At 64.3% G+C, this 115343-nt stretch carries 103 protein-coding genes (1 of these 103 running past the window's edge); 48 read left to right on the top strand and 55 right to left on the bottom strand.

What is annotated here, in order from left to right; translation table 11 throughout:
- From C5N93_RS23865 to C5N93_RS23780, 18 genes are all read right to left on the bottom strand, one after another.
- Positions 1–304, bottom strand: the 5' portion of a protein-coding gene (locus tag C5N93_RS23865; protein ID WP_242561179.1) for a hypothetical protein. 68 nt of this gene lie to the left of the window's left edge; the window shows 304 of its 372 coding nt (coding positions 1–304); the start codon lies at positions 302–304; the stop codon falls past the left edge of the window.
- 2 nt (positions 305–306) lie between these two features.
- Positions 307–1131 carry a hypothetical protein gene (locus C5N93_RS23860; protein ID WP_242561178.1) on the bottom strand — a complete coding sequence of 275 codons (825 nt, stop codon included), beginning with the start codon at positions 1129–1131 and terminating at the stop codon, positions 307–309.
- Positions 1103–5023, bottom strand: a complete 3921-nt coding sequence (locus C5N93_RS23855) for a hypothetical protein (protein ID WP_242561177.1) — start codon at positions 5021–5023, stop codon at positions 1103–1105. Before C5N93_RS23855 ends, C5N93_RS23860 begins: the two co-directional genes overlap by 29 nt.
- A gap of 9 nt (positions 5024–5032) precedes the next feature.
- Positions 5033–5482, bottom strand: a complete 450-nt coding sequence (locus C5N93_RS23850; protein WP_150720214.1) for a GPW/gp25 family protein — start codon at positions 5480–5482, stop codon at positions 5033–5035.
- A gap of 27 nt (positions 5483–5509) precedes the next feature.
- Positions 5510–5806, bottom strand: coding sequence for a PAAR domain-containing protein (locus C5N93_RS23845; RefSeq protein WP_240493581.1), 297 nt, complete (start codon positions 5804–5806; stop codon positions 5510–5512).
- Positions 5807–5868: 62 nt separating this feature from the next.
- Complete coding sequence (gene vgrG / locus C5N93_RS23840; RefSeq protein ID WP_242561176.1) at positions 5869–7659, bottom strand: type VI secretion system tip protein VgrG; 1791 nt, start codon at positions 7657–7659, stop codon at positions 5869–5871.
- 28 nt (positions 7660–7687) lie between these two features.
- Entirely contained in the window at positions 7688–8371 is a 684-nt protein-coding gene (locus C5N93_RS23835; protein WP_150720216.1) for a peptidoglycan-binding protein, read from the bottom strand.
- Between the two features lie 3 nt (positions 8372–8374).
- Entirely contained in the window at positions 8375–8569 is a 195-nt protein-coding gene (locus C5N93_RS23830; protein ID WP_242561175.1) for a DUF5908 family protein, read from the bottom strand.
- 61 nt (positions 8570–8630) lie between these two features.
- Positions 8631–9095 (bottom strand): phage tail protein, encoded by a 465-nt coding sequence (locus tag C5N93_RS23825; RefSeq protein WP_150720218.1) that lies wholly within the window; start codon positions 9093–9095, stop codon positions 8631–8633.
- 127 nt (positions 9096–9222) lie between these two features.
- Positions 9223–9681, bottom strand: coding sequence for a phage tail protein (locus C5N93_RS23820; RefSeq protein ID WP_039398341.1), 459 nt, complete (start codon positions 9679–9681; stop codon positions 9223–9225).
- Between the two features lie 124 nt (positions 9682–9805).
- A complete protein-coding gene (locus tag C5N93_RS23815) occupies positions 9806–11548 on the bottom strand; it encodes a phage tail sheath C-terminal domain-containing protein (protein ID WP_242561174.1) in 1743 nt (580 codons plus the stop codon).
- A 22-nt stretch (positions 11549–11570) separates the two neighbouring features.
- A complete protein-coding gene (locus C5N93_RS23810) occupies positions 11571–12494 on the bottom strand; it encodes a hypothetical protein (RefSeq protein ID WP_242561173.1) in 924 nt (307 codons plus the stop codon).
- Between the two features lie 15 nt (positions 12495–12509).
- On the bottom strand, positions 12510–13085 hold the full coding sequence (locus C5N93_RS23805) for a DUF4255 domain-containing protein (protein WP_069342902.1): 576 nt from the start codon (positions 13083–13085) through the stop codon (positions 12510–12512).
- Positions 13086–13329: 244 nt separating this feature from the next.
- The gene (locus C5N93_RS23800) at positions 13330–14607 is read right to left on the bottom strand and encodes an alkaline phosphatase family protein (protein ID WP_242561172.1); all 1278 of its coding nucleotides are present in this window, start codon (positions 14605–14607) and stop codon (positions 13330–13332) included.
- A gap of 5 nt (positions 14608–14612) precedes the next feature.
- Complete coding sequence (locus C5N93_RS23795; protein ID WP_242561171.1) at positions 14613–15908, bottom strand: ABC transporter substrate-binding protein; 1296 nt, start codon at positions 15906–15908, stop codon at positions 14613–14615.
- A 112-nt stretch (positions 15909–16020) separates the two neighbouring features.
- Positions 16021–16872: a carbohydrate ABC transporter permease gene (locus C5N93_RS23790; protein ID WP_242561170.1), complete on the bottom strand. Its 852-nt coding sequence runs from the start codon at positions 16870–16872 to the stop codon at positions 16021–16023.
- Positions 16869–17813, bottom strand: coding sequence for a sugar ABC transporter permease (locus tag C5N93_RS23785; RefSeq protein WP_242561169.1), 945 nt, complete (start codon positions 17811–17813; stop codon positions 16869–16871). The genes C5N93_RS23790 and C5N93_RS23785 overlap by 4 nt, the downstream gene beginning before the upstream one ends.
- Positions 17806–19002 (bottom strand): ABC transporter ATP-binding protein, encoded by a 1197-nt coding sequence (locus tag C5N93_RS23780; RefSeq protein WP_242561168.1) that lies wholly within the window; start codon positions 19000–19002, stop codon positions 17806–17808. Before C5N93_RS23780 ends, C5N93_RS23785 begins: the two co-directional genes overlap by 8 nt.
- A 185-nt stretch (positions 19003–19187) precedes the next feature.
- Between C5N93_RS23780 and C5N93_RS23775 the strand changes: the two genes are divergently transcribed.
- The 5 genes from C5N93_RS23775 (at position 19188) to C5N93_RS23755 (ending at position 24377) form a co-directional block, all read left to right on the top strand.
- Positions 19188–20162 carry a sugar-binding transcriptional regulator gene (locus tag C5N93_RS23775; RefSeq protein ID WP_242561167.1) on the top strand — a complete coding sequence of 325 codons (975 nt, stop codon included), beginning with the start codon at positions 19188–19190 and terminating at the stop codon, positions 20160–20162.
- 145 nt (positions 20163–20307) lie between these two features.
- Positions 20308–21486: an MFS transporter gene (locus C5N93_RS23770; protein ID WP_242561166.1), complete on the top strand. Its 1179-nt coding sequence runs from the start codon at positions 20308–20310 to the stop codon at positions 21484–21486.
- A 76-nt stretch (positions 21487–21562) separates the two neighbouring features.
- A complete protein-coding gene (locus C5N93_RS23765; protein ID WP_242561165.1) occupies positions 21563–22369 on the top strand; it encodes a helix-turn-helix transcriptional regulator in 807 nt (268 codons plus the stop codon).
- A 143-nt stretch (positions 22370–22512) separates the two neighbouring features.
- Positions 22513–23724 carry an MFS transporter gene (locus C5N93_RS23760; RefSeq protein ID WP_242561164.1) on the top strand — a complete coding sequence of 404 codons (1212 nt, stop codon included), beginning with the start codon at positions 22513–22515 and terminating at the stop codon, positions 23722–23724.
- Entirely contained in the window at positions 23715–24377 is a 663-nt protein-coding gene (locus C5N93_RS23755; RefSeq protein WP_242561163.1) for a cupin domain-containing protein, read from the top strand. The genes C5N93_RS23760 and C5N93_RS23755 overlap by 10 nt, the downstream gene beginning before the upstream one ends.
- A 6-nt stretch (positions 24378–24383) precedes the next feature.
- Here the strand turns inward: C5N93_RS23755 and C5N93_RS23750 are convergent, their stop codons facing one another.
- The 4 genes from C5N93_RS23750 to C5N93_RS23735 all read right to left on the bottom strand — a co-directional run bounded on the left by C5N93_RS23750 (position 24384) and on the right by C5N93_RS23735 (position 31473).
- Entirely contained in the window at positions 24384–26123 is a 1740-nt protein-coding gene (locus C5N93_RS23750) for an ABC transporter ATP-binding protein (protein WP_242561162.1), read from the bottom strand.
- 190 nt (positions 26124–26313) lie between these two features.
- On the bottom strand, positions 26314–29640 hold the full coding sequence (locus C5N93_RS23745; protein ID WP_242561161.1) for a hypothetical protein: 3327 nt from the start codon (positions 29638–29640) through the stop codon (positions 26314–26316).
- A 206-nt stretch (positions 29641–29846) separates the two neighbouring features.
- Positions 29847–30857, bottom strand: a complete 1011-nt coding sequence (locus tag C5N93_RS23740) for an alpha/beta hydrolase (RefSeq protein ID WP_242561160.1) — start codon at positions 30855–30857, stop codon at positions 29847–29849.
- 34 nt (positions 30858–30891) lie between these two features.
- A complete protein-coding gene (locus tag C5N93_RS23735; RefSeq protein ID WP_242561159.1) occupies positions 30892–31473 on the bottom strand; it encodes a TetR/AcrR family transcriptional regulator in 582 nt (193 codons plus the stop codon).
- Between the two features lie 300 nt (positions 31474–31773).
- On the opposite strand from C5N93_RS23735, the gene chrA reads away from it, so the two are divergent.
- Positions 31774–32943, top strand: coding sequence for a chromate efflux transporter (gene chrA, locus C5N93_RS23730; RefSeq protein ID WP_242561158.1), 1170 nt, complete (start codon positions 31774–31776; stop codon positions 32941–32943).
- Positions 32944–32965: 22 nt separating this feature from the next.
- Here the strand turns inward: chrA and C5N93_RS23725 are convergent, their stop codons facing one another.
- Complete coding sequence (locus C5N93_RS23725; protein ID WP_242561157.1) at positions 32966–35644, bottom strand: penicillin acylase family protein; 2679 nt, start codon at positions 35642–35644, stop codon at positions 32966–32968.
- Positions 35645–35853: 209 nt separating this feature from the next.
- On the opposite strand from C5N93_RS23725, the gene C5N93_RS23720 reads away from it, so the two are divergent.
- A complete protein-coding gene (locus tag C5N93_RS23720; protein WP_242561156.1) occupies positions 35854–36879 on the top strand; it encodes a MerR family transcriptional regulator in 1026 nt (341 codons plus the stop codon).
- A gap of 28 nt (positions 36880–36907) precedes the next feature.
- Here the strand turns inward: C5N93_RS23720 and epsC are convergent, their stop codons facing one another.
- Together epsC and C5N93_RS23710 are read right to left on the bottom strand one after the other, a co-directional pair.
- Positions 36908–37849: a serine O-acetyltransferase EpsC gene (gene epsC / locus C5N93_RS23715; protein WP_150720232.1), complete on the bottom strand. Its 942-nt coding sequence runs from the start codon at positions 37847–37849 to the stop codon at positions 36908–36910.
- A 196-nt stretch (positions 37850–38045) separates the two neighbouring features.
- A complete protein-coding gene (locus C5N93_RS23710; RefSeq protein ID WP_242561155.1) occupies positions 38046–39482 on the bottom strand; it encodes a PLP-dependent aminotransferase family protein in 1437 nt (478 codons plus the stop codon).
- A gap of 149 nt (positions 39483–39631) precedes the next feature.
- On the opposite strand from C5N93_RS23710, the gene C5N93_RS23705 reads away from it, so the two are divergent.
- The gene (locus C5N93_RS23705) at positions 39632–40063 is read left to right on the top strand and encodes a carboxymuconolactone decarboxylase family protein (RefSeq protein ID WP_069342915.1); all 432 of its coding nucleotides are present in this window, start codon (positions 39632–39634) and stop codon (positions 40061–40063) included.
- Between the two features lie 89 nt (positions 40064–40152).
- Here the strand turns inward: C5N93_RS23705 and C5N93_RS23700 are convergent, their stop codons facing one another.
- Positions 40153–41121 carry a LysR substrate-binding domain-containing protein gene (locus C5N93_RS23700; RefSeq protein WP_242561154.1) on the bottom strand — a complete coding sequence of 323 codons (969 nt, stop codon included), beginning with the start codon at positions 41119–41121 and terminating at the stop codon, positions 40153–40155.
- Between the two features lie 312 nt (positions 41122–41433).
- Between C5N93_RS23700 and C5N93_RS23695 the strand changes: the two genes are divergently transcribed.
- The 3 genes from C5N93_RS23695 to C5N93_RS23685 are packed head-to-tail and all read left to right on the top strand — an operon-like array spanning position 41434 to position 44835.
- Positions 41434–42756 carry a 2-hydroxycarboxylate transporter family protein gene (locus C5N93_RS23695; protein WP_242561153.1) on the top strand — a complete coding sequence of 441 codons (1323 nt, stop codon included), beginning with the start codon at positions 41434–41436 and terminating at the stop codon, positions 42754–42756.
- A gap of 51 nt (positions 42757–42807) precedes the next feature.
- On the top strand, positions 42808–43995 hold the full coding sequence (locus C5N93_RS23690; protein ID WP_242561152.1) for a CaiB/BaiF CoA-transferase family protein: 1188 nt from the start codon (positions 42808–42810) through the stop codon (positions 43993–43995).
- A gap of 3 nt (positions 43996–43998) precedes the next feature.
- A complete protein-coding gene (locus C5N93_RS23685; protein WP_242561151.1) occupies positions 43999–44835 on the top strand; it encodes a CoA ester lyase in 837 nt (278 codons plus the stop codon).
- Between the two features lie 21 nt (positions 44836–44856).
- Here C5N93_RS23685 and C5N93_RS23680 read toward each other — a convergent pair whose 3' ends face one another.
- Entirely contained in the window at positions 44857–45324 is a 468-nt protein-coding gene (locus C5N93_RS23680) for a MerR family transcriptional regulator (RefSeq protein ID WP_242561150.1), read from the bottom strand.
- An 83-nt stretch (positions 45325–45407) separates the two neighbouring features.
- Between C5N93_RS23680 and C5N93_RS23675 the strand changes: the two genes are divergently transcribed.
- Complete coding sequence (locus C5N93_RS23675; protein WP_242561149.1) at positions 45408–46649, top strand: NADH:flavin oxidoreductase/NADH oxidase family protein; 1242 nt, start codon at positions 45408–45410, stop codon at positions 46647–46649.
- A gap of 49 nt (positions 46650–46698) precedes the next feature.
- Here the strand turns inward: C5N93_RS23675 and C5N93_RS23670 are convergent, their stop codons facing one another.
- From C5N93_RS23670 to C5N93_RS23655, 4 genes are all read right to left on the bottom strand, one after another.
- Positions 46699–47091, bottom strand: coding sequence for a carboxymuconolactone decarboxylase family protein (locus C5N93_RS23670; protein ID WP_069342923.1), 393 nt, complete (start codon positions 47089–47091; stop codon positions 46699–46701).
- A gap of 212 nt (positions 47092–47303) precedes the next feature.
- Positions 47304–48917 (bottom strand): methyl-accepting chemotaxis protein, encoded by a 1614-nt coding sequence (locus C5N93_RS28390; RefSeq protein ID WP_277990425.1) that lies wholly within the window; start codon positions 48915–48917, stop codon positions 47304–47306.
- A gap of 259 nt (positions 48918–49176) precedes the next feature.
- Positions 49177–49305, bottom strand: coding sequence for a hypothetical protein (locus C5N93_RS28385; RefSeq protein WP_277990424.1), 129 nt, complete (start codon positions 49303–49305; stop codon positions 49177–49179).
- A gap of 204 nt (positions 49306–49509) precedes the next feature.
- Entirely contained in the window at positions 49510–50400 is an 891-nt protein-coding gene (locus tag C5N93_RS23655; RefSeq protein WP_242561148.1) for a LysR substrate-binding domain-containing protein, read from the bottom strand.
- A gap of 127 nt (positions 50401–50527) precedes the next feature.
- Here C5N93_RS23655 and C5N93_RS23650 point away from each other — a divergent pair, with 127 nt between their 5' ends.
- Entirely contained in the window at positions 50528–51829 is a 1302-nt protein-coding gene (locus C5N93_RS23650; RefSeq protein WP_242561147.1) for an aspartate aminotransferase family protein, read from the top strand.
- 78 nt (positions 51830–51907) lie between these two features.
- Here the strand turns inward: C5N93_RS23650 and C5N93_RS23645 are convergent, their stop codons facing one another.
- Positions 51908–52744, bottom strand: coding sequence for an ABC transporter permease (locus C5N93_RS23645; protein ID WP_242561146.1), 837 nt, complete (start codon positions 52742–52744; stop codon positions 51908–51910).
- 44 nt (positions 52745–52788) lie between these two features.
- Positions 52789–53742, bottom strand: coding sequence for an extracellular solute-binding protein (locus tag C5N93_RS23640; protein ID WP_242561145.1), 954 nt, complete (start codon positions 53740–53742; stop codon positions 52789–52791).
- A gap of 214 nt (positions 53743–53956) precedes the next feature.
- Between C5N93_RS23640 and C5N93_RS23635 the strand changes: the two genes are divergently transcribed.
- The 5 genes from C5N93_RS23635 to C5N93_RS23615 all read left to right on the top strand — a co-directional run bounded on the left by C5N93_RS23635 (position 53957) and on the right by C5N93_RS23615 (position 60277).
- Positions 53957–54358: a hypothetical protein gene (locus tag C5N93_RS23635; protein ID WP_242561144.1), complete on the top strand. Its 402-nt coding sequence runs from the start codon at positions 53957–53959 to the stop codon at positions 54356–54358.
- 205 nt (positions 54359–54563) lie between these two features.
- Complete coding sequence (locus C5N93_RS23630) at positions 54564–56090, top strand: glycosyltransferase family 39 protein (RefSeq protein ID WP_242561143.1); 1527 nt, start codon at positions 54564–54566, stop codon at positions 56088–56090.
- 119 nt (positions 56091–56209) lie between these two features.
- Positions 56210–57196 (top strand): aliphatic sulfonate ABC transporter substrate-binding protein, encoded by a 987-nt coding sequence (locus tag C5N93_RS23625; RefSeq protein WP_242561142.1) that lies wholly within the window; start codon positions 56210–56212, stop codon positions 57194–57196.
- A 386-nt stretch (positions 57197–57582) separates the two neighbouring features.
- Complete coding sequence (locus C5N93_RS23620) at positions 57583–57891, top strand: hypothetical protein (protein WP_242561141.1); 309 nt, start codon at positions 57583–57585, stop codon at positions 57889–57891.
- Positions 57892–58018: 127 nt separating this feature from the next.
- Positions 58019–60277, top strand: a complete 2259-nt coding sequence (locus C5N93_RS23615) for a TonB-dependent receptor (RefSeq protein ID WP_242561140.1) — start codon at positions 58019–58021, stop codon at positions 60275–60277.
- 68 nt (positions 60278–60345) lie between these two features.
- Here the strand turns inward: C5N93_RS23615 and C5N93_RS23610 are convergent, their stop codons facing one another.
- Together C5N93_RS23610 and C5N93_RS23605 are read right to left on the bottom strand one after the other, a co-directional pair.
- A complete protein-coding gene (locus tag C5N93_RS23610; RefSeq protein ID WP_242561139.1) occupies positions 60346–60561 on the bottom strand; it encodes a 4-oxalocrotonate tautomerase family protein in 216 nt (71 codons plus the stop codon).
- 80 nt (positions 60562–60641) lie between these two features.
- Positions 60642–61376 (bottom strand): SDR family NAD(P)-dependent oxidoreductase, encoded by a 735-nt coding sequence (locus C5N93_RS23605; RefSeq protein ID WP_242561138.1) that lies wholly within the window; start codon positions 61374–61376, stop codon positions 60642–60644.
- A 215-nt stretch (positions 61377–61591) separates the two neighbouring features.
- Here C5N93_RS23605 and C5N93_RS23600 point away from each other — a divergent pair, with 215 nt between their 5' ends.
- Positions 61592–62566: a LysR family transcriptional regulator gene (locus C5N93_RS23600; RefSeq protein ID WP_242561137.1), complete on the top strand. Its 975-nt coding sequence runs from the start codon at positions 61592–61594 to the stop codon at positions 62564–62566.
- 109 nt (positions 62567–62675) lie between these two features.
- Positions 62676–63941, top strand: a complete 1266-nt coding sequence (locus C5N93_RS23595) for an MFS transporter (RefSeq protein WP_242561136.1) — start codon at positions 62676–62678, stop codon at positions 63939–63941.
- A gap of 6 nt (positions 63942–63947) precedes the next feature.
- Here C5N93_RS23595 and C5N93_RS23590 read toward each other — a convergent pair whose 3' ends face one another.
- A complete protein-coding gene (locus C5N93_RS23590; protein WP_242561399.1) occupies positions 63948–64931 on the bottom strand; it encodes a LysR family transcriptional regulator in 984 nt (327 codons plus the stop codon).
- A 118-nt stretch (positions 64932–65049) separates the two neighbouring features.
- On the opposite strand from C5N93_RS23590, the gene C5N93_RS23585 reads away from it, so the two are divergent.
- From C5N93_RS23585 to C5N93_RS23570, 4 genes are all read left to right on the top strand, one after another.
- Complete coding sequence (locus C5N93_RS23585) at positions 65050–65724, top strand: HAD-IA family hydrolase (RefSeq protein WP_242561135.1); 675 nt, start codon at positions 65050–65052, stop codon at positions 65722–65724.
- 35 nt (positions 65725–65759) lie between these two features.
- Positions 65760–66935: a DSD1 family PLP-dependent enzyme gene (locus C5N93_RS23580; protein WP_242561134.1), complete on the top strand. Its 1176-nt coding sequence runs from the start codon at positions 65760–65762 to the stop codon at positions 66933–66935.
- Between the two features lie 196 nt (positions 66936–67131).
- Entirely contained in the window at positions 67132–68220 is a 1089-nt protein-coding gene (locus C5N93_RS23575; protein ID WP_242561133.1) for an LLM class flavin-dependent oxidoreductase, read from the top strand.
- 87 nt (positions 68221–68307) lie between these two features.
- Entirely contained in the window at positions 68308–69321 is a 1014-nt protein-coding gene (locus C5N93_RS23570) for an ABC transporter substrate-binding protein (RefSeq protein ID WP_242561132.1), read from the top strand.
- 85 nt (positions 69322–69406) lie between these two features.
- On the opposite strand, the gene C5N93_RS23565 is transcribed toward C5N93_RS23570, so the two are convergent.
- Positions 69407–71710 (bottom strand): aconitate hydratase, encoded by a 2304-nt coding sequence (locus tag C5N93_RS23565; protein WP_277990423.1) that lies wholly within the window; start codon positions 71708–71710, stop codon positions 69407–69409.
- A gap of 118 nt (positions 71711–71828) precedes the next feature.
- Here C5N93_RS23565 and C5N93_RS23560 point away from each other — a divergent pair, with 118 nt between their 5' ends.
- Entirely contained in the window at positions 71829–72719 is an 891-nt protein-coding gene (locus tag C5N93_RS23560; RefSeq protein WP_242561131.1) for a LysR family transcriptional regulator, read from the top strand.
- Between the two features lie 24 nt (positions 72720–72743).
- On the opposite strand, the gene C5N93_RS23555 is transcribed toward C5N93_RS23560, so the two are convergent.
- Both C5N93_RS23555 and C5N93_RS23550 read right to left on the bottom strand, forming a co-directional pair.
- Positions 72744–73808, bottom strand: a complete 1065-nt coding sequence (locus C5N93_RS23555; RefSeq protein WP_242561130.1) for a polysaccharide lyase — start codon at positions 73806–73808, stop codon at positions 72744–72746.
- Entirely contained in the window at positions 73809–74705 is an 897-nt protein-coding gene (locus tag C5N93_RS23550) for a LysR substrate-binding domain-containing protein (RefSeq protein ID WP_242561397.1), read from the bottom strand.
- Positions 74706–75097: 392 nt separating this feature from the next.
- On the opposite strand from C5N93_RS23550, the gene C5N93_RS23545 reads away from it, so the two are divergent.
- The 19 genes from C5N93_RS23545 (at position 75098) to C5N93_RS23455 (ending at position 96376) form a co-directional block, all read left to right on the top strand.
- Positions 75098–75886: an ABC transporter permease subunit gene (locus tag C5N93_RS23545; RefSeq protein ID WP_069342992.1), complete on the top strand. Its 789-nt coding sequence runs from the start codon at positions 75098–75100 to the stop codon at positions 75884–75886.
- Positions 75883–76920 carry an ABC transporter ATP-binding protein gene (locus tag C5N93_RS23540; RefSeq protein ID WP_242561129.1) on the top strand — a complete coding sequence of 346 codons (1038 nt, stop codon included), beginning with the start codon at positions 75883–75885 and terminating at the stop codon, positions 76918–76920. Before C5N93_RS23545 ends, C5N93_RS23540 begins: the two co-directional genes overlap by 4 nt.
- Before the next feature lie 94 nt (positions 76921–77014).
- The gene (locus C5N93_RS23535; protein ID WP_242561128.1) at positions 77015–78142 is read left to right on the top strand and encodes an extracellular solute-binding protein; all 1128 of its coding nucleotides are present in this window, start codon (positions 77015–77017) and stop codon (positions 78140–78142) included.
- An 11-nt stretch (positions 78143–78153) separates the two neighbouring features.
- The gene (locus tag C5N93_RS23530; RefSeq protein ID WP_242561127.1) at positions 78154–79074 is read left to right on the top strand and encodes an ABC transporter permease subunit; all 921 of its coding nucleotides are present in this window, start codon (positions 78154–78156) and stop codon (positions 79072–79074) included.
- On the top strand, positions 79052–79624 hold the full coding sequence (locus tag C5N93_RS23525) for an LOG family protein (RefSeq protein WP_069342942.1): 573 nt from the start codon (positions 79052–79054) through the stop codon (positions 79622–79624). The genes C5N93_RS23530 and C5N93_RS23525 overlap by 23 nt, the downstream gene beginning before the upstream one ends.
- A gap of 135 nt (positions 79625–79759) precedes the next feature.
- The gene (locus tag C5N93_RS23520) at positions 79760–80926 is read left to right on the top strand and encodes a porin (protein ID WP_242561396.1); all 1167 of its coding nucleotides are present in this window, start codon (positions 79760–79762) and stop codon (positions 80924–80926) included.
- Between the two features lie 321 nt (positions 80927–81247).
- Complete coding sequence (gene hutC / locus C5N93_RS23515) at positions 81248–82003, top strand: histidine utilization repressor (protein ID WP_069342995.1); 756 nt, start codon at positions 81248–81250, stop codon at positions 82001–82003.
- A gap of 173 nt (positions 82004–82176) precedes the next feature.
- Entirely contained in the window at positions 82177–83856 is a 1680-nt protein-coding gene (hutU, locus tag C5N93_RS23510; protein ID WP_242561126.1) for a urocanate hydratase, read from the top strand.
- Between the two features lie 82 nt (positions 83857–83938).
- Positions 83939–85471 (top strand): histidine ammonia-lyase, encoded by a 1533-nt coding sequence (hutH, locus tag C5N93_RS23505; RefSeq protein ID WP_150720262.1) that lies wholly within the window; start codon positions 83939–83941, stop codon positions 85469–85471.
- Between the two features lie 197 nt (positions 85472–85668).
- The gene (locus tag C5N93_RS23500) at positions 85669–87048 is read left to right on the top strand and encodes an amino acid permease (RefSeq protein WP_242561125.1); all 1380 of its coding nucleotides are present in this window, start codon (positions 85669–85671) and stop codon (positions 87046–87048) included.
- A 7-nt stretch (positions 87049–87055) separates the two neighbouring features.
- The gene (gene hutI, locus C5N93_RS23495) at positions 87056–88273 is read left to right on the top strand and encodes an imidazolonepropionase (protein WP_069342947.1); all 1218 of its coding nucleotides are present in this window, start codon (positions 87056–87058) and stop codon (positions 88271–88273) included.
- A gap of 23 nt (positions 88274–88296) precedes the next feature.
- Positions 88297–89268: a formimidoylglutamase gene (gene hutG, locus C5N93_RS23490; protein WP_242561124.1), complete on the top strand. Its 972-nt coding sequence runs from the start codon at positions 88297–88299 to the stop codon at positions 89266–89268.
- A 441-nt stretch (positions 89269–89709) separates the two neighbouring features.
- On the top strand, positions 89710–90672 hold the full coding sequence (locus C5N93_RS23485; RefSeq protein WP_083253977.1) for a LysR family transcriptional regulator: 963 nt from the start codon (positions 89710–89712) through the stop codon (positions 90670–90672).
- A 103-nt stretch (positions 90673–90775) separates the two neighbouring features.
- Positions 90776–91780, top strand: coding sequence for an ABC transporter substrate-binding protein (locus tag C5N93_RS23480; protein ID WP_242561123.1), 1005 nt, complete (start codon positions 90776–90778; stop codon positions 91778–91780).
- 58 nt (positions 91781–91838) lie between these two features.
- Positions 91839–92606 (top strand): ABC transporter permease, encoded by a 768-nt coding sequence (locus tag C5N93_RS23475; RefSeq protein ID WP_069342951.1) that lies wholly within the window; start codon positions 91839–91841, stop codon positions 92604–92606.
- 89 nt (positions 92607–92695) lie between these two features.
- Complete coding sequence (locus tag C5N93_RS23470; protein WP_242561395.1) at positions 92696–93463, top strand: ABC transporter ATP-binding protein; 768 nt, start codon at positions 92696–92698, stop codon at positions 93461–93463.
- An 82-nt stretch (positions 93464–93545) separates the two neighbouring features.
- Complete coding sequence (locus tag C5N93_RS23465) at positions 93546–94874, top strand: FAD-dependent oxidoreductase (RefSeq protein WP_242561122.1); 1329 nt, start codon at positions 93546–93548, stop codon at positions 94872–94874.
- Positions 94875–95020: 146 nt separating this feature from the next.
- Positions 95021–95308, top strand: coding sequence for a YciI family protein (locus C5N93_RS23460; RefSeq protein WP_150720268.1), 288 nt, complete (start codon positions 95021–95023; stop codon positions 95306–95308).
- 108 nt (positions 95309–95416) lie between these two features.
- Complete coding sequence (locus C5N93_RS23455) at positions 95417–96376, top strand: AraC family transcriptional regulator (protein WP_242561121.1); 960 nt, start codon at positions 95417–95419, stop codon at positions 96374–96376.
- Between the two features lie 228 nt (positions 96377–96604).
- Here the strand turns inward: C5N93_RS23455 and C5N93_RS23450 are convergent, their stop codons facing one another.
- The 5 genes from C5N93_RS23450 to C5N93_RS23430 all read right to left on the bottom strand — a co-directional run bounded on the left by C5N93_RS23450 (position 96605) and on the right by C5N93_RS23430 (position 99798).
- Complete coding sequence (locus C5N93_RS23450) at positions 96605–96838, bottom strand: hypothetical protein (protein WP_069342958.1); 234 nt, start codon at positions 96836–96838, stop codon at positions 96605–96607.
- Positions 96839–97143: 305 nt separating this feature from the next.
- Complete coding sequence (locus C5N93_RS23445; RefSeq protein ID WP_242561120.1) at positions 97144–98481, bottom strand: ATP-binding protein; 1338 nt, start codon at positions 98479–98481, stop codon at positions 97144–97146.
- Positions 98478–99218, bottom strand: coding sequence for a response regulator (locus C5N93_RS23440; protein WP_069342960.1), 741 nt, complete (start codon positions 99216–99218; stop codon positions 98478–98480). The genes C5N93_RS23445 and C5N93_RS23440 overlap by 4 nt, the downstream gene beginning before the upstream one ends.
- A gap of 14 nt (positions 99219–99232) precedes the next feature.
- On the bottom strand, positions 99233–99418 hold the full coding sequence (locus tag C5N93_RS23435) for a hypothetical protein (protein ID WP_242561119.1): 186 nt from the start codon (positions 99416–99418) through the stop codon (positions 99233–99235).
- Positions 99415–99798, bottom strand: a complete 384-nt coding sequence (locus tag C5N93_RS23430; protein WP_242561394.1) for a GFA family protein — start codon at positions 99796–99798, stop codon at positions 99415–99417. Before C5N93_RS23430 ends, C5N93_RS23435 begins: the two co-directional genes overlap by 4 nt.
- Before the next feature lie 286 nt (positions 99799–100084).
- Between C5N93_RS23430 and C5N93_RS23425 the strand changes: the two genes are divergently transcribed.
- Positions 100085–100615, top strand: a complete 531-nt coding sequence (locus C5N93_RS23425) for a thioredoxin family protein (protein WP_242561118.1) — start codon at positions 100085–100087, stop codon at positions 100613–100615.
- 116 nt (positions 100616–100731) lie between these two features.
- Complete coding sequence (locus C5N93_RS23420; protein ID WP_242561117.1) at positions 100732–101412, top strand: hypothetical protein; 681 nt, start codon at positions 100732–100734, stop codon at positions 101410–101412.
- 19 nt (positions 101413–101431) lie between these two features.
- Here C5N93_RS23420 and C5N93_RS23415 read toward each other — a convergent pair whose 3' ends face one another.
- Both C5N93_RS23415 and C5N93_RS23410 read right to left on the bottom strand, forming a co-directional pair.
- Positions 101432–101875 (bottom strand): Rrf2 family transcriptional regulator, encoded by a 444-nt coding sequence (locus C5N93_RS23415; protein ID WP_242561116.1) that lies wholly within the window; start codon positions 101873–101875, stop codon positions 101432–101434.
- A 25-nt stretch (positions 101876–101900) separates the two neighbouring features.
- Positions 101901–102602 (bottom strand): class I SAM-dependent methyltransferase, encoded by a 702-nt coding sequence (locus C5N93_RS23410; RefSeq protein ID WP_242561115.1) that lies wholly within the window; start codon positions 102600–102602, stop codon positions 101901–101903.
- A gap of 245 nt (positions 102603–102847) precedes the next feature.
- On the opposite strand from C5N93_RS23410, the gene C5N93_RS23405 reads away from it, so the two are divergent.
- Both C5N93_RS23405 and C5N93_RS23400 read left to right on the top strand, forming a co-directional pair.
- Complete coding sequence (locus C5N93_RS23405; RefSeq protein WP_242561114.1) at positions 102848–104464, top strand: hypothetical protein; 1617 nt, start codon at positions 102848–102850, stop codon at positions 104462–104464.
- 113 nt (positions 104465–104577) lie between these two features.
- Positions 104578–106068, top strand: a complete 1491-nt coding sequence (locus tag C5N93_RS23400) for an MFS transporter (RefSeq protein ID WP_242561113.1) — start codon at positions 104578–104580, stop codon at positions 106066–106068.
- A gap of 13 nt (positions 106069–106081) precedes the next feature.
- Here C5N93_RS23400 and C5N93_RS23395 read toward each other — a convergent pair whose 3' ends face one another.
- From C5N93_RS23395 to C5N93_RS23355, 9 genes are all read right to left on the bottom strand, one after another.
- Entirely contained in the window at positions 106082–107491 is a 1410-nt protein-coding gene (locus tag C5N93_RS23395; RefSeq protein WP_242561112.1) for an amino acid permease, read from the bottom strand.
- Positions 107492–107550: 59 nt separating this feature from the next.
- Positions 107551–108813 carry a porin gene (locus tag C5N93_RS23390; RefSeq protein ID WP_242561111.1) on the bottom strand — a complete coding sequence of 421 codons (1263 nt, stop codon included), beginning with the start codon at positions 108811–108813 and terminating at the stop codon, positions 107551–107553.
- Between the two features lie 99 nt (positions 108814–108912).
- Positions 108913–109818 carry a dihydrodipicolinate synthase family protein gene (locus C5N93_RS23385; RefSeq protein WP_242561110.1) on the bottom strand — a complete coding sequence of 302 codons (906 nt, stop codon included), beginning with the start codon at positions 109816–109818 and terminating at the stop codon, positions 108913–108915.
- A gap of 93 nt (positions 109819–109911) precedes the next feature.
- Complete coding sequence (locus tag C5N93_RS23380) at positions 109912–110874, bottom strand: alpha/beta hydrolase (RefSeq protein ID WP_242561109.1); 963 nt, start codon at positions 110872–110874, stop codon at positions 109912–109914.
- Positions 110874–111740 (bottom strand): ABC transporter ATP-binding protein, encoded by an 867-nt coding sequence (locus C5N93_RS23375; RefSeq protein WP_242561108.1) that lies wholly within the window; start codon positions 111738–111740, stop codon positions 110874–110876. Before C5N93_RS23375 ends, C5N93_RS23380 begins: the two co-directional genes overlap by 1 nt.
- Positions 111737–112480, bottom strand: coding sequence for an ABC transporter permease (locus C5N93_RS23370; protein WP_069342435.1), 744 nt, complete (start codon positions 112478–112480; stop codon positions 111737–111739). The genes C5N93_RS23375 and C5N93_RS23370 overlap by 4 nt, the downstream gene beginning before the upstream one ends.
- An 83-nt stretch (positions 112481–112563) precedes the next feature.
- Positions 112564–113121 carry a VOC family protein gene (locus C5N93_RS23365; protein ID WP_242561107.1) on the bottom strand — a complete coding sequence of 186 codons (558 nt, stop codon included), beginning with the start codon at positions 113119–113121 and terminating at the stop codon, positions 112564–112566.
- Positions 113122–113162: 41 nt separating this feature from the next.
- Positions 113163–114224: an ABC transporter substrate-binding protein gene (locus tag C5N93_RS23360; RefSeq protein WP_242561106.1), complete on the bottom strand. Its 1062-nt coding sequence runs from the start codon at positions 114222–114224 to the stop codon at positions 113163–113165.
- 37 nt (positions 114225–114261) lie between these two features.
- Positions 114262–115218 carry a fumarylacetoacetate hydrolase family protein gene (locus C5N93_RS23355; RefSeq protein ID WP_242561105.1) on the bottom strand — a complete coding sequence of 319 codons (957 nt, stop codon included), beginning with the start codon at positions 115216–115218 and terminating at the stop codon, positions 114262–114264.
- Positions 115219–115343: the final 125 nt, after the last annotated feature.

Raw genomic sequence — 115343 nt, 5'->3', positions numbered from 1 at the left:
GTTCGCCGGCAGCACGGGCGGCGTGCAGTTGTGCCTTCAGGTCGTCGATCAACACGTGCACTCGCTGATACGGCAGTTGCCCGAGGGCCTCCACGATCAGCGCGAATGCGCCCGGATCGAGCGCACACACCAGCGGCGCGCCCGGGGTGACGGCATTGGCCTGCCGGTTCAGCATGCCGATCAACTCGAAGACCCGCTTGAACGGAAGCTCGCTCAGCGCGCTCATGAGCAACTGCGCGTCGTCCGCGGTGAGGACGATGTCGACGCAGCCCGTTGTACCCGACGTGACAGTGGTGGCGGTCATGGTCATTGCGCCCCCTTGGGTTCGGGGTCCGTCGCGCTACCGGTCATCTCCGGATCGAACCAGAGCGTGGTCAGGTAGTACGTCACCCAGGTCTTGGGCGCACCGGCAGCGTCGCGCGCCGAGTCGTACGGACACCCCACGCGCATTTGCAGCACGTAGCTATGCCTGGCGCCATCCGGTGCGTCTGCCCACTGGAGCTGGAGACGGTTGCACTTGCTGCCGAAATGGGACTGACGATAATCGATGTCCCCCTTGCCGTTGTAGGCCATGACAGCGTAGGCGTGCATCACCGCGAATTTCCCGCTGCCCCGCTTGCCCACGCCAGCCGTGATCTCGAAGGCCTGACAACCGGTGAGCGGGTCCGTAATGTCGTGCCATTTCCCGTCCGCCTGCACCGCGCGTGCACCGGGACGTCCGCGTCGCCCGTCGGCAACGACACGGCCGGCCACGTCGAGTTCGAATCCGACGGATGGCGCGGCCTTGTCTGCGGCTACCGTGGCCGTGACGTCAGCTTTACCTAGCTGACGCAGTGTCAGTGCCGTGGGGTTGTCGCCGTTACCGAACGCCAGCCCCCCGGCTTCGCCGTCGAGCTGAATCGTCCAGATGGGGCTTTTCAGATCGATGTTCTGGTAGAAGCTCAGCAGCTTGCCCTGATTGAGCTGCGACACCTTGAGGCCATCGACAGGCGTCTTGTCGAAGCCTTCGTCCACGATGTTCAGCATGGAGTCGATCAGCTCGGAGAACGCCGTCGCCGACGGCATTTCGCCATTGCCGAACTTGCGTCGCAGGGTGTCCCGGTTACGCCGGGCGATCGGTTTTCCATTCATGGTCGTCATCCGAAATGATGAAGGTGGTGCCGATTTCGAGTTGGCTCAGCGTGGTCGGCACGCCCTCGTAATCCTTGTCGTCGTCCACCGCGTCGATGGCGTGATGCGCTACGGGAATGGCGATGCTCCACGGGTACAGCGGGACAATGTCGGTCTGCGGCCCCGTTGCGTCGCCGGTCCGGCGTGCGGTGTCGGACAGCGTGAACGTCTGCATGTCGGTCGCGGCCAACTCGGCAGCCTCGGCGCCGCTCGCCACCGTCGCGATCCGAAGCATCGAGAATCCGGAGACGTACTGCACATACGGCAACGACCCGATGTAGGCCTCGATGTCGTGCTGGCGAATACACCATCCGAAATGCGTGCGATAACCCACGTCGTCCTGCCACGGCGTGAGGTAGCGTGAAATCGCGGCATTGAGCTGTGCCAGATAAAAGCCGTTACCCGCCCGGTCGGTGAAGCGCACCTTGCATCGCACCTGAATACGCTCATAGACGGGGTTCTCGACCGAGACGTCCGCCCACGGCGACGACAAGGCGTTGGCGAACTCGGCGATCTGCCGGATCACGTTGCCGTCGAGCATCGGCATCTGCTCGACGTCCTTCACGGCGGGCCAGTATGGCAGGGGCACGATGAGCGCCTGACCGGGGCGCACGCAATCATGCGGCCCCTGCTTCGTGGACAGGTTGGCGAAGCACTTCACTTTGTAGACTTCAGGAAACGCTTCCAGAATCAGCGACTCGAAGTCTGCCGGTGTCACGGCCCGTTGCTTGTGACGAAGGCGCTCGCTCACGCGCGTACGCATCTGCTCGCGTGTCTCTTGCGGACGCCCGCCGCACGATGGCAGCGGCTGCACGAGCGAGACGATCCCGGGCAACGGCCGTCGGCTGCGCGTAATCGTCCCGGCGGGCAGTACCATCGGTACTTCCTGCGGCACGTCCGGCCCCCGGCGTACCTGTACCGCCTGCGCATGCACGGCGTACAGGCTGCAATACTTCTCCATGTCGCGATCGGCGCTCACGCGCAACCAGTAAAGCCCGTCCGGCATGACCGTGTTGCGCTTGCCGATGTCGGCAGGCACCCGCAGGGTGACGATGCCGGACGTCATCAACTGGTGTGTGCCGTCGGTCAGAATGTCCCGCCGTGACAACGGCTTCCACACATTGCCCGAGAGATAGCTCCAGTGCAGACCGGCCGGACGCCGAGGATCTGTGGCGTCAGTGGCCTCAGTCGCGTCAACCTCGTGCGCGTCCGGTGCGGCGACGGGCCGGGAGTCTGCGCGCAACTGGAACAGCAGCGTCAGCGTCTCACCGGGTTCGCCCAGTGCGCTGGCGTCGATACCGACATAGAGATTCCCGGCGTCCTCGAAGCGCGGCAGCAACTCCGGCGCGGGGTAACTCGTCATGTCCAGCGATTCCCAGCCCGCCGGGAACAGATGGAGGAAACGCCCGTCTTCATCGCGATTGGCGATGCGGTCCACGCTGATGGCGCCCGTCGCGGCGTAGTCGAACGAAATCGTGTTGACGATCGGGGTGTACGGCGCACGCGGCATCGGACGCGCCCTGCGCCACATGCGCTTGCGTGAATTCGCGAGCATGGTCGTGGACAACGTCTGCGGATACGCTTCGTGACCGAAGGCAAACGCCGGTGCCGCAAAGGTGAACTTGAAGAAACCGTTCTTCGCGCCCGGCCCCCAGGTCAGCGGGTGCGCGGGGCTCACACCGGCATCGGGTTCGAATAGCGACGCAAGGTGACCGGCATCCCAGACGATGGTGTTGTCGATCCGTTCGCCCTTGCCCGGTGTCACGCGCGTGTGAAAGAGCGGCACCACGGGACGTGCGGCCTCGCCCGCCGGCAGCCACCCGCCTTTCGCGAGCACTTCGACAGACGCCAGATAGTCTTCGTTAGTCAGCCGTACGTCATAACCGTCGTACCACGTACCGAACCCGCCCGTTACGCGTGGCAAGTCCGCCCACTCGATACGCAGACGAAAGCGCGTGATGCGCTTGACGGCCATCTCCGTACTCCCAGCCACCAGATAGCTGCCAAGACGCGGCAGCGGTCCGAACGGGGCGAACGGCGTCGCGGCACTCAATTGGCCGATGTTGTTGTACAGGACCAGATCGCGGCAGCCGCGGGCCTCGACGTCGATACGTGCCCCCGTCACGGGCAGATTGCGCAACAAGCCGTACGGGAACAGATACGCGCCGGGGTTGATGAGGCATCTGAGGAGCGGCGTTTCGACGTCGAACTGCTCGCCGTGCAACCCGGGCGAGTAACGCACGACCGATGGCGATTGCGGGGGAAGCACGAAGCTCAATCGCAATTCGCGGTCTTCGAGTCTCGGCACGTAGCCTGCGATGTCGATCCAGCCCGTCTCCCCCGTGAGCGCGACGGAGAACAGACTGCGAAGGATCTTGAGGTAAAGGTCCTGGCGTCGCAGATGCATCGCTTCGGATGCCTCGCCCGACCGCTCCCCGGTCTCATCAACCTCATCGATCTCATCGCTCTTGCCGAACACCGCATCAGCCACTTGTCCGAGTTGCGTGACGAGTTTGTCGTCGGCGAACGTGATCGTCAGCGTCACGATCCGCTCACCCTCCTTGAGCAGCAGGACCTTGCTGGCCAGTGCGAATCCGATGCGCGCCTGTCCATGGGGACGAATACCGGCGCCGGGCTTGGGCGCACCGAGAATCGGCCACGCCTGTGAGTGTTCGGTACCGGGCGGCGCGCAGGGCACTTCGTCGAACCACGCGGCCGTCGGCCATTTCCGTCCATTGGCACCCGCCCCCGGATCTTCCGGCAGCAGGTTCTCCGGCATGCTGTAGCCGTTGTGATCGAGGAAGAGGGTCTGCACCCGGCTCACGCGCGCGCCGCTCACGCGCAGCGCGTCTTCGGACAGATAAAGGATGTCGCGACCGTGGGCGTCGATCCCGGCCGGAAATGCCGTGCCGGCGGGCACCAGCACGTCACGCGCGTCCGGGTTGCGGCGCAGCACCAGCCACGTGTGATCGGGCACGACACCGCGCGGCGTGCTGCCGAGCATGCGCTCGTAATAGAAGTCGATGAACTTCTGGGTGTAGCCGTTGAGCTTGCTCTGAAGCTTCTCGAACTGCCTCACAAAAGCGATCAGCATGCCCACGGCCGGGTCGTGATTGCCGCTGTGTAACGACGCGGGCAATCGCGACAACGCCTCTTTGCGGACCATTTCGATGGCCTTCATGTAGGCGTGGAAATCGGCGCGCACGTCCGCCTTCGTCAATGTCGATGCGGCCGGCGTTGCCATCGACTCGGCCGATGACGTCGGCGCGTGTGCGTCACCCTCGACGGCGTACGCGACGACCGATGTCTGCGCTTCCGTCCATACCGGATCGAGCGGCGTTTGCAGGTGCGCCGAGCTCAGCGCGCCGAGCACGCCCGACTGACGTCGGCTCAGTTGCATGATGACCGCGCGCAGCACCGTGCGCAGCCCGAGGCCGTTATCGCTTTGCGCCTGCGAAAGCGCTTCGAACCAGTCGTTGAGCGTGACGATCAGTTCGGGAACGGGAGACGCCCGCAACATCGACCGCAAGCCGGTCCCCTCGCCGCTCGCGCCACCCACGCCGTCATACTCCGGCGTATCGCGCCACCATTGGGCGAAGCGCTCCGTCTCGCGCGTGAGGTCGAAGGCGAGAATGCGGCTCATGACCACCGTTTCGTCCGCCCGGAAGAACGGCGACCAATCCCCTTGCGGCTCGTCGTTGCCGTTATGGAAACGCACCAGCGATGCGAATTCGACGACGATGTCGAGCAGTTCGTGAAACGTCATCTCGTCGAGACGGAAATACCCGTCCTGCAATGGAGGCAGCGCCCGCATCGCCTGACTGGTTCCGTCCCGAATGATGAGGTTGTGCATCGGCGGCCGCTATCCCTGAGTCGGCGACTCGATCTGCGCCGCCGGCACGTTCGTGCCTTCGAGGAAGTAGAACGGATAGACCATGTTGGTGCGAGTGTTCGTACCGCGCACGGTGTAGTCGATCAGCACGTCCACACGCCCGTCGATTGCACTCGACGCATCGATCTCGATACGCTCGACCGTCACGCGCGGCTCGAAGAACAGGATCGCCCGGTCGATGGCGTCGCGCATCTCGGTCATCACGCTTTCGCTGATTTCCTCGAAGACATAGGCCTTGATGCCGCAGCCGAACGTCGGTTGCATGATCCGCTCGCCGGGCACGGTCGACAGAATGATGCCGAGGCTCTCCCGAATATCGGTCTCGGCTTCGACCATCTGCGTGCGGCCGTTCGCGGCGCTGTCGCCGAAGCGCGGCGGAAACGCCCAGCCGGTGCCGAGAAACGATTTGTCTGCGCTCATGTGCGCTCTCCCGGTTCAGTCACCGATTCACCCACCGATCATTACCGTCGGGCAACCCATGACGATGGCGCCGCCATGCGCGCACGTATCGCCGACGCGGGCGGCCGGTTTGCCGCCGATCATCACGGTCGTCGAGCCCATGACGATGCTGTCCGGCGGGCCGACGCAAATGCAGTTGTCCGTCACCACGGCCGCAGGCAGCTTGCCCACGAGTACGGTCGGCACACACGGGCCGATGATCGGGCCGCCGACGTGCGGAATCGGGGCCGGCACGGCGGGCGTCTGCATCGGACAGGTGTGCATGTCGGTGAGTCGGGCAGCCATCGGCATCTCGTGGTCTCCTGGGGCTGAATCGTCTTATTTACGTGTCTGACGCGCCGGCGTCTTCAGTTGATCATCACCAGCGCGCCCTTGACGGTCGTCTGTCCGCTGGCCGAGAGTTCGGCCGTGGCCGAGCCCTTGGCAGTGAAGCCGACCTTCGCGGTACTGCTGATGTTGAGTGCTTCGCTGGTGATGTCGGCCTGCGCCGAATGCTCGATATTCGCCACGGCGCTGATGCTCACCTTCCCCTGGGCGTTGATGACGATGTCCTTCGGGCTGTCGAGCGTGATACCGCTGGGTGTCATCTGGATCTTGTTGTCGTTCTGATCCGTCAGACAGATCGACTTGGCGTCGTCGCTCATCTGGATGGTGTTGTTCTGCGGCGTGATGAGCGTGATCACCTTCTTGTCGTCGTCGAAAATGACCTTGAGCAGCCCTTTCGTCCACAACGCCTTCGTATAGTTTTCGGCCGTCAGCTCATACGGCATCTTGCGCTGACTGCTGTAGACGCTGCCGAGGACCACCGGGTAAGACGGATCGCCGTTGAGATAGCCGAGGATCACTTCGTCGCCGATCTCCGGAATGAAGAATGCCCCGACGCCCGACGATCCGTAGAAGCTGGCCAGCCGCGCCCAGACACCGACGGTCTCCGCCTGAAGCACCTGCACGGCCACCTGAATCCGGTATTGACTCTCGGGGTCGGCGTCGAGCTTCATGACCTTCCCGATCTGCAAGCCGCCAACGCCCGGCAGCAAGCCCGACGCCATCACGTCGCCCGAGCCTCGCCGTTCGGCGAACGGTTCCGGCGACATGCCGAAATCCACTTCGGTGATCCAGTTGCCGTCGGCAATGCGATGCTGCACGCCGCTGACAAACACGCTGCCGCTGAAGCGCTTTCCCACGCCCACGAGTTCGATCATCGTGCCGGGTTTGGCCGCCGCGCTGCCCTGAAACGACATGCGTCCGCGAATTCGCGCAAGCGCGGCGCGCATTTGCGTGGCATCGCTCCATGACTTGAGGTCGTCCGAAGGCACGGGGACCGTCGATTGCAGGCGAAAGGTCGATGGGCTTGCCACGGCGGCCAGCGTTGATGCGCTCAGATTGCCCTGCGCATACAGCGAGGTCGACGGCGACGTCTGCTGCACCATCGCCTGGGTGCTCGGATCCCAGGCGGCCGCCACCACGCTCTGCAACTGGGTGCGCGCATCGATGTCCGCGGAGAACGACATCAGATCGATGCCGTAAGTCACCTTGAGCACGGCGGCGGCGGATGTCTGCGGCGCTTTGACGGTCACCTTGCCGTTGTCGTCTGCAATCACCAATGCCCCATTGGCTTCGGCGCGCAGCAGCACGAAGTCCCAATCGGTGCTGTAGAACTGCACGATCTCCTTGTGCTGGGTGGTCGTTGCGCTCACCTCTGCGTCAGCGCCGACCTTCTCGATCAACTGACTGATGATGTCGCTGTCCTTGCTGTCGATGTAGTTGGCGTTGTTGCAGCCAATCGTCATCTTCACCGCCTTGTGACGGCACTCGATCACCAGACGCGCCTCGTTGTTTCCCGTGATGCGGATGCTGTGACGGATCACCACGCCGTCGAATATCTGTGTGGCGTTCGCGCCGTATCCCGCACTGATGACAATGGCCGTCCCCGGTGCGAATGTCTCCAGATCGCTCACCGGGAAGTCGTTATCGGGCATGTCGCCGTCGAGGATTTCGATGCGCGCCTGACAAATGCGGCCGACCGCGCGCTCGATGTCGACCGAGATCACGCGAATCGTGTCGGCAATGGCGCTGCCCCCGCTCGTGATCGTGAGCTTCAGGACAGCGCTGGTATTCAGGGCGGGAGAATCGGCCATAGGGACAGGCAGGAAATCGGAAAAATAATCAGACGAGCGGCGGGAAGCGCAGCATCATGCCCGGCTCCAGCTTGCGAAAGCCGGTCAGGTTGTTGATGCGAGCGACCTCGCGGTAATACGACGGATCGTTGTAGATGCGATTGCACAGCAGCGGCAGCGTGTCGCCTGCCGTTACCTCCACGAGATGGCTCAGGTCCGGCGAACTGAGATTGGCCCGCAACGAGCTTTCCGTCGCACTGACCCAACCGACGATGCCCAGCGTGACCCGCGCGCGCAACGGCTCGCCGGTCGGCTTGAACATCGTGTAATCGAGTCCGATCGATTCGACCCGGCCGAAGAAGATGAACGTTCCCCACAACAAGCGCACATAGTTGGGTTCATGCTTCTTGCCGTCGTACTTGTAGATCACCGCCAGCATGGCGTCGATCATGTCTTTCACGCTGCGCGAGCCGGTACCGTCGACGACACCGGTGCCGTCGAGCACCAGGTTGTCGATGGTGATGGTCTCGGGCCGCACCGCGCTGAAACGCGGTATCGCGCTGGGCTGCCCCAGCGTCTGCTTCTTGTTGTATTCGATGCTCAGCTTGCGCTTGTAACCGATCGGATTGATCAGCGCTTCGAACGGCGTGCGGCTGCCGTCCACGGAGATCTGCCCGCTGGAAACGGTGCACGGGGCGATACTGAACTTGCGCCGCGTGAGACTGGTCGCCATGACTTAACGCTCCCGGGCGCGTTCGAGCATCTCGCGCACCAGCGCCCGGCATTCCGCCAGCAGTTCCGCACGCGCCTGATCGTCAAACGCGGGCGCGGCGACAGGCAGATCCTCGACCAGTGCCGGCTGTCCGGCGCTCTGTGCCGCGCGCTGCACCACCGTCGATTTGATGCTCAGATGACCGATTTCGATAGGCACCGGTGAATCCCCCGATTCTTTGTATGTCTCGAAAAGTCTCGTAACGGGTACTGACGTCGCGCTACATCATGCGCGACGAAAACGTGTAGCTCAGCACGATCTTCTCGATGGCGACTTCGTTTTTCGTCGAACCGAAGCTCTCGATTTCCCACTTCACCGGATAAGCGTTCGCGAAGGTCCAGATCCGGATCGGCAGGTGCAGCTCGTCGAGCAACTGCACCATCAGCGTTTGCGGCCGGATCGGCACGATGAACTCGCCTTCGAACACGGAACGGCACCACATCACCAACGGCGATGTCATGCCCGCAATCCCGCGCTTTAGCTCCAGATGCGGATGCTTCACACCCTTGGGAAGCGTGTGGACGAAGCGGTTCTCGCCGCCCTCGGGCACCGACTCGGTATCGATCTCCGTCGTGATACCGGAGACCTCCTGAAACGACGCGTCGACAGCGCCCGCCGTGGACGAAAACATCACACGAAAATGGAAAGCCGACGGCGGATAGGGATCGAAAGGCGATGACGGCATGTCGGGCAAACGGGGAGCGCGTGGGAAACTCGATAAGCTCGGTAAGCAGAAGCCACCAGCAAGGCGAACCGCAAGCCGACGCTGGCGGCCCGCGCAGCGGGCGCACCAGTGCGGCGAACGAGACGACTCAGCTGTTGGCGATCGTCAGACCTTCGTGCACGATCTCGATGGTCTCTATGGCGACTTCGTTGCCTTCGGACTTCAGGTCGGTACCGGTGATCTTCGTCGGCCAGGCGTTGGCGAGCGTCCAGACCATCGTCGGCTTGCCGGCCTCGTCGAGCAGGCTGATCGTGACCGGCACCCGCTTGATCGTGTTCATCTTGATCTGGTTGAACCAGTCCCAGAACTTGTTATCCGACTTGAACACGCCCTTCTTCATGGTGACGTTGCCGTACTTCTTCATGCCCGGCATCTTGATGACGGAGAACTCCGGGCTGTCGCCATGCCGGTACTTGATTTCCTCGGACTGGACGTCCAGCCCGCTCACTTCCTGAAACGACATGACCTGCGAGTCCCACTTCACCTGAAAGTAGAACTTGGGAAGGGGCCAAACCGTGGTGGATTGTTTCGAACCATCGTCTGCCATCACACACCTCGTCTATGGGTTGCATGCGGAAAATGCCGGTCGGTACTGGCGCCACTTGCGCTATTCGCAATTTACGTCGCGCACGCGTGACTCGACCGGTCAAACGGATCGTGACCTAGCGGTCTCAGGATTTCTGCATCTGTTGCTGGAACGTGAGTTCGATGAACTCGGCCGGACGGCTCACCGCCACCAGCACCGTCACCTTGAGCATGCCTTCGAGAATGTCGTCACCGGTCATCGTCTCACCGAGCCCAACGAAAACCTGGAAGGCATCGTCCGGGCTCGCGCCGGCCAGTCCGCCGCGCTTCCACACGCTGGTGAGGAAGTTGCGCACCATGCTCTTGATCGTCACCCACGTATTGGCCGTGTTCGGCTCGAACACATAGGCCTTGCACGCCAGACGCAGCGATTCTTCGATCATGATCATCGTGCGGCGCACGCTCAGGTAGCGCCAGTCGAGGCTGTTGCCGTCGAGCGTGCGCGCGCCCCACACCATCACGCCCTCGCCGATGAAACTGCGAATCGCATTGACGGACTTGCCCGTGGTCGGCACGTTCAGGTCTTCCTGATCCGCGTTGGAGATGTTCACGCTCGGCGAGACCACACCGTTCAGGCTGATGTTCGCCGGGGCCTTCCACACGCCGCGCGTGTTGTCGACCAGCGTGTAGAGCCCTGCCATACCAGCGGCCGGCGGCATCAGGTTGACCTTCTTCTGAAGCGCCTGAAGCACTTGCACGTAGACGTTGCTGATGACGCTCAACGTCTTGTGCAGCGTGGCAATGTCGTCTTTCGACATCGGCGCGGCGGGCTTGGCGTCGGCTGCGGGCGCGGCACCCGCATCGGCAGCCTTTGCGGCATCCGCGCCGCCGTCGGCGGCCGGAGCGGCAGGCGCTGCGGCAGCGCCGTCAGCCGTCGCGGCAGGTGCGCCGCCCGTCAGCTTGGCAATCACATCCTTGACCTGTTTCGCCTTCGCCTTGTCGGCGGGCGACGCGCTGTCAGGCGGATTGATCACGGCGCCGAGTTCCGTGGTGATCAACGTCTGGAGTTGCGCGGGGTTGGAAATCTTCGTGAAGTCGAGGTCCTTGTCCGTCACGATCGACGTGTTGACCCACGGGTAATACGCCGCGCCGAAGTCGAGGAACGACGACCCCACGTCGTCGCGGAAATTCGTGATGCAATCGCCGCCGGGCGCCTGGCGATCCCACATGCCGTCGAACAGGTCGAGAATCGCGAAGCGGTTGCGCATCGTATAGCCGCAGTGCTGAAGCGCGTGCGTCTGTACCTTTGCGCAATCCTGCCGGGCGAGCCGTACCGCGTCGGGCACGAGCACCATCGTCGGCTCCTGCTCTTTGACAAGGCTATCGATGCCGTCGATCAGCTTGCCCGAATCGATGTCGCCGTCCGCATAGGTGCCGACCGATACGATGTAGCACGGCCCGCCGCCATTCTGGAAGAAGAACAGCATGCTGTAGTACAGCAGGTATTCCTTCGTCTGCGGGGTGAACTTGAACGGCTTGCGCGCGCCCACGGCCCCGATGAAGAGATCGGTGACGACAGGACGCTTGGGCGGATCGCCCGCGCCGTCGGCCGCGGCATCGGCGGCGGGCTTGTCAGCCGCTTTGTCGGCCGATTTATCGGTCGTGATGGCGTCGAGCGAATACGTCGTCGGCGGCGGCCCGCCGAAGTACATGACGAACTCGGCCATCGAACTGATACGCCAGGGCGTGCCGCCCAGCGGCGTACCCTTGTTATCGGCGAACTGCGTGTAGCCGATGAACGCTGGCACTGCCGTGGCGACTTCGACCACGGAATTGGGAAACGCGTTTTGTTCGACTACGTATACACCTGGTGTTTTGTATTGCGCCATGAGTTCACCTCGGTCATCGATGTCAATTGATGTAGATCTCGGATACCAGTACTGCCCGGCTTTGCGCCGATTGTTCAGCTTCCTGCGGTTTCTGCACCTTCGGCGTCTTCTGCGTCAGGCTGCCGATGTCGGCATTGGGCAGTCTCCGGATCAACACGCGTTCACCCGACCGGCCCCGTTCCCGCAACTGAAAGCGCTGCGGGTATTGCTGCTGCATTGCAATCTCTTGCTCACTCTCGAAGATCACCGCACGACGCCCGCCCGAGCGGTCCTCGCTGCCGGTGGTGACGAAACTCACCGTCTCGTCGAGATCAACGACGCTTAGCGCACCGCTGTCCTGCGCGCACACGTAGTAGTAGCGCCAGCAACTCGTGCGCGCGGCGAAATTGACGACGTAATCGATGCCCCGCTGCCCGTCGCTGTCGTCGAGGGCGACGTGATCCGACAGATCGATCTGCGCGACCAGCAAAGGCGGATTCACACGATCGGCGCGTTCGAGATGCGCAGCGAGCGCCGGCGTGTCCACGGCAACGGCATCGGTCGCTTCGATGCACGCCTCGGCATGCAGGCGACGCGACGACGTCTGTCCGTCCACCGGAACGCTGGACCGACTCTGCACGACATAGACCGACGACCTGCCGGGCATGGCCGGCTGCGTGTAAAGGGAGAAATCGGTGTCTTGCGCGTACCACTTGAAGGTGGCGACGGCGTCGCCGGCGCGAAGCCCGTCGAGCAGCACCGCACGACGATCCGACGCGCAGAACACGGCCACGCCCTGCCGGTGCGGGCGCACCAGCAAATCACGCCGCCGCACCCAGTCGGCGGTCGCGGGCGTGGCCACGTGACGAAGCCACTGACCCGGCGAAGGCCAGTACGCGTGAGTGACGTCGACAGTGAATAGCCGCGTGTAGCCCGGCACTCCTGGCGCGCAAGCAGACGTAACCATGCCCCGTGGTTCCGCTCAGTGGTTAAGTACAGGCACCGGCGCGCGCACGGTCGGCACGGTACCGGTGATGTCGTCGGTGTCGGGCGCCATCAGCCGCACCTTGTACAACACGGACGGCAGGTATTTACCGCCGAGCATCGTCCAGAGGTTGCTGAGCTCCCGGATATTGAGGTTCTCGATTTCCAGCACGAGCCGGTCGATGCGCGGATCGAGCGACGGCGACGAGCGACGGTCGAACACTGGATTGCGCTGGAAGAAGGCGATGGCGCCGGAGATAAGCTTCAGGGCGTCTTCGTAATTGCCGCCGGTGAAATTCGCGGCGACCATCACGTAGAGATTCAGATAGAGCGGCGCCACGCCGACCGACAGATGCGAAGCGCCCGCGTCGCCGGGAATGCCCTTGCGCACCGGCCCGGTATCGCGCTCGATGTGTGTGAGGATGACAACCAGACGGTTGTTCGTATTCGCGACAGCCTGCCCGTTGAGGTCCACCAGACCGGACATCGTCACGATGTCGTCGGTCAGTGTGTAGGCCTGCTTCAGATGTTCGTTGAGCCGCCCCGCAAGGTGGCCCACAGCAGCGTTAATCATGGTTCCCCGATACCCTTTCGCAATGCGGTTGCAAAATCTGATTCGGTACGACACTTTCGACTACTGGAACTGGCTTGTCGCAAATTTTCCTACACCGTCTCGCATGACGAAACGCGACGATCTGGATTCCTGAGCGTTATGCTTCCGCCCGGTCAATCTGCTTTTGATTTTTTGCTGCGGAACTGTAGCACAAGCGCGTTGTGAATAGCGCGCTTGTGCAAAAACGTGAAAGACTTTTGGAAATCTACTGAAATTTCAGGACGGACTGCCCTTGCATGTCCGGCGCAGGCACGCCGAGGAAGTCCAGCACCGTAGGTGCGATGTCGATGAGGCTCGTCGGACGCGTGACGAGCGCAGCATCACCGCCGCACTCGACGATCAGGAACGGGCGAGTCTCGTCCGGCCCCCAGCCGCCATGCTCGCCGAAACCGGGTGTCTTGACCTTGCCGGGCTCCGCCGCCGCCCAGCGTTTGCCTCGCACGCCGAAATCGTTTCCGCCCGCCAGATATCCCATATCGATGGCCGCGATGACGCCCTCCTCCTTCGATACGCCTCGAAGCGCCAACAGGTCTCCAGTCTCGACCGTCCCCACCCATGGCTGTTCGCGCAACCGGTCGAGTATCCCCAGAAACGCCGGACGCCCCGTCTCTGTCGCATAGATCAGGGCTGAGGTGCCCTGCGCCGCGACCGCGATATCGCCACGCTCGACGAACGCCGCCAGCCCTTGCGCCCCCAGCCACGCTTCGATGTCGACGCTGTCGCCGATCGTCTCTTGCCCGTGATCCGAGCCGACGATCAGCAGCACGTCATCGCCCGCGTCCCGAAGCGCATCGACCGTCGTGACGACCTCGCTCACGCAGGCGTCCGCATGACGCAACGACGCGAGGTGCGCGGGCGAGCCCAGGGGGGCGCCGTGCAGCGTTGCGTCGGGATGCGCGAGCCACAGTACCGCGACCGAGGGTTTGCGCGCGCGCAGGACTTCCTCGCAGAAGCGCGCCGTCATCTGGCGGTCACCGTCGAAATCCTGCCCGATGCTCAGCGCGTCGGCCTCCGGCACCGGATCACCGCCGGGCAGAAACGATCCCGCGCGGTGATATACCGTGCCGAAGTGATCCGGATCGAGAAAGTACGCAGCGCCGGGCGAAACATTCGACATGGCGACGAAGCCACGCATGCCGGCCACGCGTTCGGCAAGCGTCGGCACCTTGAGCGTGCGGCCGGTGGCCCGGCGCATATGGTGCCGGAAGTCGGGATGCCCCACGTCGTACACCCGCACCTTGCCGTGCTCGAACAGTCCCATGCGGTTGCCGTGTAAACCATGTCGAGACGGCACACATCCCGTGGCAATCGACGCCGCCGAGACCCGCGTCACCGACGGGAACACCGCCTCATGCTGCGCGAACCACCGGCCCCGCGCCGCAAGGCGGCTCAGGACCGGGGTGCGCACCGGGTCGATCCAGTCCCGATTCAGCGCGTCGCAACAGACCAGCACGACCATCGGGTTTTGCTTCTGCGAGGACATCACACTCATTGCGGCAACAACGCCCCCACGTCAGCCGCCATTTCGGACAGCACCTTCTCCGGCTCGCCTGCACGCTTGCCGCTCGCGACCGATTCGAGTTTGTCCTTGATGACATCGATGGTCTTCAAGCCGTTCTTGCCCGGGAACGCATACCAGCCAGACGCATACGGTTGCTCGCTCACGGCGACCGCATAGTTGGGGTTCGCCTTGTAGAAATCGGTCAGCAAGTCGCCCGCTTTCCGGTTCGGCGGGAAGTAGCCCGTGCGCCGCGCCACATCGGCGGCTTGCTCCGGCTGCGCAGCAAAGCGGATGAAGCGCCATGCGGCCTGTTGTTTGGCCGGATCGCGTGTCGTGATGACAAGACCGTTGCCGCCGGACGGCAGCTTCGACACGCCTGGCTTCAGGTCGGGATACGTGCCGACCACGACCGGGAAGCGACCGGCCGCCAGCTTCTGAATCGCATTCAACTGCGACGACGATGTGGCGAAAATGCCGAGCGCACCTGCCGCGAATTGCTGACGCGCACTGATGTGATTCAGATAGGGCATCCCGCCCTCCTTGACGAAGCGGGCCAACTGGTTGATCGCCCACTGGCCTTCGGGGCCGCCGAAGGCGACGCGACGCTCAGCCGCGTCGAGCATCGTGCCGCCCCGACTGAAGACCAGCGCCTGCCACATCCAGTTGCCCGTCTCGTCCCACGCGTAGAACAGGCCGCTATTGCCTGAACCCAGTGCATTGATCTTGCGCGACAACGCAATCACTTCATCCCAGGTCTTCGGCAGATTGGCCGGATCGCCGCCCGCCCGTTTGACGAGCTCGCCGTTGTAATACAGCACCGGCAGCGAGATTGCGAACGGCATGGCGTAGCTGTGCCCCTTGATCTTGCCTGCGTCCAGCATCGACGACGTGATGCCCTGCGCGTCGAGTGACTTGTCGGCGGCGATCATCGCGTCGAGTTCCACGGCGACGCCGGCGTCAGCCGTCGCCCGGATGCTGCTCAGGCCCTGCATCGTGACGTCGGGTTGGGTGCCGGCGACGGACTCGCGCAATACCGTCTGGATGGCCTGCTCGTATTCGGCAGCGGGCGCACGGTAGACGATCTTGATGTCCGGGTTTGCCGCCATGAAGCGTTTGGCCAGTTCCTCCATCGCCGGGCGGAACAGGTCCGGGAAGGCGTAAAGGACGGTCAATTCCGTCTGTGCTGCGAAAGCGGGTGTGGCGACACCGAAGCCGCCGGCCGACACGGCGGCCATGACAGCCAGTCCGGAGAGTTGTTTGATCCAGGTTCTGCGTGCGTTCACGTCGATACTCCAATCGGAAAGAGGACGAGTCGTGGGATCGTCCCGTGGGTCATTCGGTTGTGGGGGTGGTTGGGGGAGCGGTTGTGGGGATGCGACTGTCGCAATGCTGCCGTCAGCCTTTCAGTCCAGAGAGCGCAATGCCTTCGATGAAACGGCGCTGGGCCAGCAGGAACGCAATCACCAGCGGCGCGATGACTATGGACGCCGCTGCCATCAGCGCGCCGTAATCGGTGCCCGCCTCTTCGTTGCGGAAGAACGCGATACCCAGCGGCGGGAGCAATTTCTCCGGCGAAGACAACACGATCTGCGGCCAGAAGAACTCGTTCCAGTGCGCCGTCACCGAGAAGATGCCGAAGGCGATCACGGCGGGCAGCGCCACCGGCAACATGAGCCGGAACACGATGGCGAACTCGCTGAAGCCATCGAGACGTGCGGCGTCGAGCAACTCGTCAGGAATCGTCTGGAAGTACTGTCGAAGCAGATAGATGCCGAAGGCGGAGAACGCATGAGGCAGCGCCACCGCCCAGATGCTGTCGACGAGTCCGAGCTGTTGCGCCAGCAGGAACTGCGGGATCGCCACGACCTGCGTCGGCAGCATCAGACAAAACACCACGGCGCCGAACAGCACGCCGCGCCCGCGATGCGGGATCTTGGCCAGCACATAGGCGCACGGCAATGCCAACAGCAGTTGCAGCGCGAGAATCACCACGACCACGAACGCGCCATTCGCCAGATAACGCAGCATCGGCACCATCGAGAAGACCGTGGCGAAGTTCTCGGCGCAGGCGTAATGCGCCGGCAGGATGTGCAACTCGCGACCGAACACCTCGTTCGCCGGCTTGCATGCCGTCAGGAGCATCCAGACGAACGGTGCGAGCGAGATCAGCCCCGTCACCCAGAGCACCGCGTGACGCACGACCCGCATCGCGCGGCCTTGCCGATTCATGGGCGCAATGCGGCTCATGCGGCACCTCGCCGGTTCACGAAGCGGAATTTGAGCCACGTCAGCACGCCGACGAGCGCGAGAAATACCACAGCGACGGCCGCACCACGACCGGCACGGAAGAACACGAACGCTTCGCTGAACATGGTGAAGAGCAAGACTTCTGTCGACTTCTGGGGGCCGCCGCCGGTGATCACGTAGACGGTTTCGAATAGCTGGAACGACCGGATGACCGAGATGACGAGCACGAACGCCGTGATCGGCCGCAGCATCGGCCATGTCACAAGCCAGAAGCGATCCCAGGCCCGACCCGCGCCATCGATCGACGCCGCTTCGTGATACTGCGGCGAGATACCCGTGAGGCCGGTGAGGAACAGCACCATATTGAAGCCGGTCATCTGCCAGACACCGATGATCGCGAGCGACAGCAGCGCAGTCGCCGGATCTTCGAGCCAGCGAGGCCCGACGATGCCGACTTTTGCGAGCAGCAGATTCACCAGGCCGAAGCTCGGGTGGAGCATGAATTCCCAGACGATCGCGATCGCAATCGTCGCGGCCATGACCGGCAGGAAATGCAGCGTACGGTAGAACGAACGCCAGCTCGACTGCGCATTGATCAGCAACGCGAGGCCGAGACCGGCGACCGTCGAGACCGGCACGACGATGGCCGAGTACATCAGCGTGTGTGCGAACGACTTGCGGAACACGTCGTCGCCCGCGAGATCGGCGAAGTTATCGAGACCGATGAATGACAGGGTCTTCGCCCCGAGCCGGTAGTCGGTGAACGCGAGTGCGACGACGGCGATCAGCGGCAACACGAGTGTGATCAGGCCGACGAGCGCGGCAGGCCCGGCAAACCCGACGACAATGCGTCCCATTGCCGGAGCGGCATCCGGGCGACGTATGCGACGCGTCGTCTGATCGGGCGTCTGCTGGGTCATCTGCTGGGTCAGCTCAGCCATGCGCCACCTGCTGTCGCAATGCCGTGTCGTGCGGCATGGCATCGATGCGTTGTCCATCGGCATCGAACACCAGTACCCGATCGAAATCGGCGCTCACCCCCAGCCACTCGCCCTTCACCGGCGTGCGTCCCCGGCAATCGATGCCGGCGACGCGAACGACCAGGCGGGCTTCACTATGGCCGGGTTGACCGGCGGCCACGGCGACGTGTACCAGCACATCCGCGCCGAGATATTCGACGTTCAGCACGCGAGCGGGAAGCGTGCCTGCTGCGTCCGTAGTGGCCAACTGCAAGTGTTCGGCGCGAAAGCCGACCGTGACATCGGCGCCAGCGCTCTGCCCGACGCGCAACGGCAACACCGAATGCAGGCCGATGGACAGCCCGCCGCCACCGGCAAGCACCTTCGCCGGCAGCAATCCGATGCACGGCGTGCCGATGGTGCGCGCCACTTCGATGCAGGACGGCTGGGCGTACAACTGCGCCGGGCTGTCGAACTGGAGGATGCGCCCGGCGCGCATCACGGCGATGCGGTCCGCCATCGTCATCGCTTCGACCTGATCGTGTGTCACGTACACCGATGCCACGCCGATGCGGCGATGCAGATCGGCGATTTCCGTGCGCATGCTGGTGCGCAACTCGGCATCGAGATTGGACAGCGGTTCGTCGTAAAGAAATGCGGCGGGCTGGCGCACGATGGCGCGACCCAGCGCCACGCGCTGCCGCTGTCCGCCCGACAACGCGCCCGGCTTGAGATCGAGCACGTGACCGAGCCCCAGCGCCTGCGCGACCTCGTGCACCTCGGCATCGATCTGCGAGCGACGTGCGCGACTCGCCGCCGATCCGCGCCACAGCAACGGCAGGCGCTCCCAGGCCGTCAACTGACGCATCGTGAGCGGTGTGGCAATGTTCTGACGCACGCTCAAGTGCGGATACAGCGCATAGTTCTGAAACACCATCGCGACATTGCGCTCGGCGGCAGCCACGCCGGTGACCTCACGTCCGCCGATGCGGATCGCCCCTTCGTCCGGCCAATCGAGTCCGGCGATCATGCGCAGCAACGTCGACTTCCCGCAGCCGCTCGGACCGACCAGCGCAACGAACTCCCCTTCGCCGACTGTCAGGTCGATGTTTTCGATGGCCGCGTGCGCGCCAAACCTGCGGCAAACGTTTTCCAGGACTACGCCGGCCATCTCGATTCCCCTGCCATCTGCATGCTCATGACTACCTCTGACTCATTTGAGTCACCGATAGTACATTTGGGATTTGACGCTTTTGTGACGGCGATGACCCATTTGTGCTTTTGGGCGAGATAGTGATACCTTTCGCGTGGCCGCCGTCAGGCGCGACGGCCTCCGAACCGACCCCAGGAATCCAGATGAAATTGCAGAACCAGGCTGCCCAGCACCAAGACATGCCTCCGGCTGAAGCGCAGTTGATGGCGCGTATCTGTTGGGCCTACTTCAAGGAGGGGCAGACGCAGGAGGCCATCGCGCAGCGCATGGGGATCACCCGTAAGCGCGTGAACCGCGTGCTCAACGATGCCCGCGCGAGCGGCTTCGTGCAGACGACTATCAACAGTCCCGTGAGCGCCTACGTGGAACTGGAAGTCGGCCTCGTCGCCACGCATGGCCCGCACGGTTTGCGCAACGCCATCGTGGTGCCCACGCCTGACAACGACGTCGATGTGCGCGTCGTCATCGGTGCGGCGGCCGGTCAATATCTCTCGGAACATCTCGCCGACGGCGCATCGCTTGGCATCACGTGGGGCGGCACCATCAACGCGGCGGCGCAAAACATCCTGCATCGTCAGGACCGCAACAACACCGTTGTGCTGATGTGCGGTGGACTGGCGCGCAGCACGCGCATCAATCCCTACGACAACGCCGCCATCTTTGCCCGCACGCTCGACGCGACCTGCTACTACATGACCGCGCCGATGTTCGCGGAGACCGTCGAATTGCGCGAAGCCCTCGTCGCCAGTGAGCCGGTGCGCAGCGTGCTCGAGATGGCACGTCACGTCGATATGGCGCTGCTGAGCGCCACGGATCTGTCGGAAGGCTCCAAGTTACTGGAGTACGAAGTGATCTCGCGGGAGATATGGCAATCGTTGCGTGACGCGGGTGCGACAGGCGATATCTGCGGCCATTACCTCGACGCCGGTGGGAACGCGGTTGCGCACCCGCTGGTCGAGCGCACGATCAACCCGACGCTCGCCGACCTGCGTGCGATCCCCGAACTGATTCTCGCCGCCGGCGGCATGCAGAAGGTCCCGGTCATCGAATCCGCCATCCGTGCGGGCCTCGTGCGCACGCTCATCACCGACGAAGCGACGGCGGCCGCACTGCTTTGATGCCCGGATAGGGCTGCGCACAGCATTTGGCCGGCATTCGACATCGTTCGGCAATCTGTCGAAAGTGTGTTGTTGCCGACGTCGATACGCTCGAGGTCTTTTGCAAGACGTTGCATGACGCTTGCAAGACCTTCGGAACGACGTCATGAAACGCAAAACCTTACTGCCCTGGCTGATGGTGTTCGGCGCAGGGCTTTGCCTTCGCACGGGCATCTCCTCGCTCTCCCCGCTGCTCGACACCATCCAGGCGGCGCTACACCTGAGCCGCGGCGCGCTCGGCTTGCTCACGGCCATTCCGGTCGTGTGCATGGGCGTGTTATCGCCGTTGGGCCACGCGCTGGACCGTCGGCTCGGTCTGAAGCGCTCGATGCTCGTGGCGCTTACCGTGCTTGCGATCGGTTTGGCGGCGCGTGTGAAAGCGGATGCTTACGCGTTGCTCCTCGCGACGGCCGCGCTCGTCGGGATCGGCGACGCCATCATCCGCCCCTTGCTCAGCGGCTTCATCAAGGAGACGTTTCACGGCAAGACGCATGCTGCGATGGGGCTTTACGCCACCGCCATGGGGGCAGGCTCCGCCGCTGCCGCTTATACGACACCGTTGCTGACGACGGGACTCGGGGGATGGCAAGGCGGACTGGCGTTCTGGGCCATCCCCACAGTCGTTGCCGGTGCCCTTTGGGCGATATGGCCGGGCTCGGCCCACGAGACGGCAACAGGTACCGCGACATCCTCGCACGGTCTTCGTCGCGTCGAAGTCGCAGCCCTGACACTGTTCTTCGGCATGCAAGCGGGCTTGAACTACACCGTGGTTGCGTGGCTGCCGAGTCTCTATCAGGCGTCGGGGTTCTCGCTACAGACCGGCGGTGCGCTCGTCGCCCTTTTTCTGATACTTCAGACGGCCACGAGCCTGTGCTTTCCCATCGTGCTGCGCGGTTTGCGGCTCGGCGTGGCGGGCGCCATGACGTTGTTCGCGACGATGGCGCTTGCGGGTGCGGCCACGCTATGGGGGCTCCCTCAGACCGCCTGGGTGGCGGCGGTCCTGCTCGGCGTGGCAACCGGCGGCCTGTTCCCGATTGCGCTGCTGTTACCGCTGGAATTTTCGTCGTCGCGCAGCGACGCCACACGCCTGAGCGGCGTGACGCAATCGGGGGGCTACCTGCTCGGCGGTGTCACGCCATGGATCGCGGGCGTTGCCGTCGACCACACCGGGGCGGTCGACGGCATTGCGACGACGAGCCTGCTGATCGTCGCGACGCTGATCGCTGTGGTGATCCCGATTCGCGCGAGCTATCGACGCATGAAGCCCGCTGCGGTTGGCAGTTGACACCCTCGGATCGTGACATACGCGTATTCGATAGAATGTGCACATCTCGCGAATCACTGCCAATCCCTTATCTACCATGCCATCAGGATCCGGCCGCCAACAGTGGACGCTGATCGACACGTCGCCGTTGCGCAGGCTGCCACGGCCGGTCTACTTTCGCGCGTATCACATCGCGGCAGGCACTTGCGTGCGCGCGCACAAACACGCGTGGTGGCAATTCCTGTTCGCGCGCGACGGGCTGATGCAGGTCCAGGCCGGTGACATCAACTTCACGCTGCCGCCGGATTACGGGATGTGGATTCCGCCACGGTGCGCGCATACGTTGTGGGTTGGCGAGGACGTCGCGCTGGAGAGTCTGTACATCGAACGCGACGCCATCGCCCTGCTCCCCGACACCGGCGTGCGCGTCGTGATGGTCGACGAATTCGTTCGCGCATTTCTGCATCATGGCTGCACGGCCATCCCTACGCGGTACGACCCGGCCGGTCCCGACGCACGCAAGGTCGCCGTGTTGCTGGACCTGGTGCAAGCACTTCCCGACGCCCCCTTCCAGTTGCCGTTCCCGGCGGAACCCCGTTTGCTGCAAGTCTGCCTCGCCATTCAGGCCGATCCACACCTGCCGCATACACTGGCAGACGCCTGTGCGTTAGCACTCATGTCGTCACGCTCGTTCTCGCGCCACTTCGTCAAGGCCACCGGCATGCCCTATCACGCATGGCGGCAGCGTATGCGGCTACTGGCGTCGCTGGAGATGCTGCGCCGCGGCGCGTCGGTGACCGATGTGGCGCTGACCATCGGCTATGCGACACCGTCCGCCTTCATCTACGCGTTCAAGCAGCTCTTCGGTACATCGCCGAGCCGGTTCACCAGCGTCGCGCGTTGATCGGACCCCGTGACGTGTGCGGCCTGCGCCATTCATACAAAGAAAAACTTCGTCGCCGACGCAAAATATCTCGTTTGCCAACGCGCGGTCGTGAGGTCAGACTTTGCCTATCGCTCACTTGCCGTATAAGGAATACCACTTCGATGTCAGGCCTGACCGCAAATCGCAACGTCTTGCGACTGTCTTTCGCCCAGGCGCTTGCCGGCGCCAACTCGACGGTGGTGTACGCAACGGCGGCGATCATCGGCCACATGCTGTCGCCCGACCCGGCACTCGCCACTTTGCCGATTTCCGTATTCGTGCTCGGCATGGCAATGTCGACGCTGCCCGTGGGGGCCATCACGAAGCGCCACGGACGTGTCGCCGCCTTTCTCGTCGGCAATGCCTGTGGCGTCGGCATGGGACTGCTGGCGGCCATCGCGCTCATCGTTCACTCATTTGCGTTGTTCACGCTCGCCATGATCTTCGGCGGGGCCTATGCCGCTGTGGTGCTGACGTTCCGATTCGCGGCTGCCGAATGCGTCGAGGCGCATGAGCGTCCGAAGGCGCTGTCGACCGTCCTCGCCGGCGGGGTGGCGGCTGGCGTGCTCGGACCTCAGCTTGTCACCGGCACCATGAACGCATGGCCGCCACACGCCTACGCCGTCACCTATCTCGTGGCCGCCGTGGTGGCGCTCGGTTCGGCCATCGTGCTCGCCGGTGGCAAATTTGATGCGCATCGTCAGCCGGCGCATGCCGGGGCACGCAATGAAGGCCGTCCGGTATCTGAATTCCTGCGTGACCCCAGGTTGCTCGTCGCCATGCTCTGCGGTGTCGTGACTTACACGCTCATGAATTTCATGATGACGTCCGCGCCGCTGGCGATGGAGCTGTGCGGGATTGCGCGTGAACACGCCAACTTCGGCATCGAACTCCATGTGATTGCCATGTACGCACCGAGCTTCTTTACCGGCCGCCTGATTACCCGCTTCGGTGCGCACCGTATCGTCTTGCTGGGTCTCGCACTCACCGCCTGCGCGGCGTTCGCCGGCATGGCGGGACTGAGCGTCGGTCACTTCTGGCTGGCGCTGGTCTTGCTGGGGTTAGGATGGAATTTCGGCTTCCTCGGCGCGTCGGCCATGGTGCTCACGTGTCATACCCCCGAGGAAGGGCCGCGTGTCCAGTCGGTCAACGACTTCGTGGTATTCGGGGCAATGGTCGTCGGCTCGTTCGCCTCCGGCAGCCTGCTCACTTCGCTCGGATGGACGGTCATTGCCGAACTCATGTTGCCGCCACTGGTCATCGGTGTCATGGGCGTTGTCTGGCTGCAATGGAGCCGTGCGCGCAAGCAACGGGCGGTTACATCATGCGAGTGAATGCCGATTTCTCCCGGCGTATCGTGGTGACGCCGTCGCAATACACCTGGGTGCCGTCGCCGCAAGCCGGTGTCGAGCGCGTCATGCTCGACCGGATCGGTGCGGAGCAGGCCCGCGCAACGAGTCTCGTGAGGTACGCCCCGAACAGTACGTTTCCGGCACATCATCACCCGGGCGGGGAGGAAATCTTCGTGCTCTCCGGTACGTTCTCTGCCGACGGACAGGATTACCCGCCAGGCGGGTATTTGCGCAACCCGCCCGGCTCGGCGCATCGACCATCCAGTCGAGATGGGGCGACGATCTTCGTCAAACTGCGGCAGATGTCCGCGACGCAAGACCAGCCGATCAGCCTGGATACCCGCGAGGCTTCGCACTGGAAACCTGTGGCAGGTGGCGAAGTCTGCATGCTGTTCGTCGACGCGCAGGAGCACGTCGAACTACGGCGCCTTCATGCGAATGAGACGACCCGCTGCGGCGATACATCGCACATCGTCGAGGTACTCGTCACCGAGGGAGCCCTCCTGCTCGACGGCGCGACGCTTCCCGCAGGAAGCTGGATTCGGCTACCCGCAGGTGACGCCATCAACCTGACAGCGGGATCAGACGGCGTCTGCGTCTACCGTAAAGTCTATATGCCGCCTGTGCAGTCCTGACAACGTTCAGGTCCGTCTGGTCAGCACTTCGTCTCTCGGCCCTGCATCTACGACACGTCCGCCCTCCATCACGACAATGGTGTCGAAACGTTCGAGCAGACTCGGACGGTGAACGGACGCCACGATGCAAGCCGTCGGAAATGCGGCGTACATGCGGTCGAAAACGCGGCCTTCCGCGAGCGGATCGAGGGCGCTCGTCGGTTCATCAAGCAGCAGCAACGAACTGCCCTGCGCAGCCAGTGCGCCGCGCGACAACGCCAACCGCTGACGCTGTCCGCCAGAGAGATTACTGCCGCGTTCGTTCAGGGTGCTGGACAAGCCATCCGGGAGGTGTTGCAGAACGTCGTCGAAAACCCCGGCGTGAACGGCCGCCGTCAACGCTTGCGCATCGGCCGGCTCGCCGAACGTCAGGTTCTCTTCCACACTTGCCTCGAATACCTCGGCTTCCTGCGGAATCAGCGTGGCGAGCGTTCGTAATGCCGGCCAGTCCGTTGCCTTGCCGTCGCAAAGCAGTTCGCCGCTTTGCGGAAGATAGAGTCCCGCGAGCGTTCTCAGCAACGTGCTCTTACCACCACCGCTCGGGCCGATCAGCGCCACGCGTGACCCGCGACGCAGCACGAGATCCACACCGCGCAGACCACCACGCGCGTCGTCCGCGTACTGCCACGACACGTGACGCAAGGCCAGCGTTTCCCAAGGGGTATCGGTGACCACGGCCGGCACCTCGGCATCGGGGTCACCCGGGGCCGCCCAGATCGGCTCGGCGCTGCCGTAGTCGGTATGCATGCGGGCGAAACTCTGGAAGTTGGACGCCATCGCGCCCACGACCGTCGCCGCCTGCTGCGCGTACTGGTAAATCATGAACACGGTGCCCAGCATCACCGCCTGTCCCGGCTCACGCGACTGCAATACGTAGACCACCACGAGGATCCAGGTCAGCCCCATGCCGAGAATGTCGACGGCGAACCATTTGCCTTCGTTGACCGTCACCGTGCGGCGCAGCGGCACCATCACCGCCCCCATCCGGTGCCCCAGCAGTTTGCGCGAGGCGGCCTGCAATCGCAGACCGATGACCGTTCCGGCATTGCCGACGAAATCGAGCAACGCGGCAGCATAACGTCGCTCGGCGTCGTTTTCGGCGCGGGCGAGCTGCATCAACACGCGATCGAAGCGCAGGATGATGACGGCGATGACGACGTAGCCGGTCACGGCAATGATGCCGCTCGTACGCGAGAGCAAGGCAAGCGCCACGATCGGACCGACGAAATTGAACGCGCTTTGCAGATAGCCGAACTGGTTCTGCGCGAAATCGGAAAGCGCACGGCTCGACTGCACCACACGATGTTGCAGCTCGCCGGAGTGCCGACCGTCGCGCCATGCCAGCGGTGCGGCAGCAATGCGCGCATAAAGCTGATCCGCCAGACGGACACGCACGCGCACACCGACGTTGCGCTCGAGAATGCGTCCCGGGCCATGCACGAGCCAGGACAGCAGATAGATGCCCACGAGACAGACGATCCAACGCCCGGCCGCCGTCATGTCGCCCTGCTGAAGTGCGTTGATGGCCTGCGCCGCGAGCCACGGCATGGTCAGGCGCAGCAATTGTGCCGCCGACAGCAACCCGGCCGCCCCCAGCAGATGCGCACGAACGCCTTGCGCGTGCCGCCAAAGCGCCCGGTAAAGATCGCGAGCGGCGCTGCCGAGGCCGATGGCGGGTTTGCGCTGGGAAACATCGGGCGCCGTCATGCGTTCGTCGCTCCTTTTCGCTGAAGAATGCAGGGATGAATTCGGGAAACCCGCGGAAATGCGCGGGCTGCTGCCATCTGTTCGCCAGGCCGCCGGAAGGCTGGCGGCCTGACGCTCACGCCAACCGGTCACTCGACAAGATTGACGTCAAGACGGGTCAATATAGGGGAAAAACGCGCTGACGTCGCGGTTACAACGTCGAATGCACGTGTGCACCATCCCCGCCCGGCCGACGTCTCGGTGTCGGCTTCGGCCCCGCTGTCGTGGAGAGCAACGAGGGTGTCGCCGTTGTCGGCGTGCGCTCACGCGGCGACGGGGCGATGTAATAGAACCGAAGTTCCGCATCCGGATAGTGATACGGCGCCATGGCAAGATTCACGGCACACGAATCGCAGAACGGCAGCCGTGAGCACATCACAATGGAGCGCACAACCCCTTCGCCCGCCGGGTGATCGGCATAAATCTGCGCAAGAATCAGCCGCTCGGTATCCAGTGTGCGCGACTTCGTTTCGCCCGATGCCGGGTGATACGTCGGCATGTTGGCGTCGGCGATGGCCAGACGCAACGCTGGCGGCTCCGTCGGTTCGCCCCGGCGCCGTGCGTTTTTCTGATGAACAACGCTGTGTTGCCGTTGTGCATATGCCTGACCGGCATCCACGAAGCGCACCGTCGGGGCGTTGGTCGGTAACTGGTTGCGTTGCAGGCCGGACATGCAGTAGTAGATCACACGCGTGCCGTCGGTCAGGATCACCTCGGCCAACGCGATGTTCGCGTTGCCGGCCAGCATGCGCAGTCGGTTCTGCACGTCGCGCGACGCCCGTGCCGCGCCGGTGACCAGTGCCTGAAGTCCCGACATCCCTGGAAAAACCTCGTCGAAGAGCGCCAATACGTCGCGAGCGGTCTGCACGTCGCCAGTGAACGGCAACTGCGACCAGACCGCCAGCGGTGACGGGCGCGACACGAAGTCCCGCGCGACGGCGTTGACGAAGGCATCCGCTTGCGAGGGATATCGCTGCCAGCGTGTCCAGAGCTGCTGAAACGTCGGCAACAGGGCGGGATCGACCTCCGGCAACGCGGGGGCACGCGCGCCGTCCACTTCATCGCCACCGGCTGCGGCACCGATAGCGGCACCTCTGGCTGCCGCCACCCGGCGTTCGATCGCATGCGTGAGCTGCTGCACGGCTTGCCGCGCCTCGCTCACCGACAACGGGATATCCTCCAGCCCTCGCCAGACTTGCGCCGGTGATGGCGCCTGCGCCCACATGCGCAAATACAACTGCAACAACGTGCGTGTCTCGCCGTACGAGATCGTCGGCAGCACAATCGCGTTTTCCGCAGCCGCGCGATGACGCTGCGCAATGCGGTACTCCCGGATATCCTGATGCTCTGCATCGCGCCGTCGCAGCCGGACGTGACGCGGCGCTTCATGCGCCTCCATATCGGGCAAGAAGAAGCGGTAGTAGACGTCATGCGAGAGTTGAACCACGCCATAGAGCTTGCCGTGATGATCCCGATACGTGCCGAAGGGTACGGCGATCTCCATGCCGCCGAGGGTGATATGCACACGCCGGCCGCCGACCGGGCCGTCCGAGGTTGCCTGCTCGAAGAAGGTCATCTCGCCGTCCAGCGTTCGCACGTAGACCGAGGCATCGACCACCGGGGAGTCCGGCCCGACATGGGGGACATCGTCTTCGTCGAACGCCCCGAGCCGCCCGAACGCGAAGAATCGCCGATGGCCGTCCGGCGCCTCGAATTGCTGCGCATAGACCGCGACACGCAAGCGCAGTACGGGCGACGCCTCGATGACCTGATGCTGCGTCACCGTCGCGCCCTGCTCCGTCACCGTGACCTCTCCCTGTCGCTCCGAATGACATTCGAGACACATGCCGTCGACGTCCGTCCCCATCCCCTTCGATATACGGCACAACGTGTAAGGGCCTGCCTCGGCTCGTATTTCATCGAGGGGACGCAGATTGGACGCATGCTTGCGCGTGTGAGCGACGGTCGCGCCGTAGAGCACCCCGTCGACTTCGAAGACTTGCACGCCGTTCTGCGTCAGCTCCGGGCGGTATTCGACGTACACGTCGGGCGGCAACGTCCACTGCACGCCCCGTCCCAGTTCGCTTTCGAACGCTTCGCGTTCATAGGTCGGATGTCCCTCGTGGGGCGCTTGCGCAGGCGTCTCCGGCCACAAGTGCGCGAGTAAGGCCAGCGCGTCCTTGCGCAGCGATTCGGGACGCACCACCGCCGCCAGACACTCGAACCCTGCGAGCGTCATTCGTGCGGCCAGCCCCTTCGCCCGATCTAGCGCCCGAGGGTCGCCCGACGCAGCGTGCCGTCGCGGCCGTGCGGCAGGCGAATCTGCCGAATTGAGCGAATTGGGCGAATCTGACGGCGCCGCCGATTCCGCCGGTGCGTGACGACGATCGCGAGGCAAATGCTGCGCGACGGTGTCGATCAGCAACTCCGCAATCTCCTCCATGTCCGGAGAATCGAGCACCGACGCGTTCGGCGACGGCCACCCCGGTGTGATCGGCGCCCCGGCGCGTTGCGTCCAGAAGCGCAACTGGTCGTCTTCATGAATCCTGGACTCGATGGACGGCCAGTCATTCCCCCACAGCGTCGGGCCGTGCGTGCTGGCATAGCATCGGGGCCAGAAGGTGTGGCGCGGCACACAATTCAACAGTTCGGAGATGAGTCCGGGCGCCTTGTCGGAGAGCGACAGCGCGTACTCGCGCCATGCGCCGTCCGGGCTGCGCAGCATCAACAAGATCGCATGCGTGGCCTCGAACGTCGTGCGCCGCGCGGGCGTTTCCGATGTCTCCGGCGTTTGCCGCCCGGCAGCACGCTCCAGGTTCAGATGCATGCGAAAAGGCATCAGCATTTCGGCGTTGGCGAATACCTCGCGCGTTTCGGGGTCGGCGGCGGCCACGGCCTCGCGGATCAGCATCACCACCGCGCGCTGCACGTCCTGTCGATAAGCGAAATGTCCGGCGCTCGTCGCATCGACGCCCGCCACCAGCGACGGCGCCCTGCCCAACGGCCTGACGTCGGCAGACGGAAGACAGGCCGGCGCAATGGCACGCACGTCCGAGGTTGTCCCCATGTCCAGCAGCCCGAAGATGCCGGACGTGATGCTGGCCTGCGGCAAGACCGTCGGCGCGGCGACGGCGCGCGTTGCCTCGACGAGATCCCGGCGGGTCGGCACGCGCGCGCCGGACACCGTGGCCGCAGAAGCGAGTCCGCCGACGGTCAGCAGTGTCAATGCAAAAACGGCATATGAGGCCTCTCGCGCTGTCGTCCGATCCGGCGTGACGGGCATCGCAGGTGTGGCGGGCGTCGCTATCACACGACTCGTGCGCTGCCGGGAGCCATGGCGCGCCCCCGTGTGGCGCGACGCTCTGCCCGCATGCCAGTCATCGGCAAACGCAGGCCGAGGGCTGCGCGGCAACGCGTGGTACGACGATGACGCGGGACGATGGGCGTGGTGCGGCACCGCCTGATGCAATCGAGTCATTCAGCAATCCTCCATATATCGTGCTGCGAATGGCCGTCGCGCGAATGCACGCCGGATCGCCTTGCGCAGCCGGGAGAGAACGCTAACGCGGCACGACGCCGCGTGATTGCTGAAACGAACCGTCAGTTGTGCCAGAGTTGACGATCATGTCGTGCAACACCACCAAATTGGGCGTTGGCCGATGACATCCGCCGTCGTCGACCACGTCAATCCGTGTGCGCCACGTCGGCCATGGATAGATGCTCGTGGACGAAGCGCGTCACCTCGGCGCGTAACTCCCGATCCTCCGGCGCGCCCATGAATCCGCCGTGCGGCATCGCTTCGAAGACATGCAACTCACACGGCACCCGCGCGCGACGCAACGCCCGGTGCATGCGCACGGCATTCGACAGGAAGAGATCGCGTGTCCCGCTCTGGATGAACGTCGGCACAAAGCCTTTACCGAAATCCGCGAACAACGGCGACAGATACGGATCGGACAAATCGGCGCCTGCGGCATACAGCAGATTGTTCGACATCAACGACCTGGGCAATAGCACGTCCACCCGTTGATTGACTTCGAAGCTGTCGCCGGACTCCGTCAGATCGAGCTCCGGCGACAACAGCACCAGCGCGCCGGGCAGCGCCAAGCCTTCGTCGCGTGCGCGCAGCACCATGGCCGCCGCGAGATTCGCCCCCGCCGAACGGCCACCGATCACGATCTTCTCCGGCGAGTATTCGCGCAGCAGATGACGATATACCGCCAGACAGTCGTCGAGTCCGGCGGGATACGGATGCGCCGGTGGCATCCGGTAATCGATGCCCCAACAGCGAACGCCGAGTTGGTCAGCCTGCATCTGCGCACCGATCCGGCAGACATCGCCCTCGCCGAGGACCAGGCCCCCGCCGTGAAGATCCACGTAGACGACATCGTCCGTGACGAGATTGGGCGGTGTGGCGACATGGGCCGTCGCGTTCCCAAGCGTCAGCGTCTGCACGGACGAGCGCAACCGGCCCGCGTACTGCGCCATCGCGGCGCCGTATTGCGCGTCGGCGGCGGCCTTGAAGCGCATCCAGCCGTCGATGTCATCCGGTAATGGTGTCGTGTGCAAGGCATTGAACGGCACGCCGTCCGCATTGACCAGACGACGTAATGCCGCCTGGGCTTCGGCGCTGACACTCTCGGGAAAAGGGATAACGCGTGCGGGGACTCGCACGCCGTCCACAGGTGAATTCATGACTTTCGATTCGGTAGAAGGAAGATGCGACGCGTCAATTAGCGCCGGGCGTCGACGGCCAGTGCCGGAGGGACACGTCGAGCGCGTCGAGGCTGCGTTGCCATGAGATGTCGGGCCCGGGGGCACTGTGCGAGAAGCCTGTCGCCAGTTCGAGCGTGATGTAGCCCATCAGGAAACCACCGAGGAAGCGAACGGCATGGACCTGCTCATCCTCCGGCACGCCATAGCCACGCAGCACGGCGCGGATCAATTGCGTCAGTTTCGGCCCGGCGCTTGCCGCCGCCTGTGCCGACGTCAGGGGGTGACGTGCGGCGGTGAAGCGTCCCGGATGCCGACGTGCGTAGTCGCGATGGGCATCCGCCAGCGCTTGCAGCGCCTCGCGCCCGGAGAGACCCGCCATCGCTTGCATGGCCGCGTCGGCAAGCTGTGCGAGCGCGAGCATGGCGATCTCGGCCTTGAGCGTGTTCAGATTCTTCACATGCGAGTACAGACTCGGCAGACGCACATCGAACTTCCGCGCGAGCGCTGCCCCGCTGAGTTGCTCGAAACCGATCTCGTCGGCCAGTTCTGCGCCTCCTTCCACCAGACGTTCCAGCGTCAATCCCGCTCTGACCATCGCATCCCTCGCACTCTCACATCAAACCTACTTAAATAAGTCAATTTCCTAATCATATTAGTTAACAATAATCCGATCAAGCAACGGATGTCGCCAAACCTGATGAAATGCGGAAGCTCCGCCATCGGCATCACACGCGTTTCGCGGCAAAACGATGCGGCACGCCAACGTCCCCCCAAGGTCACGGCTTCGCTGCTATGCTCGCGAGACTTCGGCTTCCGGCTTTCGTGCGCCTGTCCTTTGAAGAACGACCTCTCCCCGAACACCGAGGCACACCCTCGGTCGCGCGAAGCATTCGACGTGCTCTGCGCCTTTCTCATCCTCGGTCTGACGAGTTTCGGCGGGCCGGTGGCGCACATCGGCTATTTCCGTCGTGAGTTCGTGCAGAGGCGTCGCTGGCTCGACGATGCGGGCTTCGCCGATCTGGTGGGGTTATGCCAGTTTCTGCCCGGACCGGCGAGCAGCCAGGTCGGGTTCTCGCTCGGCCTGCTCAGGGCCGGGTGGCTGGGTGGTCTTGCGGCGTGGTGCGGCTTTACTCTGCCCTCGGCGCTACTGCTTCTGGGATTCGCCCTCATCGCGCCGCAACTGGGTGGATCGATCGGCAGCGGTGTATTGCATGGCCTGAAGCTGGTCGCGGTCGCCGTAGTGGCGCAAGCCGTGTGGGACATGGCGAGACGGCTTTGTCCCGACACGCGCCGCGCCGGTATCGCGCTGACGGCGGTAGCCGTCCTTGCCTTGACGACGACCGTCTACGCACAACTCATCGTGATTGCGCTCGGCGCAGTGCTCGGCTTTGCGCTGCTGCGCACGGAAGCAATCGCGCCAACGGACGCAGCGGCGTCGCTGCGCTTTCCTGTCTCCCGAACCGCGAGCGTCCTCGCGCTGATCGTGTTTTGCGTCCTGCTGTTCGGGCTCCCTGCCCTGCGCCCTCTGACCGAAAGCCGGGCGATCGCCATCTTCGACGGTTTCTATCGCTCGGGCGCACTGGTCTTCGGTGGCGGGCACGTCGTACTGCCCCTGCTTCAGGAGCAGACCGTGGCATCGGGATGGGTGTCCGCGAACGACTTTCTGGCGGGCTACGGCGCTGCGCAGGCCGTGCCCGGGCCGTTGTTCACATTCGCGACATTTCTCGGCGGGTTGTCCGGCGGGCCAACGCACGCGTGGTCAGGCGCAGTGCTCGCCACGGCAGGCATCTTCCTGCCGGGGCTGCTGCTGGTCGTCGCTGCATTGCCGCATTGGCAGGCATTGCGTTCACGCCCCATCACGGCAGCCATGCTGGCCGGCGTCAACGCGGCCGTCGTCGGCATTCTCGCGTCGGCGCTGTACTCGCCCGTGTGGACGAGCGCCGTGCATGCGCCGGCCGACTTCGCGGTGGCCGTCATCGCATTTGTCCTGCTGGTGCGCTGGAAAGCCCCGCCGCTGGCGGTGGTCGCGTTATGCGCCATCGCCGGGGCGGCGGGGATCGTCTGAGAGCGACGCGCGCTGTTGCCGGTTACTGCGCGTCGGACAGACGTTCGATGTGCAGACGTTCCACCGACTTCGCCGCGCGGTTCACGTCCGCCGGGTCATGCCACAACGGCTTGCGGCCGAACGACGTGTACATCTCCAACTGATCCGCGTAATGCGACGAACGCGTGCCGTCCGGGGCGATGAAGCCGCTTTGCCCCGGCGCGACGACGTCGTAAGCCGCGACCTTCGCCCGGCTACCCGTCGGACCGAACACGATCAGATCGTTCTCCGTCCCCCGGTTCATGTAGACGGGCGTACGCACCGCTTCAGCAGCGTTAGCCTGCGGGATGCCGAAGAAGTTGTTCGCGCGGAACGTCAGCGGCACGGTCGGTGCACGCCACGCCGACATGTCCGGCCCGAGCTTCGTCTTGAGCGATGCAATCGTGTCGTCCAGCGCCGCCAGAATCACGTCGTTGCGGGATTGTCCGCCGAAGATGTCGAAGGTCTGCGGCACGCCCGACTTGTCGCCGCGCAAGGCTTCGTACAGGACCTTGCTGCCGTTGCCGATGTTGAGCGAACCCGTCGGGCCGTCCTGCGGCGCGGCATAACCGCTGGCCAGGAACCACTTGTCGTACGGCGCGGGCACCACTTTACCCAGCGTTCGCTTGAGCATCGCGCTCAGCCATGCGTCCATGATGGCCGGGCCTGCGGTGTCGTAATGACCGGTGTGTCCTGCGTCACGCGCCAGACCGTTCCACGCAGCAAGCTGCATCGCGAGCTGACGGCGTGCGTCGGTCGCGGGCAGATTGGCGGTGGCGCCTTCGATGAACGGTAGGAAGTGCGTACGGTTGACGTCCACGGCGCTCGTGTCCTTGAGGATCTGCCACATCTCGTCGACGCCCAGCTTGTCATGCGCTTCAATGCGATTGTCGATCTCGACGACACGGTCCGCCCCGCCCCACACGAACGCGAACAGATCGCTCGCCGGATAGCCCTTCTGCGGCGAGTTGTTCCAGTTGGCGATCCAGCCTTGCTTCGGGTTGTAGACCTTCGGGTTGGTCGAGAACGGCAGCAGGCCCTTCCAGTCCCACTCGCCGGTGCCCGGCACCGGCAGACGCGGGTCATGCCCCGGCTGACGCGCCGGATACGCCCCCGTATGCACGTAGCCGATGTTGCCGGACACATCGGCGTAGTACCAATTGATCGTAAGCGCATGGCGCGCAGCCTGTGCCGTCCACGACTTCCAGTCCTGCGCCTGCGCCTGATGCGTCCAGGCGAGCAGCGACTGCACTTCGAGGCCATCCCACGCGCGTGCCTTGGCGTACGCAATGTGTTGCTTCGCATCGCGCTGCATGACGATACCGTGCACCGTGCGATAGACCTCCTGCACGACCGGCTCGGCGCCCTTCACCCGAATGATCTCGACACGCTTTTCCATGTCGTGCCATTGGCCCTTGTGGAAATACCGGTTCGGGTTCGCCGGATCGAGCTTCTCGGCATAGATGTCGATATCGTCGCCAAAGCCTGCCGTCGATCCCCACGAGATCTTGCCGTTGTGGCCGAACAGGATGCAGGGATAGCCGAACGGGGTGTTGCCCACGAGATCGAAGCCCGCGCCGTGCAGCCCGATACCGTAGGTGTAGGCCGGTGCGAACCAGCCGAATTGCGGGCCGTTGAGCATGATGGCGCGGGCGTCGCGCGCCTTTTGTTTTCCGACGATCCACATGTTGCTCGTCGTCGGGAAGCCTGCCGGACCGGGTTGTCCGGACTCCGCGAACTGCGCGAGCATCGTGGCGGCGTTGGTCTCGGCGTCCTGATGCAGCAACGCGCCGTCACTACCGCGCGCAAGACGTGCGAAGGTCGGCGCGGGACCGTCGTAGCGGGCAAGCGGCTGCATCGGCGCGCCCGTCGACGGCCCGACCTTGACCGGATAAGCGCCTTCGGCGGCAGGTACGGTCGATGGCGCATCCGGATTCGTGATCCACTTCAGTTCATCGAACAATGCCATGCCCTTCTGCGGGCCGTATTTGTCCTTGAGGGCCGTCACCAGCGCCAGATTGTCGATCTCGCTGGTCGCATCCGAGAATCGGTTGGCCATGGTGCCGACGAAAACCATCGCAACATCGAACGCGTCCCAGTTCGCGGGCTGGAAGCCGAGGTCATTGAATTGCTTGGGCATGCGCGTAGACGGTTGCGCGCGAATCTGCGCGATCCATGCGTTCATGCCTGCGGCGTAGCCGTCGAGAATGTCCCGCTCGCGCTGGGGCAGATCGGCCAGTTGACGGCGGATCGACGCGGGCCAGTAATTGCCGCGAATCGACTTGTCGAAATCGACGAATTTCTCGCCCAGCACTTCTGCGACGGTGCCCTGCGTGCTGCGCCGCGCCATCTCCATCTGGAACAGACGATCCTGCGCAATGGCGTAGCCATAACCGTAGAACAGCGCATAGGTCGTCGAGGCATAGATGTGCGGCACGCCGAACTCGTCGCGCTTGATCGTCACGTCGGTGCGTCCGGGAACGTTGTCGACGGATGCCGCCGCGACCGTTGCACCGGGGGCGGCGGTTGCCGCCAACGGCACCGACAGTGCCAGACTCAACAGCGACGCCGCGACACTTGCCGAGAAGCGATGACGGTTAAGGCGCACACCTTGCGTGCGGGCGTGCCCGAGCGCTGCAATCGATGAAGGTGAGGAAACGGTCGAGCGAGAAATCAAGGTCATTCATGTCTCCGTAATTGTTATGAGCCAGCGCGTTGAAGCCTAACATGATAAAACCGACCGGTCGGTTAATTATTCCGAAAATAAATCGACAGCGATGGTTCCGTTGCGTAGTGTCGGATACCGGTCAGAAAACCTGTCGAATGTCGTTGACCTGTCCCTTGGGGACGACCCGAGCATGGTGTCACCCGGTCAACACTCAGAGGTGAACGATGAACGATTTTGCTGTGCGACTTAACGCGTCGGATGCGGCCCGCCGGCTCGGCGTCTCGAACAAGGCGCTACGGCTCTACGAGCAGCACGGCTTGCTTTGTCCGGCCAGAACAACGGCGGGATATCGCGTCTACGACGCCGCCGAGATGGCGCGCGCCGCAGAAGTCGTCGCCCTGCGCGCATTGGGTTTGAGCCTTGCACAGGTCGCCAGCGTGCTCAAAGGCGACCGCCAGACCCTTGCCGACGCATTGGCCATCCACGAAGCGACGCTGGATGGCGAGATCCGCGAGCGTCTGCATCGTATGGAAACGGTCCGGAGTCTGCGGGCGGGATTGGACGCGGGACGGATGCCCGCCGAGGGCGAGCTACCTGGTCTTGTCGAGCAGACAGCGCCGAGCGTTGCGTTCGATCTGCCATGGCCGTGGGGTGGCGAGCGGTTCGAGATGCGGGACATTCGACCGCTGAACTACATCATCGGCTCGCTCGGCAGCGGCAAGACACGCTTGGCGATGCACTTGGCGCAGGCGATGCCCGGCGGGACGTTTCTTGGGCTGGATCGTTTGCAGGAGACGTCTGTCGCGCATGCCCTTCAGTCGTTGGAACACAACACGGTGTTGCGAGCCGCCGTTACCCGTGCCGAAAGGTGGTTGCTGGACGACGGCGCCGAGTCGTCGGTAGCGCTGACGGTGTTGCTCGTCACGCTGGAAGCCGAACGCGCGGGTGCGCTGGTGGTCGATATGGTCGAACAGGATCTGACGCAGTCCACACAGGAAGCATTGATTCGCTATCTACGGCAGGAAGCGAGGCCGCGCAAACCGCCCCGCTTTCTGATGACGCGCTCGTGCTCGATTCTCGACCTGAGCGCCGTCGGCCCATATGAAGCCATCATTCTGTGCCCCGCGAACCACAGCCCTCCCGTACGCGTCGCGCCTTACGCGGGCGCGCCGGGATTCGAGGCCGTAGCGACGTGTCTCGCGTCGCCCGACGTTCGCGCCCGCATCGCCGCGCCCCCGTCGATGGTGTGACGCCGCGCCGGGCGAATGCGGGTCGCGATCAGGCGCGTTCGTTATCGCAACCGGAGACCGGCGGCGAACCGGCTTCGGTGCGCGAGCGGGCTTGCGTGATGTTGCTGAACGGGGGCACGTCCTGCGTGAGCCAGACGTTACCACCGATGACCGAGCCTTCCCCGATCGTGACGCGTCCGAGGATCGTCGCTCCTGCATAGATGACGACGTTGTCTTCCACGATCGGGTGACGCGGCAACCCTTTGCGTGGATTGCCGTCGTCGTCTGCCGGGAAGCGCTTCGCGCCAAGCGTGACGGCCTGATAGACGCGCACACGCTGGCCGAGAATTGCCGTCTCGCCGATCACCACACCGGTGCCGTGGTCGATGAAGAAGCCCGCGCCGATCTGCGCACCGGGGTGAATGTCGATGCCCGTTTCGGAGTGGGCCTGTTCGGCGATGATGCGCGCGAGCAGCGGCAGTTCCAGACGATACAACTCGTGTGCGATCCGGTGATGGATCATCGCGTGAATGCCCGGGTAGCAGATGAGCACTTCGTCCACGCTGCCCGCCGCCGGGTCACCCTGATAGGCCGCCAGCACATCCTGATCGAGCAATCCGCGAATCTCCGGAAGCCGGCTCGCGAATTGCTGGATGGCCGAGTGCGCGCGTTCCTCGATCAGCGCTGCCGTGATATCGGCATCGTGACGCGCTTTGTAGCGCCATTCGAGCCGGGCCTGCTCGGCAAGACCGTTCAGGGCGCTTGTGAGCGTGTGGCCGACGTAGTAGTTCTCGCCTTGATGATGCAGGTCGAGCGGCCCGAGCCGCATCGGGAACAGCGCGCCCTTGAGTTGCACGACGATGTCCGCCAGACGCTCCCGCGACGGCAGATCGCGACCGCCGGATTCAAGCAGCCGGCGCTGACCGTCGCGCCAGCGCAAGCGGGCGTCATGCAATGAGGAAACGATACCGTCGATGTCGAACGCTGCCACGGGGGAAACTCCTGAGAAGCATGAGGTGCAGACGGCGCATGTGCCGCCGTTGCACGAAATCGGGGGACGCGCGAGCGCCAATCCGAGAAGCATAGCGGGTTTCGAAGGCACCTGTCCTGACGTGGTCTTATCGAGTCCCTCGCCTCCTCGCCCTGAATCATCGCGGATCGCCCGGATGCACGCCGGGCGTTGTGGCTTACGGCGATTCGATAGCCGCCTTCAGGCGTTGGCTCAATGCCATCGCCGTGGCCATGTCGGGGAGATTCGTGAACCCCATGAGCAAGCCCGAGCGTGACGCTTTGCCGCCATACCAGCGACTGAGCGCATGCACGGCGAGTCCTTGCACGTGCGCGGCTTCGGAGAGCGGCATGTCGCCGCGTCTGGCGAGGGCATTGCGCAGATACGCCAGCGTCTGGATGCCGCCCGCTTGCGGTTGCACATACAGATCGTCGCCGAAGACGTCGGTGAGCGCATCGCTAAGGTACCGACGTCGCTCGGCGTAGAGCGAGCGCATCTTGCGCAAATGCCGGGCGAAATGCCCCTGCTCCATGAAGTCGGCAACGGTGGCCTGCACGTGCACTGAACCGGGGCCACCCAGTTGGCTGGCCGACGCGGCAAAGCGCTCGATATGCGCCTGCGGCACCACGAGATAGGCAAGCCGCAGGCCGGGGAACAGCACCTTGCTGAACGTTCCCGTGTAAAGCACCCGGCCGTCGTGATCGAGACTTTTGAGCGCGGGCAATGGACGTCCGTGATAGCGAAACTCGCTGTCGTAGTCGTCCTCCACGATCCAGGACTGCTGTTGCCCCGCCCATTCGAGCAGTGCAAGCCGGCGGGGTAACGACAGTGTCGTGCCCGTGGGACTTTGATGCGTCGGCGTGACGACAGCGAAGCGGGCGTTCGGCGCGCGTTTGACGCCTTCATTGACGTCGAGCCCCTCGTCATCGACGGGAATCGACGCGAGTTGCATACCGATGCTCTCGAGGAAATGCCGGGCATACGGATAGCCGGGGTCCTCGAACCAGCCTTGCGCCCCCGGTTCGATCAGGGTTCGGCACACGAGATCGAGCGCGGCGCGGTAGCCGGGCGTGACGAAGACCTGTTCGGCGGTGCAGGCGATACCGCGCGAGATGCCGAGATACGTTGCGATGGCGTGGCGCAATGGCGCATAGCCCGCCGACTCGGGATAGGACATCGACGCCAGGTCCATGACCCGCAGGCTCCTGCCGGCGAGACGCACCCAGGTCTTGCGCGGGAAGGCGTCGAGTGCAGGCAGTCCCAACTGAAACGGACGCGGCGCGCCGACCGCCGCCAGCGCATCTCTCGGCACGGAAGGTTGCGGCGAGGGCGTCGCGACCGGCGGCGCCGTCTCGCCGAGGTGCTCCAGACGCGGGGACACGAACGTTCCCGCGGCGCCCCGGGGGATGAAGTAGCCTTCGCTGGTGAGCATCTGATAGGCAAGCTCGACGGTGCCGCGCGCCAGATTGAGTTCACTGGCGAGGCTGCGCACCGACGGCACCCGGTCGCCCGCACGAAGCTTTCCACTCGCGATGGCGTCGCGGTAGCGGCGGTAAAGCTGGAGGTAGAGCGGTGCGTCGTCGCCGGGTCCGGGCTTCAGATAGGGATAGTCCATCCGGAATGTCCTATTGATTTCGTCAATTCTTGCATCTGAACACTAGGACATGATTCTCGTAAATTGGTGACGTTGCGACAAGCCCCCGCTATTCGTTCTTGATTGCACTTGATGCGCACCCCGCGCACCCACTTTTTTGGAGAGTTTTGATGAGCACGCTTCGTTTGTCCTATTACACGTTGTCGTCCGAGGCCTATCAGGGATTTGCCGCCACCAAGAAGGCGCTGGAGAAGAGCACGCTTGGCAAGGCGCTGATCGAGCTGGTGTATCTGCGCACGTCGCAAATCAACGGTTGCTCGTTCTGCCTCGAGATGCATGCGAAGGCGCTCCGCAAGGACGGCATGCCCGATCACAAGATCGACAGCCTCGCCGGCTGGCGCGTGAGTTCGCATTACACCGCCCGTGAGCGCGCAGCGCTGGAGTGGACGGAATCGGTCGTCGCCATCGACCAGACGCATGCACCGGACGAAGCGTTCGATCCGCTGCGCGAGCACTTCAGCGACACCGAAATCGCCGATCTGACGTTCGCGATCGCCCTGATGAGCGCATTCAACCGTCTGGCGATCGGGATGCGTCAGTAAGGCGTCGGCGATGCGGCCTTGCCCCCCGACCGGGCCGCATCCACCGCGCGTGTTGCGCATGCCGCAGCCATCGGCCATCACGACGACGCTCAGACGTTCACGGCACCGCTATCCACCGGTCGCAACGCAATCCCCTTCCAATGCCCGTCCGCCTGTAACTCACGGACGAGGTCGGCGATGCATTCGCGCACTGCGATCGTGGCCGACCCGACGGGCAGCGAGTTGGACCAGCAAATGCTCGCCGGGCGTTGCAATTGCGGCGAGACGATGCGGCGCGAGCGCGGACGCAAGGCCGGATCACGCGATGCCAGCGCCGACACCGGCAGAATCGAACACGCATCGCCCAGACGCGCAATGTCGATCAGCGTCGGCAACGAGTCGATGTCCGCCACGATGTTCAACTCCGCATTCGCCTGCGCGAAGCTCCGCTCGATCAGCAGACGTAAGCCGTTCGACGCACTGGGCACCACGATCGGCACGTTCGCCAGCAACGCCAACGCGCAAGTGTCGTGCACATCGTCCTCGTAGATCGCTGGGCACACCCGATGTCCACCCAGCACGTAAAGTGCCTCGTCGAACAGCGGCATCACCGAAATCCCGCGTGTCTCCGAATCCCGAAACAACATCGCCAGATCGAGGCGTCCGTTCGCCAGCAACTCGCCGATGTACCCGCTCATGCTTTCGAAGATTTGCAGGCGGATGCCCGGGTACTGCTCACGCACCCGCGTGAACAGCGGCACCGCGAGAATCGACGCAATCGTCGTCGGGAAGCCCACCGCCACCGGCCCCGCTTCACTGCCGCCGCCCTCCCGCACTTCCTGGCGAATCTGCTCCATCTGACGCAGCACCACCCGCGCATGCCGGTATAGCGCCTTTCCCGCATCGGTCGGCGTCACCCCCTGCGCGCTGCGCACCAGCAATTGCGCTTGCAGTTCGTCCTCAAGCCCGCGCAACTGCGCGCTCAACGACGGCTGGGCGATATGCAACCGCTCGGCCGCCTTGGAGACGCTGCCGCTGTCGACGATTGCCACGAAATTTCGGAGTTGTCTGACGTCCATGACCTCGGGCCACCGACACCGTCGCATCAGTGGGTTGTCTCGAAAAGCCATAGCGTACTGCTATACGAGAACGGACGAAACTTAGCTTTTCGACCCATCGACCAGGTTAATACCCGATTCTCGTCGTTCGAGAACACCAAGCCATAGTCTGGCCCTATACCCACATCCAAAATCGGTATTTCCTCCCGCAAGGCACGCGCGCCTATAGTCCCGTCAACAAACCAATTCCAATACGGAGACAGCAGGATGCGAGACGGACTCTCTGCCACTGCCGCGCGAGGCGGTCAAGGTGGTCAAGGCGCGACTTCCCCGGTGCAACATCACCCACTGCGCGACCTGTGGTGGCGCATCATGGATTTTCGTGTCGGTATCGTGCCGCTACCCGTGCATCTGGTGCTGATCGCCGCCATCGTAACGACGGTGCTCACGACCGGCAAACTCTCCGCCGAGCTGTCCCCGATCATCGCCTTACTCGCCGTGTGCAGCTTCACCTGCATGGAAATCGGTCAGCGCATCCCGGTCTTCCGCAGCATCGGCGGGCCGGTCATTCTGGTGACGTTCCTGCCGTCGTGGCTTGTGTTCTCCAGTGTGCTGCCGCCGTCGGTCGTCACGCCCATCGTCGCCTTCTGGAAGCAGAGCAACTTCCTGTATCTGTTCATCCCCGGCATCATCGTCGGCAGCATTCTGAGCATGGATCGCAAGGTCCTGATCGGCGGCTTCGTGCGCATTTTCGTGCCGCTCGCCATCGGCTCCGTCCTCGCCGGCCTTGTCGGCACTGCCGTTGGCACGATGCTCGGCATGGGCCTGTTCCACACGGTGTTCTTTGTCGTGATCCCGGTGATGTCCGGCGGTCTCGGCGAAGGCGTGATTCCGCTCACCATCGGCTACTCCGAAGTGATGCACCAGGCGGCTGGCGATCTGCTCGCTCAGGCGCTCCCCGCAGTCATGCTCGGCAACGTCTGCGCCATCGTCTTCTCGGGTGTGCTCAATGCCATCGGCAAACGCTATCCGACGCTGACCGGTAACGGCCAGCTCATGCGCACCGGCAGCGACGACCTCGGCGCGCACGATGCCCACGACGCTCACGGCCAAGCCGCGAAAGGCGTCGACGCCACCGACATCGCCGCCGCCGGCATGATTGCCGTCTGTCTGTATTTCGTCGGCATGCTCGCCCAGAGCACGCTCGGTCTGCCCGGCCCCGTGATGATGCTGGTGCTCGCCGTCGCCGCGAAGATCGGCTTTATCTTCTCGCCGAAGCTCGAAGCTGGTGCCGGTGTCGTCTACAAGTTCTTCGCCACCGCCGTGACCTATCCGCTGCTGTTCGCCATCGGTGTCGTGATCACGCCGTGGCAGAAGGTCGTTGCGTCGTTCAACGTGCCGACGCTGGTAACGATCATTGCCACTGTCCTCACGCTGATGGCAACGGCCTTCGTCGTGGCCCGCCGCATGAACATGCACCCCATCGACGCGGCCATCGTCGTCGGCACGCACAGCGGTATGGGCGGCACGGGCGATGTCGCCATCCTCACCGCCGCGAACCGCATGCGTCTCATGCCGTTCGCGCAGATCGCCACCCGCATCGGCGGCGCCATCACGATCACGCTGAGCCTCATTGTGCTCGCCAGGATCGTCTGATCACGCCCCGCCCCTCGCTCAACCTGTTTCGATTCTTCGGAGATTTCTGTCATGAGGCCCTTGGACGGCATCAAGGTCATCGCGCTCGAACACGCCATTGCGGCCCCGTTCTGCACCCGTCAACTGGCCGATCTGGGCGCACGCGTCATCAAGATCGAGCGTCCCGGCGCCGGTGACTTCGCCCGCGCCTACGACGCGCGCGCGAACGGCATGTCGTCGCATTTCGTGTGGACGAACCGCTCCAAGGAAAGCCTCACGCTCGACCTCAAGCAGGACGCCGCCCAAGCCGTACTCCACGATCTGCTCAGCGACGCCGACGTGCTCGTCCAGAACCTCGCCCCCGGCGCGGCCGATCGCCTCGGCCTGAGCTACGAAGCACTGTCCGCGCGCTATCCGCGCATCATCGTCTGCGGCATTTCGGGCTACGGGCCCGACGGCCCTTACCGTGACAAAAAGGCCTACGACCTCCTCATCCAGAGCGAGTCGGGCTTTCTCTCGGTGACGGGCTCCCCCGAAGCCTCAGCCAAGGCGGGCTGTTCCATCGCCGACATCGCTGCCGGCATGTACGCGTACACGAACATTCTTTCGGCGCTGATTCAGCGCGGCAAGACCGGCAAGGGCTCGCGCATCGACATCTCCATGCTCGAATGCATGGTCGAGTGGATGGGGTTCCCGCTGTATTACTCGGTGGACGATCAGACGCCGCCACCGCGCGCCGGTGCTGCCCACGCCACGATCTTCCCGTACGGTCCGTTCGAAACCGGCGACGGCAAGACGGTCATGCTCGGGCTGCAAAATGAACGCGAGTGGAAGACGTTCTGCGAAAAAGTGCTTGAACAGCCACGACTGGCCGAGGACGCGCGCTTCGCGTCGAACCCGAAGCGCCTGGAGAATCGCGACGCGTTGCGCGCCATCATCCACGCGGTCTTCATGCAGCTCGACGCGCCCCAACTGGTGAGCCGGCTCGACGCCGTCGGCATCGCCAACGCGAACCTCAACGACATGCATGACGTCTGGGAGCACGCGCAACTCGCTGCACGTCAGCGCTGGGCCGAAGTCGCCACGCCCAATGGCCCGATTCGCGCGCCGATCCCGCCGGGTATGCCGAGTGCCGGCTCCGAGTTCACGCCACGCATGGACCCGATTCCCGCGCTGGGGCAGCATACCGACGCCATCCTCGCGGAACTCGGCCGCAGTGCCGGCCAGATCGAAGCGCTGCACGCAGCGCAGGCGGTGTAAGCCATGCCGACCTCCCCCGTCATTCGTAGCTGGCTGTTCGTGCCCGGCAACCGCCCGGAACGCATCGACAAGGCATGGGCGTCCGGGGCCGACGCAGTCATCCTCGACCTCGAAGATGCCGTGCCGCCTGCCGACAAACTCGCGGCCCGCGAACAGGTCGTCCGCTGGCTGATGGCACGACAGGCCGACGCCACCGCGTCCGCTCCTGTGCCCATCTACGTACGCATCAACGCGGCATCGACGCCGTGGTTCGAGGCCGATGTCGCCGCGCTCGCCGGGGTGCCGCAACTCAGCGGTCTCGTCGTCCCGAAGGCGGAAGACGTCGCCACGCTCGCCCGCGCAGCGCAAGGTGCTACGTCGTCGTTGCGCCTGGTCCCGTTGATCGAAACCGCTCGGGCATTTGCCGCGCTCGAAGACATCGCCAAAGCGCCGCGCGTCGAGCGCCTGATGTTCGGCACTATCGATTTCCAGCTGGACATCGGGATCGAAGGCGATGGCGACGAGCTGCTGTACTTCCGCTCGCAACTGACGCTCGCCTCGCGCCTCGCTGGTATTGCCGCGCCGGTCGACGGCGTGACGACCGCGCTGGACGACGCCGCGCTCGTCGAAGCCTCGGCGCGTCGCGCACGTGCGCTCGGGTTTCGCGGCAAGCTGTGCATCCATCCGCGTCAGGTCGCGCCCGTGCATGCCGCCTTCGCATGGCGTGATGACGAGATCGCGTGGGCCGAACGTGTGGTCGCGGCAGCCAACGCCAACGGCGGTGCCGCCGTGGCGCTGGACGGCAAGATGATCGACGCGCCGGTCATCGCCAAGGCCAACGAAATTCTCGCCAGCCGTTGATCGACAGCGGTCGATGACGTCTCAAGCGCGCTTGCCGACAGGCGCGCGCCGGGGCACGATCTCCGTGCCGTTGTCACCGCCGATATCCCCTTCTCGCACGGAAGCGAGCACGCGTCGCGATGCTGCCGCGCAATCCTCTCCGGCCTCCCGATGTTCGATGGCGTCGATCAGCGACGTCAGATTGCGCTTCGATACCGCCAGCTTCTGCGCCAGTGCATCGATCTCCGCGACCTTGCGACGGAGCATCTCCAGCAACGTGTCATGCGGCCACGCCTTGAGATCCGGCGGCAGGATTGCGCGGATTTCGTCGAGCGTGAATCCCGCGTTCTGCGCGCGCTGGATCAGGCTCAGACGTGTGAGCGCATCGTCGTCGTATTCCCGATAGCCGTTCGCCTGACGCTGGGCATTCGGCAGCAAGCCCTCCGCCTCGTAAAAGCGAATACGCGACGCCGCCACACCGCTCGCCTGCGCCAGTTCACCGATCTTCATGGTCTCGCTCCCACCGCTTGACATTGAAGTGAACTTTAAGGTTATGGTCGTGCCATCGTCAACTGAAGATTCGAGGCGCGACCGTGACACTCTTCACTTCCCTCATGCTGCCCAACGGCACATTTATCCCCAACCGCATTGCCAAGGCTGCCATGGAGGAAAACATGGCCGACGCCAATCACGCACCGTCCGACGACCTCATCCGGCTGTACGACGCCTGGGCACGTGGCGGTGCGGGGCTGATCATCACCGGCAACGTCATGATCGATGCGCGTGCCATGACCGGGCCCGGCGGCGTGGTGTTAGAGGATGACAGGCATCTCGCACGCTTTCGACACTGGGCCGACACCGCGCGGCAACGGGGCGCACAAGTCTGGATGCAACTGAACCATCCGGGCAGGCAGATGCTCTCGGCGCTGGGCCAGCCGACGGTCGCACCCTCTGCGATTGCCCTCGAACTCGGCACGTTCTCGAAGCGCTTTGCCATGCCCCGTGCGCTGACCGAGACCGACATTGCCGATGTCATCGCGCGCTTCACCCGCAGTGCCGTGCTCGCGGAGCAAAGCGGCTTCACCGGCGTAGAGATTCATGCGGCGCACGGCTATCTGTTGAGCCAGTTCCTGTCGCCGCTGACGAACCGGCGCGAAGATCGATGGGGCGGCAGTCTCGAGAATCGCGCGAGGTTATTGCTCGACGTCGTGAAATCGGTGCGCAACGCCGTCTCGCCCGGGTTTGCCGTTGCGGTCAAGCTCAACTCGGCCGATTTTCAACGCGGCGGGTTCGGCCCTGCCGACGCGCGTCGCGTCATCGACATGCTCGGCTCGCACGGCGTCGATCTGATCGAACTCTCCGGCGGCAGCTATGAAGCGCCCGCGATGCAAGGCGAGGCGCGCGATGGGCGCACGCTCGCGCGCGAAGCCTATTTCCTCGAATTCGCGCGTGACATGGTGGCTGTCGCCACGATGCCGCTGATGGTGACGGGAGGCATCCGCCGCCTCGCCGTGGCCGAGCAGGTGCTCGAAAGCGGCACAGCGATGGTCGGCATTGCCACGGCGCTGTCCATCGATCCGGAACTACCGAACCGATGGCAGCAAGGCGATGCCTCTGCGCCACAACTCAAGCCCATCCAATGGAAAAACAAGGCGCTCGGCTCACTCGCGAACATGGCGGTCGTGAAGTTTCAGCTCAAGCGCCTGAGCGCCGGGCGTACGCCAAACCCTGCCGTCTCGCCCCTGCGAGCACTCATCGCACAGCAGATCGGCACGGCATGTCAGACACGTCGATACCGTCAATGGATGACGCGCGGCGCGGCAATACCGCAGTGATACGGCATGGCGACGGTGGAACATCAGCTCACCGTCGCCGCCGGATGACTTACTCGAAGGCGGGATCGATCGGCACGCGGTACCCCACGGCCAGTCGATTGGTTTCGTTGGCCATGCCGACGACGGCCAGCAACTCGCCAAACATCTCGTCCGTCATCCCTGCACGGCGGGCGCCTGCGGTGTGGCTGGCGACACAGTAGCCGCAATTGTTGGTCACGCTCACGGCCACGTAGATCAGTTCCTTGACGAGCGGATCGAGGGCGCCCGCAGACATGATGTCCTTGAGGCTGCCCCACGTGCGCTCCAGTGTCGGCGGATGTTGAGCGATGTACTTCCAGAAGTTGTTGACGTCAGGGACACCGCGCGTGTCCTTGATGTCGTCGAAAACGGCTTTGACTTCGGGCGAGGCGGTGGCGTACTCGACAGGCTTTTGCTGGCTCATGGGTGGCGGCGCCGGACAGGCGGTCGTGGAAGTGAAAGCGTAGGTTACAAGCTTTCGTGCGCAGTCGTGTGCTCATTGAGGCGTGGAGCCGCGCCCGATCTTCGACGCGGGGCCCAGCGCGTAGTCACTGCGTCCCCAAATTGGGGGACGTTCGTCGATTCGAATTCGGCGGATCGACCGATCTGCCGACGAACATCTTCAGGCTTGCTGACTTAAGACGTCATCGCATGCAGCCGGGTACGCGCCATGCCAGCCGTGCCAGACATCAACGCCAAATCGTCGCTCTGCTGGGTCAGACGAAACACCGCCACGGCGGCTTTCAGCGCTTCCGCCTGCTCGGCCAGCGATTGCGCCGCCGCCGAGGCTTGCTCCACCAGTGCGGCGTTCTGCTGCGTGACTTCGTCCATCTGCGTGACGGCACGCGCGACCTGATCGATCCCTGCCGTCTGCTCTTCCGACGCTGCCGAAATTTCGGCCATGATGTCCGTGACGCGCTGTACGCTGCCGGCAATGCTGTGCATCGCCGTGCCTGCCTCACCGACGATCCGGCTGCCCGCCGCCGAACGCTCGGCCGACGTCTCGATCAGTGTCTTGATGTCGCGTGCCGCGCTCGCGGAGCGTTGCGCCAGCGTGCGCACCTCACCCGCGACGACGGCGAAACCACGCCCCTGCTCCCCCGCCCGGGCCGCTTCAACCGCCGCGTTCAGCGCCAGAATGTTCGTCTGGAATGCAATGCCGTCGATCAGCGCGATGATGTCGCGAATCTTGGCAGAGCCGGCATCGATGGCCTGCATCGTCTGCGTGACTTCGACCATCGCCGAGTCACCCGCCCCGGTCTGTTCGCTCGCCTGACGCGCCAGTTGATTGGCCTGACGGGCGTGCTCCATGTTCTGCCGCACCGTGCTCGTCAACTGCTCCATGCTCGCCGCCGTTTCCTCCAGCGACGCGGCTTGCTGCTCGGTACGGGCGGACAGATCCAGATTGCCCGCAGCAATTTCGCGCGCACTCGCGGCAATCGCTTCACCGCTCTTGCGCACCTTGGCCACCGTGTCGTTGAGTTGCGTCTTCATGTTGCCGAGCGCCGTCAGCAGACGGCCCATTTCGTCGCTCGACGTCACATGCACCGGGCGTTGCAGATCGCCTGCCGCGATTTCCTGGAAATGTTCAAGCACGTCATCCAGCGGACGCGTAATCGCCCGGTTCAGCGACCGCGCCGTGAGCAGCGCGGCGATAATGGCGAATGCGATGGCACAAAGCGTGAGGATGAACAGCCGGTCGTAAGTCGTCACCGCCGAATCGAAGCTCGACTTGGCGCGGGTGTCGTAGAGCGTCTTGAGCGCCTCGTTGGCGTTCACGTAAGACGTGTAGCGCTTGCCCAGCACTGCTGCCTGCGCGTAATAGACGTCGGTCTGGCCGGCGGCGATGCTGTTCTGCACCAGGGTAAAGGCGTCCTTGAGCGCCTGACGGGCACTCGTCACGTCTTTGGCAAGGCGTTGCTCTTCAGCATCGGACGGCAGCGCCAGATAGGCTTGCCACGCCTTCTCCGATTCGCCCCAGTACTCGGTTCCCTTCTTGACGTCCGCCGCCTTGATTTCCTCGCTCGGCGCCTGCGGTGCGCGCAGCACGACGGCACGTGCACGGCCGATCTGGATTTCCGACTCGCCTAGCAACCGTGTACTGGCAAGCTCCTTGTCGTACACCTCGCGCAAACTGCCGACGGTGTCGCGCAACCCGAGGAGCGCCAGCGCTCCGATGATCAACACCAGCGCGGCCAGACCGGCCACGGCCGTCCGCAACCGCCAACGAATCGTCCAATTTTTCAACATTTGCGCTTCCGCCTTTCTTTCTGTTCGTGGCCGCCGAGAGCGACGGCCACCGTACGCCACCCGGCACGATACCCCTGTGCCAGTGACAGCGTTAGCGGCTCCAACGGCGCGAATGCGAAAAACTTGAGTGACGATCGGGAGACTGGCGCTTACTCAGCGAATTGCGCGCCAGTTCACGAAATATACGAGGGATATATGAGGGACATACGCCAAGTTGGTGCGCGATGGGCGCACGACTGGAGCGCTGGCTTACCGCGCCTTACAGCGCCCGCTTGACGGTGCGTGCGGCCCCCGAAATGTCCTGCCCGACGCCGTCGACGGTATTGCAGCCCGCGAGGGCAAACAACGAACCGACCACCAGGAAAAACGCCACGAAACGCGCCAACATATCGACCTCGATACAAAAATGCTGCAAAAAGTGATGACCCTCGGGCTTCCGGCCGTTGATGCCCCCAGTGCCGGGTCCCGAATGCTTTTGATTGACACTTCACGTCGCGCCGACAGGTGCCGTACGCCGTGAAGCAACGCGCAATTGTGCTTGAAATTCGCCTGGACGGGAACGAACGTCGGCACCGCCCACGTCGTGCCCGCGTTACAGCACCGCCAGCGTCTGCCGAATGTGCTCGGCGAACGCCACACTCAGATGCGTGGGACGCGCGCGATCGAACTTTACCGTAATCCCCACGGACGGCAACGCTGGCAAGGTATCAGCTGTAACAATGCGTAAATCCGCAGGCACGGCCGTCTGTGTCATGACAGCGAACGCCTGCCCGGAGCGTGCCAATGCCGTCAGCCCCGCCAGATTGCTGCTCGCGTACGCAATTCGATAGGCACGTCCCGCTCGCGTCAGGACTTCACACGCCGCGATGTGGTCCAGCGTGTCGGGATCGGAAAGCGCTAGCGGTAGCGGCTCATCCATGTCGGACAACACGGCGTCGAGCCCCGGGTTGCCGATCCACACCAATGGCTCGCGGCGAATCACGTTGCGCTCGTCGACACCGTCGGGCAACGAAATCAACGCCAGATCGAGCGCGTGACGGGACAGTTGCTCCAGCAGGCGTGGCGTCGGCTCACAGATGACCTCGACCTGTGCGTGGGGATGGGCCACCGCAAATTCGCGCAGAAGATGGGGCAGGAACGCCGCCGCGTAGTCGTCCGGGCAACCGAACCGGATCGTGCCGGTCAGGCCGCGCCCCGACATGTCGGCCATCGCTTCGTCGTGAGCCCGCAAAATGCGCTGCGCGTGGGCTAGCAAGCGTTCGCCAGACCCCGTGAGCACCACCCCCCGCCCCGTACGCTGTAGCAACGGCTGATCCAAGATCGCTTCCAGCCGCTTCATTTGCTGACTCAGCGCGGACTGGGTGCGGGCAATGCGCTGGGCGGCCCGACTGAGCGAACCGGCCTGCGCGATGGCGACGAACGAACGCAGCAAATCGATTTCCAGCATCGCACTCAAGGTATTAGCCTCGCTTCTATCTTTCATTAGCACTATTCGCTTCTATGAAAGCAGAGCGCTGCTTAGACTGCAAGCGGTAACGATTCACTGCCGATTCCCTCAACGTCGCGAGCTTCAAGCCGCGAACTTCAAGCCGCCCCTCGGAGATTTCCTCGTGTCCAAGAACCAAGATGCCGATTTCTGGCGCAACGCCCGCCAGCACCTCATCCGCTATGGCGGCACGTTTGAACCAGCGATCATCGAGCGTGCCGAGGGCAGCTTCGTCTATGACGCCGACGGGCGAGCCATTCTCGATTTCACATCGGGTCAGATGAGTGCGGTGCTCGGCCACAGCCATCCGGACATCGTGGCGGTCGTCACCGAATCCATCGGCAAGCTCGACCATCTGTTCAGCGGCATGCTCTCGCGCCCCGTCGTGGATCTGGCGACGCGTCTGGCCGACATCACGCCGCCAGGGCTCGACCGGGTGATGTTGCTGAGTACGGGTGCGGAATCGAACGAAGCGGCCATTCGCATGGCGAAACTGGTGACCGGCAAGTACGAGATCGTTGGATTCGCACAGTCGTGGCACGGCATGACGGGCGCGGCGGCCTCGGCGACCTACAGCGCAGGACGCAAAGGCGTTGGCCCCGCCGCCGTGGGGTCCTTCGCGATTCCTGCGCCGTTCACCTACCGCCCGCGCTTCGGCCCGGCGGGTCAGTACGACTATCTCGCGGAGCTGGACTACGCCTTCGATCTGATCGACCGGCAGTCGAGCGGCAATCTGGCCGCCTTCATCGCCGAGCCGATCCTGAGCTCGGGCGGCATCATCGAGTTGCCGCCCGGCTATCTCGCCGCGCTCAAGCGCAAGTGCGAGGCGCGCGGCATGTTGCTGATCCTCGACGAAGCCCAGACCGGCATCGGACGCACCGGCACGATGTTCGCGTTCGAGCGCGATGGCGTGACACCGGACATCCTCACGCTGTCGAAGACGCTCGGTGCGGGCTTGCCGCTCGCTGCCATCGTGACGTCCGCCGAGATCGAAGAACGGGCGCACGAGCGCGGCTATCTGTTCTACACCACGCATGTCTCCGACCCGCTGCCCGCTGCGGTAGGCCTGCGCGTGCTCGACGTGGTGGCCCGCGACGGACTTGTTGAGCGCGCCAACGTCATGGGTGAGCGGCTGCGCAACGGCCTGCTGGGGCTGATGGAGCGCTTCGAGTGCGTGGGCGACGTGCGTGGCCGAGGCCTGTTGCTCGGCATGGAGATCGTCAAGGATCGCCGCACCAAGGCGCCGGCAGACGGCCTTGGCGCGAAGATCACCCGCGAGTGCATGAACCTCGGCCTGAGTATGAACATCGTGCAACTGCCGGGCATGGGCGGCGTGTTTCGCATCGCCCCGCCACTGACCGTGAGCGAGGCGGAAATCGATCTGGGTCTGTCGCTGCTGGGTCAGGCCATCGAACGTTCGCTGTAAAAACAAGCGGCCCCGCGACCACCCGGACAGGCAATTGCGGAGCCGCTGCGCGCCCGGTTCACCGGTTAGCGCATCACGTCAAAACACGGTGTCGTTGCCCTGCACTTCTCGATGGCGGCGTCGCGTCGCCATCAACACGAGGATCGGCAACGGCAATGCCACGACAAGCAGCAGCCACAGCAGTGCATAGACAGCACCGAGACCATCGTTCTGCAAGTTGACGTAGAGCTTTACCGGGATGCCTTGCGGGAAGTAAGCGAAGATCATCACGATGCCGAACTCGCCGATCACGCGCACCCATGCCACCACGAGCCCCGCGGCAAGCCCGCCCCGCGCCAGCGGCAACGTCACGCGGCGGAACACCTGCCACGGCGTGGCCCCAAGACTGCGGGCCGCCATCGGCAAGACAGGCGGTACCGCTTCAAAGGCAGCACGCGCTGCAAGGATGAAATAAGGCAGCCCACCATAGACCTGTGAGAGCACGAACGCTGGCGGGTTGTTGCCGAGCATCACGCCGCCGCGCGCGAGCAGTGCGCCCAACGTCCCGACAGGTCCGTACGCCGTCGCCAGCAAGATCCCCATCGCCAGCGGCGGGGTCATGAGCGCCACCAGCACGAGCGCCTCGCCGATGCGTGCGACCCGCGACCGTGTCGACGCCAGCCAGTGTGCGACCCGCGTGCCCAGCACGACGATAATCGCCATCGAGACACACGACAGTCCGAGCGAAACGGCCACGGCATCCCAGTCGCCGTAAGCGAGCCGGAAATGACGCCATGGCGTCTCAAGCGCCAATGCGGCGAACGGCACAGCCAACAGCGTCCAGGTGACGATTTCACCCAACCGGCCAAGGCCATGCCCGATGCCACCCCATCTTCGGCCCACCATGAACGGCAGGCCCTCACGCCATTTCTGCACGAACCACTTCCTTCAATGTCCTCGGGCTGGCTTCGATTGCCGGATCAGTGATAAAGCGCGTCGCCTTTGGGCTTGCCGTAGCCGTTCTCATCGAACAGCTGCTGCCCCTGTGTCGAGGTCATGAAGGAGAGGAAGTCGTCTGCCGCCTTCGGATGCGCGGCGTTCTTCAGCTTCGCAGCGTAGAACACCAGCGGCTGTGGACGAACGGTCTTTTCCTTGCCATCCGCCGCAGGCAGCGCGAACGACACGGTGTCGTACCAGTTCCTGGAGAACGCGGGATTGCTCAGATTGATTTCGTCCGGCAGCGCCACATAGGGCAGTTTGGCCGAACGGGTGGCGCTTTCGTAGCCCGAGGCGGCGTCGACCTGCCCGGCTTCGAGACGCGTCAGCAAGCCGCCCTCGCCGAACACTTGCTGCGGATTGCGAATGTCGCCCAGCACGGAATGCACAAGGCCCGCCTGATCGTAGTACTTCTGCGCGAGCATCAGCGTGAAGACGATGTTCTGGCCCTGCGGGTCCGTCGCCGGGTCAGTGCGGCCGAAGCGTAAGCCCGGCGTTTGCAGCACCTTCCACCAGGCCGGATGCGCCGCATCGGTGCCTGCGAGACGGAACGCTTCGCCGAAGCGGCCCTTCGGGTTGTAGGCGATGACCATGCGTGTGCTGGCCACCGGGATGGCATCGTCGATCAGTCCCGCGTCCTTGAGAATGGCCATCGGCCCCGGGGTGATGGAGACGAATACATCGGCCGTCGATCGTCCCGAAGCCAGCAGACGAGCCAGCCCGTAGGCCCCTTCGCCCTGGCCCTGATAGGTCACATGCTCGCGCTGCGCGAAGGCCGGCCCCAGCGCCTTGTCCATCACCACGCCCATCGAACCGGCGTATGCCACACGGAACGTGTCTTCGGCATGCGCCTGCATCGTTCCCATCATCGCCGCAGTCGCGAACGCCACCACTTTCATCGTCGCGGCAACGCGCGAACCGAACCGCAAAGTCTTCACAGCCTGAACTCCGTTATATAGATGGATATATAGCGAATATCATATATCAGGCGCAGCGTGCGTTTGTGACAACCCTACAAGATTCGATGGTTTGCAACGCTTCGTGTGCTCTGCGCGCGCCATCGCGCTACCATGTCGGACGCTATTCCCTTGATGCCGCGTCAGCGCGAAACACTCGCCGCGACGATGGCGCGAAGCCCACTCGACATCCCCCATGAGCGATCTCTCCTTCCTCGACCACGCCGCATTCCTGACCCTCGCCGAATCCGCCAGCAACGTCGCCATCGATTGCCAGTGCACGAAAACGCCGCTCGACGGCTGGGCCAGCCTGCCTAACTCCTTGCCCGAATCACAGTTGGAAGTCGTGGGCACGTTGTGGGATCAACAGGCCTCGCAGGAGCCGACGTTCGCCGAATACCACCCGGACGGCACGTCGTACTGGGCGCCCGATGCCCCCATCGCACCGCGCTACTTCCCCTACAACCGTGCCAACGTGTGCCGCTGCCGCGAATGCGGCCGTCTCTATCTTCGTTATCAGGAAGGTGGCGGCTACTTTGTCGACCAGCGCATCCGGCACGTCGATCCGGCGCGGATCGTCGACGCGCCTGCCGGCTAAAAGATTGTTGCCTTCCTTTTTCATTCGTTTTCATTTGTTGACGTCTGTGAACGAGTGTTGTCGATACGCGCCTCGCCGTCATGCGATGGCGCATTAAATCCCCAAACAAAACAAGGCTCTACACCGTAATTCAAATGCACCACATTTGATTTGGATTGCAAAATAACTCCAAGAACATGCGCGCACTCGCCCGGTCGAAGCGCGCATGCAAAAACACGACGCCTCCTCAACGACGCCTGTCTTCGCGCCCATTCGGCGCGCAACGTCCGTGCGTGCGCTCACACGACGTGTCGCCACGGCGATGCAATACTCCCCTTCGCTTTACGTCGCGATCTACGCCATCGTCTGGACGCTCGTCAGTGCCAGTCTGGACCCGACCGTCCCGTTCGACGCCGTCGAAGCCCTCAACTGGGCGCGTAACGCCGAATGGGGAACGCCGAAGAACCCCTGGCTGGTCGGCTTTTCGATGTGGCCAGCACTCGGTCTGACGGGCGAGGCGCTGGCGTTCTACTGGTACGCGTCGCACTTCGCAGCGATTGCCATCGGCATGCTGGGTGTATGGCATCTCGCCAGACGACTGTGTGCGGACACGCGCCTCGCGTGGCTGGCGATGCTCAGCCTGCACCTGACCGGCGCGACCAACATCGACATCCTCCCGTACAACGACAACTACCTGCTGGTCATGTTCTGGCCGTGGATGCTGTGGCTGTTCGTGCGCGCGATGTGCGACTCGCCCCGGTACTGGATCGGGTTCGGTGTCGTCGCCGGTCTCGCGGCCATGACCAAGTATTCGACGTTTGCGCTGCTGGGCGCCATGTTCGTCATCACCGTCTGGACGCCGGCGACCCGTCAGCATTACCGGCACCCGGCCTTCGTGATCGGGCTCGTCCTCTTCACCGCACTGATTACGCCCAATATCCTCTGGCTCGCGAGCCACGACTTCGCCGCGTTTCGATGGGTCGACGATCAGATCCGACAGCGTCTGAATCTGCGTGGGTTGCGCGGTGCGCTCACGGCGTTCTATCCCGTCGTCACGCTCGCCGTCGTCATGCATCTGGCCGGTATGCGCTTCACGCGAGCGCCGCGATCCGTGCGGTTAGCCGCCTGTGCCGTGCTGCCGCCGCTGGTGCCGATCCTCGTGTACTTCACGCTGCATGACGGCGGACGCATTTCCGAATGGCTGCAACCGTTTGCCGTGCCGTTGCCTGCGCTACTCGTCGGATGTGTGGCCCCCGCCACTGGCAAGCGCGCATGGCGAATTTCGCGATGGCTGCCTGTCGTCGGCCTCACGGTGCTGATCGGATACGTCACCGTGCTCGGACTGAATCTTCGCAACGCGGGGCAAAAGTTCGCCGGGGTCAAGGCGGCGAGCCTCGCCATCGAGCAACGCTGGAACCAGCGCTACGACGCGCCATTGTGGTTCGTCGGCAACGACCATCTCGCCACGTGGTTGACGTTCTATGCGCCGAGCCAGCCGCGTCTCATGACGGCATGGTCGTCGACCTTGCGTCCGAACATCTACACGCGGGATCTGGATGAGGCCGAGGTCCGCGCACGCGGGGCGATTCTGCTCGGGCATCCCGGACGGTCATGTCGACGGGCGAGCTTCGCGCGAACGCTGTCGTTATGGCCCTCGCTGAGCATCGAGTTTCGGGAGACCCTGCCGTTCGCCTATCACGGCGGCGCGTCGCCTATTCCACTTTGCGTCGCTTACATCGCACCGCACCCCTGAATATCCAAAGCAGAATCGCTTCGTTGCCCCCGCGCGGAACCGGTCCGGATAATTTCCCTTCAATTTCTCGTCAATCGGTCCCATCCGGCCTATTCCAACATTCATACGGGGCAACGCTCATGAAACCGCTGAAACCACGCAAGGCACTCTCACGCCGCCAATTCCTCGGTGTGCTCGGGGCCGGAGCCGCCGCCGCGGCGCTGCCATCGTTGCCCGCGCATGCGGCTTACGAGCCGGGCAAGTTCCGCATCGGTTACCAGAAGGCTGCCAGCACGCTCGTGCTCGCCAAGGCGAACGGATCGCTGGAGGCGCGTCTGCGTCCGCTCGGTGTCGAACTCACATGGGCGGAATTCGCCGCCGGCCCGCAACTGCTCGAAGCGCTGAACGTCGGCGCCATCGACTTCGGGTACGTCGGCGAAGCGCCGCCGGTCTTCGCGCAAGCGGCAGGTGCCGACTTCGTCTACAGCGCTTATGAGGTGCCGACACCGCTTGCCGAGGGCGTCGTCGTCGCCAACCACTCGCCGATCAAGACCGTTGCCGACCTGCGTGGCAAACGTGTCGCGTTCAACAAGGGTTCGGACGTCCACTGGTTCCTCGTCGCGCTGCTGCGCAAACATGGTCTGGACTATGGCGACGTCAGCCCGGTGTTCCTCGCGCCCGCCGACGCCCGTGCCGCCCTCGAACGCGGATCGGTCGACGCGTGGGCCATCTGGGATCCGTTCCTCACCGCGGTCCTCGATCAGAGCCCTGTGCGACTGCTCGCCAATGCCGAAGGCGCCGCCGATCATCATCAGTTCTTCCTGAGTCAGCGTGCGTTTGCGGAGAAACGTGGCGACGTGATCAAGGCAACGCTCGAATCGCTCGGTCAGACGGGGCAGCAAATCCGCTCGGATTACGCGGCAGCCGCGACGCAGCTCGCGCCGATCCAGGGGCTCGACGCGAAGATTATCGAGAAGGGACTGCGGCATTACGCGCACATCTACAAGCCGGTATCGGAGCCTGTACTGGCCGCCCAACAGCGCATTGCCGATACGTTCCTCCAGCTCCGGCTGATTCCGAAGCCCATTCGCGTGGCCGACGCCACATTACGGCAGCCGATTGCCTGAGCCCACGCGTGCCCGGCACCTCGCCGGGCACGCGCCTGCGGTGCGTAAATTCTCCAGGCATGGTGGTGACGATAGCGCCATGCCTGCGCACGTTGCGCCTTCGCCAGTGCACGCCCGCCCCCTGCACGCGCCCCGCTTTCCGTCTGCACTCCTCCCGGCGCCCTCCCCGAACGTCCGCCTTACGCATTCCGACTTGGCAAAGTCACCCCGAATGTGACAGAATTCGCAACTCAGTTGCATTGCAACTTGGTTGCATTTAATCGCCGACGCTGTCATGCAGCGTTCCGTCGCGTTCGCGCGCTCTCGTCTTGTTTTCCGTTTTTCTTCGGCCCATGCGTCGCCGTTGGTTACCTTTATGGCTGGTCGTCTGCGTGCTGGTGTCGCAGATGGCGCTTGCACGGCACGTCGTGTTTCACACGGCGGCCGCGCTGGCGGCTGCATCGGCGCAATCGGAACGTCAGCATGGTCTGACGGATACTTCCGATCAGCATGCGTCGGACGAAGACGGTATCTGCGAGCAATGCCTCGCCTTCATCGCGGTCGACGTTGCACTCCCGGCGCTACCGGTCTTTGCCGCACTGCCTTCCTCTCGCGACTGGCACTACCCGCCTGCCGCGCCATTGCATGTCCGCTCGGTCTCACGGGGACCGACGCGCAACCGCGATCCGCCCCGCACCTCGATGTCGCTTGCCTGAGCTCGCATTAGTTCGCCCAGGCACTTCCGAACCAGAACATTCGCCGCCGCCCATTGCGGCTCGCCAGCGTTGGCGAGTGCGCCCCCGGCCGCGCGGCGTCCACACGTCAAGCACATTGAGGTCCGGCATGATTGCCCGCTCCACACGATTCCGCTCGTTCCGATCTTTCGGCGCTTTCGGCACTTTCGGCACTTTCTCCTCGTCACGCCCGTCGCGGGTTTCCCGCGCAGGCACGCGCGCTCAGTTCTCCCGTCACGCCCTGGCTGCGGCGGCCGCATCCGTCTTCGTCGTCAATGCGCACGCGCAAAGCGCGAACACAGCGCCCGGTAGCGACGCCAACGTCTCGCTCTCCGGCACTACCGTGTCCGCCAAGCGTCTCGACGCCGCCCGCAACGCGTTGTCGCCCGACACCGGCAGCTCGGTCTACAACTTCGACCAGACCGACATCCAGACACTGCCGCTCGGGAGCAACACACCGCTCAATCAGGTGCTGCTGCAAGCCCCGGGCGTCGTGCAGGATTCTTACGGTCAACTGCACGTGCGCGGTGACCACGCCAACCTGCAATACCGGATCGACGGCGTAATCATTCCCGAGTCGATCAGCGGCTTCGGTCAGGCCATCGATGCGCGCATCGCGTCGCAGATCAATCTGATCACCGGCGCGCTGCCGGCCCAGTTCGGCTACCGCACTGCCGGGATCGTCGACATCCATACCAAGGGGTCGCCGGGCCTTGCCGACGATACGGGCGAACCGCCGAAAGCCTTTGGCGGCGAAGTCGGTGTCGTCTTTGGCAGCCACGCGGACCGTGAGGTCAATACGCAGTTGTATGGCACCAAGGGCGCGCTCAGCTACTACTTCAGCGTCCGCGTGTCTGCGAACAACATGGGTATCGAGAATCCGACGGGCGAGCGCAACGCCATTCACGATCACACGAACCAGACAAACGCGTTCGGCATGTTCTCGTACCTGCTGAACCCGGACAACCGCGTGTCGTTCATGTTCGGCACAGCCAACAATCGCTTCCAGATTCCGAACTCGCCGGGCGTCGCCCCGCAATTCACGCTGGACAGTGGCGTCGTTCCCGACTCGTCGAGCCTGAACGCCAATCAGCGCGAACTCACCGACTTCCAGGTGCTGTCGTGGCAAAGCCACGTGTCGCCGAAACTGGACACGCAGATTTCGCTGTTCCATCGCACCAGCCGCATCGACTACACGCCCGACCCGCTCGGCGATCTCGCGTACAACGGGGTGGCGTCGGACATCACGCGCCGCAATGAAGCGTACGGCGTTCAGGCGGATAGCAGCTACAAGCTCACCGACCGTCACACGTTGCGTTTCGGTCTGTTCGTGCAACAGGAAAACTTCAGCACCGACAACACGTCGAACGTTTTCCCTGCCGATGCCGACGGCAATCAACTGAGCGGAACGCCGCTCACCATCGTCGACAACGCCAAGGACCGTGGCACGACCTATGGGCTGTATTTACAGGACGAGTGGAAAGCGACCGATCGCCTGACGATCAACTACGGCGCACGCTACGACCACGTGAACACCGTTACGGACGAGGGACAGCTCTCCCCGCGTCTGGGCCTGACGTATGACCTGACGAGCCGCACCCGCCTGCACGCCGGGTACTCGCGCTACTTCACGCCGCCCGCCACGGAGAAGATCGATACGACCTCGGTGACGAAATTCCTGGGCACGACCAATGCGCTCCCGTCCGACGCCAACACCTCGGTGCGCGCCGAGCGCTCGGACTACTTCGATCTCGGTGTCTCCCATCAGTTGACGTCGGCCATTACGGTAGGACTCGATGCCTACTATCGCAACGTGAATCACCTTCAGGACGAAGGCCAGTTCGGCAATGCGCTGATCTATTCGACGTTCAACTATCAGAAAGGACGGATTTACGGCCTCGAGGGCACGGTCAACTATCGGCAGGGTAACGTCGGCGCGTATCTGAATGTGGCCGTATCGCGCGCCATGGGTAAAGGCATCGAGACCGGACAGTTCAACTTCGGTGACGACGAACTCGCCTACATCGCCAATCACTGGGTGCATCTGGATCACGATCAGCAGGTCACGGCGTCCGCAGGCGTGTCGTACCAATGGGGCAAGACGCTCTTCTCGACCGATGCCCTCTTCGGCTCGGGCCTGCGCAGCGGCTTCGTGAACAGCGAGCATTTGCCGGCCTACTTCCAGGTCAACCTCGGCATTGGTCAGCAAATCAACGTGCCGGGGCTCGGGCGCTTCGATGCAAAGCTGTCCGTCATCAACCTGTTCGACCGCGTGTACGAATTGCGTGACGGTACCGGCATCGGCGTCGGGGCGCCGCAATTCGGTCCGCGACGCACGTTCTATCTCGCGATGTCCAAGCCGTTCTGATGCCGCACGCACCGCTGTCCGGGGCTCAGGGCTCGGGTAGCGGTGCATGTCGACATCGTCTGACGCCGTCAGGTGTTGCCTTCGGCAGCCTGACGGCGGAACGCCGTGGTCGTTTGGCCCGCGTAACCCCAGTTATCGGTATCGACTTCCTCGATCACGATATGTGTGAGATGCGGCGGCTTGTTCAGCACGCGCTCCAGCGTCTCGGTCACTTCCCGAATGACCTGCGCCTTTTGCTCGACGGTGTTGCCTTCCCGCGTGATTCGGATACTGACGAATGGCATGACGGACTCCTGTGAGGGTTTTGACATTCCTGTCGACGCGGCCAGTCCGACGAGTGCAGACACCGGCCGCGCCACATACATCAACGACCGGCAGCGTAGCCACCGTCCACCGGCAGAATCGTGCCGGTCACGTAGTCGTTGTCCACGAGATAGCGCACCGCCTGTGCCACGTCTTCCACCTCGGCGATGCGGCCCAGCGGGTGCATCTGGCCGAGCGCGTCGTGCGTCTCCGGGGCATGCATCGGCGTATTGACGACGCCCGGGGCGACGGCGTTCACCGTCACGCCGAACGGCGCCAGTTCCAGCGCCAGCGCCTTCGTCGCCTGATTCATGCCGCCCTTGAGGACAGCGGCCAGCAGCGCCGGCACGCCCGAACTGGCCTGGATCGCGATCGATGCCGTCACGTTCACGATCCGGCCGCTGCGGCGCGCGGTCATATGACGCGCGGCCGCCTGCGAGAAGTACAGCGTGCCCTTCAGGTTGGTTGCGATCTGCGTCTCGATTTCCTCGGGCGTGAAGTCCACGAACGGCTTGGCCGCGAAGATGCCCGCATTGTTGATCAGTACGTCCACGTGCCCATAGACTTCGATCGCCTTCTTGAAGGCTGTTTCAGCGGCGGCCGGATCGGCGACATCGCCCGCGACCGGCAGGAACCGCTCGCCAGCGGCCAGCAACGCGGCCGTTTGCTCAAGACGTGCCCCGCTGCGCCCCGTTCCCACGACGTTGTACCCGTCGCGCAGGAACGCCTGTGCCAGACCCAGTCCGATGCCACTCGTGGCGCCCGTGATGATGACCGTACGATTCGACTTGCTCATGATGTGTGTCCTTGATTTGATCGATGCATCGATGCACGAGTGCACGAACCACCGAGGTGACCTGAGAGATTCAGGTGATTTCGCCCGCCGGGGCATCGGCGTACCGTCACGCCCCGCTGGTTGGACACCACTCTATTGATGATTCGAGACGCGAAAAACACATGCGATTACACTTGTCTTTTTACATCGTGTAACGAATCGGAGCGGACCAGCGCATGCAACGCCAATTCGACGACGTGCTGCTCGGCAGCATCGAACTCTTCTGTCTGGCGGCCGAGGCCGGCAGTTTTACGGCTGCGGCCAATCAGGCCGGGGTCACCCCGGCAGCCGTGAGCCGGTCGGTCGCGCGACTGGAGCAGCGCCTGGGCGTGCGGCTGTTCGTGCGTTCCACGCGCAGTATTCGCCTGACGGAAGGCGGCAGCGCCTATTTCGACGAATGCCGTACGGCGCTGAGCCTGCTGGCCGAGGCGGAGCGCCGGGTCTCCGGTGCGCAATCGCAGCCGTCGGGCACCTTGCGCATCAGCGTGCCGACGACCTACGGGCATTACCGTCTGCTGCCGCTTCTGCCTGCTTTTCGGGCGCAATATCCGCTCATCAAGCTGGAGATTCAGATCAGCAATCAGAACGTCGATCTGCATGAAGCCCGCTTCGATTTCGCCGTGCGCTTTCGTGCGCAACCCGAATCGCGCATGGTGGCCCGCCATCTCGAAGACGCCGCGCTGGTCGTCATCGCCCATCCCGACTATCTGAAGCAGGCGGGCACGCCCCGAACGCTGGACGATCTCAAGGACCACGAATGCATCGAGTTCGACCTCCCGAGTACCGGTCGACCGATCCCGTGGCTGTTCCGCGACGCCGGCGCCGACATCGAATATCACGCGCACGGCAACTTCCGCTGTGCCGACGACGTGCTCGGCGGTGTGGCGCTCGCCAAGGCCGGTGGCGGCATCTTCCAGACGTACCGGTTCATCGTCGAGGAAGACCTGGCGGCAGGAAAGCTCGTAGAGGTCCTCTCTGCCTACTCGGGACGTTCCCGTCCGGTGAGTCTGATGTTCCCGCATGGCAAGACGCTGCCCTCGCGTGCGCGCGTTTTCATCGATTTTCTGATGACGGCGCTTGCACATTCCTCCGCGTCGCGTAAGAGTGACGTACGCGCCGCAGCCATACCCGCCGCGCCACGACACGACTAGACTCGCAGTACCCGCTGGCAATCATCGACATGCGCAACGTGCCCGATGACCAGCGCCACGCATCGCGACTGGCTGCCGCGTTCGTGATCCGCGAAATACAGAGGCTTTTGTGACTCCCCCGTCTTCATCCGTTTCCCCCAGCGCCGGTTACACCGAGCGGAATCATCGCTACTGGCAGCGTAATCTGGCGATCTGCGTCTTTGGCTCGTTCACGACGCTCGCCGGTCTGAGCATGCTGCTGCCGTTCCTGCCGCTGTACGTCAAACAACTCGGCGTCGCGCCGGAATCGGCCGTGATCCAGTGGTCCGGCGTCGCGTTCAGTGCGACGTTTCTCGGCACCGCCGTCACCGCGCCGATCTGGGGGCATCTCGCCGACCGCTTCGGCCGTCGACCGATGCTCATTCGTGCGGCTGTCGGCATGGTGATCGTGACGTCGCTGATCGGCATTGCACACAACGTCTACCAACTCGTCGCCCTGCGATTGCTGACGGGCCTGATCGGCGGCTACGCTTCCGCGTCGACGGTCATGATCGGCACGCAGGCGCCGCGCGATCGCGCCGGCTGGGCGCTGGGCGTGCTGTCCACCGGTGCGCTCGCCGGGAATCTGACCGGCCCGCTGATCGGCGGCCTGCTGCCGCCATTGCTGGGCATTCGCGGCACGTTCTTCGCCTGTGCGGGCATGATCTCGATCACCGCGCTGCTCACCATCTTCGGCGTACGCGAAGACTTCGACCGCACACGCGACAGCAAACGTCGCACCGAAGCGACGACGCAAACACCCATGCCCCGCGCGCGTGTGGGCATCATCGCTGCCATTCTCTTTACCGGGATGATGGTGTTGCTCGCGAATATGTCCATCGAGCCGATCATCACCGTCTATATCGGTCAACTGGGCGTCGACGGGGCGCATCTCACGCGCGTGGCCGGTGTGGTGATGGCCAGCTCGGCGCTCGGCAGCATGCTCACGGCGGCAAAGCTCGGTGCGTTGGCCGACCGGATCGGTAGTTGGCGTGTGATCGTCGGCTGCCTGATCGCGACGGCGCTGGTGATGGTGCCGCAGGCGTTCGTAACCGAATGGTGGCAACTGGCGGCATTGCGGGTATTGATGGGGATGACGCTGGCAGGTCTGCTGCCCGCCATCGGCAAGCTGGCCCGTCATGCGGTCGACGAACGCAGCACCGGCAAGTTGCTCGGCTACCTTCAGTCGGCGCAGTTCAGCGGTCAGGTGATCGGCCCCATCCTCGGTGGCCAGATCGCGGTGCTCTTCGGACTGCCCGCGGTGTTCTTCATGACGGCCATCCTGTTGCTGCTTTGCAGCGTGCTCGCGAACCGGGCGCGCTCGGTCAGCGCCCGACTGGCGCAGCAACCGGCCTGACGACACTCATCGGCTTGGGCGGCTCGGGCGGCTTGGGTTACGCGCGGGGGCCGTGGCGGCCAATGCGTCCTCCAGAAAAGCCATCAGCGCTTGCAGTCGTGCAGTCCGCCCGCGACGCATGGGCACCAGCAACGTGACGGGGGCGCTCTCGAAGTCCCAATCGGCGAGCACGCGCACAAGGCGTCCGGCAGCGACGGCTTCCCGAGTGTCCCACTCCGAGCGCAACACCAGCCCCAGTCCCTGCTCGGCCCATTCGCGCGCGACGCTGCCGTCGTTGGTCGTGCAGGCAGGCACCACACGCACGCTGTCACGGGTGCTTTGACGTCCGGGCGTCGCCGTCGACTTCGCTGACGACTTCACCGCCGCCTTCGCGGGTCGCCGGAAGCGCCATAACGTCACGTCTTCGTCGTTCTCCCGAATGCATATGCACCGGTGCTGCAATAGCGCTTGCGGGTCCGGCGGCACCCCATGGCGTTGCAGATACGCCGGACTGGCACACAGCCATCGATCGTTAGGCGCCAGCGGCCGTGCGATCCACGACGAGTCTCTGACGGTTCCCACGTGGATGACGGCGTCCGAATCATGCTTGTCGGGCCACGGCGTCTCGCGCAGGTCGAGTTGCAGGGTCAGTTCCGGATGCAGCAGGCCGAAGCGCGCCAGCACCGGCGCCACATGATGACGCCCGTAACCGAACGGCGCTGAAATCCGCAACGTCCCGGTCAATCGCTTGTCTTCACGACGGAACGATTCAGGAAGCGCTTCCAGTTGCGCGAGCAGCGCCGAGCCTTCACGGGCGAGCCGCTCTCCTTCGGCCGTCAGGCTCAGTTGTCGCGAGGTGCGCGTGGCGAGCGCCAGCCCCAGCGTTGCTTCGAGCTTGCGCAAACGCGTCGAAAGCGCCGGCGGGGTCACGTTGAGCATGCGCGCCGCCGCACTGAGCGACGCCGACTGCGACAGTGCCTCGATCAGGCGCAGGTCTTCGAGCTGGATCATTAACCTGAGATTAATGTTGGATGTGCCGTCATTTAACCACGGCACACCCTATCCTTCCTACACTGCGTCATGTCACTGCACCCTATTCACTATCCCGCCCATCAAGACAGAGGCCGACATGTCCGACATATCCCTCAAGAACGACGCCAACTGGCCGCGCGCCGTGCTCTTCGATCTGCTGACCGCGCTACTCGACTCGTGGACGGTGTGGAATCGCGCCGCCGGCAGCGAGACCGAGGGCCGCACCTGGCGCGCCGAGTACCTGCGCCGCACTTACGGCTGTGGTGCCTACGTCAGTTATGAGCAGCTCGTGCGCGAAGCGGCCGAACATGTCGGCCTGCCGACGTCGGCTCCGGAAGCGCTGGAAGCCGAGTGGCTCACGCTGCCCGCCTGGGACGGCGCGCGCGAGTTGCTTCAGGCGCTGCGTCCGCACTGCAAGCTGGCCGTCGTCACGAACTGTTCGAAGACGCTCGGCCATCAAGCGGCGTCGCTACTCGCTACCGACGGCTTCGAGTGGGATGTCGTGGTGACGTCTGAAGAAGCCGGGTTCTACAAGCCGGACCCGCGCCCCTACCGCATGGCGCTCGACAAGCTGGGTGTCGATCCCAGCGACGCCGCGTTCGTCGCAGGCTCCGGTTACGACCTGTTCGGCACGTCGGCGGTCGGCCTGCGCACGTTCTGGCACAACCGTGTCGGCCTGTCTCGCCCCGATGGCGCACCCGCGCCGGACAGCGAAGCGCCGACCCTCGCACCGGCGCTCGACTGGCTGCGTCACTTTCACTCCCACGCGTGATCCCCACGTCAGACTCACTCACGAAATCCAGCGCCATGACTTCGACGCCCAATTTCTCGCCTGCCACGCCTGTTCCGCTCGCCGCATTGCAGGCGCTCGACACCCCCGCCGCCATCATCGACGTGCCGCGCATGCAGCACAACATCCAGCGCATGCAGTCGCGCATGGACACGCTGGGCGTGCGCTTCCGGCCTCACGTCAAGACCAGCAAGTGCGTGGAAGTGGCCCAAGCGCAGATCGCCGCAGGCGCGGCGGGCATCACCGTATCCACGCTCAAGGAAGCGGCGCGCTTCTTCGACGACGGCGTGACGGACATCCTCTACGCGGTCGGCATGGTGGCCAGCAAACTGCCCGCTGCGCTGGCATTGCGGCGGCGCGGCTGCGACCTGAAGATCATCACCGACAGCGTAGCGTCGGCACAGGCCATCGTCGCATTCGGCGCAGAGTTCGGTGAGACGTTCGAGGTGTGGATCGAGATCGATACCGACGGGCACCGCTCGGGGATCCGCCCCGACGAAGACGCGCTGCTCGACGTTGCCCGTGTCCTGCAAGACGGCGGCGCCACGCTCGGCGGCGTCATGACCCACGCGGGTTCCAGCTACGACTTCGACACGCCGGAAGCGCTCGCCGCCATCGCGGAACAGGAGCGTGCCGGTTGCGTGCTGGCAGCGACGCGTTTGCGCGAGGCCGGGCTGCCGTGCCCGGTCGTGAGCGTCGGCTCGACGCCGACGGCACTCGCAGCCAGCCATCTCGAAGGCGTGACCGAGGTCCGTGCGGGGGTGTATGTGTTCTTCGATCTCGTCATGCACAACGTGGGCGTTTGCACGACGGACGAACTGGCACTGAGCGTGCTGACCACGGTCATCGGGCATCAGGCCGACAAGGGCTGGGCCATCGTCGACGCCGGCTGGATGGCCATGAGTCGCGACCGTGGCACACAAAAGCAGAAGCGCGATTTCGGCTACGGTCAGGTGTGCCGCATCGACGGCAGCGTCGTGCCGGGCTACGTGCTGAGCGGCGCCAATCAGGAACATGGCATCCTCTCGCGCGAAGGCGAACCTGATCCCGATATCGTCGCGCGCTTTCCCATCGGCACGCAGTTGCGCATCCTGCCGAATCACGCGTGCGCGACGGGGGCGCAGTTCCCCGAGTACCACGCGATCGATCCGGCGCACGATCTCGCGACGTGGCCACGTCTGCACGGCTGGTAAGCCAAAGCCTCAAAGGGCGGCATAGGCGAGCCGACAAACTGGTGTAGGCCTATGGCGCGGATCGGCATCGCAACAGATTCCGAACCGCACCACGGATGCTTATGCCCTCAAGCGGCATAACGTATCCCGATTTCCTTCGTTCACGGCGGGCCATACGCCCGCTACGCTCGCGCTTTGCCTGTACTGGAGTGCATTCATGAGCGTAGAAATCATCGGGATGATCACGGCGGCGCCGGGGTCCGAAGTCGATCAACCCACGGGCGCGGCCGTCGATCCCGCGTTCATCACGCGCATGGCGCAAGCTCACGAGACGGCAGGTTTCGACCGCGCACTGATCGGCTACTTCTCCAACGGCCCCGAGGGCAGCCTCGTCAGCAGCCATGTTGCCGCAGCAACGCAACGGCTGGGCATCCTGCTCGCCTATCGTCCCGGCGTGATTGCCGCGCCGCTCGCCGCCCGCCAACTCGCCACGCTGGACCAGTTCTCACGCGGACGCGTCGCGTTGAACGTCGTCTCCGGCGGTAACGACGCTGACCTGCGCCGCGACGGCGATTTCCTCGATCACGACGCCCGCTACACGCGCACGGACGAATATCTCGAAGCGCTCAAGCGCATCTGGACCGCCGACGCTCCCGTCGATTTCGCGGGCGATCACTACCGCTTCGAGCAGGCGTCGCCCGCTGTACCGACGTGGCAGAAGCCGCATATCCCGATCTACTTCAGCGGTGCGTCCGACGCCGCCATCGACGTCGCCGCACGCCACGCCGACACCTACATGCTGTGGGGCGAACCGCTCGACGCCGTCGAGTCGCTCATCACCCGCGTGCGGGCGGCGGCACAACGTCATGGCCGCAAGCCGCGCTTCTCGATCTCGTTCCGTCCCATCGTGGCGGACACCGAAGCCCAGGCATGGGAGCGCGCCGACGAGGTCCTGCGTCAGGTCAAGGCCACACGCGAACGGCTCGGTCTGCGCACCGAAGCGCCGGAGAACGTCGGCTCTCAACGGTTGCTCGCCGCAGCGCAACGCGGCGATGTCGTGGACGAACGTTTGTGGATGGGCGTGGCCAAGGCCACCGGTGCGCGCTGGAATTCGACAGCGCTCGTCGGTACCGCCGAGCAGGTCGCACACGCACTGGGTCGCTATTACCAGCTTGGCGTCGACACGTTCCTCATTCGCGGCTTCGATCCGCTGGGCGACACGATCCGATACGGCGAATCGCTGATTCCGGCCCTCCGTCGTCACGCCGCCGAGCTGGATCGTCAGCGCACGCCGCAGGCGGCGTGAGTGACGTGTGAGTTACGTCCTTCGCTGCTGTTCGTTGCTTGTTCGTTGCTTGCTACCGTTTCTTCAATCGCTTCTCAGATAGGTGTCATGATGTTGCTGCGCTGGATTCGTCGCGCCCGTTTTGCCGTTCCTGCCCTCTCCCTTAGCGCCTTTACGGCACTCGGCGTCATGCACGCCGGGGTCGCCAGCGCGCAAGGCGTCACGCTGCGTGTCGGGGATCAGAATTACTACAACGTCCGCGCCTCGATGGAGGCCTCGGGCGCCCTTGAAGGCGCGAACTATCAGGTCGAGTGGAAGCACTTCCAGTCCGCCGCCCCGGTTGCCGAAGGCCTCAACGCCGGTGCGCTCGACCTCGGTTTCCTCGGCGATTCGGGCTTCCTGTTCCTCGCGGCGAAAGGGGCACCGGTCAAGTTGATCGCCGTCTCGCGTCAGAACCCAGACACGATTGCGTTGCTCGTGCCGAAAGATTCGCCGGTGAAATCGATTCAGGACCTCAAGGGCAAGAAGGTCGCCTACTGGCCCGGCGCCTGGAGTCAGCAACTAACGCTGCGCGCGCTGGAAAAGGCAGGCCTGCCCACGGATTATGTGCAGTTCGTCAAGCTCATGCCGATCGATGCTGCCGTGGCGTTGCCCAACGGCGCCATCGACGCGTTCCCGGTCTGGGAGCCGTACATCTCGCAGCAGGTCGTGCACAACGGCGCGCGTCCGATCATCACGGCGCGCAATCTCATGCCCGGTCTGAGCAGCGTTGCCGCGTATGCGCCGTCGGTGAGCGCGAAACGTGAGGCCATCGCCGACTTCCTCGTGCGTCTGCAAAAGGCGCGCGCCTGGGTGGAAAGCCACAAAGACGTCTACGCCGATCAGTGGGCGAAGAAGGCCGGCCTGGACCGTGACGTCGCACGTCACTGGATCGGTCAGGCGGGCATGACCATCGACGCCGTCGACAAGCAGGCCGTGGCCGACTATCAGGGCACGAGCGACTTCCTGACGCAGACCGGCGCGCTTCCGAACCGGTTCGACGTCAGCAAGATCGTCGACACGTCGTTCACGCCAGTGCTGGAAGCCAAGGGACAGCCGACGCGGCAAAGCGCGTCGCGTTGATCCGCAATGCCTTGGCAGCCGGACGGAAAAGCGCAGATTCGAATCATTCGCGAGTCGTTCTGGCGTCTTCCGTCCGGCTGTCGCATCAGCTTGCCTGTTTTGGCACCACGTTCAACGCCGAGCCGGCCCTGAACCAAGCCAGTTGCACATCGCTGTAGCTGTGCCGCAGCGATATCGTCTCTTGAGTCCCGTCGGCGTGATGCAGCACGCACGGCACTTCCTTCCCGGGCGCCAACGCCGCCAGGTCGATGAGATCGATCCGGTCGTCAGCCCGCACGCGTTCATAGTCGTCGGGATTCGTGAAGGTCAGCGCCAACAGCCCCTGCTTTTTCAGGTTGGTCTCATGGATGCGTGCGAAGCTCCGCGCGATGACCGCCATGCCCCCGAGCAAACGCGGTGACAGCGCCGCGTGCTCCCGACTGCTGCCCTCGCCGTAGTTGAAGTCTCCGACGATGATCCACGGCACGCCCGCTGCACGATACGCGCGAGCCGCTTGCGCCGGGGTCACGTCGTCCTCGCCATGAAGCCAGTCCGTGGTGCGTCCCGTCGCGCCGGTGAACGCGTTAGTGCCGCCCGAGAGCAGGTTGTCGCTGAAGCGCTCCAGATGCCCGCGCAGCTTCAGCCACGGCCCGGCCGGTGAGATGTGATCCGTCGTCGTCTTGCCCCGCGTCTTGATCAACAGCGGCATGCCCTTCGGGTCGCTGCCATTCCATGCCGGCCACGGTCGCAACACCTGAATTCGTTCACTCTTCGGATCGACGCTGACGCTCACCGCACGACCATCGTCAGGCGGTGCGATGTAGTGTGTCGCACCACGCGTGAAGCCCTCCGGCGGCACTTCGGGCGCGACCGCAGGCGGTGCGAGCCGGAACGTTCTCCCGTCAGGTGCAGTGAGCACGTCGTGCTGCGGATCGAAAGAGAGACGTCCGGCAAGCGCCCACGCCGTCACGATCTCCGGGCTGGCAATCAGGTTCATCGTGTTGGGCGAGCCATCGTTGCGACGGGGGAAGTTCCGGTTGTAAGACGTCACGATGGTGTTCGGCACACCGGTGGCCGCCGCGTCGCGACGCCATTGTCCGATGCAAGGTCCACAGGCATTGGCGAGCACGGTGCCGCCGATGGACGACAAGGCAGCAAGCTGACCATCGCGCTCGATCGTAGCGCGGACCTGCTCCGAGCCCGGCGTGACCATGAACGGCACCGACGCCTTCAGTCCGTAGGCCTGCGCCTGTCGGGCGATATCAGCAGCACGGCTCATGTCCTCGTACGACGAATTGGTGCAACTGCCGATGAGCGCGGCCGAAATCGTGTCCGACTGAACGTCACCCGCATCGTCTACGCGCGATTCTTCCATCGTCCTGAGTTGCGCGGCCAACTGCGCCACCGTGCGTGCGCGGTCCGGCGAGTGCGGGCCCACGACATGCGGGGCCAACGTCGACAGATCGATGCGAATCACCCGGTCGTAATACGCTTCCGGGTCGGCCTCCACTTCGGGGTCCGGCGCCAGCAGACTCAGGTTCGCCTCGATCACAGGCACCAGATCGCCGCGACCGGTCGCACGCAGGTAGTCGAGCATGCGTGCGTCGGCCGGAAACATCGATGTCGTCGCGCCCAGCTCGGCGCCCATATTGGTGATGGTCGCCTTGCCCGTCGCGCTGATCGTCCGGGCGCCCGGGCCAATGTATTCAACGATGGCGTTGGTGCCGCCTGACACCGTCAACTCGCCGGCGACGCGCAGAATCACGTCCTTGGGCGCCGTCCAGCCACTGAGCGAGCCCGTCAGATAGACGGCGATGCGCTTCGGATAAAGCACTTCCCACGGCAACCCGGCCAATGCCTCGACAGCATCGGCACCGCCCACACCAACCGCGCAGGCCCCAAGACCACCAGCGTTGGGCGTATGCGAGTCCGTCCCGATGAGCAGCGCGCCGGGATAGGCGTAGTTCTCCAGCACGACCTGATGAATGATGCCGGCGCCCGGTTCCCAGAAACCGAGGCCGTACTTCGCCGCCGCACTGCGCAGGAACGCGTAGACCTCGCGGTTCTCGTCGACAGACGCCTGAAGATCCGTACGCCCCTCGACGCGCGCCTGAATCAGATGGTCGCAATGAATGCTCGCGGGAACCGCGACCCGATCACGTCCGGTCTGCATGAACTGGAGCATGCCGGTCTGACCGAGGACATCCTGAAACATGACACGGTCGACGTCGAGCGCGAGATAGCTCGTGCCCGGCACCAGCGATTGCGTGTGCGGATCGCGCAGGTGCCCGAGCAGCACCGACTCGGAAAGGGTCAGCGGATGCCCAAGACGGCGACGCACGATGGCGAGCGTTTCGGCCATGGTCGCATAACGGCGCGCGAGCGCCTCGGGGGAGAGGAATTGAGACATCGATCACTCCTTGTTTAAGGCATTTGTGGGGTGGATGGGTGCGATCGCAGGACGCATTCTGGCGTCGGTCTCATTCCCGGTAAAATGCATTTATCTGTCCGATTACTCAATTTTTCTTATGAAAATCGACATCCTTGGCGTGCAGGCTTTCGTCGCCATCGCGGATCGCGGCGGCTTCCAGAGCGCCGCAGACGCGCTCGCTGTGACGCAGACGGCAATCACACAGCGCCTGCGCAAGCTCGAAGATTATCTGGGGGTCATGCTGTTCGAGCGCACGACACGTTCGGTCTCGCTCACGCAGATTGGACGCGACTTCCTGCCGCAGGCGCGGCGCTTGCTCGACGAGTTGTCCGACGCGCTCACCGAGATTCGCGAGAGCGGTCAGGCCGCGCGCGGCGACGTGTCGATCGCCTGCGTGCCCACGGCAGGCGTGCAGTTTCTGCCCAGCATCTTGCAGACGTATGCCCAGCAATTCCCGCATAACCGCGTGCGCGTGCTCGATCACTCGTCGTCAGCCGTCACGCACGCCGTGCTGCACCGCGAAGCCGAGTTCGGCATTCACATCGCCGGTTCGCGTCACGCGGATCTCATCGGGTTGCCTGTCGCACAGGATCAGTTCGTGCTGATCTGTCACGCATCGCATCCGCTCGCCCGGCGGCGGCGGGTGCCGTGGCGCAGCCTCGCACCCTATCCGCTGATCTTCGCCGGACAGGTCAATGCCAACCGCGCATTACTCGATGGCGCATTGGGCGATGTCGATCTGCAACCGCACTTCGAAGTGCAGCGCAGTTCGACGGCCGTGGGGATGGTGGCCGAAGGCGTCGCGGCGGCCGTGGTGCCGCGCCTCGCGCTCCAAAGGGGCGCGTATCCGGAGATCCGCGTGATCGATCTGGTCGAGCCGGTCGTGGCCCGCACGCTGGTGCTCGTCACACGGCGCGGCGCGCAACTCTCGCCCGCCGCGCAAGCGCTCTACGATCTGATCGCGTCGCGGGCGACGAGCGTCGTCTGACGGGGAGAGACAGGCGCGACGTGCTTACTGCGGCGACGGCACGATGCCATTCGTCGCCATCCACGTCACGTTGCCGCCCATGCGCGGATCCTTGTACGGTCCGTCGGCGTGCATCGCATCGAAACGCCCCGGATCAGGGGAGCGCCGGCGGTAGAACTCGACCCAGCCGCTTGACGCCTTCGGCGTTGCCGTCTCCTGCACGACGCCCGCCTGCGCGTTGAACCACGCCGGATCGCGGTAGCCGTCTGCCACACGCGCCGCGAGACGTTCCAGCGCGCCCGGGCGATAGGCATACCAGTCCTCTCCGCGAAGACGCGCCAACTCGGCCATCAGCACCAGTGGCGCCGTGGCGTAGTCGTGGTAATGCAGCGCCCGGCGCTTGCGCGCCATCTCCATGGGCAGACTGCCGTCAGGTTCGATGGCGTCGATGCCGGTGCGATAGATGCCCTGCGCCGTTTTCAGTAACGCGTCGTCGCGTGTGGCGACGGCCGTCGCCATGATGCCGATCCCCGTCCAGTAGTAGTGATTGTTGCGCTTGTGCTTCGGGTTGTCCCAATACGCGAGATTGGCCGCAGACAGTCGGCGCAGCCACGATTCGATGGAAGCGCGCTGCTGCGGCGTTGCCACCGCCTGCGTGCGCAGGTACGCGAGCGCCACCGCGCCGTGTGTCCACTGGCGCATGTAGTCCGACTGGTCGTTGTTCACGTGCTCCATGCGACCGAGCATCGCCCCGCTGGCGGCCCATGCGTCGAGCCACGTCAGCGCGCAGCGGGCGGCGGTCTCATCGCCCTCTTTCGCGTAGACATCGGCCATCCTGGCAACATGCGCCGAAAAGTCGTTGAGCGGTTTCACCGCCGCAGCGTTCTGCGCCTTGAGCTTCGGGTCGATGACTGAACTGGCGGCGTCCGAGTAATACCCCATCGCGCGAATGTCCGGGCTGCCCGGCGGCGGTGCCGGACATTCGCTCTGCGCCGCGACAGCATCGGGGTGGATCATGGTGAGCAACGTGAGGGTGAGAATCGTCCGGGCAACGAAACCCGTCAGGAAAGTGAAACGAAATCGATGACGCAGGGTGGGCATGTCGCTCATTTATCCTTGGGATGCCTGACTCAGCATCCATTCGCGAAATTGTCGCAAGGCCGACCGCTGTTGCAGCCGCTCTCGCGGGTAACACAGGTAATGGCCGTGACGCGGCACATCGACGCCGGCCTCCACGGGGACCACGAGACGCCCGGCCTCCATCGCGTCGCGCGTCAGAAACGCCGGCACCATCCCCACGCCCATGCCCGCCTCGGCCGCCTGAAGCAACACAGAATACTGTTCGAAGCGCGGCCCCGGGCGTTGAGCATGCGGCGCCACGTCGTAACACGCCGCCCAGGTGCCCCAGACTTCCTCCGCCTGGTTGTGCACCAGCCTCGGTGCACGCGCAATGTCCTCCACACTCGTCAACGGATGCCGCGCGAGAAACGACGGCGCGCACACCGGCACGAAACGGCGACCGTCCAGATACTCGCTCACGACACCTTCCCACGCGCCGTCGCCATAGCGTACGGCGGCGTCCAGCGTGAAGGGGAATGCGTCGCCATGCGCCAGGTGACGGCTGAAACTCAACGTCACACCCGGCGTGCTCGCCAGAAAGTCCGGTAACCGGGGAATCAGCCATTTGGTCGTGAACGTCGGCACGCTGGCAATCGTCAGCAAATCGCTCTCGCCGCGCGATGTCATGAGCTCAAGCGAAGCATTCCCGATCTCGCGCAGCGGCTCGGCCACCCGGTCATGATAGCGGCGTCCGGCCTCGGTCAACACTAGATGACGTCCCTCGCGCACAAACAACGCGGTACCCACCAACGCCTCCAGAGACGCGATCTGGCGGCTCACCGCGCTCGGCGTCAGACCCAACTCACGGGCGGCACGAGAAAAATTCAAGTGTCTTGCCGCACTGGTGAAGGCAAGCAATTCGGCGACGTTCGGATAGCAATGGCGCATGAGTAAAGGCTCGAAAGCCGTGGCTGGCGTGGGCGCGTGCGAGTTCTTGTGCGATGGCAGACGCGTTTTGCGATCCGCCAACTGTTCCGTTTTCGCACAGCACGATGCCCGATTTGTGTGTTTTCTTCATGACGATGACATTTCAGCGCACGAAACTCTCGCCCAACGTCGATCCGGCTGTCTGCTGCGCCATCCCACGGTGTTCGTTCTGCGGCAAGGGATAGCCAGCGTTCCGGTCGACCGAAGCGAATTCGTAACCGTATGCCGTTCAGGTTTCCCCGATGTCCGACGTCCACGCCGACCGCCTTGCCCAAACTGTGCCACCCCGGCACAGTCCAGCCCCTGCCGAGACCGGGGCCGACGGGCATTCGCAGTCGCAGCCGAAGACGAGCATCCTCGTGTGGATCGTGCGAGCCGTTGCCGCGCTGTTTCTGATCTATCTGGGCTTGCCCGTGCTCCTGCTGCTCGTCGGCGCTTTCGGGCAGACGTGGACGAACACCGTGTTGCCGACCGGCATCACCGGACACTGGTTCGTCGATCTGGCCGGCGATCCGTCGTTCCGACGCGCGTTCTCCACGAGCCTCATCGTGGCGCTCGCCTGCTGCGTGTTGACCGCGCTCGTCGGCCTGCCACTCGCCTACACGCTTCATCACCGGTCGCGCAGCGGGCGCGGCGCCATTGCGCGTCTGGTCACGTTGCTGCCCGTCGCGGTACCTGCGCTCACGCTCGGCTTCGGCTACATCGCCGTGTTCAGCGGCGACACGCTGCCCTGGCTCGGCTCGCTCTGGCTGCTCGTGCTGGCACACGCCGTGCTCACGCTGCCGTACCTTACGCAGACGCTGCTCGCCGACCTGCGTCACCTCGATATCGCCAAGCTCGAAGACTGCGCGGCCACGCTAGGCGCCTCGCCGCTGCGCCAGTTCCTGACCATCGCCGTGCCGAACCTCACGCACAGCCTCGTGGCGGGGCTCGTGATGGTCGCGGCGCTGTCCATCGGCGAATTCCAGATTTCCAATCTCATCGCGGGTTTCCGCTATCGCAACTATCCGGTGGTGCTTCTCCAGGCGTTCTACGGCGCGACCGGTTTCGCCTGCGCCGCCACCGTCGTGCTGCTCGTGCTTGCGCTCGCCGCGACCGGCCTGTCGATCGTTGCGGCATCCCGTCAGAAGGTCAGTTCATGAGCCTCACTCTCGAAAACGTCAGCTTCCGGTACGCCGGTGCCAGCCACGGTCTGGACGATGTCAGCCTGAAAGCCCGCCAGGGCGAATTGCTTGCCGTGATGGGCCGCAGCGGCTCCGGCAAATCGACGGTGCTGCGCCTCGTCGCCGGCTTGCTCGACGGCTATCGCGGTCGCATCGCCATCGGTGGAGACGATGTCGGCGGCGTGCCGGTCTGGCGTCGTCATGTCGGCATGGTGTTCCAGCAGTACGCGCTGTTCCCGCATCTGAGCGTGATCGATAACGTCGCCTATGGGCTGCGCATGCAAGGGGTGAAGACGGCGCAGCGCCAGCGTGCGGCGCTCGACATGCTGAGCCGCGTCGGACTGGCCGAATTCGCTGCGCGTCGCCCGACGTCGCTTTCCGGCGGACAACAACAACGCGTGGCGCTGGCGCGCGCACTGGCCGTCTCGCCGCGCGTGCTGCTGCTTGACGAACCGCTCGCCGCGCTCGACGCCGGTATCCGTCAGCAATTGCGCGACGAAATCCGCGCGTTGCAGCAAGCCAGCGGCGCAACGACGCTCATCGTCACGCACGATCGCGACGAAGCCCTGAGTCTCGCCGACCGTGTCGCCGTCATCGATAACGGCCGCCTGTTGCAGATCGATACACCACAGCGTCTGTACGACGCCCCAGCCTGCGCCACGGTCGCAAGCTTTACCGGCCTGTCGACGGTTCTGCCGGCGCGCGTGGCGCGTCCGGGCATGGTCGACACCGGCTTTGCCGAGCTGCACGTGGACACCGGCGCGTGGCGTCCGGGTGCGGCCGTCTCGCTGCTGGTTCGGCCCGAGCATATCGAGTGCGATCCGCCCGTGAGCACCCTGAACCGCCTGAACGGACATCCGGGCGCGGTGCGCTTCTTCGGCGCGACGTGCCGCTTCGATTTCCTGCCCGAAGGGGCCCCGACGCCGTTGCTCGGCGAGAGCCGCAAGCCGGCCTCGTTCGCCATCGCGCTGGACCCGGCGCATCTGCGTGTCCTGCCGCCTGTCGTCAACTGAGACGGCACACATGACGCCCACGACGCCCACGACGCCCGCAGAAATGCCCCGCAATACGAATTCCTTACCTGATGCCCCACACGGAGCCATGTCGATGATTCACCCCGTTCCTTCCCTGCGCACGCGCGCCCTGCCCGCACTGGCTACGCTCGCGGCATCGTTCGCCCTGCTGACGGCTGCGGCCCCCTCGGCCTTTGCGCAAAGCGGCGCACAGGCGACGGCGGCCGCCCCGCTCTACCCGGGCGAAGCCGAGCTGTACGCCAAGGCTTCCGAAGAAGGTCTCGTCGTCTCGTTCGACACCGGGCCGGAGTGGGCAAACTGGAAGGCGCTGTTCGCCGAGTTCCGCAAGCGCTATCCGAAGGTCGAAATCACGTATAACGACATCGGCTCGGCTGCGACCGTCACTGCGCTCGACAAGTCGCGTCGCCGCCCGCAGGCCGACACGGCCTACTACTTCGCCGGCTCGGCACTCGACGCCGTGCAAAAGGATGTCGTCGCTCCGTTCAAGCCGATCAACTTCGACACGCTGCCGAAGGTCTTCCGCGACAACGACGGCCGCTGGTTCACGATCCACTCGCTCAACATCGCGTTCCTCGTGAACACGAAGCTGGTCAAGCACGTACCGCAGTCGTGGGCCGATCTGCTCAGGCCCGAGTACAAGAACGCCGTGGTGTATCTGGACCCGCGCTCGACCGGTCAGGGACAGGTCGCCGTGTTCGCCGCCGCATACGCCTTCGGCGGCAACGTCGACAACCCGAAGCCCGGCGCGGACTTCTTCGGCAAGCTGCGCGACGCCGGCAACGTGATGCGTGTCGAAGGCACGACGCCGTACGCCAAGTTCGTCAAGGGTGAGATTCCGATTCTCATCGGCTACGAGAACGATGGTCTGAAAGCCAAGTACACCGACGGCATGGGCGATGCCGCGCAAGTCGTGATTCCGAAGGAAGCCACGGTGTCGGCGCCGTACGCGATTAGTCTGGTCAAGAACGGCCCGAATCCGGAAGCCGCCAAGCTGTGGCTCAACCTCATCATGAGCCCGGTCGGTCAATCGCTGTTCGCGCAAGGCTATGTGCGCCCCGCAGTGCCGGGCACGCCGTTCACGGCGGAAATGCGCGCCCGCATGCCGGATGCCCCGCAGGTCCACCCGCTCGACGTCGCCCGCGCTGCCGCGCAGAAGGCAGAAGTCGACCGTCTGTGGTCGGCCGCCGCGCTCGCCAAGTGAGTTCCCGCAATATGACGTCAGCGCACACCGTCGGGACCACAGAGATCGCCGGGACCATCACGTCCGGCGAGCCTCATCGGCCCCAGCCGCAAACCGGCCTGCCGCGTGGCAAGGACACGCCGCGCGGCTGGGTGCGCCGCTTCGGCGGCCTGCCCGCCGCCGTGCTGCTCGTGCTCGGCTTCGGCCTGCCGCTCGCGGCGCTGGTCGTGGCGGCCTTCGAGGGACATGGTGCGGCGTTCTCGGCCATTGCACTCGATCCGCTGGTGCGCGACGCCCTCGTCAACTCGATGGGTCTCGCCATCGGCGCGGGCACCGTCTCGCTGATCGTCGGTGCGTTGCTCGCCGTCACGTTGGCGCGTCAAACGCCGCGCCGCCGACGCCTCTGGCTCGCGGCCATGGGCGTGCCGCTCGCCTTCTCGGGTCTGGTCATCGCCTACGGCTTCATTCTGGCGTTCGGCCGTTCGGGGTTCGTCACGATGACGCTCGCCTCGCTCGGCGCAGACCCGGCGCGTTTCGGCGCGCTGATCTACACCGCACCGGGGCTCGTCGCCGCGTACGCGTACTACCTGATCCCGCGTGTGGCGCTGATGGTCTATCCCGCCGTCGCCAATCTGGATCGTCGCCCCATCGAAGCCGCCCTTACGCTGGGGGCGACGCCGCTGCGCGCGATCATCGACGTGGCGCTGCGCGAACTGTGGCCGACCCTCGCCGCCGCGTGGTGCCTGGTCACCGCAATTGCCCTCGGCACCTACGGCACGGCGCTCGCGCTGGCCGGTACGCAAATCAACATCCTGCCGTTGCTCATGTTCCTGAAGATGTCGGACGGGCAAACGGATTTCCCTCAAGCTGCCGCGCTGTCCCTCGTCTTGATGGCCGTGTGCAGCGGTGTGCTCGCTCTCGGAGAGTGTCTTGTACGGCGTCATCCTCAATGAGTGGTCGGCTGCGGCCCGCCACGCCCTCGATCAACTGGCCGCCCGGCAGGCGGGCCCGTCGCGTCACGTGACACCCGTGGGCCTCATCGGTCCGCGCGAAGCCACGCCCGCGCAACTCTACGCCGCGCAGTGCATCGGCGAAGCGCTGGCAGCCGCCGGTGTCGCATTGGTGTGCGGCGGCAAGGGGGGTGTCATGGAAGCCGCCTCCGCCGGCGCGTCCGCAGCCGGTGGCATCGTGATCGGCCTGCTGCCCGAGGATCACGCCGGCGACGCCAACCCGCATCTGAGCGTGGCCCTGCCGACCGGGCTCGGCATCACGCGCAACGCCCTGATCGCCCGTGCGTCGATCTGCCTCGTCGCCGTAGGCGGCGGGCTCGGCACGCTCTCGGAGATCGCGCTGGGGCTTCAGTGGCGCAAACCGGTTTTCACCGTCCTCGATGCACCGGCCGTGCCGGGCACAGAGAGCTTCGACGATATCGACGCCCTGATCGTGGCCGTGGCCACGTGGTTGAGCGTCACCGGACTGCCCGGAGGTGACACCCCCGGGTAAGTAACGCCGGCAGTTCAAGACAACCGACCCACACCGGGGAACTGCCGGTGCGTTTTCGTGATGTTCCTGCAATATAAATTTAGGACCACTAATATTATGAAACGTATTCTTCTCGCTGCACTCGGCCTCGGCGGTATGGCCGGCATCATGGCTCCCGTCTACGCCCAAAGCAGCGTGACCCTGTACGGTATCGTCGATGCCGGCGTGGGTTATGCCAGCGGTCAGCGCACGGCCAACTCCAAGGGTGGCGTGGGCGCACCGATCAACTACACCAACGGTTCGGTCTGGGGCTTCGCCAGCGGCACCTGGTCGGGCGATCGCTGGGGTCTGAAGGGTTCGGAAGATCTGGGCGGCGGCAACTCGGCCATCTTCCAGGTGGAAAACGGCTTCAACATCGGTAACGGCACGATGGGCCAGGGCAGCCGTCTGTTCGGTCGCCAATCGTGGGTGGGTCTGCAAAGCGCTACGCTCGGCAAGCTCACGCTGGGTCGTCAGTACGATCCGATCGTCGACTTCGTGGGTCCGATCAGCGCCGGTACGTTCGTAACCGGCATGGGCGCACACCCGGGCGACATCGACCAGCAGGATAACCAGTCGCGCGTGAACAACTCGGTGAAGTGGACCAGCCCGACGTACGGCGGCTTCCAGTTCGGCGCGATCTACGGCTTCGGTGGTCAGCCGGGTAGCGTGAAGAACCAGAACACCTGGGGCTTCGGCGGTTCGTACGCCAGCGGCCCGGTCGCGTTCGGCGTCGGTTACCTGCAAGCCCAGAACTCGTACAGCGCTTCGGGCACGTGGACCGGTTCGTACGACGGCACGTTCGCGTCGTCGATCAACGAAGGCTTCGCCTCGGCCGCCAGCCAGCGCATCATCTCGGCCGCCGGTAGCTACACCTTCGGCGCCACGCAGGTCGGTATCCAGTACGGCAACGTGCAGTACACGCCGGGCGCGCTGTCGACGTTCGCGAGCACCTTCACGTTCAACACGATCGGCGCGACCGTTGCGTATCAGGTCACCCCGGCCCTGCGTCTGGCCGGCGCGTACAACTACACGCAAGGCAGCGACGTAAAGGGTTCGGGCGGTCCGAAGTACCACACGGTGAACTTCGCGTCGTACTACGCCCTGTCGAAGCGCACGTCGCTGTACGGTCTGGTCGGTTATCAGAAGGCGTCGGGCAGCACGCTCGACACCTTCGGCAACGTTGTCTCGGCGACGGCTTCGGTCGGCGACGTGGGCAACGGCATCTCCTCCGCCACGGCGACGCAGACGTTCGTGCGCGTGGGTGTCCGTCAGACGTTCTAAACGTCTGAACGGATTGCAGTCGTAGCACCGTTGTACAGGTAGGGTCACGTTGGACTGTCCCCCGCCGCCCCACGGCGGGGGACTTGAGTCTCACCTCGGGGACTTCGCGAGAACCGGATCGGCACGCATCGTTGTGGACATGGTGTGGCGTTGCATGACGGACCGGCTCACCCTTGGGCACGCTTTCGCACACCCCTCGCACGGCCTTGCCTCAAGCCGTGCCGTGCGCCGGCGTGCCGCTTTTTTTCTCGTCTCCGGCAGACGATTGGCTTATCCTTCAGGCTTTCCACCCGCACACTCGTGACCGGAGAGGCCAGCAAGGTGCCACGTCAAACCGCCCAGCCGACTGTCGAAACGCTCGCCGAACAGGGGCCCGCGCCCCGCTACTTGCAGCTCAAGCAGTTCATCTGCCGTCAGATCGACACCGGCGCCTGGCCGCCGCATCACCGCGTGCCGTCGGAAAACGAACTCGTCGAGCAGTCCGGCGTGAGTCGCATGACGGTCAACCGTGCGCTGCGCGAACTTACGGCCGAAGGCCGGCTCGTGCGTATGCAGGGCGTCGGCACGTTCGTGGCCGAGCCGAAGTCGCACTCGCCGCTGCTCGCCGTGAACAATATCGCCGACGAGATCTCCGAGCACGGGCACCGCCATCGTGCCGAAGTGAAGCTGCTGCGCGAAGAACTGGCCGGCCCCGAGCGGGCGCTCTCGATGGGGTTACAGGAGCGTGAGAAGCTGTTCCATTCGGTGATCGTCCATTATCAGGACAACATCCCGGTGCAGATCGAAGACCGCTTCGTCAATCCGGCACTCGCGCCGAACTACCTCGAACAGGACTTCACCAAGCGCACGCCCAACGCCTATCTTCAGCGCACCTCACCGCTCACGTCAGGCGAACACGTCGTGGAGGCCGTGACGGCCACCCCGGACGAAGCGCAGATGCTGCAAATTCAGCGCACCGAGCCGTGCCTGCTGATTCGCCGACGCACATGGTCGGGCAAACGGGTCGTCTCGGTCGCCCGTCTGCTGCATCCCGGTTCGCGCCACCGCCTCGAAGGCCGCTTCGGCGACGCCGAGTGATCGCCTGCCCGCGCGGCTCGCACTGCTGAGCCAGCCGCGCATTCTTCCGTTAGCGCCACAAACCTTCCCCGTCATCGCTGTCACCCACCGGGTTCGTGAAAACCCTAGTTCACGATTAGTTGTATATACAATACTGTACAAGCCATCATCCGCTCAGAACCAAGGGAATCACTGTGAGCCAATTCACCCGATATCGCGACGTCACCATCCGCGCCCCGCGCGGCACGCAGCTCAACGCCAAAAGCTGGCTGACCGAAGCGCCGCTGCGCATGCTGATGAACAACCTCGACCCGGATGTCGCCGAGAATCCGAACGCGCTCGTGGTCTACGGTGGCATCGGACGCGCCGCGCGCAACTGGGAATGCTTCGACAAGATCGTCGAAACCCTCAAGACGCTGGGCGACGACGAAACGTTGCTCGTCCAGTCGGGCAAGCCGGTCGGCGTGTTCAAGACCCACGCCGACGCCCCACGCGTGCTCATCGCCAATTCGAACCTCGTGCCGCACTGGGCCACGTGGGAACACTTCAACGAACTCGACGCCAAAGGTCTGGCCATGTACGGCCAGATGACCGCCGGTTCGTGGATCTACATCGGCAGCCAGGGCATCGTGCAAGGCACCTACGAGACGTTCGTGGAAGCCGGCCGTCAACACTACGGCGGCAACCTGAAGGGACGCTGGGTGCTCACCGCCGGGCTGGGCGGCATGGGCGGCGCGCAGCCGCTGGCCGCCACGCTGGCCGGCGCTTGCTCGCTGAACATCGAATGCCAGCAGACGAGCATCGACTTCCGTCTGCGCACGCGCTACGTCGACGAGCAGGCCAAGGATCTCGACGACGCGCTGGCCCGCATCGCCAAATACACCGCCGACGGTCAGGCCGTCTCCATCGCGCTGTGCGGCAACGCCGCCGAGATTCTGCCGGAGCTGGTGCGTCGCGGCGTGCGGCCGGACATGGTCACCGACCAGACCAGCGCGCACGATCCGCTCAACGGCTATCTGCCGATCGGCTGGACGTGGGACGAATACCGCGAGCGCGCCCGCTCGAAGCCCGCCGAGGTCGTGAAGGCCGCCAAGCAATCGATGGCCGTGCACGTGAAGGCCATGCTGGACTTCAAGGCGATGGGCGTGCCGACGTTCGATTACGGCAACAACATCCGCCAGATGGCCAAGGAAGAAGGCGTGCAGAACGCGTTCGACTTCCCCGGCTTCGTGCCCGCGTATATTCGTCCGCTGTTCTGCCGTGGCGTGGGTCCGTTCCGCTGGGCCGCGCTCTCGGGCGATCCGCAGGACATTTACAACACCGACGCCAAGGTCAAGGAACTGATCCCGGACGACGCGCATCTGCATCGCTGGCTCGACATGGCACGTGAGCGCATCAGCTTCCAGGGGCTGCCGGCGCGCATCTGCTGGGTCGGCCTCGGCCTGCGTGCAAAGCTCGGACTGGCGTTCAACGAAATGGTACGCTCGGGAGAACTCTCGGCGCCGGTCGTGATCGGCCGCGACCATCTGGATTCCGGCTCGGTCGCCAGCCCCAATCGCGAAACGGAAGCCATGCGCGACGGCTCGGACGCCGTCTCCGACTGGCCGCTGCTCAATGCGCTGCTCAATACCGCCAGCGGCGCAACGTGGGTGTCGCTGCACCACGGCGGCGGCGTCGGCATGGGCTTCTCGCAGCACTCCGGCGTGGTGATCGTGTGCGATGGCACCGATGCCGCTGCGGCGCGTATCGCCCGCGTGCTGAACAACGATCCGGCCACCGGTGTGATGCGTCATGCCGACGCCGGCTACGACATCGCGGTCGACTGCGCCCGTGAGCACGGCCTGAACCTGCCAATGCTGAACACGGCGAAGTAATCCCGTCAGGCATCGCCACCCAATTCAAAAGCAAGACGAAGACAAGACACCCCCGACTATGTCGAATCAAGGAATTCCGTCCATGGCACAACTGTTCGTGACGCCCGGCGCCCTCACCCTGGCCCAACTTCGCGACGTCTATCAGCACCCGACCACCCTCACGCTCGACGAGAAGGCCTATGCGGCCATCGACAAGAGCGTGGCCTGCGTCGAAGGGATCGTGGCCGAAGGCCGCACCGCCTATGGCATCAACACCGGCTTCGGTCTGCTCGCCTCGACGCGCATCGCTCACGAGGACCTCGAAAACCTGCAACGCTCGCTGGTGCTGTCGCACGCCGCCGGGGTGGGTGCACCGCTCGACGACGCCCTCGTGCGTCTGATCATGGTGCTCAAGATCAACAGCCTGGCGCGCGGGTTCTCGGGCATTCGCCGCAAGGTCATCGACGCCCTCGTCACGCTGGTCAACGCCGAGGTCTACCCGCGTATCCCCCTGAAGGGCTCCGTTGGCGCATCGGGCGACCTCGCCCCGCTCGCCCACATGTCGCTGCTGTTGCTGGGCGAAGGTCAGGCGCGCTATCGCGGTCAATGGATGAACGCCCGCGAAGCGCTGGCGGTCGCCGGTCTCGAACCGCTGACCCTTGCCGCCAAGGAAGGGCTGGCACTGCTGAACGGCACGCAAGTCTCGACGGCTTACGCACTGCGCGGTCTGTTCGAAGCGGAAGATATGTATGCCGCCGCCAGCGTGTGCGGCGCGATGACGGTCGAGGCGATGCTCGGTTCGCGCGCGCCTTTCGACGCGCGTATCCACGCGGCGCGGGGTCAGCGCGGTCAGATCGACGCCGCAGCCGTCTTCCGTCATCTGCTGGGCGAGACGAGCGAAGTGGGCCAGTCGCATGCGAACTGCGAGAAAGTGCAGGACCCGTATTCGCTGCGTTGCCAGCCGCAGGTCATGGGCGCCTGCCTCACGCAGATCCGTCAGGCGGCCGAGGTGCTCGCCGTCGAAGCCAATGCCGTGTCGGACAATCCGCTCGTCTTCTGGGAACAGGGCGACGTGATCTCCGGCGGCAACTTCCACGCTGAACCGGTCGCGATGGCGGCCGACAATCTCGCGCTGGCGCTGGCGGAAATCGGCGCGCTGAGCGAGCGTCGCATCTCCCTGATGATGGACAAGCACATGTCGCAATTGCCCGCGTTTCTGGTGGCCAATGGCGGCGTGAACTCCGGTTTCATGATCGCGCAAGTGACGGCCGCCGCCCTCGCGTCCGACAATAAAGCCTTGGCACATCCGGCCAGCGTTGATAGTCTCCCGACCTCGGCCAACCAGGAAGACCACGTCTCGATGGCCCCGAACGCCGGTAAGCGGCTTTGGGAGATGGCCGATAACGTCAAGGGCATCATCGCGATCGAATGGCTGAGCGCCGCTCAGGGCCTGGATTTCCGCGAAGGTGTGAAGTCCACGCCGGCCCTCGAACGCGCACGCGCCCTGCTGCGCCAATCGGTTCCGTTCTACGATAAGGATCGCTATTTCGCCCCGGACATCGAGGGGGCGAGCGAACTCATTGCACAACGACAACTGAGCGCACTCGTGCCCGCCGGTACGTTGCCGAGCCTCTGAGTCACCGAGCCAGTCGTTTGATTCCCGCCCTGCCGGGGCGAAACGAACAGTGATTCGCGCTCCGGCGTTGTGGCGTACCGGGTTGCCCCCTCGTATGCCGGCCCTTTCAGTTCGCTGACGGGGCCGGTCGACGTACCACCCGATTTCCCTTGCCGCCCGTGTCTGCGGGCCGGCCTACTAGGTCTTCAGGAGACAGCTTGAAAAACCTGCAACGCAATCTGAGCGCGCGGCACATCCGCTTTCTGGCGCTGGGCTCTGCCATCGGCACCGGTCTGTTCTACGGGTCGGCTTCGGCCATCCAGCTCGCCGGACCGGCGGTCATTCTGGCGTACATCCTCGGCGGTGCAGCCGTCTATATGGTGATGCGCGCCCTTGGAGAGATGGCCGTGCGTCAGCCGGTAACGGGATCTTTCGGGCGCTACGCCCGTGACAACCTCGGCCCGCTGGCGGGATTCCTCACGGGCTGGACCTACATTCTCGAGATGGTCATCGTCTGTCTGGCGGACGTGACGGCGTTCGGCATCTACATGGGGTTCTGGTTCCCGGACGTTCCCCAATGGATCTGGGTGCTCGGCATCGTGATGCTGATCTGCGGCCTGAATCTGTGCAACGTGAAGGTCTACGGCGAGATGGAGTTCTGGCTGGCGCTGGTCAAGATTCTCGCCATCGTCGCCATGATCGTGGGTGGCGGCGTGATTCTGCTGACCGGCGTGCAGATGCACAGCGAACATGCCCCGGCAGTGAGCAATCTGTGGGCGCACGGCGGCTTCCTGCCGAATGGCTGGGGCGGACTGGTGGCGTCGCTCGCGGTCGTGATGTTTGCCTATGGCGGCATCGAGATCATCGGCATCACGGGTGGCGAAGCGAAGAATCCCGAGACCGTGATTCCGCGCGCGATCAACGCTGTGCCGGCCCGCATTCTGCTGTTCTACGTGCTGACGATGTGCGTGCTCATGGCGATCTTCCCGTGGACCGGTATCGGCAGTCAGGGTAGCCCGTTCGTGCAGATCTTCTCGGGGCTCGGCATCAAGTCGGCGGCGGCAATTCTCAACGTCATCGTGATTTCGGCGGCCATCTCGGCCATCAACAGCAACATCTTCGGCGCGGGCCGCATGATGTTCGGCATGGCCGAACATGGTCAGGCGCCGGCAATCTTCTCGGCGACTTCGCGTCACGGGGTGCCGTGGGTCACGGTGCTGGTGATGACGGCCGCGCTGCTCGGCGGCGTGGTGCTCAATTACCTGATCCCGGAAGGCGTGTTCCTCATCATCGCGTCGATTGCGACGTTCGCCACGGTCTGGGTGTGGCTGATGATTCTGCTCTCGCAGGTCGCGATGCGCCGCCGTCTGTCGGCCGCGGAAGTCGCTGCGCTGAAGTTCAAGGTGCCGCTGTGGCCCGTCGCCCCGGCACTGGCCATCGCCTTCATGCTGTTCGTGATCGGGGTGCTCGGCTATACGGAAGACACGCGCGTCGCGCTCTATGTCGGCGCCGGCTGGATTGCACTGATGTCGGCGGCGTATCAATTCGGCGTCAAACCCAAGGAAGCGCAACTGCGCAACCAAATGCGTCTGGAATAAGACCCACATGAAACGTACCTACTGGAAGCACTGCCACGTTGCGACCCTGCGCGACGGCCGCTACAACACCATCGAAGACGCCGTGATCGTCACGCACGGCAAGCAGATCGAATGGGTTGGCCCGCGCGGCGAGCGCCCGGCTTCCGGCGCGGATGAATGCATCGATCTGAACGGGGCCTGGGTCACACCCGGTCTGATCGATTGCCATACGCACCTGGTGTTCGGCGGCAACCGCAGTCTGGAGTTCGAGCAACGTCTGCAAGGCGTGAGTTATGCCGAAATCTCGGCAGCCGGGGGCGGCATCAAGCACACGGTGCGGCACACCCGCGATGCGACCGAAGACGCCCTCTTCGCCTCGGCCCGCAAGCGTCTGCTCGCCTTGATGCGCGACGGCGTGACTACCGTCGAGATCAAGTCCGGTTACGGGCTCGATCTGAACAGCGAGCGCAAGATGCTGCGCGTGGCGCGCCGGCTCGGGGAAGCCCTGCCGGTGACCGTGAAGACGACGTGTCTGGCGGCTCACACTGTGCCGTCCGAATTCGCGGGCAAGGCCGACGAGTATGTGAACTACGTCTGCTCGGAGATTCTGCCGACGCTGGCCGAGGAACGTCTGGTCGACGCCGTGGATGCCTTCTGCGAGACCATCGCGTTCTCGCCCGCACAGGTCATGCGCGTGTTGCTGCGCGCACAGAAGCTGAAGTTGCCCGTGAAGCTGCACGCCGAGCAACTCTCACCGCTGGGCGGGTCGAGCATGGCAGCCGAGTTGGGAGCGTTGTCGGCAGATCACCTCGAGTACATGACGGCCGAGGATGCCGCCGCGATGGGCCGTGCCGGCACGGTCGCGGTGCTGCTGCCCGGGGCGTTCCACATGTTGCAGGAGACGCGGCGTCCGCCGGTGGATCTGCTGCGTCGTCATGGTGTGGATATCGCGGTGGCGTCGGATCTGAATCCGGGGACATCGCCTGCGTTATCGCTGCGTCTGATGCTCAACATGGCCTGCACGCTGTTCGGGCTGACGCCCGAGGAGGCGTTGGCGGGGGTCACACGCAACGCCGCCAAGGCGCTCGGCATGCTCGACACCCACGGCACGATCGAAGCCGGGAAGACGGCGGATTTCGTTGCCTGGGAGATCGAGCGACCGGCAGAGCTGGCTTACTGGTTGGGCGGTGAGCTACCGTCGCGAACGGTGCGCCACGGCGAGTTGCGTGATCTTGCATCCGTCTGATCCGGCCAACAGGAGATATTTTCATGGTGACTTCATTGAAGCCGGTGGTCGGCAATACGTCGGACGGGCCGGTATGGCAGGGACGCACGGACGCCGGTGAGCGCGGCGACACCCGCCGTCTGTTCAACGTGGTGCGCGAGATCGATGCGCGCGCCGAACGCCCCGAGAGCGGCGCGCCCGTGCTGCTGGGCTTTGCCTGCGATGCCGGCGTGAAGCGTAATCAGGGGCGCGTCGGCGCGTCGGACGGCCCGCAAGCCATTCGTCGCGCGCTGGCGAATCTTCCAGCGCACGACATTGCGTGTTTGTACGACGCGGGCGACGTCACGTGCGAAGGCGATGCGCTCGAAGCCGCGCAACAGGCGCTCGCCGATGCCGTACGCCGTCAGCTCGACGCTGGCGCGAAGCCGGTCGTGCTCGGCGGCGGGCATGAGATCGCGTGGGGAACGTGGCAAGGTCTGCGGGCGCATCTCGACGCACAGGACGACCGCTCGCGCGTCTTGATCCTGAATCTCGACGCGCATTTCGATCTGCGTACGGCGCGCCCGGGCACGTCGGGCACCCCGTTCGACCAGATCGCCCACGCGTGCGAAGCGGCGGGATTGCCGTTCGCTTACGCCTGCCTCGGCGTGAGCCGTCTGAGTAATACGGCATCGTTGTTCGAGCGGGCAGATGCGTTGAACGTCACGTACGTCGAAGACACGGAGATGCAGGACCGGCATCTCGAAGCGCGTCTGGCGCAGATCGATGCGCTGATGGCTGACGTCTCGCACGTCTACCTGACGATCGATCTCGACGTGCTGCCCGCGCCCGTCATGCCGGGTGTCTCGGCACCAGCCGCTTATGGCGTGCCGATGCCGGTCGTCGAAGCCATCGTCACGCACGTGCGCCGCTCGGGCAAGCTTCGCGTTGCCGATCTCGCCGAGTACAACCCGCGTTTCGACGCCCAAGGGACCGGGGCGCGTGTGGCAGCGCGTCTCGCTTATCGGTTGCTGTAACACCGGCGACATCATCGGGCCCGGGAGGGAGGTCATACCTTCCGGGGCTTCTCCCGGGCCTTGTGCTGCCGCCCCCGCCTGACCCGCCTCCCACGCCCACAGTCAGACGGACCGAGGCCCCATTCCGCCTCTCAGACATAGACCCAACTCGATTCGGAACGGGGCCTCGGTCCGTCCCTCTCTATCCCCTCAGTTTCTCTCTCCCACCGTCTTTGCATTCGCGTCGATTTCATCTGTCGAGACGAACTTCGTTCGGTCGTGCGCGTTTTGCCTCCGAAATTCCCACGGCCTAATACAAAGTATTAGTTTTACTTAACTTCGTTTTGTTTTAGCGCCTTCCATCCCTACAATCGCCAGAAATTCTTATACCGATTCACCGCCGCGCTTCAGGAAAGCCGTTCTCACCCCCTGATACGCGTGCGCCGGACTGGAGACATGGCGATGAAAAAGCGCGCAGACCTCGACGTCAGATCGTTGCGGATCTTCGAAGCCGTAGCCTCGGCTGGCAGCCTCTCGGGCGCCGCCGAGACGCTCGGCGTCACGCAATCCGCCATCTCGCAAGCCATCGCCCAGATCGAACAAACGGTCGGCACACGTGTGCTCGACCGCTCGCGCCGCCCGCTCAAGCTCACCCCGGCCGGACTCGCGCTCTCGCGTCACGCCCGCCAGATCGTGGACGATATGGACCGGCTCATCGCTCAGGTGCAAGACGCTGACGTCGCCAGCCGCGCCGCCGTGAGGGTCGGCATGATCGATTCGTTCGCAGCGACGGTCGGACCGTCCATCGTGCGGCAGATGTCCGGGAGCACCAGCGAACTGCTGCTCTGGTCAGGCCTCGCCAACGGTCATGCACAGGCCCTGCTCGCCCGTCAGTTGGACCTGATCGTCACGAGCGACCCCATGCACGACATGGAGCGTCTGGTGCGCCGTCCGATTTTCACCGAGCCGTTCATCGTCGTGGTGCCGAAGTCTCGCGAGGCCGATCTCGCGCAGGCCGACCTGAGCGAACTGATCCGCTCGATGCCACTGATTCGCTTCTCGGGACGCTCTCACTTCGGCGCCGTGATCGAGCGCCATTTGCGCCGCACCGGTCACTCGCCACGCATGCACCTCGAAATCGACACGTCAGACGTTGTGATGTCGATGGTCGCCGCCGAGGTCGGATTCACGATCGCTACGCCGCTCTGCCTCTTGCAGGGCCGCGCATCGCTGCCCCAGGTCGCCGCGCTGCCCCTGCCCGGCCCCGCTCTCTCGCGCACGATCTACCAGGTCTCGCGTGAAGGCGAGGTCTCCGAGATGGCGTCGCAATGCTTTCTGGCCGGTCGCCTCGCGCTCGCGCAGGAGGCCTTCCCGGAACTACGCCGCGTGATGCCCTGGCTGGGCGAGCGCCTGGCGTTGTGCTGATCCACCGCCCGGGGCGCCGGGCCAGATGACCTTCACCTGAAGCGCGCCCATCGTGCAAATCGAGTATTCAACGCGAATAACACAGCCTACAAAGGAGACACGCATGAACCTCTCACGACGCAAATTCCTCCATACCAGCGCCGCTCTGTCGGCGGCCGCTGCCGCAGGAGGCATGACGCTGCCGGGCATGGCCCGCGCCGCAGACGCCACCACCGTCCAGTACGGCGGCTCGGCATGGCTCGGCCACTATCCGGCCTATCTCGCCATGAAGTCGGGCGCGCTTGCCGCCGCCGGCATCGACCAGCAATGGCAGGCGTTCGGCACGTCGTCGGCCCGCATGAGCGCCGTGCTATCGGGCGGCATCGACATCGCCTGCACCGGCATCGTGTCGGCCCTCGCGCTGATGGCTCGCGGCTCGAAGCACTTCTCCATCGTGGCGGTGCCCGAGAGTTTCGGGAAGGTGGAAGGCCTGTTCGTGCGCGACGGCGTGAACTCGCTGCAAGACCTCAAGGGCAAGAAGCTCGGCGTGACGTTCGCGTCGAGCGCGCATTTGCTGGTGCTGGATCTGCTGGGTAGCGCCGGACTCTCCAACGATGTGACGGTGCTCAACGTCCCCGCCCCCGAAATTCCGGGCGCGATCCAGTCGGGTCAGATCGACGCCGCAGCAGCCTGGACGCCGCAGTTCAACCGCATTCGCGCCATGACGGGCATGAAGCTGCTGGCCGACGACACGCAGTTCTCGCTCTACAAGAAGTACAACGTGACCCCGGGTCCGGACGTGCTGATCGTGCGCAACGCGTGGGCCGAGAAGAATGGCGACGCCGTGCGCAAGTACCTGAAGGTGTATTTCGATGCCTGCCAGACACTGCGCGACAAGCCCGACGACGCCGCCCGCTCGCTGATCGGCCTGACCGGCATGTCGGCGCTCGACCAGATCGAGACGATCAAGGGCGCCGAATGGTACAGCCTCGCGCAACAGACGCAACTGCTCAAGTCGCCGGGCAGCTACGTCGACGGCCTGCAACGACTGGCCGAAATGCTCGTGACTTACAAGCAGATCGACAAGGCGCCTGCGGTGCGTCAGTGGATCAACACGTCGTATCTGTAAGCATTCGCGCACCGGTGCGCTGGCATGGCGTACCGGCAAACGCCTGAGGAGTCTGATTGTGAATCATCGTCAACCGTCCCGCGCCACGTTGCTGGGTGTGGGGTTTGCGTCCGTAGTCGTGTTCCTGCTGGCATGGGAAGCGGCCTGCCGCACCGGGATCGTCGATCCCCTGTTCCTGCCGCCGCCGTCGGCCGTCGCGGAACGCATCGTCGCCATGATGGCCGACGGCTCACTGCTCTCGAACGTGCTGGCGTCCACCCGGCGGGTGATGACGGGCTTCATCGCGGCCACTGTCGTTGCCATTCCGCTCGGCATCGTGCTGGGTACGTCGAGCTACGCGCGCGCCGCGTTCGATCCGATCCTGTCGTTCCTGCGCCCGCTGCCGTCGATGAGCTGGATTCCGCTCTCGCTGCTGTGGTTCGGCATCTCCGAGACGCAGAAGTACAGCATCGTGTTCATGGGCACGTTCGCCCCGGCGCTGGTCTATGTGATCGAAGCCACGCGTAACGTCGACCCGCTGCTGATCCGCGCCGCGAAGAATCTGGGCGCGAGCAACTGGCAGGTGATGCGCGAGGTGATTCTGCCCGCGAGCCTGCCGCAGATCCTCTCCGGTCTGAAGATCATTCTGGGGCTGTCGTGGACGTGCGTGATCTCGGCCGAACTGGTCGCCGCCCGCGAAGGACTCGGCTTTCTCATCATGAACGGCAAGGAGTTCTTCCAGACGGAAGTCGTCGTGCTCGGCATGGTGATGATCAGCGTCACGGTGCTGGTGACGGATATCGTATTTCGCGCCATCGAGCGCAAGGTGTTGAGGTGGCAAGCATGAACGATCGTATCGATTCCCAAGCCGGTGCACAGACCGCTACGACCACTCAGGCGGCATCGGGCGCCACGTCCAGAGGCGAGTCGGACACGATGATCGCCATCGATGGCGTGTCGAAGCGTTACGGCGACTTCCAGGCCCTTGAGCGGGTGGACATGAACATCGAACGCGGCGAATTCGTGGTACTGCTCGGCGCGTCCGGATGCGGCAAGTCGACGCTGCTCAACCTGATTACCGGTTTCGACGCGCCGACCACCGGCCAGATCCGCGTGAACGGCCGCGAGGTCAAAGGCATCGATCCGCATTGCGGCATGGTGTTCCAGCAGTACGCGCTGTTCCCGTGGCTGAGCGTGCTCGATAACGTCGCCTTCGGTCTGAAGATGAAAGGGATCGACAAGGCCACGCGCTACGCCACGGCACGCCGCTATATCGAGATGGTCGGCCTGAAGGGCTTCGAAGATCGCTATCCGAAGGCGCTCTCCGGCGGCATGCGTCAGCGCGTGTCGATTGCGCGCGTGCTCGCCAACGATCCGGACGTCATTCTGCTCGACGAGCCGTTTGCGGCGCTCGACGCCATGACGCGTCAGGTGTTGCAGGAAGAACTGCTCCAGATCTACCAGAAGAGCGGCAAGACGATCGTGTTCATCACGCACTCGATCGACGAGGCGCTGATGCTGTCGACGCGCATGGTCATCATGAGCGCGCGGCCGGGTCGCGTGGCCTGCGATCTGCCCAACGATCTCCCGATGCCGCGCGACGCACAGGTGCAGCTTTCGCCGCGCTACAACGAACTCAAATCGCAAATCTGGAACACGGTGCAAACCGAAGTGATGCGCAGTCTCGAGAGTCAGGCGGCATAACAACGCGAGACGCCGGACTCCGGCGCCACTGGCGACGTCGCTCCCCAAGCCACCTTCGGCAAGCCCCCGCATTTCTATTGTCATGTCCAATCAAGTCACTTCCTCCCGCCACGTGCGGGATACGTTCCCCGCTTATCAGGCGGGCGCCGGCTGGAACGCCCTGCTGCCGGCACGCGCGCCGCATACGCAGGCGCCGGCCGGGCACAGCTTCGACGTCATCGTCATCGGTGCGGGCTTCACCGGGCTGGCGGCGGCGCGTCGCGTCGCGGAGCTTCGGCCGGACGCTTCGGTGCTGGTCGTCGACGCCACCACCGTCGGTAACGGTTCGGCCGGGCGCAACTCGGGCTTCCTTATCAACCTGCCGCACAACACCGGCATGGGCGGACACGGCAGCCCGGTCGAAGTCGCGCGCAAGCAGATCCGTCTGTACGACATCGGGCTGAAGTGGCTTCACGAGCTGGTGACGACACACGGCATCGATTGCGGCTGGAATCCCGTCGGCAAATACCACGCGGCCGCAACGCCCGATGGCGAACAACGGCTGCGCGACACACTGGCGCAATACCGCGACTGGGGGGTGACCTACCGCGAACTGTCGCGCGACGCCTTACGCAGCGAAATAGGCACCGACTATTACGGGTACGGCTATCACTCCGATAACAATGTCTTCGTGCAACCCGCGGCCCTCGTGCGCGGACTGGCGGACAGCCTGCCGGCGAATGTCCGGTTGTGGGAAAACGAGCCGGTCGTAGCGCTCGATGGTACCGGGCCATTCACGGTGACGACGGCATCGGCGCAGTTGCGTGCCGGTCAGGTCATCGTGGCGAACAACGGGTTCGCCCGCAAGCTGGGGCTGGCGCGCGATCGCGTCTTCACCATCTACACGTACGCCGCGATGACACCCGCCCTGTCTGCCGACGAACTGGCCAAGCTCGGTCCGGCGCGTGAATGGGGCGTGATTCCGGCGAACCGGCTCGGCACGACATTGCGCAAGACGCTCGGCGGCCGCTTCATCGTGCGCAGTGCATATTCGTACGAGAAGGAGCGCCCGATGGCCGACGTCGACGCGATGCTCACCGACGCTTATCAGCGGCGCTATCCCCAGATGGCATCGCACAAGTTCGAGCATGTCTGGGGCGGTGTGACGGCGCTCACCCGTAACGGGGCACTTTACTTCGGCGAGGTGCGCAAAGGACTGTTCACGTCGCTCGGGTGCAATGGCGCGGGCGTGCTCAAGGGCAGCATGTTCGGCAAGCTGCTCGGCGAGATGGCCTGTGGCCACCATTCGCCCGAGCTGGCCGACGCGCTGGGCTTCGAGCGCCCCACGTGGCTGCCTCCGGAACCGATCCGGCGCATGGCGATCGTCTCCGCGATCCAGTATCAGAAGCATCGGGCGGGGCGGGAGCGATGAGGCTGACGAGCGCTTGCGGCATGCGTCGGTATTGCTGTCACACGTGATGAAACGCTGGATAACGGCTGTCCAGCGTCAGCCTCGGCGAATTGCTACACTGGCTCCCGAGCGGCATTTGCCGCGTTTTTTCCGACAAAGGCAGCCTGATGTACATCGTCGAACTGACATATCTCCAACCTGTAAGCGCCGTTGACGTCCAGCTCGAAGCGCATCGCGCGTTTCTTTCAACGCAATACGAACGCGAAGTCTTCATTGCGTCCGGCCCGAAGGATCCGCGCGATGGCGGCATCATCATCGTCTCCGGCAAGGTATCGCGCGAGGAACTCGACGCGATCATCGCGCAAGACCCGTTCCACATTCACGGGCTCGCCAGTTACCGCGTCATCACCTTCAATCCTGTCAAGTTCCTTCCGCAAGTCGCCGGTCTGCTCTGAGCGGGTAATACGGCCCGCGCATCACCAGAAAGGCGATGTGCGGGGCGCTTCATTTCTGATGAAAAGCGATCATTAAGCCGAAATTCACTAGCTCTCTTGCCTACAACGATGAAGCAGAAGATCAGCCCGGCTAACTCCCAAGGTGACCGGGCCCGAACCCTTGCCCTGCTCCGCGCGCTTGCCCCCGAGGAGGGATACAACCTCACGGCACTGCCGAGCGTTCGTATTCTTCGTTCCGATCGGAAGCTCTCACGCACGCCGGTGCTGTACGACCCGGGCATCGTGATCGTCTGTCAGGGCAGAAAGCGCGGCTACTTCGGCGACCGGCTTTATCAATACGACGAGGATCATTATCTGGCCGTGTCGGTCCCCGTCCCGTTCAGTATGGAGACGGACGCGACACGCGACCGGCCACTGCTGGCGCTCTATCTGCATCTCGACTTCACGATGGCCGCCGAATTGGCCGCGCAGATCGACCGCGAAGGCACGGCCCGACACGAAGCGCCGCCGCAGAGCATGATGTCCACACCGATGGATGCCCCGATGCGGGGTTCCGTGCTGCGCTTTCTCGAGGCCATGAGCTCACCGCTCGAAGCCGCCGTGCTCGGACAAGGTCTGCTGCGCGAAATCTACTTCCGGGTACTGACCGGCGCGCAAGGCGGCGCCATGCGTGAAGCGCTGGCGATGCGCGGGCAATTCGGCCGCATCGGCCGGTCGCTGCGTCTGATCCATGCCGGATATGCCGACCCGCTCGACGTCACGCAACTTGCCGAAGAGGCTGGCATGAGCGTTCCAAGCTTTCACAGTCATTTCAAGGCCATCACGCAGGTCTCGCCCATGCAGTACGTGAAGTCGACGCGGCTGCATCAGGCGCGCTTGCTGATGGTGCGTCAGGACCTGACGGCGGAAGCCGCCAGCCACGCCGTGGGCTACACCAGCGCGTCGCAATTCAGCCGGGAGTTCAAGCGCCTCTTCGGCGCGACGCCCGCCGCCGAAACCCGACGCATGCGCGAGAGCTTCGCCATTCCTGCCGCGTTTGCCGATGCGATTTACGTGTCGTCGCATTGATGACGAAAGCGATGGCTCTCGCCGGTCAACGACGGGGTCCACGGCGTCTGTTTCCATGAATGCGGGGGGCTAACAGAACAACAGAACTAAAGAAAACGGGCCGAATCCTGCTTTGGTGCAGAACTCAGCCCGCAGTCAGCCGGAAGTCAGCTTGAAGCCGCTCGGCACCGCCCGGCGATGCCGGGCGTTTTCGGGAATGTCCAGTCTTGCTGGCCCGGCAATTGACCGTCATGCGCCTTTGTACAGCGTCATGTTCAGGTAGTCGATCTCACCCGACGTGGCAGCGCTTTGCAGTTCTTTCTTGACTTGTGCCGTGGTGAGCGACGGGCCGTTGTCCGGCATCCAGTGAGCGGCCGAGACGGCGTTGCCGGTGCTCGTCAGGACTTGATCGGTGCCAGCGGCGTAAGCAGCGCCAGCGGTGCCGAGGGTAGCGAGCGAAACAGCGATCAGAAGGGCTTTCATGGTAAGACTCCAGAGAATTTAAGGGTAAGTAACGTGCGAGCGCTTCAGGTTCGGTGCTGGCATCTGCCTGGCTGCCGTGCGCCTGTTGCGCCGCCGTTGAAACCATTAGACTCCCCGGACGTATCTGCCATTTGTCTGACGAGGCGCTTATTGCAATCGTAAGTACCCGCAACGACGTCAGACAAACTTCGATACAAACGCCCGGTCGATACCTCGCTGATTCGTCGCTGATTCGTCGCTGATTCTTCGCTGATTCGTCGCTGATTCTTCGCTGATTCTTCGCTGATTCTTCGCTGATTCATCGATTAAGCCTTGAGCGAAAGCCGTGCTTCCAGGCCGCCGCCCTCACGATTGCGCAACGTCAGCGTGGCATCCATCGCCTGCGCCAGTTGACGCGCAATCGCCAGCCCCAGCCCCGTGCCGCCCGTGTGACGGTTGCGCGACGTCTCCAGTCGTACGAACGGCGCAAAAACCCCTTCCAGCATGTCCTCGGGAATCCCCGGGCCGCGATCCGCCACGATCACGTCAATGCCATCGGTGCGCTGGGTCACCGCGAGATGCGCAACGTTGCCGTACTTGAGCGCGTTATCGACGAGGTTACCCACGATGCGGCGCAAGGCCTGTGGACGCGTCACGATCGGGTGACCGATCTGCCCTTCCAGCGTGACCGGAGAGCCGGCGTCCACGTAATCGCACACGAGGCTGTCGAGCAACGCGTCGAGGTCGACCTTGCGCGGCGCTTCCGACGCACCGTGCAAGGTTCGCGCATAGGTCACGCCTTCCTTGACGAGTGACTCCATCTCCTTCAGATCCTGTTGCAGACGTACCGCCGCCGTCTCGTCGTCCATCGTGTCGACGCGCAGCCGCATGCGGGTAATCGGTGTCTGCAAATCGTGGGAGATGGCCGCAAGGATCTGCATGCGCTCGGTCATGTAACCGCTGATACGCTCCTGCATCGCGTTGAACGCACGCGCCGCGCGCGCGACTTCGGACGGACCGTCCTCCTTCAAACGCTCGGCGCGCAAATCCGGCCCCAGGGCATCGGCCGCTTTCGCGAGCGCGTTCAGCGGACGCGTCGCCAATCGCACCGCCAGCCAGCAGCATGCCGCGATCAGCACCAGTTGCAGGCCAAGCATGGCGGGCAACCAGCCGGACAGCGGTAGATTCGGCGTGGGAAACACGTCGATGGTGAGCGGCGATCCGTCACTCAGCCGCAAATGCGCCTGAAGCCGCTCGGCTTCGCCCGGCACGCTATCGACCGTCACCGGATATGACACCCCGATGGATTCCTCGATCACGCGCGCCACCTGCATCGCCGCGCCTTCATCGGGCTTGCCGCCGGGCACGCCCGTGCCGAGTTCGAAGCGGTAGCTGCGCCGCGCCAGACGCGGCAGCCACTGCGCCCGTTCGGCCGCCGGCAAGTGATCGAGCAACGCGACCGAACTCGCCACCTCGCTCTCGATGTACACGCTCATCATGTTCGACGTCACGCGGTTGCGCTCGGTCATGGTGAGCCAGAACGAGAGTGTCTGCGAGAGTGCGAGGCCGATGAAGAGGATGAGGGCGAGCCGCGCGAACAAGGAGCGTGGCCAATGCCAGTTCAGGAGTCCGGGCGTCAGGACCGGCGGCGAGGTGGTTGTCATTCGGGAGCGGAGACGACGGTGACCGCTGCGCAGAATACATAGCCTTCGTTGCGCAACGTCTTGATATAACGAGGCTCACGCGCGCCGTCGCCCAATCGCTGGCGCAAACGGCTGATGAGCAGGTCGATGGACCGATCGAAGGCGTCGGCCTGCCTGCCCTGCGTGAGGTTGAGCAACTGGTCGCGCGTGAGCACGCGTTGTGGATGATCGAGCAGTACGCGCAGCAGCCGGTACTCCGCACCGCTGAGCGCCACCTGCGTGCCATCGGTGTCGAGCAGATGACGGGCCGTGGTGTCGAGCTGCCAGTCGCCGAATGCGAGCACTTCGGCCGTCTCGGTGATCTGCATCCCCGGCGGCAGCATGCGCGTGCGGCGCAACACCGACTTGATGCGCGCCAGCAGTTCACGCACAGCAAAGGGCTTGGCGAGGTAGTCGTCGGCGCCCATCTCCAGCCCGACGATCCGGTCGGTTTCTTCGCTGCGCGCGGTCAGCATGAGCACCGGCACCGCCTTGAACTTGCCCGCCCGAAGCTCGCGGCACAGCACGAGGCCGTCGTCGCCTGGCAGCATCAGGTCGAGCACGATGAGGTCGGGGGCGCCGTCGGCCAGCACCGCGCGCATCTCGCGCCCGTTGGCCGCCGTGCTCACGCGCATGCCGTTCTTCTCGAGATACTCGGCGAGCAGTTCCCGAATCCCACGATCGTCGTCGACGATCAGCACATGATCGATTTTTTCCATGCGGATGATTATAGCTACGCGCGTTGCGGCATACGGCCCTTGCCATCCCCGGATAAGGGGGGATCCTTGCGACGCCGGCCGCGTTCCGTTTCCGGCAGCACACGGCGGCTCGCCGGGGCGAGATCGCACTGCAACGGGTGCACGGCCTCCACGCTCAGGCCGCCCGCCAGAAATGCCAGCACGCTGAGCAGGCGTCTCATGCGTCCCCCACCACGGAGAGTTTCTGCCCGTCGGCCACCGAAGCCTCCAGCGCATACGGATCGACACCTTCCAGACAACCGATGTTCGCGCGCCACATGCCGGGCATGGTGCGCGAGGCATGGAACGGGTAGATGCCGCAATGCTTGCAGAAGTAATGCTTCGCCACCCGGGTATTGAACTGGTAGCAAGTCAGGTCTTCCGCGCCCGACAGGATGCGCAGACTGGCTTCGGGAAACGCAGGCGTCATGAGCGCGCCCTTGCGACGGCACAGGCTGCAATTGCAGCGGGCGGCCGGCTCGATCGGCGTGACGACCTCAAAGCGGACGGCCCCGCAGTGGCAGGAACCCTGAAATACCTCAGAAGACCGCTGGGACGACATGGGAGACGACATTGGGGACGACATGGATCAACTCCAGGTGGGTCCGCACCGGCGGCGCGGTCGATGACCGCTTTATAGCCTAATCGTTTCGCCTGTTTGTATCACTGTGTATCTGGACGGCGCTCCGATACACGACATTGCCGAAATGCGGCTTTTTGCACACATGACAGATACGCCCGGGCAGTGAAATACGGCTACCGGCTCACTTGAACCCACGTAGCCCGATTCACCCAACTAGCCCAACTAGCCCAACCCGCCCATTACACAGCCTCAGGAGAAAACTGCCATGTTGACCATGCTCAGAAGCGCCTTCGTCGCCCTCGCCCTCACCGGCCTCGCCGCTTGCGCCCCGTCGCAGGCGCGCCCCCTCGCAGGCGGAGCCGCCCCCGAGTTCACCGGCATCGACAACTGGCTCAACAGCCAGCCGCTCACCATGCAGCAACTGCGCGGCAAGGTCGTGCTGGTCGACTTCTGGACGTACTCGTGCATCAACTGCATCCATACGCTGCCGTACGTGAAGCAATGGCACGAGAAGTACAAGGATCAGGGATTGGTCGTGGTCGGCGTGCACACGCCGGAGTATGCCTACGAGCGTGATACGAAGAACGTGCAAGACGCGATCCGTCGTTTCGGCATTACCTATCCGGTCGCACAGGACAACCGCTACGCCACGTGGAAGGCTTACGACAACCTGTACTGGCCGGCGTTCTACCTCGTCGACAAGTCCGGCAAGATCGTCTACACGCACTTCGGCGAAGGCGATTACGACAAGACGGAAGCGGCTATCAAGGCGCAGTTAGCCGCGCCGCAGCCGTAAGGAAGGAAAGAGGAGAAGAGCGTTATGGGAATCGCCGGGAATAGGCGATTCCCATAAGCCGAAAACCACCTGTTTGCGAGACATTGTGTGGATCGCCACATTTTGCTGGAGGCAATATGCACAGTATTCGATCCGGTTCAGCGGTGCCACCGATAGAGACCCATCCGGTGGTCGACACGCCGAGCGACAGCGCGGCAGTCGTTACGCTCACCATGAGACTGGCCGAGGCGACATCCGCCAGCGCAGACATGGGGCAGCCGTGGACGCCGGATGACGACGCCTGGGACGCGCTCGGTCAGCTTAACGCCCATGCCAGGGGACTCGGGCCGACTCAGGCGATGACGTTCAAAGCCGCGTTACGCCCACTCCTTCCGGCGTACGATCCCCTCTCGCACGACGTCGCGCTCTTGCATGACGTCATCGACAATTGCTTCGGACCCAATAAATCCCCGATCGTCAGCTATCTCGCTGACACTGTCCATGACATGCTGCATTTGCCGAATCTGACGATTTGCGAGGCGGGAGACGCTCAGCCAAACTCCCAGACATTCAACAGCGTGCTACCGCTGTTCGCGATGGCAGCGTACGACTATGGGCGACTAGGCCGAACACTGCTCTGGCATGGCGCGTGCACCCTGTTTCGCGGGACGAATCCGTCATGCTCCGACGCGAGACGGGATGCTTTCAAAACGGTGATCTTTTCGTTCCCGAATCCCCCTTTGAACGGTAAAGTCGCATTAGTTCATCTCGCCGAAATCTATCAGAAACTGGATGTCTTGGGCGTCTACGAATCGTAGGTATTCCGGCGCGGCGTCCTCAGCTTGCCGCCAGCGCATGCTGCGCGCACAGCGCGTCGAAATTCTGGGCGAGATCGGCCAGCGAGATCGCACCTAGCCGGGCGATCAGGATGGATTCGGCTTCGCGCAACGCGCCGTCGAGCGCCGCATTCACCGCGCGCTCGACGGCACATTCCGGGTTGTCGCTTTCCACACCGATGGCGAAGATGTTCGGCCCGCCGACAGCGCGGTGAATGTCGAGCAACGTGACCTGACGCAGATCGCACGCGATCGTCCAGCCGCCGCCGTGGCCCTTGTCGGAGCGCACGTAGCCCGCGTCGCGCAGCCCGGCCATCGTCCTTCGGACCACTACCGGGTTCGTTCTCAGCATCTGCGCCAGTTGCTCGGAGGTGAACGGCGCATCGTGCCGCGCCATGTGCAGCAGCACGTGCAGCATGCGAGACAGTCGGCTATCGCTTCTCATTGTTTCCTTTCATCGCTGGTTCTGGTCACGCTCCTCGAACGTCGAGCGCCTGACGCGCAAACCAGGCGTGGATCAGGCCACTCTGGAAGAAACGCACCGGCACGTCGAAACCGCCTTCGCGGAGGATGTCGTCCATCGCCTCGGGCGGCACTACCGCCACCTGCGAGCCGTAGATGCCCCGCGCGCGCTCACGCGCTTCCGGCGACACCGACATCATCTCGAACCATACCTCAAGCAAGCGACTTCCGGCGACGGATGTCATGTCGCACGCCAGATCCGCGCTCGCGAGATAGCCACCGGTGCGCAGCCGTCTGGCAATCCCCCGGAAGAAAGCGCGGCGCTCGACCGGGTCCGTCACGAACTGAGAGACGAGAATCGACGTCGCGGCATCGAACGGTGCGCTCTCGCGCAGCGAATCGAGAAATCCCTCATGGAAGCGACAGCGCGACGCAATCCCCTGCGCTTCGGCCTTGGCCCGAAAGACGTCCAGCATCGGCCCGGACGGCTCCACCGCCGTGAAACGCCAGTCCGGATGACGCTCGGCGAGGTAGAGAATCTCTGCCCCCGTGCCGGCACCGACACTGAGTACGTGCGCATCGGCCGGCAACGGCGCGAAGACATTGTCGAGCACCAGTTGCATCGCGTCGCGCAGGGGCGCCATGGCGCGCCACGTCTGGTCGTACGTGGCGGCGTGCTGGTCGAACATCGCGATGGTGTCTTGTTGCATGGCTCAACTCCCGAGATGGATTGGCGTTATTCGTAACTTTTGATGTTTCATAATGCCATGTAACGCCCCTCGGGAGCAAGTGCCGCGGACGGTATGGCTTGAAGGTCTGCCAGCGCGGGTATCGGGCCGCCCCCGTTGAAAATGAGGAGCCGCCCTAAATATTGGCGTCTGAAGGTCGTTAATGCTGTTGATCGCCCCGGTTTCCTTACCGGGGCTTACAAGGACAACCGACGACACGCCCCCCGATGACGTCTATCAACACAGCCACGAACCTCCTCCCGCTCACGACCGGCGACATTGCCTCGCGCGCGGCGAACGCCTCGAATACCGCGAATGCCACCGGTACCGGCAACGTGCCAGCGACTGGCGCAGTGACCGGCACCGTCGACTCGACCCGCGTCACGCTCACGCAGGCGCCGCCCGTTGCCAACTGGCCGACGTACGCCCAGCCCGTCGCCAATGGCGCCGTACTGAACTGGCAGCAAGTGCCGTCGGACGCCATCTCGCTCCTGATGTCGGGCAACATGTCGACGACATCGCTCAGCAATCGGATCGACCAGCTCGGTTCGACGCTGCTCTCCGCCATCGCCAAGGGCGCGACGTCGTTCTCGCAAAGCGTTTTTCGCTCGACGTCGGCCGCCCCGGCAACCGATGCCGATCTCGCGGTGCAGCAATCGAAGCTCCAAGGCGGCGCCGACAATCAGTTCGCGCTGTCGATCACCACGGCCAGCGGCGCACAGGTCACCGTGAAGCTCGGCAGCAGCGACGATGGGCTGTCGGTTGAGTTCGAGGTCACGAAGGGCACGCTCACGGACGCCGAACGCGACCAGCTCGGCAAACTCGGCGATGCGTTCCAGAGCGCCGTCAACGGTCTCGCGAAGCAACCGCCGGTCATCGACTTCAGCGGGCTGACGGGCTTCGATACGTCGGTCCTGAAGTCCGTGGATCTCTCGGCCACGCTCGGCGCGAATACCAGCGCACCGCAAACCATCACGTTCCATGCCGATGCGTCGCTGCGGTCGATGCACGTCGACGGCCCGAGCGGCAAGTTCGACGTCAACGTCGACCTGAAGAATCTCCAGGCCATCGGCAGCCCGACTGCCCAGAAAGCCGCGCTCGCCGCATGGCTCGACCGTTTCGATACCGCACAGAGCCGGGGCAACGGCGACGCCTCGCTCATGAGCATGTTCAAAGCCGCGTTTACGGGCCTGAACAGCAACTACCCGCCGGCCGCCACGTTGCCGCGCATCCCGCTGAACAACGCCGACAAGTCCGTGCTGAGCGGGCTGGCAGACTTCAACGCCTCGATTTCGCAGACGCCGAAGTCGCCGAATCCGATGCGTCCGTCCGAGATCGATTCGTTTAACTATCAGATCTCGCAAAGCACGCAGATCGGCGGCACCGACATGCTCAATCGCACCATCGGGCAGCAGACGCAGGCAACGCTGAGCGCTAGCTATCACCGTTCGCTGTGGGCTGGCGTTCCGCTGAATCTGACCAGCGATCCGAAGTCGCAGAACTATGAGTATGTGAAGGTCGAGGACACGGCCAGGAGTGCCGTGGATGTGGGGTACCGCAACGGCCTGCTTGCCTACGCGCAAGTAAACCGCTCGGCCAGCCAGACGACGCAGGTGCAGCGCTATGAGATGGCGAAACTCGTGAGCGACGTCACGACACCGGTGTCCGCATCGAGCAGCAGCGATCTGCTGACGCTGCTCCAGTCGATCATGCAGAACGACGCCGCACGTGCGACGAAGCCCTCGGCCAGTCAATCGGCCGACGACGATGCTGCGCTCGACGCCGTGCGCAAACGCACCTCGCTCGAAGTCGACCCGACGCGCCTCAAGGCTGCTGCCAGATAAGCGCTCCGGGAGGCGGCAGGTTCGGTCCCTGCGACGGCCTCGTCCCGTCGCGGGAGTAAGATGTCAGGCAAACATTGACGAACCACGGGGATCTCCGGAGTTCTCGACGCCTGATGGCACACACGCCAGACGAGACAACCACTGCCCTTGCTTCCCAACGTCCGGCGCCATCGCTCGTCGATACCGACCTGCCCGCGCGGCTGGACCGTCTGCCCTGGGGACGCTTTCACACGCTGATCGTCGTCGCGCTCGGCGTCACCTGGCTCCTCGACGGCCTCGAAGTGACCCTCGCAGGTGCTGTCGCCGGGGCGCTAAAAGCCAGCCCGGCGCTCGCGCTGACCAACGCGCAGGTCGGTCTTGCCGGCAGCGCCTACATCGCCGGCGCCGTCATCGGCGCGCTCGGCTTCGGGTGGCTCACCGACCGGTTGGGACGTCGCAAACTCTTCTTCGTCACCCTGCTCCTGTATGTCTCGGCGACGGCCGCCACCGGTCTGTCGTGGAGCTTCACGAGTTTCGTCGTATTTCGATTGCTCACGGGGGCCGGCATCGGCGGCGAGTACACCGCGATCAACTCGACGATTCAGGAGTTCACCCCGGCGCGCGTGCGTGGCTGGACGGACCTCGTGATCAACGGCACGTTCTGGGCGGGCGCAGCACTCGGCGCGGCAGGCTCGCTCGTGCTGCTCGCCCCGGGCGTGCTGCCGACCGACTGGGGCTGGCGCGTGTGCTTCTTCATCGGCGCTGCGCTCGGTCTGGGCATTCTGCTCATGCGGATGTGGGTGCCGGAGAGCCCGCGATGGCTCTTGCTGCGCGGACACACCCGGCAGGCCGAAGCGATCGTCGACGCCATCGAGCAATCGATACGGCAGCGCGGACAGCCGATCCCCCCGGCAGATGGCCTCCGCCTGCGACTCCACGTCCGCCGCGCCACGCCGCTACGCGAGGTGTGGCGCACGCTCCTGCACACGTACCGACGCCGCTCGCTCGTCGGCCTGACGCTCATGATCGCGCAAGCGTTCTGCTACAACGCGATCTTCTTCACTTACGCACTGGTGCTCACCGACTTCTATGACGTGCCTGCGTCCAGCGTCGGCATGTATCTGCTTCCGTTTGCCGCCGGCAACGTGCTCGGGCCCATCGTGCTGGGACATGGCTTCGACGTGTTCGGCAGGCGGGTGATGATCTGCGTGACGTATGCCGTCTCCGGCGCGTTGCTCGCGTTGAGCGGATGGGCGTTTGCACAAGGCTGGCTGACCACGCTCACGCAAACGGTCGCGTGGTCCGTCATCTTCTTCTTTGCATCGGCCGCGGCAAGCTCGGCTTACCTCACCGTCAGTGAAACCTTCCCGCTGGAGATTCGCGCGCTGGCCATCGCCGTGTTCTACGCCATCGGCACGCTGCTCGGCGGCGTGGCAGGCCCAGCGCTTTTCGGCTGGCTCATCGACACGCACCGGCGTGCCGATGTGTCGGTCGGTTACCTGATCGGCGCAAGCCTGATGCTCGTGGCCGCAGGCGTTGCGGCGCGCTGGGGCATCGCAGCGGAGCGACGCCCGCTCGAAACGGTAGCCACGCCGCTGTCGGCGGCACGGCACGACCCGCCGTAAACGACCCCGTGCGTCAGTTCCCTCGCCCCGGAGCCTGCACGGCCGCACCGCCATCACGTTGGCGGTACCAGAGCGCGTACACGACCGATAACGCCACCACGAACGGCACGCCGTAGATCAGCGTCATGCGGAACTCGTCGGTGAAATAGGTCGTGACGAGCGTCGCGAGCATCAGCAGCGCCCCCGCCAGACTGGCGTACGGATAACCCCACATGCGAAAGCCCAGCGACTTCGCGTCGTGCGCCCGGCGGAAGTACAGATGCGTGACGAAGATCATCAGCCACGTGAACATCGCCCCGAACATCGACACGGACATCATCAGCGTGAACGACGCTTGCGGCGCCATCACATTGAGTGCGACCGCGAGCGCAATGCCGATGGTCGAGAGCATCAGCGCGGCGACGGGCACCCCATTGCGGCTGACCTCGCCAAAGCGGCGCGGCGCATACCCCGCACGCGAGAGCGAGAACATCATGCGGGTGGTGATGTACAACTGACTGTTCATCGCAGAGAGCGCGGCGACCAGAATCACCAGGTTGATCACACCGGCCGCTCCCGGGATATGGGTGGCCGCCATCACCTTGACGAACGGACTGCCGTCTTCCCCGGCCGCGTTCCACGGCACGATCGCCAGCGTCAATGCCAGTGTCAGCAGATAGAAGAACACGAGCCGGAACATCGTCGCGCGAAACGCACGGGTGATCGCGCGTTGCGGATCCTGCGCTTCACCCGCCGCCACGGCGATCATCTCGATGCTCAGGTAGCTGAAGATCGACACGATCACGGCCACCCACATGCCCCACGCGCCTTTCGGGAAGAACCCGCCATGCGACGTGTAATTCGCCAACCCGATGCCGCTCGCCTCCGGCGCACGGAAGACGATGTACGCGCCGAGGATCAGGAATGCGACGATGGCCACGATCTTGAGCATCGAGAACGCATATTCGACTGCACCGAACACCTTGACGCTGGCCGCGTTGATCGCAATCAGGCCCGCCGAGAAGCCAACGATCCAGTACCAGCCCGGCACGGCCGGAAACCAGTACTTCATGTAGACGGCAATGGCCGTGACCTCGGTGCCGACGGCAAACACGATCGACGACCAGTAGCCGTAGCGCACCAGAAACCCGGCCAGCGGCCCGATGTAATGCTCGGCGTAGGCCCCGAACGATCCCGACGTGGGATGCGCGACCGTCATCTCCGCCAGGCACCCCATCAATAGCAGCGCGATGGCGCCGCCGATGGCATAGCTCAGCAGCACGCTCGGCCCGGCGAAGCCGATGGCAAACGCGCTACCCAGAAAGAGGCCCGTACCAATGGCCCCGCCAATCGCAATCATCGATAACTGCCCGCTGCTCAAGCCGCGGTGCAGTCCTTTTTCTCGCTCGACAATGCTGTCGAAGCCCGGTTGTGTCGTACTCAAGATCGTCTCCTGTGAATCTCGTGAATCAGGGGTAGGGAAAATTGATGTGGAATGGCGGATCAGAAGGTGTGCTCGATACCGACACCAACGCCCCGGTAATGCACACCTGGCGGCGCATTGACACCATTAGCGCCGAAATTCGGACGCGGGGAAAAGCCGTAGCTGCCCCACGCCCGGTTGATGACCTGGTAGTAGGCGACGTACACGTCGGTCCGTCGTGAAAAGTCGTAGCGGTAGCCGAGATTGAGTTGCGTCGCGCCCAGATCGTCGGTGTTACAGACGGCGCCGCCCACGCGCGAACACGCGCCGTTCGTCGCAACACCGCCGCCGAGCCAGACGGAGTGCCGCCCCCCGCCGAAGAAGTGCTGAACCATCGCGTAGAAGGCGTCGCGACGGTAACGATTGAGATTGCCGGCGGTGCCGTCGTCGGTGCGATACGTCAACCGGTCCCAGCCCGCGACCCACTTCGTGTGCGCGTACGTGAAGACGATGAGCACCTTGTGCGCGTCGTCGGTCGAGCCCGTGACCTTCGATCCGGCGTTGGACGGATTGGCGCTCGCCGGTGCCCCCAGCCATGCCAGGCCGAAGTAGTCTTTGTGAAGCTCATAGGCGTAGCGCACGCGCAGCGGGCCGTTCACGTACTCCAGTCCGGCGCCGAAGACCTGCGGCGAAATTTCACCTGCGGGCGTCGTCACCCGGCCGTTGGACAGCGAGTACGAGAATCGCAATTGCAGCCCCGCCCACTCCGGTGTCCAGTACTGGAGCGAGTTGCCCTGACGGCGGTTGAACGTGGCATCGGCCGCATTGTTGACACGCCCCGACTGCGTGGTCGTGTTCGGCACGTTGAAGCCCGGATTGCTCAGGATCGTGCTCAAGTCGCCGGTATACGGATTGCGCACGGGCGAGCCGACGGAGAGCGTCGACCATTGATACGGCGTATCCCAGTTGCCCAGAAATGCCGTGCCGAACGGCCCTGTCAATCCCACATTCGAATTGCGCCCGCCGATGGATCCCGTCGCCTTGCCCTCGATGGAGACCGGGGTTTCGATCTGCCAGATCGCGGCGTAACCGTCGCCCAGGTCCTCCTTGCCACGCATGCCGAAGTAGGAAATGCTCGACAGCATGCGGGTGCCGCTCAACTCGGCGGCGTTGATCGCCCCCGGCGGCGCCTGCGTCGGGCGCACCGCCGACGCAGGCGCCTGACGCGCACTCACGCTGACCCAGTCGGTCATCGGCGTGAGGTGCCCGTAGATCTGCACTTGTGCCTGCGCCAGCTCGCAGGCCCCCATGCCGAGCGCCATCGCCAGCACCGTGCCCGGCATACGGGCCCCGGCGCGTGCCAAACCCCGCGAGGTGCCGTGCCCGCGATCAGGCCACGCCCGGCCTATCCCTCGATACCGCAACGCGCCGCGCATCGTGCTTCAACCCGGCAACGTGAAGCCGCAAGCGGCCAACTGCGCATGCAACCGCTCGTGCTGATCGCCCGCCAGCGGCGAGAGCGGCGGACGCAACTGCGCCCATGCCGGGTCGTCGCGATAGGTCGCCAGCACCGCCTTGAGCGCCGGAATCATCGGGAACGACTGTACGATGCCGCGCACGGCGTCGGCTTTCGCCTGAAGCTCGGCACCGGACTCGCTCGCCCATTCGCGGCACAGGCATCCAATGATCTCCGGATGGATGTTGACGGTCGCAGAAATGCAGCCCTTCGCGCCCCGGGCCGAAGCTCGTGAGACCAGCGACTCCGATGCCGGGAAGATGCCGAAGCCGGGGAACGCATCGAGCATCGCACTCAGGTTCTGCCAGTCGCCGGAGCTGTCCTTGATGCCCACGACGGTCTGCGGGAAGTCGCGAATCAGCCGTTCGATGACCGGTAGCGTGATGGGCACGCCCGAGAGCGCAGGGATGTGATACAGGTACAGCCGCAAACGCGCGTCGCCCACTTGCTCGATCACACGTGCGTAGTAACCGTAAAGCCCGTCGTCCGACAGACCTTTGTAGAAGAACGGCGGCAGCATCAGTACGCCGGCGCAACCGCGCCCGACGGCATGACGCGTCAACGCCACGGTTTCCGGCAGCGCGCAGCAACCGGTGCCGGGCAGCATGCGCCGCGTGTCGAGACCGTTGTCGACGAGCAGATCGAGCAACGCCATGCGCTCGGCAAGTCCAAGCGAGTTCGCCTCACTGTTCGTACCAAACGGTGCGAGACCGACGCCGTGCGACAGCAACCATGCGCAATGCGCGAGAAAACGGGGGGCATCCGGCGTCAGATCCGTATGAAACGGCGTGACGACGGGCGCAAACGCCCCGGTCAATTCGTGATCGACCATGACAGTTCCTGGAAGGGAGAAAGAGATGTACGGTGCTGCCGTCGCCGAACCTCGGTGAACGAGGCTCAGCGACTCAGGCAGGCACGGACCGCATCAGGGCGATGGGTTGAGTTCGTGCAGGAATTGCAGGATTTCGCGACCCAGCGAGTCGTCGCCGGTGTCGAGATGGGCCACGACCGAGGTGTGGTTGTGGTCGCGCACCTGAACGAAGCGCGAGGCGCGTCCGTCCCGTTGCGACAGCCGATGACAGAACTCCAGCGCGTACGTATCGAGATGGGGATTCTCGAATTCCGCGACGACCGTCATCACCGGCACCGGCATCGCTTCGACGTGCGCCATCGGGGCGTCGGTCTCGAAGCGCGCCGGATCGTCGCCGTAATACGCCACGACGCCGGGCGCGTTCGGGTTGTCAGGCAGTATGTCGGCCCGTAACCGTGCGCTGATGAGCACTGCGCCCGCCACCTCCGGCGTGACAGGTCGTACGCGCGGATCGCTCAGATAGCTCGCCACGTGCGACCCGCCGGCCGAATGGCCGATCAGCAGCATGCGCGACAGGTCGACGTCACCCTCGCCCACGTGCTCGCGCAGATGCGCGCGCAACCAGCGCATGGCCAGCGCAACGTCTTGCGCCCCGCCGGGGAACGACGCCTCGGGCGCCAGCCGATACTCCACGTTCACCGCCACACAGCCCTGACGCGCGAAGTACCGCGGCACGTTGCCGTAGATCTGCGCGTTCGCATTCATGTCGCCGCGCACGAATCCGCCACCGTGCACGAACACCACGACCGGGGCCGGGCCAAGGGCATGCGTTGCGCCGCACGTCGGGCGGTAGACGTCGAGCCGATGCCGCGCATGCGGTCCATAGGCCAGATCGCGCTCGACGGCGAAACCATCGGTCGACGCCTGCGCCAGCAGCGGCGTGTAGGTGTCGAGCACCGCACGGCGGCCGGCGGCAATGTCGTGCGTCCACTGCGGGCCGAGCGCGCGCATGCGGGCACGCGCGGACGCCCAGCCCGCGTTGCTGACATCGCTGGCGACGAACGTCTGCCCATCCATCAATAGACCCCCATCAGCTGCGAGAGCTGCGCGATGTAACCGGCGTAACGCGGGTGTTGCTTGATCGTCTGCGGTGAACGCGGACGCGGCAGGTCGATGACCACTTCCTGTTCGACCTTGCCCGGTCGCGCCGACATCACGATCACGCGGTCCGACAGAAACACCGCTTCCTCGATGCTGTGCGTGACGAGCAGTACCGTCTGGCGATGCTCCTGCCAGATGCGTAGCAGTTCGACGTTCAGGTTGTCGCGCGTGAGGGCGTCGAGCGCACCGAACGGCTCGTCCATGAGCAGCACTTTGGGTTCGAGCGCGAGGATCTGGCCGATGGACGCCCGCTGACGCATGCCGCCGGACAGCTCATGCGGATGGTGGTCCGCGAACTGCGCCAGCCCCAGCATTTCCAGCAGCGCAGACACGCGCGGCTCGCTTTTTTCCTTCGGAATCTTGCGAAGGCTCGTGCCGAGCATCAGGTTCTGCCGTACGGTTAGCCAGGGCAGCATGTTGCTCGTCTGGAAGACGACGCCGATCTCCGGGACCGGGCGCGACACGCGCTGCCCGCCAACGCGGACCTCGCCGCCATCGTGCGGCACGAGCCCCGCCACGATGCGCAGCAATGTGCTCTTGCCGCAGCCGCTCGCGCCGAGAATCGACACGAACTCCTGATCCGCGATGGACAGGGACACGTCGTCGAGAATCCTCACGGGCGCGGCTTTGCGTTGCTTCGCGGCGAACGTCTTGTCGACGTGACGCACTTCGATCATCGCCTCGGCCGGGCGTGTGACGGCGGCGGGTTCCGTCGGGCGTGACGTCGGCAGCGACGTCACGCTACCCACGCTGCCCGTCTTGATGTGCTGAATGCCGCTCATACGTTGATCCCCCGCCACCAGACGAAGCGCGCCAGGCGCTCGATGCCCCAGTACAGCACCACGGCGAGCAACGTCACCATGAGAATCGCTGCGAACATGACGTCGGTGCGTGCCGCCGCCGACGCGAACACGATCAGGTGGCCCAACCCCTCCTCCGAGCCAATGAACTCGCCGACGATGGCCCCGATCACGGCGAGCGGCATGGCGATCTTCAACCCGTCGGCGAATGCTGGCAGCGCCGCCGGCAGATACAACCGCCAGAAGGTGTCCCACGGGCTCGCGCCCAGCGCCCGGAAGTGCTCATCCAGATTGCGTGCGACGGACGCCAGTCCACCCATCGTCGCGACCACGACCGGGAAGAAGGCGAACAGGAACGTCGACGCCAGCTTCGACGCGAAGCCATACCCGAACCACACGATCATGAGCGGTGCGAGCGCGATCTTCGGCATGCTCTGCAAGGCGGTAACGAGCGGATACAACGTGCGACGTGCAAAGGCGCTGTAGCTGATGACCACGCCGATCACGAGCCCGCCCGCGACCGCCGCGACGAAGCCCGTCAGCACTTCGACGGTCGTCACCCATGTGTCGGCGAGCATCTGCGGATGCACTTCCCACGCGGCGCGGAAGATCGCCGACGGCGGCGGCATCAGGTACGACTGCACCTTGAAATACGTTACGGCCAATTCCCACAGGGCGAGCAATACGCCCCAGAACACGATCGTCTGTGCGATGCGTTTCATTCGAATGTCTCCTCCGGAATACCGGTGCCCGACGCGGCGCGGGTCACACAGCTAAGCGGCTGAACGATGGCGTGGCCGACGGCCTACGCCTTGCCGCCCGACTTCTCCTTGACCATGCCCGGCGGGGGCGGCACGACGAAGCGCTCGAACCGGAATCGGTCGAAGCTCTCGATCTTGCGCTCCCAGACCTTCGCTTCATACGGATGCTCGGCGTCGATCTGCGTCATCTCGCAATACAGCTCGACGTTGTTGCCGTCCGGATCCTTGAACACGAGGAAGTAGTTCGCGCCGGGGCCGTGACGACCGATGCCGCGCACGATTTCGACGTTGTGCTCGCGCAGAATGTCCACGGCCTTCTCCATCTCCTCGACGCTGTCGACCAGATACGAGAAGTGCTCCATGCCAGGGCGGCTGTAGCGCGGCAAATCGTCGATATCGGGCGAGTTGGCGGGAATCTGCGAAAGCGCCAGATCGTGGTGATCGCTGCCGGCGCGCAGGAACACCATCTGATCGTCGATCCAGTCGGAGACGGTCAGGCCGAGCACTTCCGTATAGAACTTCGCCGACTTCTGGATATCGCGCACGACCAGCACCAGATGGCCGAGACGCTTCGGATTGAGTTTGGGTTTGGGGCTTGTCATCTCCACTCCTTGCATTGCCGTCGTTCGCACCGCAGCGGGCGTCACTCGACGAACTGATTGGTATAGATGTCGGTCGCTTTGAGCGCGGGCGCGAGGTTGAAGGCATCGCGCACGAACTTCGCGGTCGCCTCCATACGCGGCACCGGCAGCCAGCCCGGCTTATGTGCGTTCGGTCCCTTCGTCTCGCGATCGGTCTCGAGCGCGCCGATCTGGCGAATCTGTTCGACCATCACCTGCTTGTCGAGCATCGGGTACTGCGAGACGATCACGGCAGCCGACGCCTCCGGGTGCTCGCGCATCCACGCATAGCCGCGGTAAGTGGCCTGCACGAAGCGACGCACCACGTCAGGTTTCTGCTCGATCATTTTTTCCGTCGTGACGATGCCGTTGCCGACCATGTCGAGGCCGAAATCGCGATAACGCAACGAACCGATCTCACGGCCTTGCTTCGCGGCAAGCGACTTGAGCACAGGCAGATTGGCGCCTTCCCAGCATTCGGTCAGATCGACGCGTCCTTGCAGGAACGACGGATTGATGGTCGACGGATCGAGGCGCAGCAGCTTGACCGACGTCGGCGGCAGACCGTTGGCCTTGAGCCAGGCGGGCACGATGTTCTGCAACGGCGACGCACCGCCGCCGCCCATCGACATGCCCTTCAGGTCGGCCGGCTTCGCAATGGTCCGCCCGGGCTTGACGAGGTAACAGATCGCCCCCGGCCAGACAGCGTTGATCGAGCCGACCATCTTCGTCTTGCCGCCCTGCGCACGGTTGAGCATCACGCTGATCGGATCGCCGTAGCCGAACTCGAACAGCCCCTGATCGACTTCATTGACGGTGCGCTGACCACCGTGGCCGACGATGGCCGAGACGTCGAGTCCCGCCTCGCGGTAAAAGCCCTTGTTGATCGCGACGATCACGCCGCCGGTACTGCCCTGCGGCAGCCATGAGAGGTTGAACTTCACTTTTGTCGGTGCGGCCTGAGCGGTCTGCGCGACTTGAGCAACGACGGGGGTCGCCCACATCGCGCCTGCACCGACAGCGCCGAGCGTTCCGGCACATACGAGCGCCGTCCACCAGCGCCGGGTCAACTGCCACTGCTGCATTGCTGCCTCCTCCTGGCCGCCACATGAGCGGCCTTTGTTATTTGCGCTGTGCCACGACACGGTTCTCGATGGCGCCAATGCCTTCGATCCCCGCCACCATCACGTCACCCGCCTTTAGGTACACGCCGCGTCCCATGCCAACGCCGGTCGGCGTGCCCGTGGCAATCAGGTCGCCGGGCTTGAGCGTCAGGATCTCGGACAGGTAGGCGATCTGCTCCGCGATGTTGAAGATCATTCCCGCCGTCGTGTCGTTCTGCATCGTTTCGCCGTTGACCGACAGCGTCATGCGCAGATTCTGGGGATCGCGAATGACGTCGCGCGGCACAAACCACGGCCCCAGAGGAGCAAAGGTATCGAAACTCTTGCCGCGAAACCAGTCGTGCGTGAACGGATAGTCGGTGCGACGGTTGAGGTCGCGCGCGCTCACGTCGTTGATGACGGTATAGCCCGCGATCCACTCGTGTGCCTGCGCCACCGGCACGTGACGGCCCGGACGCCCGATCACCACCGCCAGCTCGACTTCCCAGTCGACACGCTCGGCATGCGGCGGCAGCACGACGTCGGTATCGGTGGCGGTCACGCTCGTCTCCGCCTTCATGAACATGTACGGTGAGCTTTCGCTGCGCGGCGCGAGCTTGGTGCCCATTTCCGCCGCGTGCTCGTAGAAGTTGGATGCCGTGGCAAAGATGCGGCCCGGCTGGTACGGCACGCACAGACGGTACGTGTCGGTCGCCAACGCACCGACCTTGGCCGGGACACCGGCGTCGATGGCGCGGCGCACGGCCGTGCAAACCGCATCGCCGCGAACGTACCAGTCCGAGAGCAGCGCCGTCAGATCCTGCGACGCGCTCAGGCCGTCCTCCAGCGCCACGTCCATCTGACGCAGCACGGCCTCCAGGTCATACAGCCGCCCGTGTTGCACCAGCGCCGTACGACGTGCTCCGAGCGTGTCCGTTGCCAGCGATTCATAAGTTGCGATTCCAAACCAGCTCACACCTTCCTCCTTGTCTTCCTTCGTGAAGCCGACGTCGTTTTCACCGATCGGCTGTCTTTTTGATTGCTATGTTGAAACACAATACATAGCATATGTATACATAACAACTAGTTTGTATTTTATTC

Source organism: Pandoraea sp. LA3, from assembly GCF_022696215.1.
Lineage (GTDB): Bacteria > Pseudomonadota > Gammaproteobacteria > Burkholderiales > Burkholderiaceae > Pandoraea > Pandoraea capi.
Note: the sequence above shows the minus strand (reverse complement) of the source record. Positions and strands in the feature narration are given on the sequence as shown.

Coding starts and splice junctions, on each gene's coding strand:
- C5N93_RS23860 (WP_242561178.1), bottom strand. CDS start 1,131: ATGAATGGAAAACCGATCGCCCGGCGTAACCGGGACACCCTGCGACGC.
- C5N93_RS23855 (WP_242561177.1), bottom strand. CDS start 5,023: ATGCACAACCTCATCATTCGGGACGGAACCAGTCAGGCGATGCGGGCG.
- C5N93_RS23850 (WP_150720214.1), bottom strand. CDS start 5,482: ATGAGCGCAGACAAATCGTTTCTCGGCACCGGCTGGGCGTTTCCGCCG.
- C5N93_RS23845 (WP_240493581.1), bottom strand. CDS start 5,806: ATGGCTGCCCGACTCACCGACATGCACACCTGTCCGATGCAGACGCCC.
- vgrG (WP_242561176.1), bottom strand. CDS start 7,659: ATGGCCGATTCTCCCGCCCTGAATACCAGCGCTGTCCTGAAGCTCACG.
- C5N93_RS23835 (WP_150720216.1), bottom strand. CDS start 8,371: ATGGCGACCAGTCTCACGCGGCGCAAGTTCAGTATCGCCCCGTGCACC.
- C5N93_RS23825 (WP_150720218.1), bottom strand. CDS start 9,095: ATGCCGTCATCGCCTTTCGATCCCTATCCGCCGTCGGCTTTCCATTTT.
- C5N93_RS23820 (WP_039398341.1), bottom strand. CDS start 9,681: ATGGCAGACGATGGTTCGAAACAATCCACCACGGTTTGGCCCCTTCCC.
- C5N93_RS23815 (WP_242561174.1), bottom strand. CDS start 11,548: ATGGCGCAATACAAAACACCAGGTGTATACGTAGTCGAACAAAACGCG.
- C5N93_RS23810 (WP_242561173.1), bottom strand. CDS start 12,494: ATGGTTACGTCTGCTTGCGCGCCAGGAGTGCCGGGCTACACGCGGCTA.
- C5N93_RS23805 (WP_069342902.1), bottom strand. CDS start 13,085: ATGATTAACGCTGCTGTGGGCCACCTTGCGGGGCGGCTCAACGAACAT.
- C5N93_RS23800 (WP_242561172.1), bottom strand. CDS start 14,607: ATGTCCTCGCAGAAGCAAAACCCGATGGTCGTGCTGGTCTGTTGCGAC.
- C5N93_RS23790 (WP_242561170.1), bottom strand. CDS start 16,872: ATGAGCCGCATTGCGCCCATGAATCGGCAAGGCCGCGCGATGCGGGTC.
- C5N93_RS23785 (WP_242561169.1), bottom strand. CDS start 17,813: ATGGCTGAGCTGACCCAGCAGATGACCCAGCAGACGCCCGATCAGACG.
- C5N93_RS23780 (WP_242561168.1), bottom strand. CDS start 19,002: ATGGCCGGCGTAGTCCTGGAAAACGTTTGCCGCAGGTTTGGCGCGCAC.
- C5N93_RS23775 (WP_242561167.1), top strand. CDS start 19,188: ATGAAATTGCAGAACCAGGCTGCCCAGCACCAAGACATGCCTCCGGCT.
- C5N93_RS23770 (WP_242561166.1), top strand. CDS start 20,308: ATGAAACGCAAAACCTTACTGCCCTGGCTGATGGTGTTCGGCGCAGGG.
- C5N93_RS23765 (WP_242561165.1), top strand. CDS start 21,563: ATGCCATCAGGATCCGGCCGCCAACAGTGGACGCTGATCGACACGTCG.
- C5N93_RS23760 (WP_242561164.1), top strand. CDS start 22,513: ATGTCAGGCCTGACCGCAAATCGCAACGTCTTGCGACTGTCTTTCGCC.
- C5N93_RS23755 (WP_242561163.1), top strand. CDS start 23,715: ATGCGAGTGAATGCCGATTTCTCCCGGCGTATCGTGGTGACGCCGTCG.
- C5N93_RS23750 (WP_242561162.1), bottom strand. CDS start 26,123: ATGACGGCGCCCGATGTTTCCCAGCGCAAACCCGCCATCGGCCTCGGC.
- C5N93_RS23745 (WP_242561161.1), bottom strand. CDS start 29,640: ATGACTCGATTGCATCAGGCGGTGCCGCACCACGCCCATCGTCCCGCG.
- C5N93_RS23740 (WP_242561160.1), bottom strand. CDS start 30,857: ATGAATTCACCTGTGGACGGCGTGCGAGTCCCCGCACGCGTTATCCCT.
- C5N93_RS23735 (WP_242561159.1), bottom strand. CDS start 31,473: ATGGTCAGAGCGGGATTGACGCTGGAACGTCTGGTGGAAGGAGGCGCA.
- C5N93_RS23725 (WP_242561157.1), bottom strand. CDS start 35,644: ATGACCTTGATTTCTCGCTCGACCGTTTCCTCACCTTCATCGATTGCA.
- C5N93_RS23720 (WP_242561156.1), top strand. CDS start 35,854: ATGAACGATTTTGCTGTGCGACTTAACGCGTCGGATGCGGCCCGCCGG.
- C5N93_RS23710 (WP_242561155.1), bottom strand. CDS start 39,482: ATGGACTATCCCTATCTGAAGCCCGGACCCGGCGACGACGCACCGCTC.
- C5N93_RS23705 (WP_069342915.1), top strand. CDS start 39,632: ATGAGCACGCTTCGTTTGTCCTATTACACGTTGTCGTCCGAGGCCTAT.
- C5N93_RS23700 (WP_242561154.1), bottom strand. CDS start 41,121: ATGGACGTCAGACAACTCCGAAATTTCGTGGCAATCGTCGACAGCGGC.
- C5N93_RS23690 (WP_242561152.1), top strand. CDS start 42,808: ATGAGGCCCTTGGACGGCATCAAGGTCATCGCGCTCGAACACGCCATT.
- C5N93_RS23685 (WP_242561151.1), top strand. CDS start 43,999: ATGCCGACCTCCCCCGTCATTCGTAGCTGGCTGTTCGTGCCCGGCAAC.
- C5N93_RS23680 (WP_242561150.1), bottom strand. CDS start 45,324: ATGAAGATCGGTGAACTGGCGCAGGCGAGCGGTGTGGCGGCGTCGCGT.
- C5N93_RS23670 (WP_069342923.1), bottom strand. CDS start 47,091: ATGAGCCAGCAAAAGCCTGTCGAGTACGCCACCGCCTCGCCCGAAGTC.
- C5N93_RS28390 (WP_277990425.1), bottom strand. CDS start 48,917: ATGTTGAAAAATTGGACGATTCGTTGGCGGTTGCGGACGGCCGTGGCC.
- C5N93_RS28385 (WP_277990424.1), bottom strand. CDS start 49,305: ATGTTGGCGCGTTTCGTGGCGTTTTTCCTGGTGGTCGGTTCGTTGTTT.
- C5N93_RS23655 (WP_242561148.1), bottom strand. CDS start 50,400: ATGAAAGATAGAAGCGAGGCTAATACCTTGAGTGCGATGCTGGAAATC.
- C5N93_RS23635 (WP_242561144.1), top strand. CDS start 53,957: ATGAGCGATCTCTCCTTCCTCGACCACGCCGCATTCCTGACCCTCGCC.
- C5N93_RS23630 (WP_242561143.1), top strand. CDS start 54,564: ATGCAAAAACACGACGCCTCCTCAACGACGCCTGTCTTCGCGCCCATT.
- C5N93_RS23625 (WP_242561142.1), top strand. CDS start 56,210: ATGAAACCGCTGAAACCACGCAAGGCACTCTCACGCCGCCAATTCCTC.
- C5N93_RS23620 (WP_242561141.1), top strand. CDS start 57,583: ATGGCGCTTGCACGGCACGTCGTGTTTCACACGGCGGCCGCGCTGGCG.
- C5N93_RS23615 (WP_242561140.1), top strand. CDS start 58,019: ATGATTGCCCGCTCCACACGATTCCGCTCGTTCCGATCTTTCGGCGCT.
- C5N93_RS23610 (WP_242561139.1), bottom strand. CDS start 60,561: ATGCCATTCGTCAGTATCCGAATCACGCGGGAAGGCAACACCGTCGAG.
- C5N93_RS23605 (WP_242561138.1), bottom strand. CDS start 61,376: ATGAGCAAGTCGAATCGTACGGTCATCATCACGGGCGCCACGAGTGGC.
- C5N93_RS23600 (WP_242561137.1), top strand. CDS start 61,592: ATGCAACGCCAATTCGACGACGTGCTGCTCGGCAGCATCGAACTCTTC.
- C5N93_RS23590 (WP_242561399.1), bottom strand. CDS start 64,931: ATGATCCAGCTCGAAGACCTGCGCCTGATCGAGGCACTGTCGCAGTCG.
- C5N93_RS23585 (WP_242561135.1), top strand. CDS start 65,050: ATGTCCGACATATCCCTCAAGAACGACGCCAACTGGCCGCGCGCCGTG.
- C5N93_RS23580 (WP_242561134.1), top strand. CDS start 65,760: ATGACTTCGACGCCCAATTTCTCGCCTGCCACGCCTGTTCCGCTCGCC.
- C5N93_RS23575 (WP_242561133.1), top strand. CDS start 67,132: ATGAGCGTAGAAATCATCGGGATGATCACGGCGGCGCCGGGGTCCGAA.
- C5N93_RS23570 (WP_242561132.1), top strand. CDS start 68,308: ATGATGTTGCTGCGCTGGATTCGTCGCGCCCGTTTTGCCGTTCCTGCC.
- C5N93_RS23565 (WP_277990423.1), bottom strand. CDS start 71,710: ATGTCTCAATTCCTCTCCCCCGAGGCGCTCGCGCGCCGTTATGCGACC.
- C5N93_RS23560 (WP_242561131.1), top strand. CDS start 71,829: ATGAAAATCGACATCCTTGGCGTGCAGGCTTTCGTCGCCATCGCGGAT.
- C5N93_RS23555 (WP_242561130.1), bottom strand. CDS start 73,808: ATGAGCGACATGCCCACCCTGCGTCATCGATTTCGTTTCACTTTCCTG.
- C5N93_RS23550 (WP_242561397.1), bottom strand. CDS start 74,705: ATGCGCCATTGCTATCCGAACGTCGCCGAATTGCTTGCCTTCACCAGT.
- C5N93_RS23540 (WP_242561129.1), top strand. CDS start 75,883: ATGAGCCTCACTCTCGAAAACGTCAGCTTCCGGTACGCCGGTGCCAGC.
- C5N93_RS23535 (WP_242561128.1), top strand. CDS start 77,015: ATGATTCACCCCGTTCCTTCCCTGCGCACGCGCGCCCTGCCCGCACTG.
- C5N93_RS23530 (WP_242561127.1), top strand. CDS start 78,154: ATGACGTCAGCGCACACCGTCGGGACCACAGAGATCGCCGGGACCATC.
- C5N93_RS23520 (WP_242561396.1), top strand. CDS start 79,760: ATGGCCGGCATCATGGCTCCCGTCTACGCCCAAAGCAGCGTGACCCTG.
- hutH (WP_150720262.1), top strand. CDS start 83,939: ATGGCACAACTGTTCGTGACGCCCGGCGCCCTCACCCTGGCCCAACTT.
- hutI (WP_069342947.1), top strand. CDS start 87,056: ATGAAACGTACCTACTGGAAGCACTGCCACGTTGCGACCCTGCGCGAC.
- hutG (WP_242561124.1), top strand. CDS start 88,297: ATGGTGACTTCATTGAAGCCGGTGGTCGGCAATACGTCGGACGGGCCG.
- C5N93_RS23485 (WP_083253977.1), top strand. CDS start 89,710: ATGAAAAAGCGCGCAGACCTCGACGTCAGATCGTTGCGGATCTTCGAA.
- C5N93_RS23480 (WP_242561123.1), top strand. CDS start 90,776: ATGAACCTCTCACGACGCAAATTCCTCCATACCAGCGCCGCTCTGTCG.
- C5N93_RS23470 (WP_242561395.1), top strand. CDS start 92,696: ATGATCGCCATCGATGGCGTGTCGAAGCGTTACGGCGACTTCCAGGCC.
- C5N93_RS23465 (WP_242561122.1), top strand. CDS start 93,546: ATGTCCAATCAAGTCACTTCCTCCCGCCACGTGCGGGATACGTTCCCC.
- C5N93_RS23460 (WP_150720268.1), top strand. CDS start 95,021: ATGTACATCGTCGAACTGACATATCTCCAACCTGTAAGCGCCGTTGAC.
- C5N93_RS23455 (WP_242561121.1), top strand. CDS start 95,417: ATGAAGCAGAAGATCAGCCCGGCTAACTCCCAAGGTGACCGGGCCCGA.
- C5N93_RS23450 (WP_069342958.1), bottom strand. CDS start 96,838: ATGAAAGCCCTTCTGATCGCTGTTTCGCTCGCTACCCTCGGCACCGCT.
- C5N93_RS23445 (WP_242561120.1), bottom strand. CDS start 98,481: ATGACAACCACCTCGCCGCCGGTCCTGACGCCCGGACTCCTGAACTGG.
- C5N93_RS23440 (WP_069342960.1), bottom strand. CDS start 99,218: ATGGAAAAAATCGATCATGTGCTGATCGTCGACGACGATCGTGGGATT.
- C5N93_RS23435 (WP_242561119.1), bottom strand. CDS start 99,418: ATGAGACGCCTGCTCAGCGTGCTGGCATTTCTGGCGGGCGGCCTGAGC.
- C5N93_RS23430 (WP_242561394.1), bottom strand. CDS start 99,798: ATGTCGTCCCAGCGGTCTTCTGAGGTATTTCAGGGTTCCTGCCACTGC.
- C5N93_RS23425 (WP_242561118.1), top strand. CDS start 100,085: ATGTTGACCATGCTCAGAAGCGCCTTCGTCGCCCTCGCCCTCACCGGC.
- C5N93_RS23420 (WP_242561117.1), top strand. CDS start 100,732: ATGCACAGTATTCGATCCGGTTCAGCGGTGCCACCGATAGAGACCCAT.
- C5N93_RS23415 (WP_242561116.1), bottom strand. CDS start 101,875: ATGAGAAGCGATAGCCGACTGTCTCGCATGCTGCACGTGCTGCTGCAC.
- C5N93_RS23410 (WP_242561115.1), bottom strand. CDS start 102,602: ATGCAACAAGACACCATCGCGATGTTCGACCAGCACGCCGCCACGTAC.
- C5N93_RS23405 (WP_242561114.1), top strand. CDS start 102,848: ATGACGTCTATCAACACAGCCACGAACCTCCTCCCGCTCACGACCGGC.
- C5N93_RS23400 (WP_242561113.1), top strand. CDS start 104,578: ATGGCACACACGCCAGACGAGACAACCACTGCCCTTGCTTCCCAACGT.
- C5N93_RS23390 (WP_242561111.1), bottom strand. CDS start 108,813: ATGCCGGGCACGGTGCTGGCGATGGCGCTCGGCATGGGGGCCTGCGAG.
- C5N93_RS23385 (WP_242561110.1), bottom strand. CDS start 109,818: ATGGTCGATCACGAATTGACCGGGGCGTTTGCGCCCGTCGTCACGCCG.
- C5N93_RS23380 (WP_242561109.1), bottom strand. CDS start 110,874: ATGGATGGGCAGACGTTCGTCGCCAGCGATGTCAGCAACGCGGGCTGG.
- C5N93_RS23375 (WP_242561108.1), bottom strand. CDS start 111,740: ATGAGCGGCATTCAGCACATCAAGACGGGCAGCGTGGGTAGCGTGACG.
- C5N93_RS23370 (WP_069342435.1), bottom strand. CDS start 112,480: ATGAAACGCATCGCACAGACGATCGTGTTCTGGGGCGTATTGCTCGCC.
- C5N93_RS23365 (WP_242561107.1), bottom strand. CDS start 113,121: ATGACAAGCCCCAAACCCAAACTCAATCCGAAGCGTCTCGGCCATCTG.
- C5N93_RS23360 (WP_242561106.1), bottom strand. CDS start 114,224: ATGCAGCAGTGGCAGTTGACCCGGCGCTGGTGGACGGCGCTCGTATGT.